The sequence below is a fragment of the Ochrobactrum sp. PL_is501 genome, assembly GCF_055816895.1.
Window position 1 is genome coordinate 1 of sequence record NZ_JBVPGR010000037.1, and the last position, 110,956, is coordinate 110,956.

The window sequence follows — 110,956 nt, forward strand, 5'->3', positions numbered from 1 at the left end:
TGGTCATGCCTGGCGATAACGTCGCCATGGACGTTACCCTGATCGTGCCGATCGCGATGGAAGAGAAGCTTCGCTTCGCTATCCGTGAAGGCGGCCGCACCGTCGGTGCAGGCATCGTCTCCTCGATCATCGAGTAATGAAGGTTTGTGCAGGAACGCTCGCTCCAGAGCGAGCGTTTCCGCGTAACAAGGAACAGATGAAATGAACGGTCAAAACATCCGCATTCGCCTGAAGGCGTTTGATCATCGGATCCTTGACGCTTCGACGCGGGAAATCGTGTCGACTGCCAAGCGTACCGGTGCAAATGTGCGCGGACCGATCCCGCTTCCAACGCGGATCGAGAAGTTCACGGTTAACCGGTCGCCGCACATCGACAAGAAGAGCCGCGAGCAGTTCGAGATGCGCACGCACAAGCGTCTTCTCGATATCGTTGACCCGACCCCGCAGACGGTGGACGCGCTGATGAAGCTCGATCTGTCCGCCGGTGTCGATGTCGAGATCAAGCTTTAATCGGCTTGAGGACGGAAGGAACGAACCCGATGCGTTCAGGTGTTATTGCACAGAAGCTGGGCATGACCCGCGTCTATAACGACGCTGGAGAGCATGTGCCGGTGACGGTTCTCCGCATGGAGAATTGCCACGTGGTAGCTCAGCGTACAGTTGAAAAGAACGGTTACACGGCTGTTCAGCTTGGCGTTGGTATCGCCAAGGTAAAGAACACGTCCAAGGCTATGCGCGGTCATTTCGCGAAGGCCGAGGTCGAGCCGAAGGCGAAGGTCGCGGAATTCCGCGTTTCGCCGGATAACCTCCTCGAAGTCGGCGCTGAAATCACCGCCGAACACTTCGTCGCCGGCCAGAAGGTCGACGTGACGGGTACTTCGATCGGTAAGGGCTTTGCCGGTGTTATGAAGCGTCATAACTTCGGTGGCCATCGTGCTTCGCACGGTAACTCCATTACCCACCGCGCTCACGGCTCGACCGGTCAGCGTCAGGACCCGGGTAAGGTGTTCAAGGGCAAGAAGATGGCTGGTCACATGGGCCAGACCCGCGTAACCACGCAGAATATTGAAGTTGTCTCGACGGACAGCGATCGCGGCCTGATCCTGGTTCGCGGTGCGGTTCCGGGCTCCAAGGGCGCCTGGATCCTCGTGCGCGACGCGGTAAAGGTTTCGCTGCCTGAGAACGCGCCGAAGCCGGCCGCTCTGCGTGCAGGTGCCGCGAAGGCTGAAGCTGCCGTGACTGAGGGAGCCGAATAATGGATCTCACGATTACCACTCTTGAAGGCAAGGATGCCGGCAAGGTCAAGCTGAACGAAGAAATCTTCGGTCTCGACCCGCGTGACGACATTCTCCAGCGCGTCGTGCGCTGGCAGCTGGCTCGCCGCCAGCAGGGCTCCCATAAGGCCCAGGGCCGTGGCGACGTAAGCCGCACCGGCGCCAAGATGTACAAGCAGAAGGGTACGGGCCGCGCTCGTCACCATTCGGCTCGCGCACCGCAGTTCCGCGGCGGTGGTCAGGCTCACGGACCAGTTGTCCGTTCGCACGATCACGATCTGCCGAAGAAGGTTCGCGCTCTTGGCCTGCGTCATGCCCTGTCTGCAAAGGCAAAGGCATCCGACCTGATCATCATCGATGATCTGGCTGCAACGGAAGCCAAGACGAAGCAGCTTGTTTCGCAGTTCGCCAAGCTCGGTCTCGAAAATGCACTCCTCATCGGCGGCGCAGAGATCGACGTGAACTTCCAGCGCGCGGCTTCGAACATCCCGAACATCGACGTTCTGCCAGTGCAGGGCATCAATGTTTACGACATCCTTCGCCGCGGCAAGCTCGTTCTTTCCAAGGCGGCTGTCGAAGCCCTTGAGGAGCGTTTCAAATGACTGATCTTCGCCATTACGACGTGATCGTCAGCCCGGTTATCACCGAGAAGTCCACCATGGTTTCCGAACACAACCAGGTCGTCTTCAACGTTGCCCGCAAGGCAACGAAGCCGGAAATCAAGGCTGCAGTCGAAGCGCTGTTCGGCGTCAAGGTTACGGCAGTCAACACTGCAGTGCGCAAGGGTAAGGTCAAGCGGTTCCGCGGCCTTATCGGGCGCCAGAGCGACGTCAAGAAAGCGATCGTTACTTTGGCCGAAGGCCAGAGCATCGACGTTTCGACCGGTCTCTGAGAGGCCATGGAGTAAGAGACAATGGCACTCAAGCATTTTAATCCGATCACGCCAGGCCAGCGTCAGCTGGTCATCGTGGACCGTTCGGAACTCTACAAGGGCAAGCCGGTCAAGTCCCTGACCGAAGGTCTGTCCAAGAAGGGTGGCCGTAACAACACCGGTCGTATCACCGTCCGTTATCAGGGCGGCGGTCACAAGCGTTCGTACCGTTTCGTAGATTTCAAGCGCCGCAAGCTTGACGTCGTCGGCACTGTCGAACGTCTGGAATACGATCCAAATCGTACTGCGTTCATCGCGCTGATCCGTTACGAAGACGGTGAACTGGCCTACATCCTGGCTCCGCAGCGTCTGGCTGTCGGCGACAAGGTTGTTGCAGGCAATTCCGTCGACGTGAAGCCGGGCAACGCAATGCCGCTCGCTTCCATGCCGGTTGGCACGATCATTCATAACGTCGAGCTGAAGCCGGGCAAGGGCGGTCAGATCGCACGTTCGGCTGGCACCTATGCCCAGCTCGTCGGCCGCGATCAGGGCATGGCCATTCTGCGCCTCAACTCCGGTGAACAGCGTCTGGTTCCAGGTGCCTGCTTCGCTTCGGTCGGTGCGGTGTCCAACCCGGACCATGGCAACATCAACGACGGTAAGGCCGGTCGTTCGGTATGGCGTGGCAAGCGTCCGCACGTTCGCGGCGTTGCAATGAACCCGGTCGATCACCCGCATGGTGGTGGTGAAGGTCGTACCTCGGGTGGTCGTCACCCTGTCACTCCGTGGGGCAAGCCTACGAAGGGCAAGAAGACGCGCTCGAACAAGTCGACCGACAAGTTCATCATGCGTTCGCGCCATCAGCGCAAAAAGTAAGAGAGGTAGTCTGAAGTGGCTCGTTCAGTTTGGAAAGGTCCGTTTGTCGACGGCTATCTTCTCAAGAAGGCTGAGAAGGTACGCGAAGGCGGTCGTAATGAAGTTATCAAGATGTGGAGCCGCCGCTCCACCATCCTGCCGCAGTTTGTCGGTCTGACTTTCGGCGTCTACAACGGCAACAAGCATGTGCCGGTGTCGGTTTCGGAAGAAATGGTCGGACACAAGTTCGGTGAATTCGCGCCTACGCGTACCTATTACGGTCACGGCGCGGACAAGAAGTCGAAGAGGAAGTAACGATGGGCAAGGCTAAAGCTCCCCGTCAGCTCAAGGACAACGAGGCTCAGGCCGTTGCCCGCACGCTGCGCGTCAGCCCGCAGAAGCTGAACCTTGTTGCGAGCATGATTCGCGGCAAGAAGGTGAATGCGGCACTTGCCGATCTGACGTTCTCGCGCAAGCGGATCGCCGATACGGTGAAGAAGACGCTTCAGTCCGCAATTGCGAACGCTGAAAACAACCATGATCTCGACGTCGATGCTCTGATCGTCGCCGAAGCTTATGTCGGCAAGTCGATCGTCATGAAGCGCTTCCACGTCCGCGGACGTGGCCGCGCCAGCCGTATCGAAAAGCCGTTTTCGCATCTCACCATTGTTGTCCGCGAAGTCGCGGAAAAAGGGGAGGCCGCATAATGGGTCAGAAGATTAATCCGATCGGTCTTCGTCTCGGCATCAACCGCACCTGGGATTCGCGTTGGTACGCGAATACCGGTGAGTACGGCAAGCTGCTGCATGAAGATGTCAAGATCCGCGAGTTCCTCTCCGAAGAACTCAAGCAGGCCGCGATCTCCAAGATCGTGATTGAGCGTCCGCACAAGAAGTGCCGCGTGACGATCCATTCGGCACGTCCCGGCATCATTATCGGCAAGAAGGGTGCAGACATCGAAAAGCTCCGCAAGAAGCTTTCCGAGATGACCAATGCCGATACGTCGCTCAACATCGTCGAAGTTCGCAAGCCGGAAATCGACGCTACGCTGATCGCCCAGTCGATCGCTCAGCAGCTCGAACGCCGTGTGGCATTCCGTCGCGCCATGAAGCGTGCCGTTCAGTCGGCAATGCGTCTTGGAGCCGAAGGCATCCGTATCAACTGCTCGGGTCGTCTGGGTGGCGCGGAAATCGCTCGCATGGAATGGTACCGTGAAGGTCGCGTTCCGCTTCACACGCTGCGCGCCGATATTGACTACGGCACGGCAGAAGCGAAGACCGCTTATGGTATCTGCGGCGTGAAGGTCTGGGTCTTCAAGGGCGAAATCCTTGAACACGATCCGATGGCTTCCGAGCGTCGTGCGGTCGAGGGTGACAATCAGGGTTCCTCGTCGAACCGCCGCCGCGAAAACGCTTAAAAGCGGGCCGCGGGCGAGAAATTTGGAGTAGAGAACAATGATGCAGCCTAAGCGCACCAAGTTCCGCAAGCAGTTCAAGGGCCGTATTCACGGCAACTCGAAAGGCGGCACGGATCTGAATTTCGGTGCATTCGGTTTGAAGGCCGTTGAGCCGGAACGCGTCACTGCACGTCAGATCGAAGCGGCTCGCCGCGCGATCACCCGTCACATGAAGCGTGCCGGTCGCGTGTGGATCCGCATCTTCCCTGACCTGCCGGTAACTTCGAAGCCTACCGAAGTCCGTATGGGTAAAGGTAAGGGTTCGGTTGACTACTGGGCGTGCCGTGTGGCACCAGGTCGCGTGATGTTTGAGCTTGACGGTGTCCCTGAAGATGTGGCACGGGAAGCCCTCCGACTCGGCGCAGCAAAGTTGCCGATCAAGACGCGCTTTATCCAGCGCATTGCTGAATAAGAGAGGCAACGATGAAAGCCGCAGACGTTCGGGCGAAGAGCCTCGATCAACTGAATGACGAGCTGGGCACCCTGAAGAAAGAGCAGTTCAACCTGCGCTTTCAGAAGGCCACCGGCCAGCTCGAAAAAACCGCGCGCGTGAAGCAGGTTCGCCGCGACATCGCGCGTATCAAGACTATTGCCCGCCAGAAGGCGGCCGCAAGCAAGGCATAAGGAAGAATATAATGCCTAAACGCGTTCTGCAGGGCGTTGTCGTCAGCGACAAGAATGACAAGACTGTTGTGGTCAAGGTTGAGCGGCGCTATTCGCATCCGCTTCTCCAGAAGACCGTGCGTCAGTCTAAGAAGTACAAGGCGCATGACGAAAACAACCAGTTCAAGGTTGGCGATCAGGTTTCCATCCAGGAATCGGCCCCAATCTCGAAGGACAAACGCTGGGTCGTTCTGACGAACGAAGCAGCAGGCTAAATTATAAACACGCAGCTTAGGTAGGGCAGGAGCCCTTAACCAGCTGAGAGGAAAGAAGGCGGCCAGTCATGATTCAGATGCAAACAAACCTCGACGTGGCGGATAATTCCGGCGCACGTCGTGTCATGTGCATCAAGGTGCTGGGCGGCTCGAAGCGGCGTTACGCTTCCGTTGGTGACATCATTGTGGTGTCGATCAAGGAAGCTATTCCGCGCGGCCGCGTCAAAAAGGGTGACGTGATGAAGGCGGTTGTTGTACGCACCGCCAAGGATATCCGTCGTCCGGACGGCAGCGTTATTCGTTTCGATAACAATGCAGCCGTTCTCATCGATAACAAGAAAGAGCCTATCGGCACGCGTATCTTCGGACCGGTTCCGCGCGAACTTCGCGCAAAGAACCACATGAAGATCATCTCGCTGGCTCCGGAAGTTCTGTAAGGAAGCAAGACGATGCAGAAGATTCGCAAAGGCGACAGCGTTGTCGTGCTGTCCGGTAAGGACAAGGGCCGTAAGGGCGAAGTTCTCAAGGTTATGCCGAAGGACGAGCAGGCGCTCGTTCGCGGTATCAACATTGTAAAGCGCCATCAGCGTCAGACCCAGACCCAGGAAGCCGGCATTATCTCCAAGGAAGCGCCGATCCACCTGTCCAACCTGGCAATTGCTGATCCCAAGGACGGCAAGCCGACTCGCGTCGGTTTCCGCGTCGAGGACGGCAAGAAGGTTCGTGTCGCAAAACGTTCTGGAGCGCTGATCGATGGCTGAAGCTAAGGCACTTCCCCGCTTCAAGAAGCTTTACAACGAAAATATTCGTAAGGCTCTGCTTGAAGAATTCAAATACGACAACGAGATGCAGATTCCGCGCATCACCAAGGTTGTCCTCAACATGGGCGTTGGCGAAGCCACTGGCGATTCCAAGAAGCCTGCGGTTGCTGCTGAAGACCTCAGCCAGATCGCTGGCCAGAAGGCTGTCATCACGCGCGCCCGTAACTCGATCGCAACGTTCAAGTTGCGTGAAGGCATGCCGATCGGCACGAAGGTTACCCTTCGCCAGGACCGCATGTACGAATTCCTTGATCGTCTTGTCACGATCGCTCTTCCTCGCGTCCGCGACTTCCGCGGCCTGAACCCGAAGAGCTTTGACGGCCGCGGCAACTATGCCATGGGCATCAAGGAGCACATCGTGTTTCCGGAAATCAACTACGATAAGGTTGATCAGATCTGGGGCATGGACATCATCGTTTGCACGACCGCCAAGACGGATGATGAAGCACGCGCTCTTCTGCGTGCATTCAACTTCCCCTTCCGGCAGTAACGGCAAGCGTAGCGAGGTATATTAATATGGCCAAGACTAGCGCAGTCGAAAAAAACAAGCGCCGCGAAAAGTTGGTTAAGCGTCACGCTGGCAAGCGTGCACGTCTGAAGGCGATCGTAATGGATCAGGGCCTTCCGCTGGAAGAGCGCTTCCGCGCCACCATCCGGCTTGCCGAACTGCCGCGCAATTCATCGAAGGTTCGTATTCGCAATCGTTGCGAAGTTTCGGGCCGTCCGCGTGGTTACTACCGTAAACTGAAGATGTCGCGTATTGCGCTCCGTCAGTTGGGTTCGCTCGGTCAGGTACCGGGCATCGTCAAGTCGAGCTGGTAAGGAGTAGCATATGTCTGTGTCAGATCCTATCGGCGATATGCTGACCCGTATCCGCAACGCAGTAGGCCGCAAGAAGACCAAGGTTACGACCCCGGCTTCGAAGCTGCGCGCCCGCGTTCTGGATGTCCTTCAGTCTGAAGGGTACATCCGCGGATACACGCAGAGTGAGTTCGTGAACGGCAAGGCCGAGATCGAAATCGAACTGAAGTACTACGAAGGTGTTCCGGTTATCCGTGAGATCAGCCGCGTATCGAAGCCTGGCCGTCGCGTTTACGTGTCGGTCAAGTCGATCCCGCAGGTCGCGAACGGCCTCGGCATCTCGATCCTCTCCACGCCGAAGGGCGTGATGGCGGATCATGAAGCCCGTGAACAAAACGTTGGTGGTGAGCTGCTCTGCCGCATCTTCTGATGCGGCTGACAGCGAACAGATAAAAGACAGGTATCAAAATGTCTCGTATCGGTAAAAAACCCGTGCCGGTCCCGGCAGGCGTGACCGCCAGTGTTGATGGGCAGATCGTCAAGGCAAAGGGCGCGAAGGGTGAACTCTCCTTCGTCGTGCACGATGAAGTTCTGGTCAAGATGGAAGACGGCGCTGTCAGCGTCGATCCGCGCGATCAGTCGAAGGAAGCTCGTTCGAAGTGGGGCATGTCCCGCACGATGATTTCCAACATTTTTGTTGGCGTGAAGGACGGCTTTGAAAAGAAGCTCGAAATCAGCGGCGTCGGTTACCGCGCTGCCATGCAGGGCAAGAACCTGCAGCTTTCGCTCGGCTTCAGCCACGAAGTGGTCTACGACGTGCCTGCTGGCATCACTGTTGCTGTTCCGAAGCCGACGGAAATCGTCGTTTCGGGTATCGACAAGCAGCAGGTCGGTCAGGTCGCGGCTGAGATCCGCGAATATCGCGGCCCCGAGCCTTACAAGGGCAAGGGCGTCAAGTATGCTGGCGAGAAGATCGTCCGCAAAGAAGGCAAGAAGAAGTAAGGGAAGCGCGTCATGGCATCGCCAAAAGAAACTTTGCAGCGTCGCGCTGCTCGTGTACGCCGCCAGGTCAAGGCTGTCGCCAATGGCCGTCCGCGTCTCAGCGTGCACCGTTCTTCCAAGAACATCTACGCCCAGATCATCGACGACGTCCGCGGCGTTACGCTTGCGGCCGCTTCGACCCTCGATGGCGACCTTAAGGGCAAGCTCAAGACCGGTGCCGACTCCGCAGCAGCCGCTGCTGTTGGCAAGCTGGTTGCTGAGCGCGCCGTCAAGGCTGGCGTCAAGGACGTAGTGTTCGACCGTGGTGCATTCATTTACCACGGCCGTGTGAAGGCTCTCGCCGAAGCTGCTCGCGAAAGCGGCCTCAGCTTCTAATTAGCATTTGTGCTTCCGGAAAAGAAAAAGGAAATCAGGATATGGCACAGAGAGAACGTAACCGCGAAGATCGCGGCCGTGAGGAGCGCGACAGCGAATTCGTCGATAAGCTCGTTCACATCAACCGTGTTGCCAAGGTCGTTAAAGGCGGCCGTCGCTTCGGTTTTGCTGCGCTCGTCGTTGTTGGCGACCAGAAGGGCCGCGTAGGCTTCGGTCATGGCAAGGCACGTGAAGTGCCGGAAGCTATCCGCAAGGCAACCGAAGCTGCCAAGCGCGACATGATCTTCGTACCGCTGCGTTCGGGCCGTACGCTGCATCACGATGTTGAAGGCCGTCACGGCGCCGGCAAGGTTCTGCTTCGCGCAGCTCCTGCTGGTAAGGGTATCATCGCCGGTGGCCCGATGCGTGCAGTGTTCGAAACGCTCGGCGTTCAGGACGTTGTTGCCAAGTCGCTCGGTTCGTCGAACCCTTACAACATGGTTCGTGCGACGTTCGATGCTCTGAAGCATCAGATGCATCCGAAGGACATCGCTGCACAGCGCGGCATCAAGTACTCGACCCTTCAGGCTCGCCGCCATGATGTGGTCGGTTCGGAAGAATAGCCGATAGTTTGTGTTCGTCCGGGGCCGCTCAGGCGACCGGATACGCCATAGACAAGGGATTTGAGTGATGGCTGAGAAGAAGGGCAAGACGGTTACGGTCGAGCAGATCGGAAGCCCAATCCGTCGTCCAGCCGAGCAGCGTGCAACGCTGATCGGTCTGGGTCTTAATAAAATGCACCGCCGCAGCACGCTGGAAGATACTCCGGCGGTCCGTGGCATGATCGCCAAGCTTCCACACCTCGTTCGCGTTGTGGACGAGGCGTGATAGCGCAGGGAGATAGAGATATGAAACTCAACGATCTGCGTGACAAGCCAGGTTCGGTCAAGGCGCGCAAGCGTGTTGGTCGCGGTATCGGTTCGGGCACCGGCAAGACCGGCGGTCGCGGCGTCAAGGGTCAGAAGTCCCGTTCGGGCGTTTCGATCAATGGCTTCGAAGGCGGCCAGATGCCAATCTACCGCCGTCTGCCGAAGCGCGGCTTCACCAACATCTTCGCAAAGAGCTTCAACGTTGTATCGCTCGGCCGTATTCAGGCTGCTATCGATGCAGGCAAGCTCGATGCCAAGGCTGTTGTGAACCTCGATTCGCTGAAGGCTGCTGGCGTGATTCGTCGCGCCAAGGACGGCGTTCGCATCCTTTCGGACGGCGAACTGAAGGCAAAGGTTGCCTTCGAGGTAGCCGGTGCTTCCAAGGCTGCGGTCGAAAAGATCGAAAAGGCTGGCGGTAGCATCAAGCTTCCAGAAGCCGCTGCCGAATAAGGCTTCGATACAAAAATAAAAAGCGGCGGCCTTAGTGCCGCCGCTTGCACATTTATGCCAATGCGCATATCTGGGTAGGGTCTTTTCAGTCTCGAGGCGCGACCGCTATAGATTGCGCTGACGGGGGCGGAGGACCGGAGACTTTTCACCGGAGAAATTTAATGGCATCGGCTGCTGAACAGCTAGTTTCCAATCTCAATTTTTCGGCTTTTTCGAAGGCAGAAGAACTCAAGAAGCGCATCTGGTTCACGCTGGGGGCTTTGCTCGTATACCGGTTCGGCACCTATATTCCGCTTCCCGGCATCAATCCTGACGCGCTTGCGCAGGCTTTCCAGCAGCATAGCCAGGGTGTGCTCGGGCTCTTCAACATGTTCGCCGGTGGCGCCGTCGGTCGTATGGCCATTTTCGCACTCGGCATCATGCCCTATATCTCAGCCTCCATTATCGTGCAGCTCATGACGTCGGTCGTCCCGTCGCTTGAAGCGCTGAAGAAGGAAGGCGAGGCGGGTCGCAAGATCATCAATCAGTACACGCGTTACGGCACGGTGCTTCTGGCGCTTGTTCAAGCCTACGCGATTTCAGTCGGTTTGCAGTCCGGTAACGGCATCGTCACCAGTCCAGGACCTTTCTTCATCGTTTCGTCGGTGATTACCCTTGTGGGTGGCACGATGTTCCTGATGTGGCTCGGCGAGCAGATCACGGCGCGCGGTATCGGTAACGGCATTTCGCTGATTATCTTCTCCGGCATTGTGGCCAACCTGCCGCATGCGATTTCCGGTACGCTGGAACTCGGTCGTACAGGTGCACTGTCTACGGGCCTTATTCTGGGTGTCATCATCCTTGCCGTTGTGCTGATCGCGGTCATCGTTTTTGTTGAACGCGCACAACGTCGCCTTCTGATCCAGTATCCGAAGCGTCAGGTCGGCAACCGTATGTTCCAAGGCGACACGTCGCATCTGCCTTTGAAGCTCAATACCGCAGGCGTTATTCCTCCGATTTTCGCCTCGTCGCTGCTGCTTTTGCCTGCGACGGTTGCAGGCTTTGCCAACACGACTGAAATGCCCGCCTGGGCGACGACCATTCTCAATGCGCTCGGTCACGGGCAGCCGCTTTACATGCTGTTCTATGCTGCATTGATGGCATTCTTCTGCTTCTTCTATACGGCCATTGTGTTCAATCCCAAGGACACCGCTGACCAGCTCAAGAAGCATTCCGGCTTTATTCCGGGCATCCGTCCGGGTGAGCGCACTGCCGAATACATAGACTATGTGCTGACACGCATCACTGTTGTCGGTGCCATCTATATCGTGCTTGTCTGTCTCCTGCCGGAATTCCTGATTTCCGCAACCGGTGTGCCGTTCTATCTCGGTGGCACCTCGCTGCTGATCGTTGTGAGCGTGACGCTCGATACGGTTGCGCAAATTCAGGGGCATCTGATCGCCCATCAGTATGAAGGGTTGATCAAGAAGTCCAAACTCAGAGGTGGGAAACGCAATAAATGAGACTGATACTTCTTGGGCCGCCCGGAGCAGGTAAGGGGACGCAGGCTGGACTTCTTACCAAGAAGCATGGAATTCCTCAGCTCTCGACCGGCGACATGCTGCGTGCGGCAGTCGCCCAGCAGAGTGAGATCGGGAAGCGCGCCAAGGCCGTGATGGATGCCGGGCAACTGGTTTCCGACGAGATCGTGAACCAGATCGTATCGGAGCGTATCGATGCTCCTGACTGCGCGAATGGTTTCATCCTCGACGGCTATCCGCGTACGGTTCCACAGGCTCAGGCTCTGGGAACGATGCTGGCGGGGAAGGGCTTGAAGCTCGACGCAGTTATCGAGCTGAAAGTCGATGAAAATGCTCTCGTCAAGCGGATGGAAAGCCGTGTGGCCGATACGATCGCCAAAGGCGGTCAGGTTCGTTCGGATGATAATCCGGAAGCTTTCCGCAAGCGTCTCGTGGAGTACCGCGAAAAGACTGCGCCGCTTTCCAGTTATTATGCAGGAACCGGTGAATTGCGCGTCATCAATGGCATGGCGCCCGTTGAAGAAGTTACTGCCGAAATCGAGAGAATTCTCGTTCCGGCGTGAAAATTGAAGAGGCTTGAAGAAGCCTTGTTCGAATACGGGCAGGGAAAGGGTGAAGCGTTTTCTGCCCGTTTATTGCTTACAGAAGTTGCTTGGGTTGCCTGTTAGGCCGGTTTGATGGCTTTACGGACAGTTAAGAGTTGACTTTTTCGGGCGATTCCGTCAAAGACTGCGCCACTTCAACTGGTTTTGAATGGCGGGTATCGGCGGAAATCGAAAGAGGCCGGTACCGGTCATTTAATGCTGTCTGGTTGATCGCATCTGCCAGACGGAAATTTTTATAACTCAAGGAGAACAGACGTGGCACGTATCGCTGGCGTCAACATCCCGACGAACAAGCGCGTTGTTATTGCGCTTCAGTACATTCACGGGATCGGACCGAAATTTGCTCGGGAAATCGTAACGAAGGTCGGCATTGCTGACGATCGTCGCGTTAACCAGCTGTCGGATGCTGAAGTCCTTCAGATCCGCGAAGCAATCGATGCTGACTACCAGGTCGAAGGTGACCTGCGTCGTGAAGTTTCGATGAACATCAAGCGCCTGATGGACCTGGGTTGCTACCGCGGCCTGCGCCATCGTCGTTCGCTGCCGGTCCGCGGCCAGCGCACGCACACCAACGCACGCACTCGAAAGGGTCCGGCGAAGGCAATCGCAGGCAAGAAGAAGTAATATCGACGGGACGCAAGTTCCGTCGAGCCTTTCCGGTGTGCCGGTTGGGTTTGATGCTGGTCCTTTCTTGAGGACCGGTGTAGCCGCTGGAATTACGGCGGTGTAGAGATCGATTGAAAGGACTATCATGGCCAAGGAAGCCACGCGCGTTCGCCGTCGCGAGCGTAAAAACATCTCGTCGGGCGTTGCCCACGTAAATTCGACGTTCAACAATACCATGATCACCATTACGGATGCTCAGGGCAATGCGATTGCCTGGTCGTCTGCCGGTGCTCAGGGTTTCAAGGGTTCGCGTAAGTCGACCCCGTTTGCCGCACAGATCGCTGCCGAAGACTGCGCCAAGAAGGCACAGGAACATGGCATGCGCTCCCTCGAAGTCGAGGTTTGCGGACCGGGCTCTGGCCGTGAATCCGCGCTGCGCGCCCTTCAGGCTGCCGGCTTTGTGATCACGTCGATCCGCGATGTTACGCCGATCCCGCACAACGGTTGCCGTCCGCGCAAGAAGCGCCGGGTCTAATCCTCGTTCACATGCCGTACGAGCCTCGGGCTTTTCAAGTTCGGGGCTCCTCTGCGGTTTCTTCACTTGATCGCTACGATAGGATGGTAGCGACGAATGATAGAGGGATATCTATATGATCCAGAAGAACTGGCAGGAACTCATCAAGCCGAACAAGGTGGATTTCATCACCAACGGCTCCCGCACGCATGCAACCGTCGTCGCCGAACCGCTGGAACGCGGCTTCGGTTTGACGCTCGGCAATGCCCTGCGTCGCGTGCTTCTGTCGTCGCTTCGCGGCGCTGCCGTGACCGCCATTCAGATCGATGGCGTTCTGCATGAATTCTCTTCGATCCCGGGCGTCCGCGAAGACGTTACGGATATCGTTCTGAACGTCAAGGAAATCGCTATCCGTATGGAAGGCGAGGGCCCGAAGCGCATGGTCGTCCGCAAGGAAGGCCCAGGCGTCGTTACGGCTGGCGACATTCAGACCGTCGGCGATGTCGAGATCCTCAATCCGGATCACGTCATCTGCACGCTGGACGAAGGCGCTGAAATCCGCATGGAATTCACCGTCAACACCGGCAAGGGCTACGTGCCTGCCGACCGCAACCGCGCAGAAGACGCTCCGATCGGGCTTATTCCGGTTGACAGCCTGTATTCGCCGGTTCGCAAGGTGTCGTACAAGATCGAGAACACCCGTGAAGGTCAGGTTCTTGACTATGACAAGCTGACGCTGAATATCGAGACAAACGGCTCGGTTACAGGCGAAGACGCGGTGGCATATGCCGCTCGTATTCTCCAGGACCAGCTGGCGATCTTCGTCAACTTCGAAGAACCGCAGAAGGAAGCTCCGCAGGAACAGGTTGCGGAACTGGCTTTCAATCCGGCTCTGCTCAAGAAGGTGGACGAACTCGAACTGTCTGTCCGTTCGGCAAACTGCCTGAAGAACGACAACATCGTCTATATCGGCGATCTGATCCAGAAGACGGAAGCCGAGATGCTGCGGACTCCGAATTTCGGCCGCAAGTCGCTCAACGAGATCAAGGAAGTTCTGGCATCGATGGGTCTCCATCTCGGTATGGAAATCCCGTCCTGGCCGCCGGAGAATATCGAAGACCTCGCCAAGCGCTACGAAGACCAATATTGAGCATTTCCAGCGAAAGTGCGCCGCGGTTTCGCGTCGGATAATGCGTAAAATGAAAATGAGACCGGAAATATCCCGGCTAGAACTAATTAAGGAGAAGGCTCATGCGTCACGGTAACGGATACCGTAAGCTGAACCGCACTGCCTCGCACCGCAAGGCGATGTTCGCCAACATGGCTGCTTCGCTTATCGAACACGAGCAGATTGTGACGACGCTTCCGAAAGCTAAGGAAATTCGCCCGATCGTTGAAAAGCTTGTCACGCTCGGCAAGCGCGGCGATCTGCATGCCCGCCGTCAGGCTATCTCGGCTATTCGCGACGTCAAGCTCGTCGCAAAGCTGTTCGATACGCTGGCTGCTCGCTATGCAACCCGCAACGGCGGCTACATCCGCATCATGAAGGCTGGCTTCCGCGCTGGCGACAACGCGCCGCTGGCAGTTGTCGAGTTCGTGGAACGCGACGTCGATGCAAAGGGCAAGGCTGACCGCGCCCGCGTCGAAGCCGAACAGGCCGCTGAAGCAGACGCAGCGTAATCTGCGCTGATTTCTGATCAATAAAAGGGCCGCCTCGTGCGGCCCTTTTTGTTTGCTCATTTGACGGAAAATTGCACGGCTTTTATCCAACGTCACAATGTAGCCCTTTATCCTTGTCCTCAGTTGACTACATTCAAGATTGATTCATGTCCGCTTTCACAGAAGCGGCAGTAAGCTTTACAGGCGCGGAGTATGTGCATGAATTGGCGACGTCTAGGTATATTGGGGCTTGTACTGACATCCATCGGATTGGCTGTGCCGCCAGCTCTGGCGCAGGACGCGCCTGCGACGCCTCAAAAACAGATACCGCTCAATCGTGCCGATATGCAGTTGTCTTTCGCTCCGCTTGTGAAGGAAACAACACCGGCTGTTGTGAATGTCTATGCGGCGCGTCAGGTGCAGGCACGTTCGCCGTTTGCCGGTGATCCATTCTTTGAGCAATTCTTCGGACGGCAGTTCGGAGAAAGCAAGCCGCGCATTCAGCAATCGCTCGGTTCCGGGGTTATCGTTGACAGTTCAGGCATCGTAGTGACGAACAATCATGTCATCAAGGATGCCGATGAAATCAAGGTCGCTCTGTCAGATGGTCGCGAGTTTGAAAGCAAACTGCTTTTGCGTGATGAAACCACAGACCTTGCCGTTCTCAAGATCGAATCCAAGGACAAGTTTCCGGTGCTTGGCCTTGGCAATTCCGATGACGTGGAAGTCGGCGATCTGGTGCTGGCCATCGGCAATCCATTCGGCGTTGGCCAGACGGTAACGAGCGGTATCGTTTCCGCGCAATCGCGCACCCAGGTTGGCATTTCCGATTTCGATTTCTTCATACAGACGGATGCGGCCATCAACCCCGGAAATTCGGGCGGTGCGCTGATCGACATGCGCGGACGCCTGATCGGCATCAACACCGCGATCTATTCGCGCTCCGGAGGCTCGGTGGGGATCGGGTTCGCGATTCCTTCGAACATGGTTCGCGCCGTTGTCGAGGCCGCTCAGAAGGGCAGCGCGAGTTTTGAGCGCCCTTATATCGGAGCTACTTTCCAGGGTGTGACCGCCGATTTGGCCGAAGGTCTCGGCATGGATAAGCCATACGGCGCCTTGATCACCGCGATCGCAAAGGGCGGTCCGGCTGAAGCTGCCGGGCTGAAAATTGGTGATGTGGTTTTGTCCGTTCAGGGCGTCCGCGTCGATAATCAGGACGTTCTTGGCTATCGTCTTTCGACTGCCGGCATTGGTAACACCGTGTCGATCGGAGTCATGAGGAACGGAAAGAACCAGACCATCCCGGTGAAGCTCTCTAAAGCGCCGGCTGTGAAGGAGACGGAACCGCAGGTTATCGATGGCGACAATCCCTTTGCAGGCGCATCAGTGCTTGAACTCACGCCTTCGACGGCTGCGAAATTGCGCCTCAAGCGCGATAGCCAAGGCGTGGCGGTCGTTGACGTCTATTCCGGTTCTCCGGCAGCACGTTTGGGCTTGCGCCCCGGCGATATCGTTCGCAGCATCAACGGAAACTCCATCCGCACCGTGGGCGACCTGACCGCGATTCTGGAAGCGGGGCGTGGCCTCGCGTGGCGGCTTGAAGTGGAACGCAACGGCATGCTGTTGCGCCAGTTTGTGCGTTAATCCGATACCTGCAGATCGCTAAACGTTGCATGCCGCTTCGGGCCGCATTATGCCTGAGGCGGTATAGTCTTTTGATAGAGCAATGGAATGAGCGACCTTTTCTCAGCAGCGGCAGACCCGAACGCAGATCGCAACCGGCCGCTTGCTGACCGCCTGCGACCGAGACACTTGTCGGAAGTGACCGGCCAGGAGCATTTGACCGGGCCTGAAGGTGTGCTGACACGCATGATCGCGTCCGGCTCGCTCGGTTCCATGATTTTCTGGGGGCCTCCGGGTACTGGCAAGACGACGGTCGCCCGCCTGCTTGCCGGAGAGACCGATCTGGCGTTCGAACAGATTTCGGCGATCTTCTCCGGCGTTGCCGATCTCAAGAAGGTATTTGAAGCCGCCCGCGCGCGCCGCATGTCCGGTCGACAGACGCTGCTTTTCGTGGACGAAATTCATCGGTTCAATCGCGCGCAGCAGGATAGTTTTCTGCCGGTCATGGAAGACGGTACCGTTATCCTGATCGGCGCCACGACGGAGAATCCATCGTTCGAACTCAATGCCGCTCTTTTGTCCCGGGCAAGGGTGCTGACCTTTCATCCTCATGATGGCGAAAGCATCGCAACCCTTCTGACCCGTGCCGAAGAGCAGGAGGAGCGTCCTTTGCTGCTCGACGAGGAGGCGCGTGCAAGCCTCATTCGCATGGCCGATGGAGACGGACGTGCTGCGCTGACGCTTGCCGAGGAAGTCTGGCGCGCTGCGCGCCCGGATGAGGTGTTCACGGCAGAAAAACTACAGGACGTGGTACAGCGCCGGGCTCCGGTCTATGACAAGGGGCAGGACGGGCACTACAATCTGATTTCCGCGTTGCATAAATCCGTTCGCGGATCGGACCCGGATGCGGCGCTCTATTATCTTTCGCGTATGTTCGATGCAGGCGAGGACCCCCTATACCTCGGTCGGCGGCTTGTCCGCATGGCGGTCGAAGACATAGGCCTTGCCGATCCACAGGCCCTTGTCATCTGCAATGCCGCCAAGGATGCCTACGACTATCTGGGATCTCCGGAAGGTGAACTGGCGCTGGCGCAGGCTTGTGTTTATCTGGCGACCGCGCCGAAATCGAACGCTGTGTATGTGGCCTATAAAGCATCGATGCGCGCTGCGAAGGAAAACGGTTCTCTGCTGCCGCCGAAGCATATCCTCAATGCGCCGACCAAGCTGATGAAGAACGAGGGTTATGGCGAGGGCTACGCTTATGACCATGATCAGCCGGATGCTTTTTCAGGGCAGGATTACTTTCCGGAAAGCATGGGAAGGCAGAAATTCTACGATCCACCGGAGCGGGGCTTCGAGCGGGATATTCGCAAGCGCCTGGAATATTGGGCTCGCTTGCGACAGGAGCGTTAGGGACGACGCTGACGTCTGGAGCGGGTTTTGCTTTTGATGGGAGCGCACAATCCCCATAGTTATCCACATTCGTCCACAATTTGAGCCGCGGCCGCGTTGACCGCGGCTTTTGTTTTGCTTCTTCACACGGTTTTGAAGGTGCCGGAAAGGGACGACCTGCCGTTAGAAAGGTCTTCTTAATCTTTACATTTTATCAATCTTTGCAAAGAGACGAGGTTTTCCATGATGCGCGTTTTGTTTCTCGTCGCGCTCGTGATCCTTGGAGGCTGCGCAACCGCCCCACGGCAGGTCAACAATGTGTGCGCGGTCTTCGATCAACGCGACGGTTGGTTCAATAATTGGCAGACGGCTGCCACGCGGGTTTCACGCGAGTTCGGCGTGCCGGTTCCGGTTCTGATGGCTACGATATATACCGAATCCGGCTTCCAGCCCTATGCTCGCCCGCCACGCACCAAGATTCTCTGGATCATTCCGTGGAAGCGGGCTTCGAGTGCCTATGGCTATTCGCAGGCGCTGAACGGCACCTGGGACCGTTACAAGCGGGAAACCGGTCGCTGGACCGCGTCGCGTACCAATTTTGCAGACGCTATCCATTTCATCGGCTGGTATCATTATCAAAGCTATCTAAAGAACGGCATCAACCGCTCTGATGCCTACAGCCTTTACCTCGCTTACTATTCGGGTCATGGCGGCTATGCGCGCGGTGCCTGGCGCGGAAATGCAACGGCGCTTAACGGGGCGAAACGCGCCCAGGCCATGGCTAATCGTTATGCTGTGCAATTGCGAAGCTGCGGACGATTCAGCTAAAAAGCGGGAAGGGCGGGCTTTTTGCCTGCAATCGGAACACCATCCGGCCTTATTCGCTATTATCATGCAAGCCGAATCGCTAATTGAGGATCACCATTTCATGCTGAAGAAGATCGGGATTGCCCTTTTCGCCGCCACTTTTCTTGCCGGTTGCACCACTGATCCCTATACCGGGGAACAGAAGATGTCGAACACCGCCGGTGGTGCCGCGATCGGCGCGGCTGTGGGCGCTCTGGGCGGCCTGATGGTCGGTGGGTCCAGCCGTGCGCAGCGTAATGCCGTGCTGATCGGTGCCGGTATCGGCGCACTCGGTGGCGGCGCCATCGGCAATTACATGGATCGTCAGGAGAACGAGCTTCGCGCACAGTTGCAGGGGACGGGCGTGTCCGTGACCCGCAATGGCGACCAGATCATCCTGAATATGCCCTCGAGCATTACTTTCGATACCGATCAGGATCAGGTGAAGAGCCAGTTCTATCCGACGCTTAATTCAGTCGCGATTGTGCTGCGCAAGTTCAACCAGACGCTTGTGGACGTTTACGGTCATACCGACTCGACGGGCAGCGCCAGCTACAATCAGGGCCTCTCGCAGCGTCGTGCCGCCTCGGTTGCAAGCTACCTCGGTTCGCAGGGAATCGATCCGCGCCGCTTTGCCGTTATCGGCTATGGTGCGAGCCAGCCGGTCGCGACCAACGCAACCCCGGAAGGACGCGCACAGAACCGTCGCGTGGAAATCCAGATTTCACCGCTTCGCGCTGCGAGCTGATTCCGTTTCGCAGAGTTAGATGCTGCAATGACGCAGTCCTTCGAAAGAAGGGCTGCGTTTTTGTTTGTCCTCGCGAATCGTCGGCCGTCATGATTTGGCTTGAACCAGGCTAATTGCTGGATGGTTCAATTATTTTCGCAATCTCTGATATTAGAGAACAATTATAGAACAAAAATACAGAGTCTTTTTTAATCAATGGTTTAGCCTCATTGCCAAATGAGAACAAAAGGGATACAAATAGATCGTGGCAACGAGCCTGCCGGGCTTCTAGCGAGACAAGAGGATGGTGTAAGATGTCTCAGAATTCATTGCGACTTGTTGAGGAAAATTCAGTGGACAAGACTAAGGCTCTCGATGCGGCGCTGTCGCAGATCGAAAGAGCGTTCGGCAAGGGCTCGATCATGCGCCTTGGCCAGAACGATCAGGTTGTCGAGATTGAAACGGTATCGACCGGATCGCTCTCGCTGGACATTGCGCTTGGCGTTGGTGGCTTGCCCAAAGGACGTATTGTCGAGATTTACGGCCCGGAAAGCTCCGGTAAGACGACATTGGCGCTGCACACGATCGCGGAAGCACAGAAAAAAGGCGGTATCTGTGCATTCGTCGATGCGGAGCATGCGCTTGATCCGGTCTATGCACGCAAGCTGGGTGTTGACCTTGAAAACCTGTTGATTTCGCAGCCGGATACGGGCGAGCAGGCGCTTGAAATCACCGATACGCTTGTGCGTTCGGGCGCTATCGACGTTCTCGTTGTCGACTCTGTCGCTGCCCTGACGCCGCGCGCCGAAATCGAAGGTGAGATGGGTGACTCCCTGCCTGGCCTCCAGGCGCGCCTCATGAGCCAGGCGCTGCGCAAACTTACTGCGTCGATCTCGCGTTCGAACTGCATGGTGATCTTCATCAACCAGATTCGCATGAAGATCGGTGTCATGTTCGGCTCGCCGGAAACGACGACTGGTGGTAACGCTCTCAAGTTCTATGCTTCGGTTCGGCTCGATATCCGCCGTATCGGCTCGATCAAGGAGCGCGACGAAGTTGTGGGCAACCAGACTCGCGTGAAGGTCGTCAAGAACAAGCTTGCGCCGCCCTTCAAGCAGGTCGAATTTGACATCATGTACGGAGCTGGCGTTTCCAAGACCGGCGAACTGGTCGATCTTGGGGTCAAGGCTGGCGTTGTCGAGAAGTCGGGTGCGTGGTTCTCGTATAATTCCCAGAGACTGGGACAGGGCCGTGAAAACGCCAAGCAGTATCTCAAGGACAACCCGGAAGTGGCCCGCGAGATTGAGACGACACTTCGTCAGAATGCCGGGCTGATTGCCGAGCAGTTCCTTGAGGACGGCGGACCGGAAGACGACGCAGGCGACGCTGCAGAAATGTAAGAAGCAGTATCGGTTGAATTTTCAAAGCCCCGTGCATTCGTGCGGGGCTTTGTTTTGGAAGGATGAATTCCTGCGGCGTGAAAAGTGCCTACCTGATCATCTTTCAGCAGAAATTGCTTTTATGGCGCAGCGTACTTATCTGGACAGAAAAGCAAGGCACCGTTAAAAGCGGTCAACCGAAAACTCCACTTCACGTCCTAGCAGTGCGGGAGAGCCTCGGGCCTTCAACGACCGTTGGCGGCTGTGGGAGTTTGAACAGGACAATTGATGTAGCTTTCTGCGAAGCTTCATCCGTGCAGGGCAAACAAGCCCAAAGGTGACTTATGGCTGGCGTCAACGAGATCAGGTCCACATTCCTCGATTATTTCCGCAAGAACGGGCATGAGGCCGTTCCATCGAGCCCACTCGTTCCGCGTAACGATCCGACGCTGATGTTCACCAATGCGGGCATGGTGCAGTTCAAGAACGTTTTTACGGGACTTGAGCATCGCTCCTATAATCGCGCCACGACCTCCCAGAAATGCGTTCGCGCTGGCGGCAAGCACAACGATCTGGACAATGTCGGTTATACCGCACGTCACCATACTTTCTTTGAAATGCTGGGTAATTTCTCGTTCGGCGACTATTTCAAGGAAGATGCCATCAGCTTCGCCTGGAACCTGATCACGAAGGAGTTCGGCCTTCCAAAGGACAAGCTGCTGGTCACCGTTTACCATACGGATGATGACGCTGCGAATTATTGGAAGAAGATTGCCGGTCTTTCCGACGACCGCATCATTCGCATTGCTACCAGCGATAATTTCTGGGCGATGGGCGATACCGGTCCTTGCGGTCCATGCTCGGAAATCTTCTTCGACCACGGCGATCGTATCTGGGGCGGCCCTCCCGGATCGGCTGACGAAGACGGGGACCGTTTCATCGAAATCTGGAACCTTGTTTTCATGCAGTTCGAGCAGATCACGCCCGAACAGCGTATTGACCTGCCGCGTCCGTCCATCGACACCGGCATGGGGCTGGAGCGCGTCGCAGCGGTCTTGCAGGGCGTGCATGACAATTACGATATAGATCTCTTCAAGGCCCTGATCCGCGCTTCCGAAGAAGCGACCGGCGTGAAGGCCGAAGGCGAATTTCGCGCCAGCCATCGCGTGATTGCCGATCATCTGCGCGCTTCGAGCTTCCTGATCGCTGATGGCGTGCTGCCGTCCAATGAAGGTCGCGGCTATGTGCTGCGCCGCATCATGCGCCGCGCAATGCGCCACGCACAGCTGTTGGGCGCGAAAGAGCCGCTGATGTGGCGTCTGCTGCCAGCCCTGATCCGCGAAATGGGACAGGCCTATCCGGAATTGATCCGTGCCGATGCGTTGATTTCGGAAACGCTCAAGCTGGAGGAAACCCGTTTCCGTAAGACGCTTGATCGTGGCCTTGGTCTTCTGTCGGATGCAACGGAAAACCTCGTTGAAGGTGATCGCCTCGACGGTGAAACTGCTTTCAAGCTGTACGATACTTATGGTTTCCCGCTCGATCTGACGCAGGACGCGCTGCGCCAGCGCGGCATTGCTGTCGATACGGAAGGTTTCAGTGCCGCCATGGAACGCCAAAAGGCCGAAGCGCGCGCCAACTGGGCCGGTTCTGGCGAGGCTGCAACGGAAACCATCTGGTTCGGCGTAAAGGACAAGGTCGGCGCGACTGAGTTCCTTGGTTATGAAACCGAAAGCGCGGAAGGTGTTATCACGGCGCTTGTTCGCGATGGCGCAGAAGTGCAGTCCGTTGCCGAGGGCGAAGCTGTTTCGGTCGTGGTCAACCAGACGCCGTTCTACGGAGAATCGGGTGGCCAGCAGGGCGATACGGGCACAATTTCCGGTGAAGGTTTTGTCATCACCGTTAAGGATACTCAGAAGAAGGGCGAGGGCGTCTTCGTTCACATCGGCGAAGTTACCAAGGGTACGGCCAAGACCGGCGATGCGGTTGAGTTGAAAGTGGATTCGGTGCGCCGCACGCGCATCCGCTCCAACCATTCGGCGACGCATCTTCTGCATGAGGCGCTGCGGGAAACGCTCGGCAGCCATGTTGCCCAGAAAGGCTCGCTCGTAGCACCTGACCGTTTGCGCTTCGACTTCTCACATCCGAAGCCGATTTCGGCAGAAGAGCTGGCACAGGTTGAAAACCTTGCCAATGAAATCATTTTGCAGAATGCGCCCGTCAGCACGCGCCTGATGGCCGTAGACGACGCCATTGCCGAAGGTGCCATGGCGTTGTTCGGCGAGAAATACGGCGATGAAGTTCGCGTTGTTTCCATGGGCACCGCCAAACATGGCCCGAAGGAAGGCAAGGCCTATTCTGTCGAGCTTTGCGGCGGCACGCATGTGCGCCAGACAGGCGATATCGGCCTTGTCCGCATCGTTTCGGAAGGTGCGGTTGCCGCCGGTGTTCGCCGTATGGAAGCACTGACCGGTGAGGCGGCACGTCTTTATCTCGAAGAGCAGGACGAGCGCGTAAAGGCCATTGCCGGCGCATTGAAGACGACGCCGTCGGAAGCGCTGGAGCGGGTCAATGCGCTGCTTGATGAACGCAAGAAGCTCGAACGCGAACTCGCCGATGCCCGCAAGAAGCTGGCGCTCGGCGGCGGTTCGGCAGATGGTGGCAGCGCCGTTGAAGCCGTGAATGGCGTCAATTTCCTCGGCAAGATCGTGACCGGCGTTTCCCCGCGCGACCTGAAGCCGCTTGCCGATGAAGGCAAGAAGCAGGTCGGCTCCGGCGTCGTGCTGTTCATCGGCGTTGGCGAAGATAACAAAGCCAGTGCTGTCGCTGCCGTGACGGAAGATCTGGTCGGCCGTTTCAGCGCGGTCGATCTGGTCCGCGCAGCTTCGGCCGCGCTTGGAGGCGCAGGTGGAGGCGGTCGCCCGGACATGGCACAGGCCGGTGGGCCCGATGGCGCGAAGGCACCAGATGCAATCGCCGCTGTTAAGGCTTTCATTGGTTAAGGCAGATATGGCAGTGGAAAAGCCGGGTTTTTGCCCGGCTTTTCTTATGCGGCATGGACAGCCCGGCTGTCTTCGGGTGCTTCAATACGCTCCTTCAGGCCATAATCACGCATGACGGCCGCTACGCGCAGACGGTAATTCTCAAAAACACCGTCGCGGCCCTGTCCCTGTGCCACCCGATGAGAGGGCAGATTGCGCCATTCGCGCACGGCTTCTTCGTCGCGCCAGAAAGAGAGCGAGAGCAGCTTATCGGGATCGGCCAGGCTCTGAAAACGTTCAATCGACAGAAAGCCGTCGATCTTTGCAAGGTCTTTTCGCAGGCTTGCGGCAATGTCGAGATATTGGCCGCGCCTGTCGTCATCGGCTGGCCAGACTTCAAATATGACGGCGATCATGGCTTGAGGAACTCCCCATGCGGTGCGGATTGGAGTTTGAGGAAGATGCGATCCTCGGATCGGATGAATTGCTCCCGGCGCGCGAATTCATAATTCTCCCGTCCCAGCGGATCGGCGGCGAGCCGGGCCCGGTATGCCTCGTAAGCAGCAAGGTTTTCGATAGAGTAGACGCCATAGGCCGTTGTCGACGAACCCTCATGCGGTCCGAAATAACCAATGAGATTGGCGCCGCATCGCGGAATGGCCTGTCCCCAATTGCGTGCATATTCGGCAAATGCATCCGCCTTGAACGGGTCGATCTGATAGCGGATGAAACAGGTAATCATGCATGTCTCCTTCAAATGCCTGTCTTCGATGGTGACAATGTAGCAATTGAAACATCTCTATAGTTCGGTTAGCATCGAAGTATGAAAGATGGCCCGATCATAGCTTCCGTTGCTGCACTCCTTGGCGATCCTGCGCGCGCAAACATGCTCACAGCGTTGATGGATGGCCGCGCGCTGACGGTCAGCGAACTTGCGTCGGCCGCAGGCGTGACGCTGCAAACGGCAAGCGGACATCTTGCAAAGCTCGATGCAGCCAATCTGCTGGTTGCGGAGAAGCAGGGGCGGCACCGCTATTTCCGTCTTTCAGGAACGGATGTTGCACAGGTTCTGGAAGGACTGATGGGGCTTGCGCAACGTACCGGCGCTGTGCGGGTGCGGACTGGTCCGAAAGATCAGGCGCTGCGCAAGGCGCGGATTTGCTATGATCATCTGGCTGGCGAACGCGGTGTCGAGATGCTTGATGCCTCGCATCGGCTGGGGTTGATCGCCGATGGCAACGAGCCGGTGCTGACAGAGAAGGGCAAATCGTTTTTCAGCTGTCTTGGCGTGGACGTGAGCCATCTGGAGCGGGGTAAGCGCCCGGTCTGCCGCCACTGTCTCGACTGGAGCGAACGCCGCAACCATTTGGGTGGTGCGCTTGGTGCCGCGCTGTTGAACCATTTCATTTCGCAAGGATGGGCACGTCGGGAAGAGGGGCGCGTCATCGCGTTTTCGCCCAAGGGAGCGCAGGCTTTCTCGCGGACGTTTGAACTGGCTGGCCAGATTACGTGATCTGAACAGCCAGTGAATTCAGTATCAGTGTTGTGTGGCGGCCGCGGCTGCGTCGTCCAACTCTGTGGCCCGTTTCATCGCGGGGCGATCCTTCAGGCGATCCCAATAGGCTACGAACGCGCCACGGGCAGGCAAAGTGCCAAAACGCAGACCCCAGCCAATGTGTGAACCGACATAAACGTCAGCCGCCGTGAAACGGTCGCCGGTGATGTAGGGATGCTGTGATACCGCTTTTTCCAAAGTGTTGACCACCATGTCGTAATTGCCGTAGCCGACCATCCCCTGCTTGTCTGCCGGGATCTCGAAGCCAAGCGCATGATTGGACAAGGCGGCTTCCACGGGGCCGGATGCGAAGAAAAGCCAGCGGAAGAAATCCGCGCGCTCATCGGGGTGCGGCGCCAGGCCGACCTCGGGAAATGTCGTTGCCAGATAGGCGCAGATCGCCGCCACTTCCGTCACCACGGCATCGCCGTGGCGGAGGGCTGGAACTTTTCCCATCGGGTTGATCGTGCAGTAGTCGGGCCCCTTCATTGGAGGTCCGAAATCCAGTATTTCCACGTCATAGGGTTTGCCGATCTCTTCCAGCATCCAGCGCGCGATACGTCCGCGCGACATCGGGTTGGTATAGAGCTTCAACTCAGCCATTTCATCCTCCTGTAAGAATGGGCAGGATGCGCTTTTTCCCTTGAAAAAGAAATAAAAAACCCGGCAGCGGCGCTGCCGGGTTTTCATTTCGACGATGGGGGTCGAATATTCTATCAGGCGGCCATAGCCTTTTTCAGGTTCTCATCGATCTTGTCGAGGAAGCCGGTGGTCGAAAGCCAAGGCTGATCCGGGCCGATGAGCAGCGCCAGATCCTTGGTCATGTAACCGCTTTCAACGGTGTCCACGCAGACCTTCTCCAGCGTGTCGGCAAAACGCTTCAGCTCGGCATTGTCGTCAAGCTTGGCGCGATGAGCGAGACCGCGGGTCCATGCGAAGATCGAAGCGATCGAGTTGGTCGAGGTTTCCTCGCCCTTCTGATGCTGGCGATAGTGACGGGTCACGGTGCCGTGGGCAGCTTCAGCTTCAACGGTCTTGCCATCCGGCGTCATCAGAACGGAGGTCATCAGGCCGAGCGAACCGAAGCCCTGTGCCACGATGTCCGACTGAACGTCGCCGTCATAGTTCTTACATGCCCAGACGTAGCCGCCCGACCACTTGAGCGCCGAAGCAACCATGTCGTCGATGAGGCGGTGTTCGTACCAGATTTTCTTTTCTTCGAACTTCGACTTGAATTCTGCGTCGAAGACTTCCTGGAAGATATCCTTGAAGCGGCCGTCATAGGCCTTCAGGATGGTGTTCTTCGTGGAGAGATAGACCGGATAGCCGCGCTGCAGGCCATAGTTGAACGAAGCGCGGGCGAATTCGCGGATCGATTCGTCAAGGTTGTACATGGCAAGAGCCACGCCAGCCGAAGGAGCCTGATAGACTTCGTGTTCGATGGTCTCGCCATCTTCACCGACGAATTTGATCGTCAGCGTGCCCTTGCCGGGGAACTTGAAATCCGTCGCGCGGTACTGGTCGCCGAATGCATGGCGGCCAACGATGATCGGCTGGGTCCAGCCCGGCACAAGGCGCGGAACGTTCTTGCAGATGATTGGCTCACGGAAGATCACGCCGCCCAGAATATTGCGGATGGTGCCGTTTGGCGACTTCCACATTTTCTTGAGCTTGAATTCTTCAACGCGCGCTTCGTCGGGCGTGATGGTTGCGCACTTCACGCCGACGCCATGTTCCTTGATGGCATTGGCTGCATCGATGGTGACCTGGTCGTTGGTCGCATCGCGGTTCTCAACCGACAGATCGTAATATTTCAGATCAATGTCGAGGTAAGGATGGATAAGCTTGTCCTTGATGAACTGCCAGATAATGCGGGTCATCTCGTCGCCGTCGAGTTCGACGACCGGGTTCGCAACCTTGATTTTTGCCATGGATGAAGCCTCTTTTTCAATGCGTCGCGCCCGTATAGCACTCGCGGCGAATAAGGCAAAGCGTAAGAGGCTCATTCTTTGGCCTATAAACCGTCTGAATGGTCAAAATTTCGGGAGAGAGCCGATCATGCCGCGCGATGTGCTGCATGATCGCTATCGCGCGATTTTTCCCATGAGGATTGCCGCCGACGATAGTTTTTCTCTTCGCTCGCCAGAATGTCGTCAGCATCCAGAGTGGAAATGGCAGCCGACTTGTCTGTGGGGACAAGACCATTCAGCTGCAGCGAAAGATAGCGTCCGCAGCAGACCCGCAGAAACGAGGCGAAATTGTCGAGGTCGTGCCCTTCATTCCGGGATTCATCGTAGAGCTTGCCGATAAGGCGACTGACGGTGAGATCATCGCGCGCCGCAATATCTTCCAGAGCCCACCAGAAAAAATTTTCAAGCCGCACGCTGGTTACAACGCCGTCTATGCGCAGTGATCGCGTCACGCTTAGCCAGAGTTCAGGATTGGCGCCGATGAACAGCCTGCACATGGTTTCCTCCGGATCGTTCTCCCGAACTTACTGTCGCGCAGTTTTGCCCCACCTGCAACCTTGATGGTCACAGGCGGGTGTTGCGATCAGCTGTGGGTGATCCTTGTGCCGAGGACTGCAAGAAACTGTGCCAGCCAAGCCGGATGGGCAGGCCATGCAGGCGAGGTGACGAGATTGCCATCCGTCACGGCCTGATCGACCGGAATATCGGCATAGGTGCCGCCAGCAAGTTCAACTTCAGGGCGACACGCCGGATAAGCCGAGCAGGTGCGGCCCTGCAGAACGCGCGCTGCGGCCAGCAATTGCGCGCCGTGGCAGACCGCGGCGACGGGCTTGTTCGCCTCGAAGAAGTGCTTCACCACGGCGATAACATTGTCGTCAAGACGCAGATATTCCGGCGCACGGCCACCGGGAATGACAAGTGCGTCATAGCTTTCCGGCTTCACGTCGGCGAATGTTGCATTGAGGGTGAAGTTATGCCCCGGCTTTTCCGTATAGGTCTGGTGGCCCTCGAAGTCGTGAATGGCTGTCGCGATATGATCGCCAGCTTTCTTGCCTGGGCAGACGGTGTGCACCGTATGACCAACAGTCAACAGTGTTTGGAACGGGACCATGGTTTCATAGTCCTCACCAAAGTCGCCGCAAAGCATCAGTATTTTCTTACCGGACATGGTTTCCTCCCTTGATCGTGCATCTGGTGGCGGCAGTCTGCCACGAAAGGGCGGTGAACAGGTGTTATCGGGCTACTACACGGGCTTTTCGTCCGAACACGTAAGGGGAATCTTTGCGATTCAGCGTCAATTATGTCAGGGAAGCGCCACGATTTTATAGCACAGCGGAAAACATCATGGCAGGAACAGATAAACAGCGCCCCATTCTCGCGGAAGGACCGGCAATCGTGCTGGTGGAGCCGCAATTGCCGGAGAACATCGGCATGGTGGCGCGCGCCATGGCGAATTTCGGACTGGCGGAACTGCGCCTCGTCAAACCGCGCGAGGAGTTTCCAAGCGAAAAGGCGAGGGCTGCGGCGAGCAAGGCTGATCATGTGATCGACAATGCGGTGGTCTATGACGATCTGCCTTCTGCCATTGCTGATCTCAATTTTGTTTATGCAACGACCGCACGCGAACGTGACGGTTTCAAGCAGGTTCGAAGTGCGGTGGAAGCCGGTGGCGAGTTGCGCCGTCGTTTCAGGAGTGGAGAGAAGACAGGTATCCTGTTCGGCCGCGAACGCTTTGGTCTCAGCAATGAAGAAGTGGGACTGGCGGACGAACTGGTGACATTCCCTGTCAATCCAGCCTTCGCATCGCTGAACATCGCGCAGGCTGTCCTGCTTATGTCCTATGAGTGGATGAAGTCGGGACTTGAGACGGAAACGGAGACGGTGTTTCGCGGGCCAGAGCTTGAGATGGCGCCGAAACAGGAATTGCAGGGACTTTTCAACCATCTTGAAGAAGCCCTTGATGTGCGTGGTTATTTCCGCCCCGAAGCGCGCAAGGAAATCATGGTCAATAATCTGCGTGCTGTGTTAACGCGCGCCGGGTTTGCATCGGCAGAGTTGAAACTGCTCCGCGGCGTCATCACGTCGCTCGATGTTTTCACGCCGAAGAAGCCGCGTGGCTCTGGCGCGCCGGAAGGACGTGCGCGAAAGCCTGCGACCGAGGCTCCAGCAACAAAGGACAAGGACGAATGAAAAACGCACCCGCTGTGAGCTTTTCCGCTATCCCTTCTGTCGACCTTGAGAAGCCCATTCTGGTTTTCGACAGCGGCATCGGGGGCTTGACGGTTTTGCGGGAAGCGCGGGTGCTGATGCCGGATCGCCGCTTCGTCTATGTCGCCGACGATGCCGGATTTCCCTATGGCGGATGGGAAGAAGACGCGTTGAGAGCGCGAATAGTAGAGCTGTTCGGCAGGCTTATTGCCGCCTATGATCCAGAAATCGCGGTCATTGCCTGCAATACAGCCTCCACGCTGGTGCTGGACGATTTGCGGCAAGCTTTTCCTTCGGTGCCATTTGTTGGGACCGTACCGGCGATCAAGCCGGCTGCCGAAAGAACTTCGTCAGGCCTCGTTTCCGTGCTGGCAACCCCCGGCACCGTCCGGCGCGCTTATACGCGCGATCTCATTCAATCTTTTGCTTCCCAGTGCCATGTTCGTCTTGTGGGTGCTGACCAACTTGCGGCAGTAGCGGAAGCACATATTCGTGGCGAGAAGATCAACGAGGCGCTGGTCGTGGAGCAGATTGCCCCCTGTTTCATCGAACAGGATGGCAATCGGACCGACATTGTCGTTCTGGCCTGCACACACTATCCGTTTCTGGCCAACGTGTTTCGCCGCTTGGCGCCATGGCCGGTCGACTGGCTTGATCCTGCGGAAGCGATTGCCCGGCGCACTGTGTCACTCCTGAAACCACGCCGCGCAGATGAAGAACTGCATCATCACGATGATCTGGCGGTCGTGACTTCCCAAAAGCCGGACTACGCCATCCGCAGGCTCATGCAGGGTTTCGGTCTGCATTTCGCTTGATCCCTTGCGCGTGGCCTTGAATTATGCGGCTAAGTGACAATCATGGCAGGGATCGTTTCACTGGGAAAATGCAATGACCGGAACCATCCCGCAGATTACCCTGCCTTCGGGCCAGACGGTGCCAGCGCTCGGACAGGGCACATGGTATATGGGCGAGGACAGCACACAACGCCGCTATGAAATCGAAGCGCTGAGAAGTGGCATCGATCTGGGGATGACGCTGATTGATACGGCTGAGATGTACGCCGATGGTGAGGCGGAAAATGTTGTGGGTGAGGCCATCACGGGCCGCCGCGACGACGTGTTTATCGTCAGCAAGGTGTTGCCGTTCAATGCATCACGGAAGGGAACAATCGAGGCTTGCGAAAGAAGTCTGCGGCGGCTTCGTACTGAGCGTATCGATCTCTATCTTCTGCACTGGCGCGGGCGATATCCATTTGAAGAGACTGTCGCGGCTTTTGAAGAGCTGAAGCATGCGGGCAAGATCGCGAGTTGGGGTGTCAGCAATTTCGACACGGACGACATGAAAGAGCTCGCTAGTGTAGCGAGCGGCATGGACGTCGCGACGAACCAGATACTCTATAATCTGACCCGACGCGGACCCGAATTCGACCTGATGCCTTGGTGTGATGAGCGCAAAATTCCCTTGATGGCTTATTCGCCAATTGAACAGGGACGGTTGCTGCATGATCCGGTATTGGCGGAAATTGCGGGTGAAACAGGCGGAACGCCAGCGTCGGTCGCGCTTGCCTGGACGATGCGCAGCGGCAATGTCATCGCAATTCCAAAGTCGTCCAACCTGCATCATGTGCGGGATAACAGAAAAGCCGCTGAGTTGCGGCTTTCCGACGATCAGTTGAAACGTCTGGATCAGGTTTTCACGCCGCCGTCCCGAAAGATGGCGCTGGAAATGTTGTAACGAGCGACGTGCCGGAGCATTTCCAGTTTAACTTGAGTCGTTGGAAATGCGCTATCTCTTTGTTTTTACGCATTATCCTGCGCAAAACCGCTTCGCACTTTTGCTGGAAATGCTCTAACCCGCTTCCTTCTGGCGGGCATCCTTCTTGGCCTGTGCGACACTCGCAGCCTTCCGCAACCGTCCGCGTTCTGCCGGGCGGATAAGGCTGTCGTATTTTTCATTCGGAATGTTGCGCATACCTTTGAGGGCGTGGCGCGTGTTGAAATCTTTGCCTTTCTTTTCCTTGGCTTCCTTGGTTGCCAACGCTTTTCGCGCATTGGCGATCAATTCAGCGCTGGCTGCCATGCGACGGCGGCGCTCAACTTCGGTGTTGATGCGACGCACTGCCATGGCCAGCACGGAAACTTTCAGATGAGAACCTTCGTCGGCCTTGGAGGGTGTGGCTCCGCGAGCTACTGCCTTTCCGCGCATTTCACGCCTGCGCTGATGGGCCTGATCTTGTGCCTTCTTGCGGCGTTCGCGGATCAATTTCGCCAGAGGGCCAAGCTCTTCATCTGGAATGTTTTGCAAAAAGGGATGATGTGATTTTTCGACCAGTTCTTTTTCGTCGGCATTGAGCGCGCGAGCTTCCTGCTTTCTGGTGACGGCCATAGGACATCCTTTCTGCTAGCGATGAGAACTTCCCGGTAGAATATAGGCGTGGCCGCCAGCATGGAAAGATAGGCTCCTCATTTCGGCTCTTCGGTCTGGATGACTTCGCTTTGCTCTTCAAACCGTTGTAAAAGCAGCTTCAATTCTTTGAGGGGCAGGTGCTCTGCACCAATGGTTTCGATCTTGGTCGTCGAGACGATGGTCAGGATTTCATCAAGTTTGGCCTGTGTCGCAGTTGCTTCGCGGTTCTGTGCATTCTGGATAAGGAAGACCATCAGAAATGTGATTATGGTAGTCGATGTGTTCACCACAAGTTGCCATGTGTCCGAGAAGCTAAACAAGGGCCCGGTGATGCCCCATATGATGATGAACAAACTCGCCAAGACAAATGCCAGGTAATGACCTGCAAGTTCGGCAGATTTCTCGCTGAGCTTTGTGAAGAATTGTGTCATCGCAACCTCCAAAATGGCTGACATGAAACGCTGGATGGAGGAGCGTGGTTCCGTACTCGCATGAAGCAGGGAACTTTCACGCGCTGGTCGACGTTTGTTCTGCATGGAAAACGCGGAGGTTGGTCGATGGACATTGTTGAAACCCGCATCAGCTCGGTGGGGGGCTTCAAGCTCTACATGGTGGAATTCGTCACCGAGGGCGAAGAGAAGATCACCGTAAAGGTGGAGAACGAGACAGAAGCAGAATTGGCGCGCGATGAAGTTCTGCGGCGCGCTGCTATGAAACTGGGTGAGGCTCTTGGGGTTGCATGTACGGAATGCGGTATTGAGCCGGGCAGTTTTGTGACGCGTCCAAGCGCACGCCGCTCCGGTGACCGGGCAGAGCTTGAGCGTCAGCTCGACGAAGGTTTGGAAGACACGTTTCCAGCCAGCGATCCCGTCTCTGTTACGGGTTCGACGATTGCCGGCTTTACCGGGCCGAAAGATTGAACGACTGCTACAAACAGGAAGCCGGACTGTTCGCCCGGCTTCTGAAGTCGTTCAGAAAATGAGTCCTGTAATGAACATATCTAACTGATAATATTCAAAGATTGCGGCGTTTGCCTTCCATCAGGTCGAGTACGGCGCGGGCACAGTCGAGCACATTCGAACCTGGTCCGAATACCGCCGCCACCCCATGATCGAACAGGTACTGATAATCCTGACGTGGAACGACACCACCGCAGACCACGATGATGTTTTCAGCGCCTTTCCTGCGCAATGTGTCCACAAGCTGAGGCAGGAGTGTCTTGTGACCGGCTGCGAGTGATGAAACTCCTAAAACGTGCACCTTCGCCTTGATAGCCATGTCGGCGGCTTCATCCGGCGTCTGAAATAGTGGTCCAGCCAGCACCTCAAAGCCAATGTCACCAAACGCGGAAGCAATGATTTTAGCGCCACGATCATGCCCGTCCTGACCGAGCTTTGCGACCATCACCTTTGGCGTTTCGCCGGTCTGTTTCGAGAAATCCCCGAGCCGGTCCATCAGCGTCTGGTATTCCGGCTCGTCCTTATAGGCCGCGCCGTAGACCTTTTTTACGACCTTCGGAACCGCTGCATGGTCGCCGAATGCGCGGCGCATGGCATCGGAAATTTCACCGACGCTGGCGCGGGCACGCGATGCTTCAACCGCGGCGGCCAGAAGGTTGCCTTCGCCCGTCCTCGCGACCTTTTCCAACTCCGCAAGCGCGGCTTCGACCTTTGCCTTGTTGCGCGTTTCCTTGATGCGGTTGAGACGCGTAATCTGCGATTGGCGCACGGCCGAATTGTCGATCTCCAGAATATCGAGTTCGTCTTCCTGTTCCAGCCGGAACTTGTTGACGCCGACGATGACTTCCTCGCCTTTATCGACTGCCGCCTGCCGCTTGGTGGCAGCTTCTTCGATGAGGCGTTTCGGAAGGCCGCTTTCGACGGCCTTTGTCATGCCGCCGAGCTTTTCGACTTCCTCGATCAGCGCCCACGCCTTTTCGGCCAATTCGTTGGTCAGGCTTTCTATGTAATAGGAACCCGCCAGCGGATCGACCACTTTGGTCACGCCGGTTTCATTTTGCAGGATAAGTTGCGTGTTGCGGGCAATGCGGGCGGAGAATTCTGTTGGTAAAGCAATGGCTTCGTCGAAAGAATTGGTGTGCAGCGACTGGGTGCCGCCGAGTGCCGCCGACATGGCCTCAAAAGCCGTGCGGACGATGTTGTTGTAGGGATCCTGTTCCTGCAAGGAGACGCCGGAAGTCTGGCAATGCGTGCGCAGCATCAGCGAGCCGGGCTTCTTCGGATTGAATTCCTTCATGATGCGCGACCAGAGCAGGCGTGCAGCGCGTAGCTTGGCGATCTCCATGAAGAAATTCATGCCGATTGCGAAGAAGAAGGACAGGCGTCCCGCAAATTCATCGACATTCAGCCCCTTGTTGAGCGCGGCGCGTACATATTCGCGCCCGTCGGCAAGCGTGAAGGCCAGTTCCTGAACCAGCGTCGCGCCTGCCTCCTGCATGTGATAGCCGGAGATAGAAATGGAGTTGAATTTCGGCATTTCGGTTGCCGTATAGGCGATAATGTCCGCAATAATCCGCATGGATGGTTCCGGCGGATAGATATAAGTATTGCGAACCATGAACTCCTTGAGGATGTCGTTCTGGATCGTGCCGGAAAGCTGGGCGCGGGGCACGCCCTGTTCTTCGCCCGCAACAATGAAATTGGCGAGGATCGGGATAACCGCGCCATTCATCGTCATGGATACGGAAATTTTTTCCAGCGGGATGCCGTCGAAAAGGATCTTCATATCCTCGACGGAATCGATCGCCACGCCAGCCTTGCCCACATCGCCTTCCACGCGCGGGTGATCGCTGTCATAGCCGCGGTGGGTGGCAAGGTCGAAAGCAACCGATACGCCTTGCTGACCGGCAGCGAGAGCCTTGCGATAAAAAGCGTTCGATTCTTCCGCCGTCGAGAACCCGGCATATTGCCGGATTGTCCATGGACGACCCGCATACATGGTAGCACGCGGACCGCGAACGAAAGGCTCGAAACCGGGCAGGGTGCCCAGGTGATCGATCCCTTTCAGGTCGTCTTCCGTGTAAAGCGGTTTTACGTCAATGCCTTCCGGCGTGTGCCAGATCAGGCTGTCTGCTGGCCGCTTCAATTCCTTTTCGGCCAACGTTTCCCAGTCTGCGCGGGTGGTGGGGCGCTCGCTCATATCGAACCTCACTCGAATTCCATTATCAGCTCATCGACAGCGAGGCTTGCGCCCGCTTCCGCTGTAATTCGCTTTACGGTAGCACGGCGTTCGGCACGGAGCACGTTTTCCATCTTCATGGCTTCCACGGTGGCAAGCGGCTGGCCTGCTTCAACCGTCTCGCCATCCTTCACGAGAATGGAGGTGATGACGCCGGGCATCGGGCAGAGCAGCATTTTCGACGTGTCCGGCGGCAGCTTCACCGGCATGAGCTTCGCAAGTTCTGCGATGCGCGGCTTGCGAATGTGGGCCACCACGTCCATGCCGCGCCAGCGCAGACGCCAGCCGGTGCCGGAGCGGGAAACCTTCACCGCAATAGGCTTGCCTGCGACGGTAAACGAACCAAGCTGGCTGCCTGGATGCCAGTCGCTGGCGATGGGCAAGCTGCCGCCATCCACGAAATTGATCGTGGTACCGCCTTCGCCTTCAGCAATTCGAACCGGCAAGGTGAAGCCGCCGAGCGTCGCCACCCAATCAGTCGCAACCGCTTGCTGTTCGCTGGAAATCCGTCCGGAAATCTGCGCGTTGCGCCGCTCAATCGCCAGATTGATCTGTGCGGCTACTGCGGCAAGCGCACGCGCATCGTCTTCCGAAACGGGAACTCCGGTAAAGCCGTCCGGATATTCCTCGGCAATGAATGCGGTGGTGAGCGCGCCCTCACGGAAGCGCGGATGATCCATCACAGCCGACAGGAAGGGCAGGTTGTGGCCGATGCCTTCCACTTCGAAAGCATCCAGAGCATCGCCCATTGCGTTGACGGCGCTGGCGCGATCCGGACCCCAGGTGCAAAGCTTGGCGATCATCGGATCATAATACATTGAAATCTCGCCGCCCTCGAACACGCCAGTGTCGTTGCGTACGATTGTGCCATCCGGGTTACGGCCCTCGACCGGCGGACGGTAGCGGGTCAGCCTGCCGATAGACGGCAGGAAGTTGCGATAGGGGTCTTCCGCATAAAGACGGCTTTCAATCGCCCAGCCGTTCAACTTGACGTCGCTCTGGCCGAAGCGGAGCTTTTCACCGGATGCCACACGGATCATTTCTTCTACAAGATCGATGCCGGTGATGAGTTCCGTCACCGGATGCTCGACCTGCAATCTCGTATTCATTTCAAGGAAATAGAAGTTGCGACTGCCATCGACGATGAATTCGACCGTGCCTGCGGAAAAATAGCCAACGGCCTTTGCGAGAGCTACGGCCTGTTCGCCCATTGCTTTGCGGGTGGCTTCATCAAGGAATGGCGAAGGCGCTTCTTCGATGACCTTTTGATTACGGCGCTGGATGGAGCACTCACGTTCGCCCAGGTAGACGACGTTCCCATGCTGGTCCCCCAGAACCTGGATTTCGATGTGGCGCGGCTGGGTGACGAATTTTTCGATAAATATGCGGTCGTCGCCGAAGGAGGATTTGGCCTCATTGCGCGAGAGCTGAAAGCCTTCGCGGGCCTCTTCGTCATTCCATGCGATGCGCATGCCTTTGCCGCCGCCGCCAGCGGACGCCTTGATCATCACCGGATAGCCGATGCTGCCCGCGATCTTGACCGCCTCGTCGGCATCCTCGATCAAGCCCATATGGCCGGGCACGGTGGAAACACCGGCTTCGGCTGCGAGCTTCTTCGAGGTGATCTTGTCGCCCATGGCGTCAATTGCGTTCACCGGGGGTCCGATGAAGGTGACGTTGGCTGCTTTCAGCGCTTCGGCAAAACGCGGGTTTTCCGACAGGAAGCCATAGCCGGGATGCACGGCATCCGCGCCGGTTTCCTTAATCGCCGCGAGGATTTTGTCGATGACGATATAGGATTGATTGGATGGCGCTGGTCCGATGTGGATCGCTTCATCGGCCATTTTGACATGGAGCGCATTACGGTCCGCGTCAGAATAAACGGCAACCGTCGCGATACCCATTTTCTTCGCCGTCTTGATGACCCGGCACGCGATTTCGCCGCGATTGGCAATGAGAATTTTCTTGATCATCTTATTTGTACCTGGGGCCATCTACTCAAAGAGGAATAGTATCGTGCTTCTTCCACGGCGTGCTTTGGCTCTTGTTGCGCAGGCTGGCAAAAGCGCGGGCAATGCGGCGGCGTGAGGAATGCGGCATGATGACTTCGTCGACGAAGCCGCGTTCAGCAGCGACAAACGGATTGGCAAAGCGCTCTTCATATTCCTTCGTGCGCGCGGCGATTTTTTCAACGTCGCCCAGTTCGGAACGATAGAGGATTTCCGTTGCGCCTTTGGCGCCCATAACCGCGATTTCCGCCGTCGGCCATGCGTAGTTGATGTCGGCGCCGATATGCTTCGAAGCCATCACGTCATAGGCGCCGCCATAGGCCTTGCGGGTGATGAGCGTAACCATGGGAACTGTAGCCTGGGCGTAAGCAAAGAGCAGTTTTGCGCCGTGCTTGATGACCCCGCCATATTCCTGCGCTGTTCCTGGCAGGAAGCCCGGAACATCCACAAGCGTCAGGATCGGGATGTTGAAGGCATCGCAAAAGCGAACGAAGCGAGCAGCCTTGCGCGATGAATCGATGTCGAGGCAGCCGGCGAGTACCATAGGCTGGTTTGCAACGACACCGATGGTCTGACCGTCCATGCGGATGAAGCCGGTGATGATGTTCTTGGCAAAAGCTTCCTGAATTTCAAAGAAGTCATTTTCGTCGGCCAGCGCGTGGATAAGCTCTTTCATGTCGTAAGGCTTGGTGGCGCTATCCGGGATCAGCGTGTCCAGCCGCATTTCAAGCCGCGCAGGATCATCGAATACCGGGCGCACAGGAGGCTTCTCGCGATTGTTGAGCGGCAGGAAGTCGAACAGAATGCGGACCTGTTCCAGCGCTTCAATATCGTTCTCGTAAGCTCCGTCTGCCACCGACGATTTTCTGGTGTGAGTCGAGGCGCCGCCCAATTCCTCAGCGGTGACAATTTCATTTGTGACGGTTTTCACCACGTCAGGCCCAGTCACGAACATATAGGAGCTATCCCGCACCATGAAGATAAAGTCGGTCATGGCGGGCGAATAGACAGCGCCGCCAGCACAGGGGCCCATGATGACGGAAATCTGCGGCACGACGCCGGAAGCGTCCACGTTGCGCTTGAACACGTCGGCGTAGCCCGCGAGCGACGCGACGCCTTCCTGAATGCGCGCGCCACCGGAATCGTTGAGGCCGATGACCGGCGCGCCGTTCTTCACCGCCATGTCCATGATCTTGCAGATTTTTTGCGCGTGCGTTTCAGACAGAGAGCCGCCCAGAACAGTAAAGTCCTGGCTGAACACATAGACCTGACGGCCATTGATTGTGCCCCAGCCCGTCACCACGCCGTCGCCCGCAACTTTCTGCTGCGCCATGCCGAAATCGGTGCAGCGATGCGTGACATACATATCAAACTCCTCGAACGAGCCTTCGTCGAGGAGCACTTCAATCCGTTCGCGGGCGGTAAGCTTGCCTTTGGCATGCTGGGCATCAATACGGCGTTGGCCGCCACCAAGTCTGGCTTCCATGCGGCGGGCTTCGAGCTGTTCAAGGAGTTCCTGCATAAATCCCCACTTTTGGGCGGCCTTTGAAAGGCGAGTTATGAAGCTGAAAAGATAGTCTTTTTCTCCCTTCTGCTTAAAATCCGAAGGGGGCCGGGAAAAGCTTGAAAAGGTGTGATTGTGTAAGCTATAAATTTGCAAATAGCGAAATGCGAATTTGCAAAATGGCACCGAGAAAACTTTATATCGGAAGAAAGATACGGGAAATACGCGAGCAACATAAGGCAACCCAGTCGGGTTTTGCCGAACGGCTCGGTATTTCAACGAGTTATCTTAACCAGATCGAGAACAATCAGCGACCTGTCTCCGCAGCTGTGTTGCTGGCGCTGGCTGAAAACTATCAGATCGATATAGGTGCCATTTCGCTGGGAGATGATGACCGTTTGCTATCTGCGGTTTCCGAAGCTCTGGCCGATCCGGTCTTCGACAATTACAAGCCGAATTTGCAAGAGCTGAAACTGATTACGCAAAATGCGCCGGGGCTTGCCCACGCGCTGATCGCCTGCCATCAGGCCTACCGCCGCAACAGTGAACAGCTAGCCAGCCTGGATAATCAGCTTGGTCGCGCTCCCTCTGCTGCCGAACCAGCTCCTTACGAGGAAGTTCGCGACTTTTTCCATTTCATCGATAATTACGTACATGAAATTGATATTGCGGCAGAAAAACTTGCTGCGGAACTGAATATTCCCGGGCGAGACATTGGTGTGGCCCTGCCTCAATATATGGAGGAGCATCACCGAGTGCGCATTGCGCGAGCGGGGCCGCAGGAGGCGGTTTTGCGTCGGTTCGATCCTATGGCGCGGGTCCTTTATCTCAATCCTTATTCTCCTGCTTCAACCCGCAATTTCCAGATAGCTTTTCAGATCGCCGAACTGGAGATGGAAGAGCTTGTGAGCGCTATTGCAAGGCGGGCGGATTTCCGTTCCGCCGAGGCAATCGAAATTTGCAAGATTGGCTTGCGTAACTATTTTGCCGGGGCGCTTATGCTGCCCTATCAAACATTCCTTTCGGCAGCGAAAGAACTGCGTCACGATCTTGAATTGTTGGCATCACGTTTCGGCGCCAGTCTGGAACAGGTCGCCCATCGCCTTAGCACCTTGCAGCGTTCCGGCCAGCGCGGTGTTCCGGTGTTTTTCGCCCGCATAGACAGGGCCGGAAACATCACAAAACGGCACAGTGCCGCCAAGTTGCAATTTGCCCGCTTCGGGGCCGCATGCCCGCTGTGGAATGTGCATCAGGCCTTCGAGACGCCGGGGCGGATCATTCGACAGCTCGCCGAAACACCGGATGGCGCGCGCTATCTTTGCATTGCGACGGAACTGACCAAGAGTGAGGGGGGCTTCAATGCACCCCAGCGGCGCTACGCAATCGCCCTTGGCTGCGAGGTGGCTTATGCGCAGGATTTTGTCTATGCGGATGGTCTAGACATCGCGGTGCGTTCTGCCTTCGATCCGATCGGTGTTTCCTGCCGTATTTGCGAGCGCGCGGAATGTGTGCAGCGTGCGGTTCCGCCGCTTAAAAGCAGATTGGCGGTCGATCACGACCGCCGCGGAATTCTGCCATATCGTTTGTTATAAATCAGAAGCCAGCATGTTCCTTGAGGAATTCGGCTTCCTCATGGGTAGTGTCGCGTCCGAGCACCGTGTTCCGATGTGGGAAGCGCCCAAAGCGCTCAATGATATCGTGATGCTGGCGGGCAAAGCCGAGCGAAAACTCGTCGCCGAGCTTTTCATAAAGGTCGACACAGCGCTTCTGGTCGCTCAGATGTTCGCTATGCATGAACGGAAGATAGAAGAACTGGCGTTGTTCAGGTGACAGCTTCCGGTCGAAATCATGATCGAGTGCCTGTGCCGCTACGTCTCTAGCCAGCCCGTCGCTTTCGAAAGAGCGAGGTGAGCCGCGGAACATATTGCGTGGAAACTGGTCGAACAGAATCGTGAGCGCCAGGGCGCTTTCCGGCTGCTGTTTCCACTGTTCCAGCTTGTCGGCGCGGGCATCCTCATAGACGGTCAGAAACTTCTCACGAATTTCGGCGTCTATCTCGTCACTTTTGCTGAACCAGTTTTCCTGCATTTTGGGCGAAAACCAGAAATTGAGGACGTCCTTCGGTTCAATAGCCATGGTTGGCCTCCTTTCTGACTTTACTGTGCCTTCTGGCTTGCAGCTTCCGGCTGCGGGCAAGGCGGCTCGCCCTTGAAATTGCGCGACATGCAGGCGAATCGATCAAAGCTCTTACCTGTGTCCATGGCTGCCTTTCCAGCTCCCCCGCATCCGGTAAGAACGGCAAGCGAAATCAGAATAGCAAAGTTCTTCATGGGGGTCCTTTCAGGCGCCATGGTGTCTGCATGGATAATAGAGATCGCGATCTTCAGTCGCAACACTGGCGCCGATCAACTAGAGCGGTTCCGCTTAACACAGAATCGCAGAACCGCTCTATCTCTTTGTTTTTACGCATTATCCGACACAAAACGCTTCGCACTTTTGCTGGAAATGCTCTAGCCGCGTCCACGATAGTTAGGCACGCCCTGTTCCGGTATCCAGACGTTCTGCGGTGCCGGTCCGGTCTGGTAGAAAACATCGATCGGAATGCCGCCGCGCGGATACCAGTAGCCGCCGATCCGGAGCCATTCCGGCTGTAGCAGTTCTACAAGACGCTTGCCGATGGTTACCGTGCAATCTTCATGGAATGCGCCGTGATTGCGGAAGGAAAACAGGAACAGTTTCAGAGATTTGCTTTCTACGAGCCACTGTCCGGGCACGTAGTCTATCACCAGATGCGCGAAATCAGGTTGCCCTGTCATCGGGCAAAGCGAGGTGAATTCGGGTGCAGTGAAGCGAACACAATAGGGTGTTTCGGCTTGCGGATTTGCAACCCGTTCCAGGACGGCCTCTTCCGGAGTTTGCGGTATCGAGGTGTTGGAGCCGAGTTGCTTCAAGTCGGAATATATTGTCTTATCAGACATTTACGCGCCTTTGTTTCAAGCCACGGCGCAGTCTTTCAGCGCATGATTGCGCTTGTCCTTGTTTTGACCGGGTAGGCTGCGACCGGTGGCAAATTGCCAATGCCAGAGAACTGGCAGATCATGAGGTAGCAGACCACGGCTTTTTGGTAAAGGATACAAACATAGCCCGCGCATCGGGCGCGGGCCTCAATGTCAGGGGTTGATCGCTGGTTCAGCGTCGATCGGAAATGGCGCATCCAATGGCTACGCCAATAAGAATGCCGATAATCCCGGCTGTTCCGAAAAGTGTGGTGGCCGTGCCTGGATTTTCGCGCACCGTTTCAGCAACCACCTGGCCGCGTTCACGCACGGTTTGAGCGGCTTGACGGAAACGACCGGACGCATCATCCATGGCATCCTCTGCACGTTCCCTCAATTCGCTGGAATGCGACGACAGCGATTTTGAAAGACGTTTCAATTCGGTGCGCATATCGGCAATCTGCTTTTCAAGTGCCTGCTGGATGTCATTCGTGATCTTTTCGTCGGCCATTAGAATTCTCCGTTGAATTGATGACGGTTAAACGAGTGAAAACTCGTTCGGTTCCATGCTGCGCAACGCGGTTACTGAATATGGTAAACCGGTCGTAAACCATTTTAATTTAACTTTTTCGAATACAACAAGATGATCTGGAGCGGGGCCAGAATGTATATCGAAAAAGACGCGTTGATCGGCGGCTGCGAGCCGGTAGCTGCACGTGTTGTCCGTGCGGCCCATCTTGCCCGGCAATGTGTGGATCAGTTGCAGCCGCAAAATGTCCGCGCGCAGGCAGAAGCTGCTTTGACGCTTTTGCTTGATGATCCTTCCCCGAAAGTCCGCATGGCAATGGCTGATGTTCTCTCAACAAGTGCGCATTCGCCTCTGCATATTGTAACGGCGCTTGCCGCTGACCAGCCGGAGGTCGCGGGGTACATCCTTGCACGCTCAACGCTTCTCAGTGATGCCGATCTGGTCGATTGTGTTGCCTATAGCGCATCGTCGATGCAGGTTTTAATCGCGGCCCGCCCGCATGTTTCATTCGCAGTCGCTGCTGCAATCGCAGAAATCGGCAACCACGAAGCGGTTGCCGAAATGCTGTTTAACAGTTGCGCTCGGATTGCTCCTGTTTCATTCCGGCGAATAAGCGAGCGCTGTGGTCATGATGCTCTTGTGCGTGAGGCTTTGCTGGCCCATCCGCATCTTCCAACAGAATGCCGCCATCTTCTGGCTGTGAAAGTAGGGGAGGTTCTGCAATCTCACCCGTTGGTGAAGTTACTTCTGGGCGATCGCCGCGCTGATAAGGTCGTCGGAGATGCAACCGCCCGCGCATCCATGCATCTGGCCGAAAACTGTTCGCCGGAAGAACTGCCGGCGCTGGTAGAGCATCTGCGCCTGCGCGGTGAAATTACGACAAGTTTCGTTATCCGTGCCGTTGCAGGGGGGCGCATAGATTTTTTTGCGAGCCTGCTCGCAGCGCTGTCCGATCTTGATGACGCCCGCATTTGCGCGATTATTTCCGGCGGTCGGCCTGCGGCCCTTGCTGCGCTGCTGCGCTCCGCCGGATTGAGCGACGCCACGCATGCACCCTTGATAGTGGCAATTGAAGCTTGGCGGGCCGTTGCTGCCGGGCGGAAGCGGATGGGTGCCGCGGAAATATCAGCCCTTATGTGCGAAGCCACACGTGCCAGCCGATACGCTGCCGCCAATGACGATCTGGCCGCGCTTCTGCGTTCTATCCATCTGGAATTTATGCGTGAAACAGCGCGGGACAGGCTGCAGGCTATTCCCGCCTGATCAGGCTTTTTGCCGAAACGGGCCGACGAGGCTGAGGCCATAGCCGACAGCGATGCCGAAGACGGCTCCGGCGGCCTTGAAAACGAAGTCGATAAACTCGCCATGCCGTCCCGGAGCAAAACGTTGCATCAGCTCGAAAAGCGCAGCGCAGCCGACTGTCAGGAGAAGAACGCGCATCCAGTGGCGTGGGTAGGCGAGCGCAAACAAAGCGCCTACGAGAAAGAAAGCTCCAAACCGTTCGAGATCTACAGGTTCACCGGTGACAGGGCGGAATTTTATCGGGCTGATTGTGACCATCAGGATGGTCAGGAGTATGATCCAGGCGCTTATGCGCAAAAATCGCTTCATGAAGAGCGCCTTTATTCGTCTGTATAATCGCCAGGTGGCTCGTCCTGCTTTGGGTCGCCACAACGTTTGTACATCCGGTCGGTTATTGAGGTTTTCAATCCGTTGCCGAATGGCAAGTCATAATGGGAGATGACATCGACGCCCATACACCATTTAACGTCGTGAGGCGACAGGCCATAATTGGTTTCGAGAAAGCCCAATGCGTAATTCATGCCCTCATCGCATTGGTCTGTTTTGCAGAAATTTCCGTCCCGGGCGAGCTGGCGAATCGAACCTTCGCCTATCTTCACTACGATCGGCTCGACGGCAAAAGGAGCTGTGCCTACAACGGCGATGATGACAAGTCCGAGTAAAGTAAATTTTGTAGAGCGCCGCATGAATCGCCGTTTTTAGCTGGTTTCCGCAAGTTCATAACGCATGAGCGGCAACAGAATGGCAAGTCGCAATCGATGGAAAACTGACGCAATTAGGGGTTTTCCGGACAATGCTGCCTCTAAATCGCATTCGTCCGTTGCTATGACATATTGAGGTGATGGCTTCGTTCTCCAGCCAAATTATTGCTAGTCGTATTTTAGTCTATGTCGGTTTCGTATTGACTTTTACGTAAATGCGGGAGCAAAACTTAAGCTCCGATCCGGTTGGGGTCTGGAGCCTGGTTGGTAAAGGCAGGAATGTTGTGGTGCGCGAGTATTATACGATCACGGAGCTGACACGCGAGTTCGGGATTTCAACCCGTACTTTGCGCTTCTATGAGGACGAAGGCCTGATTGCTCCAGTGAGACGCGGCCGTACGCGATTGTTTCGTCCTGCTGATCGCCATCTCGTGAAGCAGATTCTACGAGGCAAGAGGTTAGGGTTCTCGATAGCCGAAATTCACGAGATTATTCAGATGTACCGCGAGCCGCCTGGCGAGACGGGACAGCTGAAGCTGCTTATGAAGCGTGTCGAGGAAAAACGCGCCGATCTTCGCCAGAAACGACGCGACATTGAGGAGACGCTGGGCGAACTCGACCAGATCGAGGAATCCTGCATTGAGCGTCTAGCCGAGCTTGGCGTTAACACCTGAATCTATTGAACATCGGGCACAGGGGAGCACATTTGTGCAATATCCCGGACCGTGCTGTTGTTCTCCTGATCGATCTTGCCGCTGAAGACATCATCGAACAGCGTTGCCTTGTCCAGTTCGCTCACAACGCAGCCGCAAAACTGTCGACATAGCTGTTCGCTACCGTTTTGCAGGCATGCAGCCACGCAGGATTGCGTGAAGGCTTCTCGCGGCGACGGTTGCGCAGGCGGTATGAGTTGGGAAAACATGTAAACCAACGCGATCAAAACCGGTTGATGAATGAGGTAGAAGGCGAGGCTGTGCCTGCCGATGAATGTCAGCGGCCTTTCAAGAAATTTTGGCTTTATCCCGCCAGCCAATAGCTGAAGCCAACCAAAATGCTGAAAAATGCGCGCAGCCGCGATACCTGCAAGAACCGCCCCGAACCACGGAAACAGCGGTACATAATCATTGGAGCGCAGTGTTACTGTCGAAAGCCCCACCCAACTCAATGCGGGATGATTGAAAATATCGGCTCGCGCAAATAGTGGAGCGGTTATGACGAATACCGCGACGATCAAGGTTGCGAAGGCGGGTAGGCGCAGAAACAGAAGACCTAGCACGCTTGCCAGAGCGATCTGGTGCAGAATGCCAAAGAAAATGAAGCTGTCCGGGGACATATACCACGTGACGGCTGAAATAGCTGCCGCCGCCGCAATGATCTGAGCCAACCGTTTCGCCATCGGGTTCCAGCGTATCCCATTGCCATGCGCCAGAACGAGGCTGAAACCGACCAGAAACAGGAAGCTTGACGCGATACAGCGCGCGAAAAGTTTCCATCCTCCGTGCGCGGTCGTGGCGGGCGCCATATAGCCGAAAAACTCGAGGTCCCATCCGAAATGGTAGATCGCCATAGCGATCAACGCGATCCCACGCGCAATATCAATGCGCTCGAGGCGAAGGCGAGAAGAAGGTGCAGTATCCTCAGTCTTGATGTCAGACATGGTTCCTTCCGGCGAGATCATGATGCCCGGCTTTTTCGATTCCCGGCAAATCTCTAACACAGGCTTTGGCAACACTATAGTATGCGGTCATGCACGGATTCGTGCAGGCAGAGATACGGGCAGGCAGAGATACAGGCAGGCACAGATCCGGGCAGGGTGCCTCATGTTGGGAGAGTGTGGTTGTTCTATAGCTTATCGAAGATTTTCTGGCTGTTTTTTCAACCCATCACAATCATCTTCGTCCTCATCGTCATTGCCTCTCTGGCGATATGGCGCGGCTTTCGTCGATTTAGTCTGGGTGTCCTTGGCCTGTCGATAGCCATTCTATTCTTTGCGGCTTTTACGACGCTGGGCGCCGTCCTGCTCGCCCCATTGGAAGATCGCTTTGCAAAGCCGGATGAACTGCCGCAGCATGTGGAGGGTATCGTCGTTCTCGGCGGCTATATGAACGGTGAGATCAATGCGGGACGCAAAGGTTTTGAGTTGAATAGTGCGGCTGACCGAATTTTCGAAACCATGCGGCTTGCAAGGCTCTATCCGAATGCCAAGGTCATCGTTTCAGGAGGCGAGGGAGCCTTTTTCGAAGAATCCGCCAAAGAGGCGGATAGCACCCGGCAGATGTTGGCAGATCTCGGTTTTTCCGGCGAGCGCTACATATTTGAGAACAAATCTCGCAATACGGTTGAGAATGCTGTTTTTTCAAGGGAGCTGGCTCAGCCCATGCCGGGCGAAACATGGCTTCTTGTCACTTCCGCATACCATATGCCGCGTTCTATTGGCTGTTTTCGCAAGGCGGATTTCGAGGTTGTCGCCTGGCCGGTAGATTACAAAACGCGCGCCAGCGAGCGCTTTGCCCTGTATCTCGAATCTCCGAATGAAGCGCTATCGCGGTTCAGCGTGGCCGTTCGTGAATGGGTAGGACTGGCCGCCTACTGGCTGGCGGGGAAGACTGATATGTTGTTGCCGCAACCCTGATGCCGCATTTTCGCCGTCACTTTAAAGCTTTTGTTAAGGCTGTTTATTGATAACTGACTGATTATAAAGCCGTTTTAATATTGGGTGTGCGGTGGCGGAGGTCCGCTGCCGTAATTCAGCCGTTTTTCGTCGTTGCGTTCCGGTGATCACGAAGCTATATAATTAGTAACAGCGTTGTGAAGGATGCTGTGTAAAAAGAGTTGTACAACAAGGTTGCCATAATCTCCATGGACGAAACCGTTCAAAAATCCTGCTGGGGCGTTACGCTCTGGGCAGTCGTTGGTCTTGCTGCCGTCATCCTCATGGCTTATCTGTTCTCCGTCTAGGCGTTAGACGGTGTTACGTATTTCGGAAATTTGATGCCGCATTTCGGCATTCCGTTGGCGTTGAACCTTTCCTACACTATCTGATAGAGATACGCGGTTTTCGTGTGTTAGCGACTTCTTGCCGATTTTTGTCTAGAATGGACGATCAGGCAAATCGCGGGCGATGCCGCGATCAGGATCAATCAGTCCTATAACGGGCTGTAGAAGGTGTGGCATGTTTCTGTCGGTTTTCGATCTTTACAAGATTGGCATTGGGCCTTCCAGTTCGCATACGATGGGGCCAATGACGGCTGCGCGCATGTTTCTTAACGAGATAATCGGCGGAAACTGGCCAAGGCCGGCGCATTCGAAAATCCATCGTCTGAAAGCGACCCTGCATGGTTCGCTGGCTTATACCGGCGTCGGGCATGCAACGGATCGCGCCGTTATTCTGGGGCTCTGCGGCCATCTACCCGATACGATTGATCCTGACATTATGGATGTCGAAGTCGAAAAGGTGTTCGCCGAAAAAAAGGTGAGACCGGAGGGTCATCCAGCCTATCACTTCGACCCTAAGGTCGATCTGGTGCTTGATCGCAAGACGCCGTTGCCAGGCCATGCCAATGGCATGGCTTTCTCCGCATTTGATGCCGATGACAATCTCCTGCTGCGCCGCGCATATTTTTCTATCGGGGGCGGCTTCGTCGTAACGGAAGAAGAGCTTAGCCGTGTTCAGCGCAGCGGTGCGAAGCAGGACGACAAGGCCGACGTGCCGTTTCCGTTCCGCAGTGCCGCCGAAATGCTTGAGATGGCCCATGACAGCGGCTTGTCGATTGCCGAAATGAAGCGTGCCAATGAAGAAAAACATATGGCTCGCGATGATCTCGACAGCGGACTTGATCGAATTTGGGGCGCCATGCGCGGCTGTATCGAGCGCGGACTGAGCCGTGACGGCGTCATGCCGGGCGGTCTGAATGTGCGCCGTCGTGCGCGGCAACTCCACGATAAATTGCAGGACGATTGGCGTAATAATCGCAGCAATCCGCTTCTCGCGAATGATTGGTTGTCTGTCTATGCCATGGCCGTCAATGAGGAAAATGCCTCCGGTGGCCGGGTGGTGACGGCGCCGACAAACGGTGCTGCAGGCGTCGTACCGGCGGTGCTTCGCTATTATCTGCATTTTCATGATGACGCCGACCAGAAAGGCATCCGGGATTTCCTCCTGACATCTGCAGCGATCGGTGGGGTCATTAAGCACAACGCATCGATTTCCGGTGCTGAAGTCGGCTGTCAGGGCGAGGTAGGTTCCGCGTCGGCAATGGCTGCGGCGGGTCTCGCAGCCGTGCTTGGCGGGTCGCCGGAGCAGATTGAAAATGCCGCTGAAATTGCGCTTGAACACCATCTGGGCATGACCTGCGATCCGGTTGCCGGGCTTGTTCAGGTACCGTGTATCGAGCGTAATGCGCTTGGCGCTGTAAAGGCTGTGACTGCGGCCTCGCTCGCCGTAAAGGGTGACGGCAAGCATTTTGTCCCGCTCGATGCCTGTATCGAGACGATGCGCCAGACCGGCCACGATATGAGCGAGCGTTACAAGGAAACCAGCCAGGGCGGTCTTGCCGTGAATGTGGTTGCCTGTTGATTCGCAACCTGGGGAATGCGACGCTTGAGGCTTGAAGCGCGCATTCGTCTTGGCTAAATCAACGGCATGGCTCTCAATCTCGTCAAACTTTGTGTCGGCTGCGATAGTATCGAAGATCTCGCGGCCTGGATCGATTTCCGTCTGGCAGAGCAACGCGCTGCCGGTCTGGTGCCGGAACAGTTTCATACAACGAGAATGGTGCCAAAGCGGATTGACGAACTGCTGGAAGGCGGTTCGCTCTACTGGGTTATCAAGGGCAATGTGCAATGCCGCCAACGCTTGCTCGACGTGCGGCCATTTACAGACAACGACGGCATAAACCGCTGCCATCTTGTTCTTGAACCCAAGGTCATTCCTACCGAGTGGCAGCCGCGCCGCGCCTTTCAGGGCTGGCGTTATTTGAGCGAGAATGAGGTTCCGCGCGACGAGGCGGCTGGTAAGACGGGCAGGGCTGCTTTGCCTGCGGAATTGCGTCAGGAACTGGCCGCGCTGGGCTTGCTTTGAAGAGAATATATCCACGAAAAAGGCCTGCCGATCATCGGCAGGCCTTTTCATTTCATCCATCGGTTGATCAGTTTTCTATCGTCAGACGTACCGAAATCCGGTCAAAATTTACAGGAAGAGTCATGCGCATGGAAGCGCGTGGCTGGACCAGTCGCTTGTTGCGCGCCGCGTGGCAGACGAGCAGCCCGACCAGATCGCGGGTCTGGAAGCCGGTTCCGCGCCGCACATCTGCAATTCGCAGCGCGGCCTGCTTGAGCCCTTGAACGGAGAACAGCGCCCCGACGGCTGAGGTCCTGCCTTCATCCTGTGTCCAATTGGCAGTCTTGAACGGCGGCAGGCCGAAAGTTTCTCTCATATTTGACATCTCGAAACCCTCTACGCACTACAAATTCGGGTTTGAAGCTGGCAGCGATGGGGCAGAGCCCCTCGCAATCGATTAGTTCGCGACCGCATAGCAGCCGAAATTTTTCTTCTTCAACGATGCGCATGCATCCCAGGCGGCTTGCTTTGAGGAGAAGCCGACAAAGCGAGCGCGGTAGAAAGTTGCACTGCCCTTGTTGAATGTCTCGGTATAGGGCGATGCGGCGCGTAGCGTTCCGCCTGCTGTGGCGGAAGCCTTGGCCAGCATGTCACGCGCCTGGCCTTCGCTCGGCAGAGAACCAATCTGGATTGCCCAGCCACCGGCAGCAGGTGCGGAAGCGGTCGTGACCGGATCTACGTCCTGGGTCGGCGCAGATGGAAGGGCGGCCTTCGGCGTTGGGCGAACCGCAGCCTGTGCCGCGAGTGCTGCCGGGCGTGCAGTCGGAGCTGCAAGCGCCAGAACCTGCGGCTGGTCGCTGTCACCTTCGCCGCTTTCATTGTTGATGACATCTTCCACGGCGGCGGCCTGACGTGTTACCGGAACCGGGGCGTTCCGGGCCTTCGGAAGATCAATCGAGGCAACAACCTGCGGTGCATCGTTGCGCATTGCGACGAGCGGTGCGGCATTACGGCTGCGCGTTGCCATTGGGAGATATTTGCGAATGAGCTGAGCCATATGGGCGTCGCGGCTTGCACCGGTGTTACCGCCCATTACGACGGCCACGAGTCTGCGTCCGTCGAGGCTTACCGAAGAAGCCAGATTGTAGCCGGATGCGTTGGTGTAGCCGGTCTTGATGCCATCGACGCCTTCGACGCGACCGAGCAGACGGTTGTGGCCATTGATGGTCTGGCCGCGGAAAACGAAGCTGCGACGCGAGAAATAGGAGAACTCATTCGGGAAGTGCTGCCGAAGTGCAATGCTGAGGATCGCCATGTCGCGCGCGGTCGTGTGCTGCGCCATGTTGGGCAGGCCTGAAGCATTCCGGAACGTGGTGTTTCGCATGCCAAGACGGCGCGCTTTCGCCGTCATCATCTGGGCAAAGCGCTCTTCAGAGCCGCCGATATATTCGCCGACGGCAGTTGCGACGTCGTTGGCCGATTTCGTAATCATGGCAAGGGCTGCATCTTCAGCACGAATGCTCTGGCCGGGACGAAAGCCGATCTTCGTAGGAGGACGGGCAGCAGCATAAGCGGACACCGGGATACGGGTGTCCTTGTCCATGCGACCGGCCTGCATTGCCTCAAACAACATGTACAGGGTCATCATTTTCGTGAGAGACGCGGGATAGCGCTGCGCATCGGCATTTGAAGCGAACAGCGTCTTGCCGGTGTTCGCATCAATTACGATAGCTGCGTATCGGTCGCCTGCGGCTATCGCCGGTATCGTTGTGGAAGCTGTTGAACATCCTGTTACAACTGCAAGAAGAAGCGTGGCTTGTGCCGCTCTTTTCAAGGCATATGCGACTTTACTAAACGCGGTACGCACGATGATGACCTACCTGTATCCCTGATTTTTTAAACTGCGGCACAAAAGGCACACAGCGTCTAATTCAGTGATCCTACTGCCATCAGCGTTACCAATCCGTTTATGGTAACCGAGTTATTCATAAATTTCGGAAAATTTTGGGGTAGGGTTGCAATGCCTGCGATGGGTTTCAAGAGCAGCGGTTTCAGCCGATCACGCAGATGTGTCGTTGAATTATAGTTCGCGTCTTATCCGATCGAAGCCGGATCAAAAAAACAGTCCGGTGGGATGATTTTGAAAATGGAAATTTGTTCTCTGATTTCTCCGGGCCGGATTTTCTGCCCCGATTATCAACGTATTTGTTTATGAGACCTGCATTTTATCAGCTGTTTTATGCAGGTCGTTTAGCCGGGGCTTATTGTTCGCCCGATATCATATAACTGTGTCAAGCCTCGTTATTGCAATAAGTCCCGGTTGCAAGTGCCAATGAAGGGCTTAAAATCACCACATGACGACCTACATAATAGGGCAAGTTGGGTCAGACAGATGGGCATCCGGGTAATAGGTTTCATGAGGCAACTTGATACAGTTATGCAAAGCAAGACCGACGGCGGAAATGGCCCGGAAAACGGCACCGTTGTGGTTACGCGTACGCAGCCGAAAACCAAAAAGCCCAGCCTCTATCGTGTCCTGCTCCTCAACGACGACTACACCCCCATGGAGTTCGTCGTTCATGTCCTGCAGCGGTTTTTCCAGAAGAACCGGGATGATGCCACGCGCATCATGCTGCATGTTCACAATCACGGGGTCGGCGAGTGCGGCGTATTTACATACGAAGTCGCCGAAACCAAAGTCAGCCAGGTCATGGATTTCGCCCGCCAAAACCAGCATCCGCTGCAATGCGTGATGGAGAAAAAGTGAGGTCATATGCCATCGTTCTCCCCAAGCCTTGAAAGGGCCCTGCATCAAGCCCTTACAATAGCAAACGAGCGGCATCACGAATATGCGACGCTCGAACATCTTTTGCTTGCCTTGATCGACGATCAGGACGCGGGCGCAGTGATGCGTGCCTGCAGCGTCGACCTTGAGCATCTCAAGCGTATCGTCACCGATTATATTGATCGCGAACTGGATAATCTCGTCACGGGCTATGATGAAGATTCCAAGCCAACCGCCGCTTTCCAGCGCGTCATTCAGCGCGCAGTCATCCATGTGCAATCCTCGAACCGTGAGGAAGTGACCGGCGCCAATGTGCTGGTCGCCATCTTTGCGGAACGGGAAAGCCATGCTGCCTATTTCCTCCAGGAGCAGCAGATGACCCGTTATGACGCGGTGAATTATATTTCGCACGGCATTTCCAAGCGTCCGCAGAGCAGCGAAACCCGCCCGCCGCGCGGCGCAGAGAGCGCAAGCGAAGAACGGACAAATACCGAACAGGAAGAAAGCGCGAAGAAGAAGCAGGACGCGCTGTCCGCCTATTGCGTCAATCTCAATGAGAAGGCCAAGGCTGGGCGCATTGATCCGCTGATCGGACGTGACAGCGAAATCAGCCGCACCATTCAGGTGCTTTGCCGCCGTTCGAAGAACAACCCGCTTTATGTGGGCGATCCGGGTGTCGGCAAGACCGCAATCGCTGAAGGTCTTGCCAAGCGGATCGTTGAGGGACAGGTTCCGGAAGCACTTGCCGATGCGACGATCTTTTCGCTCGACATGGGCACGCTTCTGGCTGGCACCCGTTATCGCGGTGACTTCGAGGAGCGTCTGAAGCAGGTCGTCAAGGAACTCGAAGAGTATCCGGGTGCGGTCCTGTTCATCGACGAAATTCACACTGTCATCGGCGCAGGCGCTACTTCGGGCGGGGCAATGGACGCGTCGAACCTGTTGAAGCCTGCCCTTTCATCGGGTGCCATCCGCTGCATCGGGTCGACGACCTATAAGGAATATCGTCAGTTCTTCGAGAAAGACCGGGCCTTGGTGCGTCGTTTCCAGAAGATCGATGTGAATGAGCCGTCGATCCCGGATGCGATTGAAATCATGAAAGGGCTGAAGCCCTACTTCGAGGATTTCCACAAGGTCAAGTACACGGTTGATGCCATCAAGACGGCGGTGGAATTGTCTGCGCGTTATATTTCGGATCGCAAATTGCCCGATAAGGCAATTGATGTGATTGACGAAACAGGCGCGAGCCAGATGCTGTTGCCTGAGAACAAGCGCAAGAAGACCATTGGCGTGAAGGAAATCGAAGCGACAATCGCGACGATGGCCCGCATCCCGCCGAAGTCTGTATCGAAGGATGACGAACAGGTGCTGTCGCATCTGGATGCCGAGCTGAAGCGGGTCGTCTATGGCCAGGATCTGGCAATCGAAGCCCTGTCAGCCTCGATCAAGCTTGCGCGTGCAGGACTGCGTGAACCGGACAAGCCAATCGGCTCTTATCTGTTCTCGGGCCCGACCGGCGTCGGCAAGACGGAAGTTGCCAAACAGTTGGCAAGTTCGCTTGGCGTGGAACTCCTGCGTTTCGACATGTCGGAATATATGGAGCGTCACACCGTATCGCGGCTTATCGGTGCACCTCCCGGTTATGTCGGCTTCGACCAGGGCGGCCTCCTGACCGATGGCGTCGATCAGCATCCGCATTGCGTGCTGCTGCTCGACGAAATCGAGAAGGCGCATCCGGATTTGTTCAATATCCTGTTGCAGGTCATGGATCACGGTTCACTAACCGATCACAACGGCAAGAAGATCGACTTCCGCAATGTGATCCTGATCATGACCACCAATGCCGGTGCGTCGGATATGGCCAAAGCGGCAATCGGCTTCGGTTCCACGCGTCGCGAAGGCGACGACATGGAAGCGATCAACCGCCTGTTCACGCCCGAGTTCCGCAACCGTCTGGATGCGATCATTCCGTTCGGTCCGCTGCCGGTCCCGGTCATTCATCAGGTTGTGCAGAAGTTCGTGCTTCAGCTTGAGGCACAGCTTGCTGAACGCGGGGTGACATTTGAGTTGACGGAGGGTGCAATCGCCTGGCTGGCTGACAAGGGATACGACGAGCGCATGGGTGCACGTCCGCTTGGCCGGGTTATCCAGGAACACATCAAGAAGCCATTGGCTGATGAAGTGCTGTTTGGAAAACTCAAGCATGGCGGCACGGTTCGTGTGGATGTCGTGACCAAGCCGGATGGGAAAACCGATCTGGCGCTGGAGAGTGTGGCCGACAAGCCGGTAAGTCCGAAGAAGGACATTCCGGCGGAAAAGAAGCTGCCGCCGCGCAAGAAGGCTGCTCCGAAGAAGGCAGAGAAGGAAAAGGTATTGGCTGGCAAGGCTGAGCCTGCGCCAAAATCCTCATCGAAGACTTCGGCGACCAAATCTTCGGTGCCCAAGGTGCCGCGCAAGAAATAATCGGAACAGATACGGCCCCTCCGGGGGCCGTTTTTCTTGGATATGTGACGAGCATGGACGAAAACTGAGGTTTTCCCATTCAGGCGGAAGAAACTGGGTGCAACTTGCTTGGACCTTGCTCTAACGTGGCTCCATGCCTCTGATTCATTCCTGTGCTCCTCAGCAGACCGTGGAAGATCGTCGTCAAATGCGATGGTTTTTGCGTGGTTGTATGCGCATTTGCAGCATTCCAGCCCTATTATTGATGAGTTCCTTTATCGGTTTCGCGGGACTGGCCATCGAAAGTGGCATCACCGTTGTTCAGGCCGTTTTCATGACCCTGACCATCTGGGCTCTTCCGGCGAAGGTTGTTCTGATCGGTGCGATCAGCGCAGGTGTGGCTCTGCCTGCTGCGGCGCTCGCCGTTGGTTTGTCTTCTGTGCGTCTGATGCCGATGGTGGTTGCGCTGCTGCCTGAGTTACAGGGGCCGAAAACGCGGAAGCTGACACTGTTGGCTCTTTGCCATTTCGTTGCGGTTACCGCCTGGGTCATGGCTATGGAAGAACTGCGCAAGATCCCGCGTGATATGCGAACCAGTTATTTCGCGGGAATAGGGATGGTTCTGGTGGGAACCAATGCGGTTATCGTCGCTATCGTCTATTCGCTATCGACGTCTTTTCCGCCAATCGTTTTTGCTGCACTTTTCATGCTGACGCCAATGTACTTTCTGACCTCGCTTTGGCGCTCTGCCAGGGAGCGAGCGGGGCAGGTTGCGATGATCTCCGGGATCGTTCTGTTTCCCATATTCCATCATCTGGCCCCCGGCTACGACCTGCTGATCACTGGTGTTTTCGGCGGATTGATTGCGTTCGGTTTTCACCGTATGCGTCGTCGGCCGACAGGAGCAGATGAATGAACTGGGATAGTTTTTCGACCTGGTGGTGGCCGTTTCTGTTTATTTTGCTGGCGGGAGCACTTCCAACCTATCTGTTCCGCATGATGGGAGTGCTGGTTGGTGGGCGCGTACGGGAGGATTCGGAGGCTCTTGTTTTCGTGCGCTGCGTTGCAACGGCGCTGGTTGCAGGTGTTATTGCGCAGCTTATTCTCTATCCCAATGGAGAACTGGCCAATTCACCTCTCTGGCTCCGCGCTGGTTCCGCCGTTGCAGGATTTGCCGCCTTTCTCCTCACAGGCAAGCGATTGCTCGTCGGCGTGCTGGTTGCGGAAATCCTGCTGGTCATCGGCCTGCTTACTCTTTGAAAGTGTGAGTCATATCAGAGTGCTGTACGAATTTTTTCAGCATTTGCTGAAAGAACCGCGGCGTCTTCCATCTGTCCGGTATGCGGCTTGAGCGCCACGCCTTCAAAGCGCGGGATTACATGGAAGTGCAGGTGGTAAACGGTCTGTCCCGAGGCCGGTTCGTTGAACTGCATGACGGTTACGCCGTCGGCATTGAATGCTTTTTTTACGCCTTGCGCGATTTTCTGCACGACCTGAATGACGTTTGCGAGCGTTTCCGGCTTGGCATCGAGCAAATTGCGGGAAGGCGCCTTTGGCACAACCAACGTATGGCCCGTGCCTTGCGGCATCACATCCATGAAAGCAACGACATCGTCCGTTTCATAAACACGGGTGGATGGGATTTCGCCGCGCAGGATTTTGGCGAAGATATTGTTGTCGTCATAGGTGGCGGACATGCGATTCTCCAATGCGAAATGTTTGGCAGGATCAGACCGTATCAAGTCGCCTTAGGCAAGGTGGATAGGCTTATGCATCCCTGAACGGCGAATGTTCTTCCAGGGCGCTTCGAATTTGTTCGACTTCACGGCGTTCATGATCGAGATAGTCGCGCACTGCATTCCGAAAACCTTCATGGACAATATAATGCGCCGAATGGGTTGTGACCGGAACGTAGCCGCGTGCAATCTTATGCTCGCCCTGTGCGCCAGCTTCGACGACGCTGAGCTTGCGCTCAATGGCAAAATCGATTGCCTGATGGTAGCAAACCTCGAAATGCAGGTAGGGATGATCTTCGATGCAGCCCCAATGACGACCGAAAAGTGTATCGCCACCGATGAAGTTGATCGCACCAGCAATATAATGCCCGTTGCGTTTGGCCATCACGAGCAGGATGTCGTCGGCCATACTTTCACCGATCAGCGAATAGAACTGCCTGTTCAGATAGGGGCGCCCCCATTTGCGGCTGCCCGTATCCATATAAAATGCAAAGAAATCGTCCCACACAGATTCCGTAAGGTCACTGCCGGTCAGCCATTCGATTTGGATGCCATCTGACAAAGCCTCGCGCCGTTCTTTTTTTAATGCCTTGCGTTTCCGGGATACAAGTTCGCTCAAAAAGTCATCATAGCTTTTAAAGTTCTTGTTTTTAAAGTGAAACTGCTGATCCGTGCGATGAAGAAAGGCGGCGCGCTTTAACGCGGCGATCTCATCCGGCAGCGCAAATGTAACATGCGCTGATGAAACACCGGTCTGATCTGCCAGCTCCCGCAGTCCGCCAGCCAGCGCCAGTCGAACCGCTTCGCTTTCATAGGCGATGTGATTGAGCAGGCGTGGGCCGGCGACCGGGGTGAAAGGCACCGCAGCCTGAAATTTCGGGTAATATTGTCCTCCAGCGCGCTCGAAAGCGTCGGCCCATCCATGGTCGAAGACATATTCACCTTGGCTGTGCCCCTTGAGATAGTTCGGAACGGCCCCGATGAGGCGTCCTTGGTTATCCTCAAGGCGTAAGTGACGAGGAAGCCAACCCGCTTTTGGTGAAACCGAGCCTGATTCTTCCAGAGCCAGCAGGAAATTGCGGGTAATGAAGGGATTATAATGTGCGTCCTGCCGGGATGCCCCGACAAGACTGTTCCATTCGTCTGCCGTGAATTCGCTGATATTTTCAACGACACGAAGAACGAAGCTCTGTTCATTCTGCGGATCTTCGTCGTTCACCGCTATTCCTTTGCCGTTATCGCGCATATTCTGCTGCGCTCGGCGTGTTGCCGTCAAGCCACGAGGGCGCGCGGATCAAAGCCTTCGAAGGTGATCTGGTCGACATTGAGATCGCTATGCTTCTGCATTTCCCGATCCCGCACGGTCCAGCTGATCACCGGCATCTGCAACTTTTCCCGAACGAAGGTGACGAACGGATTAGGCAGATGATGCACATTATAGGATACGAAGGAGATACCACGCGCCAGCATGGAGAAATGACGCTCAAAGTCTTCCATGCGAGTACCTTCGGCGGTAAGTCCTCCCGGGATTCCCGGTGCATCTGCTGCAAAGCGGCGAATGAGGTGGTGATCGAAAGACATGATCGCGGCTTCGCCCTTGTAGGACGACAGTTCTCCGGCAACAGCGGCAACCAGGCCGTCATCCTTGCCCTCTATGCCCTTCAGCTCGATAACGAGGGGGACGCGGCCATCGACCAGTTCCAGCATCTGGCGAAGCGTCGGCACATGATCGGCGGTGCCGCCGACCTTGAGCGCTGTCGCTTCGGCAAGCGTCAAATCGCTGATAGAGCCTTCGCGACCGGCAAGCCGCTTCAGATCATCGTCGTGAAAAACGACCACGCCACCGTCACGGGTGAGATGAACGTCGCATTCAATGGCGAACCCCGCTCTTGCTGCTGCCTCAAACGCTGAGAGGGTGTTTTCCCAGCGTTCCTTATTAAGGTCGTGCAATCCACGATGCGCGATGGGGCGCGTCTTGATCCAGTCGATGGAGGTCATGTCAGGCAACCTCAATGATCGCTTCTATTTCGACAGGTGCATTGAGCGGCAAACTCGCAACGCCAACAGCCGAGCGGGCATGTTTGCCTGCGTCGCCAAGAACAGCCACGAGGAGATCCGATGCGCCGTTGGCAACCAGATGCTGTTCCACAAAGTCGGGAGTGGAGGCTACAAATACGGTAATTTTTACAATCCGCTTGATGCGGCCTAGATCACCGAGAGCAGCCTTCGCCTGAGCAAGGATGTTGACAGCGCAGGCACGCGCAGCGGCTTGTCCGTGCGCTACCGTCAGCTCATCGCCGATCTGACCCGTATGCACCAGCTTGCCACCTTCCAGCGGAAGCTGGCCAGATGTGAGAAGCAATGAACCGCTTTGTGCAAAAGGAACGTAGTTGGCGGCAGGTGCCGCAGCTTCCGGAATGGATATACCCAGATTTTTAAGGCGGCTGTCGATCGTGTCGGTCATTGTATTAATCCTTGCTTGCAAAGGTACTTCTCGATCTTGCTACAGGCAGAATCGGTGAAGCTTATGGGAAGGGTGCTTTTTTTGCCTCGCTTCCGCCACGAGTTTTTTTATCATGCTCGTCAACTCATCGGGAGATTCATGTATGCGTTTTTTCAAGAGTGCGGTTGTGGCGGGCGGAACGGTCGCTTGTGTATGGGCCGGATTTGCTGGCGTTGCCTATGCGGCCTCAACGGTAACGTTGGTTCCACATCGCGCGGTCTACGATCTGACACTGGATCGAGCCGATGAAAAATCAGGGATCAGCGGTTTGACTGGTCGCATGGTCTATGAGTTTAACGGATCGGCGTGCGAAGGTTACACCACCAATTTCCGCTTTGTGACGCGAATTGACATGGAAGAGCAGCCGCAGCGCGTGACCGACCAGCAGACGACCACATTCGAAGGCGCGGACGGAAAGAACTTCCGCTTCGTCAACAAGACCTTTGTGGACAAGGAGCTGGTCAAGGAAGTGCGCGGCGACGCGAAGCTCGAGGGTGGCAAGACAGTTGTTGAGCTGAGCAAGCCAAAGGAAAACAAGCTTGACCTCAAGGGAACGCAATTTCCCACCGGTCATATGGAAGAACTTATAGGCAAGGCGGAAGCGGGGCAGAAATTCTACCAGACATCGCTTTTCGATGCTTCCGAAGATGCTGATCGCGTAGTCGCTACCACCGTCGTTGTCGGCAAGCAGCAAGCTTTGCCGGACGATGAGACCAAGATCATGGGCAAGTTTTCCAAGGATCAGGTCTGGCCGGTAACGATTGCCTATTTCGACGATAAGGAAAAGCAGGACGGACTGCCGATCTATCGCATCAATTTCAAGCTCTATCGCAATGGCATTACCCGCGACCTCACAATGGATTATGGAGATTTCTCCATGCGCGGAAAACTTGTGAAGCTTGATGTCTATGATGCGGCAAAACAGCCAGCGACCTGTAAATAAGCGTGCTGGGCGGCGTGGTTTTTCGCCTGTTCGATGCTATATTGTGCGGGCGACTTGCAATTTGCGGCGCGATCAGTTAACAGCGCGCCTATTCCACACACGGGATTGGGCTTTTGTCGGGAGAAATCCGGCAAAAACCTCCGGTGGCGAGAAATCGCCTCAGCCCGTGGAGGTTAAACCGGAAAAGGAAAATAAAGATGGCATTGCCTGATTTCAGCATGCGCCAGCTTCTGGAAGCTGGTGTTCACTTCGGCCACCAGACTCATCGCTGGAACCCGAAAATGGCGCCATACATCTATGGTGACCGCAACAACATCCACATTCTCGATCTGTCCCAGACCGTTCCTCTGCTGCACAATGCGCTGAAGATCGTTTCGGACACGGTTGCTCGCGGCGGTCGCGTGCTGTTCGTCGGCACGAAGCGTCAGGCTTCGGACATCATTGCCGATGCTGCCAACCGTTCGGCACAGTACTACGTCAATGCACGCTGGCTCGGCGGCATGATGACCAACTGGAAGACGATCTCCAATTCGATCCAGCGTCTGCGCAAGCTCGACGAACTTCTGGCCGGCGAAGCTCAGGGCTTCACCAAGAAGGAACGCCTCAACCTCGAGCGTGAGCGTGAAAAGCTTGACCGCGCCCTCGGCGGTATCAAGGACATGGGCTCGGTTCCGGACCTGATGTTCATCATCGACACCAACAAGGAAGCGATTGCTATTCAGGAAGCCAAGCGTCTTGGTATTCCGGTTGTCGCAGTGATCGACTCGAATTGCGATCCGGACCAGATCGACTATCCGATCCCGGGCAACGACGACGCCGCGCGCGCTATCGCTCTTTATTGCGATCTGATTGCTCGCGCCGCTCTCGACGGTATCGCTCGCCAGCAGGGTGCAATGGGCATCGACGTCGGTGCGCAGGTTGAAGCTCCGGTTGAGCCAGCCCTCGAAGCTCCGGCTGAAGGCGCTTAATCAGCGTATGATTTCATCCATCCGTCATATCTGTGATAGGGCGGGTGGATAATCTCGTTTCATCCCGGTGCGAGATTGTGATTCCTGCAGTGCAATGCTCAGGTCAGGTCGCGATCCAGAAAACAAGCGCCGGTTAAATGTTGGCACACCCATCCGGTGTGCCTTCGCTTTCATGAAAGGCGACATCATGAGCATTTCCGCATCTCTCGTCAAAGAACTCCGCGACCTCACCGGCGCCGGCATGATGGACTGCAAGGCCGCACTTGCTGAAACCAATGGCGACATCGAAGCTGCCGTCGACTGGCTGCGCGCCAAGGGTATTGCAAAGGCCGACAAGAAGGCTGGCCGTACGGCTGCCGAAGGTCTGGTTGGTGTTGCAGCTTCCGGCAACAAGGCTGTTGTCGTAGAAGTCAATTCCGAAACCGACTTCGTTGCCCGCAACGAGGCTTTCCAGGATCTCGTCCGCAAGATCGCTCAGGCCGCTCTGTCGACCGATGGTTCGACGGAAGCCGTGGCTGGCGCCAACATTGACGGCAAGACCGTTACTGAAACGGCAAAGGACGCTGTTGCCACCATTGGTGAGAACATTGGCTTCCGCCGTTCGGCTGCGCTGACCGTCCCGCAGGGCGTTGTTGCGACCTACATTCACAACGGTGTTGCTGATGGCCTCGGCAAGCTCGGCGTTCTCGTTGCAATCGAAACCGCTGGCGATGCAGAAGCTGCAAGCGCATTCGGTCGCCAGGTTGCCATGCACGTCGCTGCGATCAACCCGCTGGCGCTAACCGCCGAAGACGTTGATCCGGCTGCAGCCGAGCGCGAAAAGGCAATCTTCATCGAGCAGGCCCGTGAATCCGGCAAGCCGGACAACATCATCGAAAAGATGATCGAAGGCCGTATGCGCAAGTTCTACGAAGAAGTTGTTCTTCTTTCGCAGGCTTTCGTCATCAATCCGGACTTGACGGTCGCGGCTGCCCTCAAGGAAGCTGAAAAGACCATCGGTGCTCCTGCCAAGATCACGGGCTTTGTCCGTATCGCTCTCGGTGAAGGCATCGAGAAGGAAGAAACCGATTTCGCTGCTGAAGTGGCTGCTGCTGCCAAGGGCTAATCGATCGGTTTTTCAGCGCATCTTGTTCCGAAAACCGGTTTCCGCTTTTCGGAATGCGCCGAATGCCTGAAAAGGCTTTTGAATATGAAGGGCATCGCGTGACAACGCGGTGCCCTTCGTGTATCGGAACCCGAACACATCCACTTGATCACAATCTGCGGAGAGCATCCAATGCCAGGTCAACCCGCCTACAAACGCGTCCTTTTGAAAGCCTCGGGTGAGGCATTGATGGGCAGTCAAGGCTTTGGCATCGATGTTTCCGTTGCAGACCGTATTGCAAGCGATATCAAGCAGGCACGGTCGCTCGGAGTCGAAGTTGGCGTCGTCATTGGTGGCGGCAACATTTTCCGTGGCGTCGCTGTGGCTTCCAAAGGTGGCGACCGCGTGACCGGCGATCATATGGGGATGCTGGCTACTGTCATCAATTCGTTGGCGCTGCGTACCTCTCTGCACAAGATCGGTGTCGATTCTGTCGTGCTCTCCGCCATTGCTATGCCAGAAATCTGCGAGAGCTTCTCGCAGAGACAGGCTACGGCCTATATGGACGAGGGCAAGGTCGTGATCTTTGCTGGCGGCACGGGGAATCCTTTCTTCACGACGGATTCGGCAGCGGCTCTTCGTGCTGCGGAAATCGAGGCGGATGCTCTGTTGAAGGGCACGCAGGTCGACGGAATCTATTCCGCCGACCCCAAAAAAGATCCGAACGCCACACGTTTCGACCGTCTGACCCACAAAGAAGTTCTCGATCGCGGGCTTGCGGTCATGGATACAGCCGCTGTTGCCCTTGCGCGTGAGAACAACATTCCGATAATAGTCTATTCCATCCATGAAAACGGCGGCTTGGCCGAAATTCTGCAAGGCAAGGGGCGCTGCACGATCGTTTCCGATAATTGATCGACCCTTGCTGCGTATCGAAGGAGAAAATGCATGAGTGATGCTTTTGACATCAACGACCTGAAACGCCGCATGGAAGGCGCTATCAATTCTTTGAAGCACGATCTTGGTGGCCTGCGTACGGGCCGTGCTTCCGCAAGCTTGCTGGAGCCGATTGTCATTGAAGCCTATGGCTCGACAATGCCGATCAACCAGGTTGCCAATATTACCGTTCCCGAATCGCGCATGCTGTCGGTTTCCGTGTGGGACAAGAGCATGGTGGGTGCCGTGGAACGCGCAATTCGCGATTCAGGTCTCGGGCTCAATCCTATCACTGACGGTACGACCCTGCGCATTCCGCTTCCGGAGCTGAACGAACAGCGCCGCAAGGAACTGGTCAAGATTGCACACCAATATGCCGAGCAGGGTCGCATCGCTGCCCGCCATGTGCGTCGCGACGGTATGGACACGCTGAAAAAGCTGGAGAAAGACAGCCTCATCAGTCAGGATGATAGCCGTGTTCTGTCGGAAAAAGTACAGAAGCTTACCGACGAAACCATTGCAGAGATGGACAAGATCGTTGCAGTGAAAGAAGGGGAGATCATGCAGGTCTAGGACTTGCATGGTTTTCATTGAAGGAGAGCTTCGCCATGTCCGAACCGCGCCACATCGCCATTATTATGGATGGCAATGGCCGTTGGGCGAAGGCACGCAACTTGCCCCGCAGCGCTGGACACCGGGCAGGGGTCGAAGCTCTTCGCGAGACTGTACGGGCAGCCGGGGATCGTGGCCTTGGCTACCTTACCTTGTTTGCATTCTCTTCGGAGAACTGGTCGCGCCCGAGCGGAGAGGTGAACGACCTCCTTGGTTTGCTGAAGATTTTTATCCGTCGCGATCTCGCAGAGTTGCACCGTAATAATGTGCGCGTCAGCATCATCGGCGAACGCGAGGAGCTTGCCGCCGATATCCGGACGTTATTAGTTGAAGCGGAAACGCTTACCCATCGCAATACCGGCCTCAACCTGATCATTGCTTTCAATTACGGTTCCCGTGACGAGATCGTTCGTGCCGTGCGAAGCCTGGCGCGCGACGTCGCAGCCGGCCTGCTTGATCCGGCATCTATTTCCGCTGAACTGATCTCGGCTAACCTTGATACGGCAGGCATACCCGATCCGGATCTTATCATCCGCACGAGCGGGGAAATGCGGTTGTCGAATTTTCTGCTCTGGCAAGCGGCATATTCGGAGTTTCTGTTTCTGCCCATTCATTGGCCAGATTTCCGCTCATCGGACCTCGATGCAGCCTATGAGGCTTTCCGCCAGCGTGAGCGGCGATTTGGCGGTGTTGAAGTGCGCGCGGGAATCGAAGAACTCGAAGAAGAAATCGCATGCCCTTCGACCAAGGGGGCGGCAGTCTAAAGTGGTTGCGGAGAATCGGAACCACTGAAAATGCTCTAATGAGGCGCAAGCCGGTCCGTCGAAAGGTCTCAATGTCCAATCTTCAAACCCGCATCATTACTGCTATTGTTCTCGGTGCAGCTGCCTTGTGGCTGACCTGGATAGGCGGTTTGGGTTTCACGCTGTTTTCGATCGCGATCGGATTGGCCATGTTCCACGAGTGGACCAGCTTGACTGCACCCAAGCAGACGTTGTTTTCGCGGGTGTTCGGTTGGGGATGGCTGGTGCTTACCAGTATTCTGCTCCTTATGGACCGAAGCGCATTGTTGACGATTGGCGCTCTAATAGTGGGCACTCTCATACTTTTGCTCACCCAATGGCGGACAGGGCGCGGCTGGCCAGCGGCAGGGCTATTCTATGCGGGTTTCTCCGCCGTTTCGCTTTCGCTCCTGCGTGGTGACGAACCCTTCGGCTTTACGGCAATTGTTTTTCTATTCGCAGTTGTTTGGTCTACTGATATCGCTGCCTACTTCAATGGCCGGGCATTGGGCGGGCCGAAACTCGCACCGCGCTTTTCGCCGAACAAAACATGGTCCGGCGCTGTAGGTGGTGCCGCTGCCGCGGTGGCGGGTGGCATTCTGGTTGCTTCTCTGGTGGCGGCTCCAGGCAGTTGGCTGGTCCCGTTGCTCGCATTGCTACTGTCTATCGTTTCACAAATCGGCGACCTTGCAGAATCGTGGGTGAAGCGTCAGTTCGGCGCAAAGGATTCGGGGCGTCTGCTACCAGGACATGGCGGTGTTCTGGATCGTGTGGACGGACTTGTAGCGGCCGCCGCACTTTTGTACCTGTTTGGTGCAATTTTCGCCGAGCCAGACGTGCCGTCTGCGGTTTTCTTCAGTTTCTAAGGGCCCAAGAGAATTGTTTGATCCATATGGTTTTGGCAGCCCGCTAGTGTTTTGTAAGGAGCAGTGATTTGCAGGAGGCGTTGGCCTTTTTTCTCGGTGGCGAAAGCCTGCTTGTCGGGACCATCATTCCATTTCTCTTTGTTTTAACCGTTGTGGTCTTTGTTCACGAGATGGGCCACTATCTCGTTGCGCGTTGGTGTGGCATCGGTTCGCAGGCTTTTTCCATTGGCTTTGGGCCGGAGTTGATCGGATTCACGGATAAGCATGGAACGCGATGGAAGATTTCGGCCATTCCGCTTGGCGGCTATGTCAAATTCATCGGTGACGAGAGTGCCACAAGTTCTCCTGTGGACGTCAATAATGCACACCTGAGCGCGGATGAGCAGCGAAGGGCGTTTCACACCCAACCTGTGTGGAAGCGTGCGGCAACGGTTTTTGCCGGGCCTGCTTTCAATATCATCCTGACTATCGTGATCTTCAGCGTTTTCTTCGCGCTTTATGGACGCCAGATTTCCGATCCGCTTATCGCAGGTGTTCAGCCGGGCAGCCCGGCCGCTGAGGCTGGATTCGAAGCCGGAGATCGCTTTGTCAGTGTTGACGGCGAAAAGATCGCTACTTTTTCCGATGTACAGCGCATCGTATCCGGGCGGGCCGGGGATAAGCTGAATTTCACTGTCGAACGTGATGGCAAGATGGTCGACCTTCAGGCCGTTCCGGCAATAGTCGAGCGTACAGACCCGCTTGGAAACAAGATCAAGCTTGGCGCTATTGGCGTAGAAACTACTGAAGCTGTAGGCAATTTCCGCCGGATTGAATATGGCCCGCTCGAATCAGTGGCACAAGCTGTCATGGAAACGGGTTATATTATCGGTCGCACGGGAGAGTTTTTTCAACGCTTTGCGGTGGGGCGTGAGGATAAATGCCAGCTTGGTGGTCCGGTCAAGATTGCCAATATGGCTGGCAAGGCAGCAAGCCAGGGATTTGATTGGCTTATCCAGCTGATGGCGATGTTGTCCGTCGGCATCGGGCTTTTGAACCTGTTTCCGCTGCCTCCGCTGGATGGCGGTCATCTGGTTTTTTATGCGGTGGAGGCCATAAAGGGTAGTCCGGTGTCTGCCGCAGCGCAGGAAATTTTTTACCGTGCAGGATTCCTTCTTGTTATGGGATTCATGGGGTTCGTACTTTTCAACGACCTGTTTGCCTGCTAGATGACTCTCCGGCTGGCTCAGGTGGTGATCTTGGGGATCGGTGCAGGCTGGAGAGTTCCAGTCGGCTTACTGCTATGATGCGCATCTTTTCCGGTGAGGACTGGGCAAGATGTTAAACAGAAGTGAAAATTGGGAGTGACTGCTGGAAAAGCTAAGCGATTTGTTTACCATAACGCTTAAATCGCGTGGCGCGGATGCCACGCTGGTTGCTTAAGTAAACAGAATTTAACCGTGACGCTTGCTTGTATGGAAAAACCGGGTATGACGGTTGTATCTGTACGTGCTTTTCTGGGTTAATCGCCCCGGGGACAGAAAGAAACGAAGGTTCGGAAAGCCTATGACGGCAAGTTCTAAATTCTTTGGCGCCGCTTCTGCGCTCGCCATGTCAGTGGCTCTTGTGGCTTCGGGTACTGCTGCACTCTCACTGGCTTCGGTCAATGTTGCCGAGGCTGCTGTCGTTAGCCGTATCGAGGTGCGCGGTAACACACGCGTCGACGCGCAGTCCATCCGTGACAACATCGAGATTCGCCCGGGCAAGGCCTTCACCAGCGCCGATATTGATGCTGCGGTGAAGCGTCTGTTCGCGATGGGGCTGTTCTCGGACGTTCGCATCAACCAGTCCGGTAGCACGCTCGTCGTCAATGTTAGCGAGCGTTCGGTTGTCAATAACGTCCTTTTCCAGGGCAACAAGAAGATCAAGGATCCTGATCTGGCCCGCGCGGTTCAGCTCAAGGCCCGTTCGCCTTATGATGCTGCGACGATGGAAGCTGACGTCGAGGCTATCAAGGGAGCTTACGCGCATATCGGGCGCAGCGATGCGACTGTGAATGCGCGTACCGTTGATCTCGGTCAGGGTCGTGTAAACGTTGTTTATGAAATCAACGAAGGTTCACGTACGAAGATCGCGAACGTTGATTTTGTTGGCAATCAGGCATTTAGCGCTCGTCGCCTGCGTGATGTGATCTCGACCAAGCGTTCGAATCCGCTTTCCTGGCTGACGCGTAATGACGTGTATGATGAGGGTCGTCTTCAGGCTGACGAGGAAACGCTCCGCCGTTTCTATTACAATCGCGGCTATGCGGATTTCCGTGTCATTTCGTCCAATGCCGTTCTCGATCCGTCGACAAACGAATACACGATCACCATCACGGTTGATGAAGGTCAACGCTATACGTTTGGCAATGTGAGCGTCGAAAGCAATGTTGACGGTGTAGACGGGCAGGCTCTGGATCATCTGGTCAAGACGCGTTCGGGCAAGCCTTACAGCGCCAAGGAAATCGAGGATTCTGTTCTCGCGGTTACCGAAAATGTCGCTGGAAGCGGTTACGCTTTTGCAAAGGTCGAGCCGCGTGGTGATCGTGATTTTGAAAATCACACGATCTCGGTGGTTTATAGCGTCGATGAAGGTCCGCGCGCTTACATTCAGCGCATTGAAATTCGCGGCAATGACAAGACCCGCGATTTCGTGATTCGCCGCGAATTCGACGTGAATGAAGGTGATGCCTTCAATCAGGTCATGGTGCAGCGTGCGAAGCGTCGTCTTGAGGCACTTGACTTCTTCCAGACCGTCAACATTTCGACCGCACCTGGCTCCGAGCCAGATCAGGTTATCCTGGTCGTTGACGTTGTTGAAAAGTCGACTGGTGAATTTTCGATTGGCGGCGGTTATACGACCGGTGGGGAATCGCCGGGTGCCCAGGTTGAAGCCGCTATCACCGAGCGTAACTTCCTCGGACGTGGCCAGTATATCCGTATCAGCGCGGGTGCCGGTCAGGACGATATGCGCAATTACGGCCTGTCGTTCACTGAGCCCTATTTCCTCGGTTACCGTTTGTCGGCTGGCTTTGATGTCTTCCGTCGCACGTACCGCGTAAACGACGACTACGACGTCGAGCAGACCGGTGGTACGATCCGTTTTGGTCTTCCAATTACGGACAATTTCTCGGCAGGTATCGCGTACAACCTGGTTCAGGAAAAGTATGACCTGTTCCGTTCTGATGCCGATAATTACTATGCTCCTGCCTTGCTTGAAGCGGCTGAACATAGCCCATGGCTACGTTCGTCCATTAGCTATTCGCTGACCTATAACTCCATTGATGACATGAAGAATCCGCATGACGGTATTCATGCCAAGTTCACGCAGGAGTTTGCCGGTCTCGGTGGCGACGCGAAGTATATCAAGACGACAGCCAAGGCTAACTACTACAAGACGCTTTCTCAGGAAGCCGACATCGTCGGTATGCTGGGCATCGGTGGTGGTTATATCCATGAATTTGGCGACGATGGCGTCCGTATCTTCGACTTGTTCAAGAACAATTCGGACATCATTCGCGGCTTCAAGTTCAACGGTATCGGTCCATATCAGGATGCGGCGAACGGCAAGCGCTACTGGATGGGCGGTACGACCTACATCAACGGTACGGCTGAAGTTCAGTTCCCGATGCCGCTCGTTCCGGAAAGCCTCGGTATCCGTGGTGCTTTGTTCGCGGATGCAGCAACGCTTTATGGCAACGACTCCTCGCAAGGCGGTTCGCCAATTTATGGCGACGACAAGAAGCTTCGCGCTTCGGCAGGTGTAAGCTTGATGTGGGCTTCTCCGTTCGGTCCGCTGCGCTTTGACTATGCGTTCCCGATCGCGAAGGCTGACACCGACAAGGTTCAGAACTTCAACTTCGGTGTTTCGACCAAGTTCTAGTAGATTTGCCTTTTCCCGGGGTGTAATAGCCCCGGGGAAGAAAGTGTTTTGATGGCAGATCCTGTTTTTTTCACGCCCTCGCGTGAGCTCACGATTGGCGATATAGCAGATTTTACCGGTGCAAGACTTCGTGACCCGAAGCTTGCGCCGCGTTCTGTTGCGCGTCTCTCTTCTCTTAAAGATGCTGTGGAAGGCTCTCTTGTCTTCGTCGAAGGCAAAAAGAACGCTGATGGACTCTCTTCGATCAATGCTGCTGCCGTTCTGTGCACGGAAGCGGTGGTGGATAGTGTGCCATCGCACATAGCTGCGCTCATTACCCGCAATCCACAACGAGATTTCGCATCCGTTGGGCGGATGCTGTTTCCTTCGTCCGTCAAGCCGCTCAGTTGGTTTGGAGAGAGCGGGATTTCGTCAGCGGCTATCATTCATCCGACAGCGCATATCGAGGATGGTGCGACCATCGAAGCCGGAGCCGTGATCGGTAAGGGCGTTAGCGTGGGTAGCGGTACTCTGATCGCTTCGACTGCTGTCATTGGAGAGGGAAGCCAGATCGGCCGCAACAGTTATATTGCGCCGGGCGTAACCATCCAGTGTGCTTTCATCGGCAATCAGGTTTCGCTTCACCCGGGAGTTCGTATCGGACAAGACGGGTTCGGCTATGTTCCGGGTCCTGCTGGTTTGGAAAAAGTGCCTCAGCTCGGCCGGGTTATCATTCAAGATAATGTTGAGATTGGCGCTAATACCACGGTGGATCGCGGGTCCTTGAACGATACCATTATCGGTGAAGGTACCAAGGTCGATAACCTTGTCCAGATCGCGCACAATGTGCGGATAGGCCGATTTTGTATCATTGCCGCGCATTGCGGCATCTCCGGCAGTTGCGTTATTGGTGACCAGACAATGCTGGGCGGGCGTGTTGGACTTGCCGACCATTTGATCATCGGCTCACGCGTGCAGGTTGCCGCGGCAAGCGGCGTTATGAATGACATACCCGATGGTGAGCGCTGGGGTGGTATTCCCGCGCGGCCTATCAAGCAGTGGTTCCGCGATATTGCGAACATCCGCAGCATCGGGCAATCGAGAAAGGAGCAATCCTCTGATGAGTGATGCAAATCAGACCAAGCTGGAAGCAGCAGATATCCAGGACCTTCTGGCCGTGCTGCCGCATCGCTATCCGTTTTTGCTGATTGACCGGATCGTCGATATTGACGGTGACGTCTCAGCGACCGGCATCAAGAATGTGACGATCAACGAGCCGCATTTCACCGGCCATTTTCCTGAAAAGCCGATCATGCCGGGCGTATTGATTGTCGAAGCCATGGCGCAAACGGCGGGCGCTATTTCTCTGCTTCAGCGCAAGACTGGACGACCGGGTGTGGTCTATTTCATGACCATCGACAATGCGAAGTTCCGTCGTCCCGTCATACCGGGAGACAGGCTTTTGCTTCATGTCAAGAAAATCAAGCAACGTGCAAATATCTCTAAATATGAATGCGTTGCGGAAGTTGATGGTGTGAAGGTTGCGGAAGCTGAAGTCGCTGCCATGATCAGCACAGCTGAAGAAAACCAGTGAGCATATCAATGAAAGAAACAATTATTCACCCCACCGCTTTTGTAGAGCAGGGCGTGGAACTGGGGCAGGGTGTGTCTGTCGGCCCCTTCTGTCACATTCAGTCTGGCGCGGTCATCGGCGACAATTCGAAATTGATGAGCCACGTAGTCGTCACCGGAGCTACGACACTTGGTGCGGGTGGCAAGGTCTATCCACACGCTGTTCTGGGGTGTGATCCGCAGAACAATAAGCATAAGGGCGGTCCTACCAGGCTTAATATTGGTGTAAACTGCCTTATCCGCGAAGGCGTGACCATGCACAAAGGGTCAGACAACGCGCGCGGTTACACTTCGATCGGCGACAATTGTTCGTTTCTAGCTTACGCTCACGTGGCGCATGATTGCGATATTGGCGATTATGTTACCTTCTCCAATAATGTGATGATTGGCGGTCATACGACCATTGGCCATCACGCCATTCTTGGCGGTGGCGCTGCGATACATCAGTTTGTGCGCATCGGCCATCATGCCTTCGTCGGCGGTATGGCTGCGGTCGTGAGCGATCTCATTCCATATGGCATGGCAATCGGTGTGCATGCGCATCTCGGTGGCTTGAATATCATCGGTATGAAGCGTTCCGGTATGGAACGTAAAGAGATCCATAATCTTCGTCATGCCGTTCGGATGTTGTTCGACCGCACAAAACCAATCCGGGACCGCGCAAAGGACGTTCTGGTTGCGATTCCAGACTCTCCGGCTGTTATTGATATGATTGATTTCATCAATGTCGATACCAAGCGTGCCTATTGCACGCCTCCGCTCGACGCGGTCCATGGTGTGGCCGGGCATGACAGCGGCGAAGATTGAGAAAATAGCGCGTCCCGCAGATGATGCTGGGCGCGTTGCGATCATCGCTGGTAATGGGCTATTGCCGATAAATGTGGCAGAAGCTCTTGAAACTGCGGGAAATGCGCCTTTCCTTGTACCACTGCGAGGGGAGGCCGACCCGGTACTTTACAAGTATGAGCATCAGGAAATCTCGATTGTAGAGTTTGCAAAGCTCGTACGGTCGATGAAGGCTGCCGGTGTGGAGCGGGTTGTTCTCGCTGGCGGAGTGACAAGCAGACCCCATGTCAGCGACTTGAAGTTTGACTGGCCGACCCTGCGCGCGGTGCCATACGTTTTGCGCGCATTGGGACAGGGCGACGATGCGCTTCTGCGCGCGTTCATAGGCTTGTTGGAATCCTTCGGTTTCAAAGTCGTCGGCGCTCATGAAGTCGTCCCGAATTTACTTTCCCCGTTTCCGCCCCAAATCCTGACCTCGAAAGCACCGGACGCACGAGAACGCCAGAACCTTGAACTTGCGATGGAGGCCGCACTTCGTTTGGGCGATCTTGATGTCGGGCAAGGCGCTGTTGCTGTTGGCGGTCGTGTGGTGGCGCTTGAAGGAGCTGAAGGCACAGACCAGATGATTGAGCGCGTGCGCGATTTGCGTGCGGCTGGCCGCATACCTCGACGCGGCGGTGTTCTCGTCAAGATGGCGAAGCCGAGGCAGGAGGAAAGAGCTGATCTTCCAACCATAGGGATTTCGACAGTAAATAATGCCGCGCAAGCGGGTTTGTCAGGAATTGCGGTTGAGGCAGGCAGAACATTCATTCTAGGCTTCGGCGAAACCATCGCTGCGGCAAACGACAAAGGCCTCTTCGTCGAGACGGTCAGTCGCGAGACAAAGGACATCAAGAAGTGAGCACCACCAGCCGGCCATTGAAAATAGCAATCGTGGCCGGTGAAGAATCCGGTGATCTTCTCGGTGCCGATCTGATCGATGCGCTGCGGACGCAGACAGACCGATTGGTCGACATCGTGGGGGTCGGTGGCGATCACCTCGCGGCTCGGGGAATGAAGTCTTTTTTTGATCCGCACGAGATCGCGCTAATGGGACTGGGTGCAATTCTCAAGAATTTACCGGGTCTGATGCTGCGTATCAGGCAAACGGCACAACGCATTGTTGCGGAGAATCCCGATTGTGTCGTGCTGATCGACAGCCCTGAATTTACACATCGTGTCGCCAAAAAGATCAGGGCGGCAAAGCCGTCGATTCCGATCGTGAAATATATTGCGCCGAGCGTGTGGGCATGGCGACCGCAACGCGCCCGCGCGATGAAAGCATATTTCGACCATGTGCTGACTATTCTTCCCTTTGAAGTCGATGTCATGCAGCGGTTAAGCGGGCCTAACGCCACTTATGTGGGGCATCGTCTTTCCAGTTATGACCCGATATTGCGCGCGCGCGCCGGGCAAATGGTTCTTGAGACCCAGCGAGCGGACGAAGCAAGGAAAACGTTGCTTGTTTTGCCGGGGTCTCGCCGTACCGAAATCCAGATGCTCATGGAACCATTTGGTCAGGCTATTGGCGAACTCGCTACTCGGGTTGAAAAGCTCGACGTTATTCTGCCGACCTTGCCCCGCATCGAGGAAATGGTACGGGCTCTCTCCACGAACTGGGCAGTCAAGCCGCTTATAGTCGTGGGAGATGAGGAGAAGTGGAAAGCATTTTCGAAAGCAGATGCAGCGCTCGCAGCTTCTGGAACGGTCTCGCTGGAGCTCGCCCTGTCGCGCATTCCAAGCGTGCTTTCCTATAAGGCGGACTGGTTTGCGCGCAAATTTCTGATGCCGAAGATTACCATCTGGAGTGCGGCGCTGCCCAATATTATCGCCGATGAGCCTGTTGTTCCTGAATATTTTAACGAGTTCGTTCGTCCGGGAATGCTCGCCCGCAACCTAGAACGGCTTATGCGATCCGGATCCGCGCGGCAGGCTCAACTGGATGGGTTCGATAAGGTGGCTTCAATCATGTCGACCGAAAAGCCGTCCGGCGATATTGGAGCGCAGGTTATTCTGGAGCTGGCTGGCGTTTCCAAGAACTGATTTGTTAATGCGAGGAAAAAACGAAAACCCCGGTCGCTTTTGGCGGCCGGGGTTTTTCTTTTAGCTTTGGTGCTTATTTACGCTTTGCGAGCGGCACGTAATCACGCTCGGCAGCACCGGTATAAAGCTGGCGCGGGCGACCGATCTTCTGCTGCGGATCTTCGATCATTTCCTTCCACTGTGCGACCCAGCCGACGGTGCGGGCGAGAGCAAAGAGAACCGTGAACATTTCGGTCGGGAAGCCGAGAGCCTTCAGCGTGATGCCGGAATAGAAGTCGATGTTCGGGTAAAGCTTCTTCTCAATAAAGTACTCGTCGGTCAGAGCGATCTTTTCGAGCTCCATTGCGACGTCGAGCAGCGGATCATCCTTGATGCCGAGTTCGCCCAGAACCTCATGGCAGGTCTTCTGCATGATCTTGGCGCGCGGGTCGTAGTTTTTGTAAACGCGGTGGCCGAAGCCCATCAGGCGGAACGGATCGTTCTTGTCCTTTGCACGCGCGATGAATTCAGGAATACGGTCGACAGAACCGATTTCAGCCAGCATGTTAAGCGCAGCTTCATTTGCGCCGCCATGGGCAGGTCCCCAGAGGCAGGCAACGCCAGCAGCAATACATGCAAAAGGATTGGCACCCGACGAACCAGCAAGACGCACCGTCGAGGTCGAGGCGTTCTGTTCGTGATCTGCATGGAGGATGAAGATGCGGTCCATAGCGCGCGCCAGAACCGGGTTGACCTTGTAATCCTCGCATGGGACGCCAAAGCACATGTGCAGGAAGTTCGATGCGAAATCGAGGTCGTTCTTCGGATACATGAACGGCTGGCCGATATGGTACTTGTAGGCCATGGCGGCTAGCGTCGGAACCTTGGCGATCAGGCGAATGGAAGCAACCATACGCTGATGCGGGTCAGTGATATCGGTAGAGTCATGATAGAATGCCGACATTGCGCCGACGCAGCCAACCATCACTGCCATAGGGTGGGCGTCGCGGCGGAAGCCGGAGAAGAACTTCGTCATCTGTTCATGAATCATCGTGTGGCGCGTCACACGATAATCGAAGTCAGCCTTCTGGGTTGCGGTCGGCAGTTCACCGTAGAGAAGCAGATAGCAGGTTTCCAGAAAGTCACCGTGTTCGGCGAGCTGATCGATCGGGTAACCGCGATAGAGCAGGGTGCCTTCATCGCCATCGATGTAGGTGATCTTGGATTCGCACGATGCCGTGGACGTGAAGCCTGGATCGTAGGTGAACATCTGCGAGTTCTTGTAGAGTGGACCGATATCAACGACGTCTGGTCCGACAGTGCCTTGTCGCACAGGCAGGTCGAATGTTTTGCCTTCTAGTGTAAAGCTGGCTGTCCTATCTGACATCGTGTTTCCTTTCATGTCCACTTTGCCGCCCGCACGACGGCAGAATTGTAATCGCCGTTATAATTTGTCTTTTATCTCTTGGTGTGATCCCCGAGCCGCGGGGACCATCAGCGTTTCAACGCATTATCCTAACGATTTTGCACGTCAAACTATCCCAAACGGTTCGCGATGCAATGCGTAATTTGAACTATTTACGCCGGTTTTGTCACGTCAGCGTGAATGTTCCCACCTTAACCGATTTGATCGTGGATACGTCCAAGCGACTCTTCACGGCCAAGGACAAAAAGCACGTCGAACACGCCCGGAGAGGTGGCGCGACCGGTCAATGCTGCACGGAGCGGCTGTGCAATCTTGCCCAGCTTCAGGCCGGTTTTCTCTGCGTGAGTCCGTACGACGGCATCAAGTGATTCAGCGGTCCACTCGCCTGCTGCTTCCAAATCCGGCAGCACGGACTTGAGGACGGCTCGGCCTTCCTCATTCAAGAGTGACGCCGCCTTTTCATCCAGATCAAGCGGGCGAGCAGCGAAGATGAACTTCGATCCGTCGGCCAGCTCCACCAGAGTTTTGGCGCGATCCTTCAGGCCCGGCATGGCGGCGAGCAGTTGTGCGCTTCGCTTCTCGTCCAGCACGTCCGCAATTTCCTTGCCGCCTTCGATTTCCGGCAGAACAGCGATAAGCGCATCATAAAGCGCCTTGTCATCGCTGGCGCGCATATAGACGCCATTGATCGCCTCAAGCTTCTGAAAATCGAAGCGAGCGGCACCCTTATTGATATCCTTCACGTCGAACCATTCGATCATCTGTTCGGTCGACATGATTTCGTCGTCGCCGTGGCTCCAGCCGAGGCGTACCAGATAGTTGCGGAGTGCGGCAGGCAAATACCCCATCGCGCGATAGGCGTCGACGCCCAAAGCGCCGTGGCGCTTGGAGAGCTTTGCGCCATCTGCACCATGGATGAGCGGGATATGCGACATTTGCGGCACATCCCAATCCATGGCGTTATAGATAACGGTCTGCCGGGCGGCATTGGTCAAATGATCGTCACCGCGAATGATGTGCGTCACGCCCATATCGTGATCATCGACAACGACCGCATGCATATAAGTTGGCGTGCCATCAGAGCGCAGGATGATGAAATCGTCGAGGTCCTTGTTCGGGAAACGTACGTCGCCCTGCACGGCATCCTGTACCAGCGTTTCGCCTTCCTGCGGAGCCTTGATCCGGATGACCGGCTTTACGCCAGCAGGCGCTTCCGACGGATCGCGATCACGCCAGCGGCCATCATAGCGCGGTGGGCGGCCTTCGGCGCGTGCTTTCTCGCGCATTTCTTCGAGTTCTGCAGGCGTGGCATAACAATAATATGCCTTGCCAAGAGCCACGAGTTCTTCCGCAACTTCGCGATGGCGAGGTGCGCGCTCGAACTGCGAGATGGCATCGCCGTCCCAATCCAATCCCAGCCAGGTCAGACCATCAAGAATTGCAGCCGTTGCTGCGTCTGTGGACCTTTCCCGGTCGGTGTCTTCAATGCGCAGCAGCATCTTGCCGCCATTGTGCTTGGCAAAAAGCCAGTTGAACAAGGCAGTACGCGCGCCGCCAATGTGCAGATACCCCGTGGGCGAGGGGGCAAAACGGGTTACAACCGGTTTCGGCATGATAGCTCCACTATGTCATGCGCCTTTTGAGAACAGCGGCGAATGCCGAGACATTGGCGCAAACTTGAATTCTGAAGCCTGCGGGAGATACCCGGCAGGGTAATCGAGGCTCTTGATGTGAACCCACTCGATTTCGGCTGCGGTTCATGTAGCATAGGCAGCAATGTGCGCAAGGGTTTCGCATCCCTTTCGTGCTGATGTGCCGTCGTTCTTTTGGGGTATCAAGGCGGTTTGGGCTAACTTTTGCGGTCAGGCGGGGGCATGACGGGCATCAGGGAGGCGAGCGATGCAAACGAACGGGCGCTTGTCAGAAGCATGCCCGATGGTTTTGTGCGCACACTATTGCCAGAGGCCTGGCCAGAGAATGAAAAGGAATTTCCGGCAAATCCGAAACTGGTCAAGCCATCTGCATCCCTCCTGCGTGAACGTCTTCTATCTATTCCTTCCATTGCGAAAAATCTGATCAGGGCCGCGATCGAAACTGAAGTCGGGCGTGGCCTGTTTTTTCTTTTGCTGCCAGTTTTCGCCGGTGTTGGCGCGATCATTTATTTCACGCTCTCATTCGAACCTGAATGGACACCACTTTTGTCCATGCTTGCAATTGCCGTCATCTTTAGGAGTGCAGCGCGCCGGTATTATGTTGCAGCTCAAGGCATAACATTGAGCATCGCTTTGGTGGCGGGGCTTGTAGTCGCCAAATGGGAGACGGAACGCCGTGCAACGCCGATGTTGGGTTCAGATGTCGCAACACGCGTAACAGGCCGGGTTGTTGCTCTGGAATATCAGGATAATGGCAGTTGGCGAGTAACACTGGATGTGCTCCAGACCGAACGCCCAGAGCTTCGTTTTCCACCAAAACGCATTCGCATCAATGCAAGGGATATTCCGGCCTCTACGACGATTGGCAGTGGGCTGACGGGTTTCGCGCGATTGCGCACACCGTCAGGTCCGGTTCGTCCCGGCAATTATGATTTCTCATTTCATGCTTATTTCAATGGGATTGGCGCCAATGGTTTCTTTCTCGGAACGCCTAAAGTTGCGACGGTTCCTCCGCCAGATGAACTGACCGCCGAAATTTCCCAGTGGATTGCGATGCTGCGTGTTCAGGTGTCTGAACGCATTGAGGAAGTGATAGGCGGTGAGGACGGTAGTGTCGCTGCGGCACTCGTAGCAGGCACGCGCGCGGGGATCAGCGAGCAGACGAATGAAGATCTGCGTAAAGCGGGGCTTGCGCATATTCTGTCGATCTCAGGCTTGCACATGGCGCTTGCCGCAGGGGTCGTCATGCTGACGTTGCGGTCTCTCTTCGCACTATTTCCGGCTTTCAGCGTAAGGCATCCGGTGAAGAAGTATGCGGCATTTCTCTCCTTGCTAAGCTGCACCTTCTATCTTGCCATGTCGGGTGCTGATGTCGCTGCACAACGAAGCTACGTGATGATCGCAGTCATGCTTGGCGCATTGCTGGTGGACCGTGCTGCCATCAGTATGCGTAACCTGGCGATTGCAGCGGTCGCTATGATTGCAATTTCGCCGCATGAAATATTGGGGCCGAGTTTTCAAATGTCTTTCTCGGCTACGGCTGCGTTGATTGCCGGCTATGCTTGGTGGAGCGAACGCAATGCGAGCAAGCGTTTTGGCGCGGAAGAACGCGGGAAGGCAGTTCCTGGTTTTGCCGGAAAAATCTTGAAGCTGCTCACAGCGGCGGCGGGCACGTCCCTCATTGCCGGGCTGGCGAGCGGGATTTTTGCAGCTTATCACTTCAACAACACAGCGCCGTTTGGTTTGGTAGGAAATGTCCTCGCCGAACCCGTAATAGCTCTTCTCGTAATGCCGTTTGCCGTCTTCGGTCTTGTGCTAATGCCATTGCGACTGGACTGGGTGCCTTTACAGATAATGGGCTGGGGTATTTTTGCTGTCCGTCATATAGCTGCTTTCGTGGCGACATGGTCACCCGACGGCAATCCGGGAGCCATGCCTTCTCTCACGCTTGTTGTTTGGACCATCGCGCTCGTTCTGGGTGTCGTTTTGTCGACGCGACTGAAGGCGCTGGCGCTCCCTTTCATTGTTCTTGGGTTCGTGGCTTTCGTCAGTGAGCCTTTTCCCGACATCGTGGTATCGGAAGATGCCAAACTGGTGGGGGTCCGACTGGCTGATGGGAGGCTGGCAATCAATCGAAGTCGCCCCTCGCAATTTACAGCCGACAATTGGAAAACTGCCTATCTGGTCGATGAGTTTATCGCGCCGGCGACAGGCAAGAATAACGAAGGAACCGATGGAAATCGGTTCGAGTGCGAAGATGGTTTATGCACGATCAGCTTGCGCGATGGACGCATACTTGCCTATACGGCAGACACTGCAATGCGAGAGATAGCCTGCAATATTGGCGATGTGGTTATTCTCGCTATTCCCGGTAAAGAAGCTTCGTGCCGTCGTTCAACTATCCTGATTATCAGTAAACGTGATTTGGCGTTAAAGGGAGCTGTGGAGATAAGACTCGGAAAAGCATCAGAACAAAACGGAGTTTCCCAGGCTTTACTCGTAGTTTCTCCCGAAACAACAAGAGCCGAGGTGGGGCAACCGATATCTACTCTGCAACAGGACAACCGGATAAGGTTTGCAGTCGACACGCCGAGCCGTCCTTGGCATCTACATCGCATCCATTCACGCCCGGCTCGCGGTTTGGCTGAACGCGAATACAAACCAAAATCCCAGCCTGCCAGAAATTCAAGGAGCTGTTCAGCAGACGTCGACGATGACGAAAATCGCTGCGAATGACCCTTAAGCGCTGTCAGCTAAAAACGACCGATCAATCTGCTCGAACTTTTTGCTTTATGCATTTTGCGCCAACACTTTAATAGCGGCGGATCAAGCCAACGAGCTTGCCTTGAACCCTTACACGGTCGGGGCCGAAGATTCGGGTCTCATAGGCGGGATTGGCTGCTTCCAGCGCGATGGATGCTCCTTTGCGACGAAAGCGTTTCAAAGTCGCTTCTTCGTCATCGACAAGCGCTACAACGATTTCACCGGGATTTGCGGAATCGCCACGTTTGATAATGACTGTATCTCCGTCAAAAATTCCAGCATCGATCATTGAATCCCCTTTGACCTCGAGAGCGTAATGCTCGCCTGCACCAATCATTTCCGGCGGAAGGCTGAGGGAATGGGTTTGATTCTGGATCGCGGAAATCGGTACACCGGCAGCAATTCGTCCCATGACCGGCACGGAAACTGGTGCAGATGTATCGTCATTGGTAGCCGCAGGGGCGGGGCGCGATGATGGAGGGGCTGGTGGTGCTTTGCCCAGGCTACCTTCGATAACGCTGGGAGCAAACTTCCTTTGCGCATTGAGCCCCGGAGCGATGGAATCTGGCAGACGCAAGACCTCGAGCGCACGTGCCCGGTTCGGCAGGCGGCGGATAAAACCACGCTCCTCCAAAGCGGTAATCAGACGATGGATACCCGATTTCGATGCCAGATCGAGCGCTTCCTTCATTTCATCGAAAGATGGGGGAATCCCCGTCTCTTTCAGACGTTCGTGAATGAACAGCAGAAGCTCGTGCTGTTTGCGGGTTAACATGCGCGATACCCTCCCGGCCAAGAATCGAGAAAAACAAAACCAGAACGAACACTATATGTTCCAGTCTTGTTCTGCAATGGTTTTAAAATCCTTAACATTTGCGTCGAGAATGGATGGAAGGCCGGTATCCGATCCGGTCGCGGCGTTCCTTAAGTGGCGTCCAAAAAATAATGTATATTTTATAATTAGTTATATGTTTTTTCTCGTGTAATTTGAAAATGGGAGCGCACGACCGCTCTATAACATAAGAACACGACAATCATCACCGATCGCGGCGGTAGGTGCGTTCTCGTCCCTGATGATTAGGGCATCCGAGCCGACGAGGGCCGAAAGCATGGACGAATCCTGAACTGGAAACGGCTTTGCGATCAGCGTTCCATTCGGAGATGATTCGATTATTGCCCGAATATAATCGCGGCGATGATCGTTAGCGGGCAGGGTAACGCCCAGCTTGGCCGGACGGATGTCGGCGTCAAGACTGGTTCCAGCGAGTTTGGCAACAAGGGGACGAAGAAATACGAGGCCACAGACCAGGCTTGAGACGGGATTACCCGGCAACCCTATGACGTGCACAATTTTATCTTTCACACTGATGCGGCCATACATCAGGGGTTTGCCCGGCCTCATGGCTATTTTCCAGAAGTCGAGACCGACTCCCAGTTTTTGAAGCGCGCCGTGCACAAAATCCCGGTCACCGACGGACGCACCGCCAATCGTAACCAGAACGTCGATGCCACTTTGCAGGCTGTCTGCTATCGCCTGTTCAATCTTGGCTGGATCGTCTGGAATAATCCCCTTATCCTCAGGGCTGCCGCCCGCCCGCCTTATGATTTCGGCGATTCCAATGCTGTTCGATGCAACAATTTGATCCTTCCCGGGAATATCACCGGGAGGCACGAGTTCATCACCAGTCGCAACGATCGCCACCTTGGGTTTCTTGAATACGTCAACCTTTGCATTGCCGCTTGCGGCTGCCAGCGATAGTGCCGCGGCGTCCAGCTCGCGTCCTGTTGAAATGACGATGTTGACGGGCGAAAAATCGAGGCCCGCACGGCGGATATGCCGTCCTGACTCTATGCCTTCATGGACGATCAGCTGGTTGCCTGAACGCTCGGTGTGTTCTTGAATGACAATGGTATCAGCTCCTTTGGGGATTGGCGCGCCGGTGAAAATGCGAACCGCCTGTCCGATTCCCAATTCGCCCTCGAAGCGATTGCCGGCCGCCGATTCGCCGATGATGTCGAACTTTACAGGATAAGAGATGTTGTCGGGCGCAATCAGGGCATAACCGTCCATTGCCGACCCGTCGAAAGGCGGTTGGAGAAAATGTGCCAGCACAGGTGTTGCAACCACGCGCCCTCCCGCGTCGGACAAAGCGACTTGCTCCTTGCCGTGTGGTTCTGCGGATTTCAGAATGCGGGCCAGTGCTTCATCGACCGGGAGAAGGGACATTGCGTTTCCTCTCGAACTGAATTGTTGACCCTTTAGAACAGAAAGCCTGTCTGGATGAATTGATCCAGAGCAAAGTTCAGCGCTTTATGCTTTCCAGTCACCGGATTTGCCGCCGCTTTTTTCTGTCACGCGGATACCGCCGATCTCCATATGTTTGTCGACGGCTTTGGCCATGTCGTAGATGGTAAGGCACGTGACGGAAACGGCGGTGAGGGCCTCCATTTCCACGCCGGTGCGTCCTTTGAGCTTGGCGAGAGCACGAACGCGTAAACCAGGCAACGCCTGATCCGGCTCGATCTCGACAGCAACTTTGGTCAGCATCAACGGATGGCAGAGAGGAATCAGATCGGCGGTCTTTTTTGCCGCCATAATACCCGCCAGACGCGCTGCGCCTATAACGTCACCTTTCGCGGCATTCCCTTCAAGAATGAGCGACAGCGTTTCCGGCTTCATTCTGACCGATCCTTCGGCCGTGGCTTGACGTTCGGTTTCATCCTTTGCCCCAACATCCACCATATTGGCAGCACCGCTCTGGTCGATATGCGTGAGCTTGGACATCATTGGTCAAGCCTTGCCGGTCAGGAGTTCGCGGGTAGCTGCCGCCACATCTGCCTGGCGCATCAGGCTCTCCCCGATGAGGAAGGTCCCAATCCCAGATTCTTCCAGACGCAGGCAATCGTCGTGTGTGAATATGCCGCTTTCACCCACCAGAACGCGATCAGAGGGCGACATTTTCGACAGGCGTTCCGACACAGCGAGATCGACCTCGAATGTACGTAGGTTGCGATTGTTGACGCCGAGAAGACGTGATGAAAGCTTCAATGCGCGTTCCATCTCGGTTTCGTCATGTACTTCGATGAGCGCATCCATGCCTAGCTCGAACGCAGTTTCTTCCAGCGCCTTCGCCAGATCGTCATCGACGCTTGCGAGAATGATCAGGATGCAGTCTGCGCCCCAGCTACGAGCTTCATGCACCTGATAGGTATCGAACAAAAAGTCTTTGCGGAGCGCCGGAAGGCCGCATGCGTTGCGGGCTGCTGTCAGGAACTCTGGCGCGCCCTGAAAGGAAGGGGTGTCGGTCAGCACGGATAGACATGTCGCGCCGCCAGATTCATAGGCTTTGGCAAGTGCGGGCGGGTCGAAATCAGGACGGATAAGGCCTTTCGACGGGCTTGCCTTCTTGATTTCAGCGATCAACGCGAATTCACCGGCAGCGCGTTTTGCCTCCAGTGCCTTCAGAAAGCCGCGCGGGGCTTCCTGATCCTGTGCGCGTGCCTTGAGATCAGCGACGGTGCGCTTTGCCTTGGCTGCGGCGATTTCTTCGCGCTTGTAAGCCTCGATCTTGCGCAAAATGTCGGTGGACATAGTGATTCCTTTCGGTCAGGCCGCTCTATCGTTCGAAACAGCAATCACCTTTTGCAAGACGGCAAGCGCTGCACCGCTATCTATGGATTGCGCCGCTAGCGTGATGCCTTCCTTCAGATCCTTCACTTTGCCGGCAATGACGAGGGCAGCGCCCGAATTGAGCAGCACGATGTCTCTATAAGCATTTTTATCGCCTTCAAGTACGCCCAGCAAAGCCTTGGCGTTGGCTGAAGCTTCGCCGCCTTTCAGTTCTGCCGGATCGCAACGACGGAGGCCAACCTCTTCCGGCGTGATCTCAAAAGTACGGATTTGGCCGTTTTCGAGGGCCGCAACTTGCGTTGTGCCTGCGGTGGTCATTTCATCAAGACCATCGCCATAGACCACCCACGCCGCTTCGGAACCCAGCTCTTTGAGCACTTCGGCCAATGGTACTAACCATTGGGGCGCAAATACCCCAACGAGTTGACGCTTGACGCTGGCTGGATTGGAAAGGGGGCCAAGCAGATTGAAGATGGTCCGCGTTCCAAGTTCGACACGGGAGGGGCCGACATGGCGCATGGCGGAATGGTGCATTGGTGCAAACATGAAACCAAGACCAGCTTCGGTGATGCTGCGGCCTATCGTGTTTGCATCAGCTTCGATATTGATGCCAAGCGCGGCTAGCGCATCAGCCGCGCCCGAACGTGAGGAAAGGGCGCGGTTGCCATGCTTGGCGACGGGGACTCCGGCACCAGCCACAACAAACGCCGAGCAGCTTGAAACATTGTAGGAGCCGGATTGGTCACCGCCGGTACCAACTATATCGATTGCATTGTCGGGAGCGGAAACTTCCAGCATGCGCGAGCGCATGGAGGCAACGGCACCGGCGATTTCCGGTACTGTTTCACCACGTACACGCAACGCCATCAACAGTCCGCCGATCTGCGACGGCGTCGCCTGGCCAGACATCATAATGTCGAAAGCGGCTCTGGAATCTTCCAGCGAAAGCGGCTCTCCAGCAGCTGCTTTCGCAATATAGGGTTTTAGATCAGCCATTTTGGATGCTCACCGTCCTTAAAACGCCAGAGCGTTGTTGATGACGGTCTGGTTTATCTTAACAGGGTATTGCTTCTGCAATTCACCGACGAGCTGTTCAAGGACGTCGTCCGACAGAGAAGTTGCCAGATATTTCTGCTGCTGTTCCGGAATAGCTTCGGGGCCCGCTGCGGCAGGTTCTGTTACTTCCACAACTTTGAACAGAATCTGGGCATTGTCAGAAGGTGCGACAGCGCTGCCGGTAAAACCATTTGTTCCGCGGAAAATCTGCGCGGCGGCAGCCGTTCCGATATCGGCATCGTTGGTCGTGCGGATAATACCGCGCTTGGTCTGCTTCTCAACGCCCAGTTCGGCAGCGATCGTGTCGAGCGTCGCACCGCCGTCCAGGCGCTTCTTGAGCTCGTCCACACGCTGATTGAGGCGCTTGACGGCTTCTTCACCCTTCCAAGCGGCGACAACCTTGTCTTTGACTTCGTCCAGTGTGCGTTCACGTGCTGGCGTTACGCCATCGACTTGATACCAGAGATAGCCGACATTGCCCATGGTAAGTGCGTCGTTGTCAAAACCCTGGTCGGCCTGGAAGGCAGCGGAAAGCAGTGCTTCGGAATTTGGCAGCTGCACCGGATTGCCGGAAGGATCGTTACCCTCTGCATCAACGGCTTCCACTGTGACCGATTTGAGGCTCAGCTTCTTTGCCACGTCGGCCATGGAAGCGCCGTCGGAGCGCTCCTGTTCATAGGAGTCGTGAATCCCGCTGATGCTGCTTGCCGCAATGTTGTTTGCAAGCGTGGTGCGAATTTCGCCTTCAACTTCTGCCAGCGGCTTCACATGAGCCGGTTCGATTTGTGTCACACGCAGGATAACGGGACCAAAACTACCCTTGACGATTTGGCTCACGCCATTTTCCGAAAGGGCAAAAGCTGCATCGGCAACAGCCTGATCAGGAATAGCGGATTTTTCAAACGAACCGAGTTTCAGGTCGTCTTCCGTTTTGCCTTGTTCCTTGCCGATATCAACAAAGCTGGTTCCTGCGGCGATTTTTTGCTGGGCGGCTTCTGCGGCGGCATCGTCGGCAAAGCTAAGCTGCTCGATGGTGCGTTTTTCTATCGAGCCGAAGCGGTCCTTGTTTTTTTCGTAATATTCGTTGACTTCATCCTGCGTGACGGCAGACGGATCTGCAATATCAGCCGGTTCCAGCTTCACGTAGGTTATCTTCCGGTATTCCGGTGCCTTGTACTCGTCTTTCTGCGTCTCAAAATAGGTCTTGAGCGCATCATCGGAAGGAGCCGGAACAGCATCGGCCTTTTCAGCCTGAATAGTCACGTAATCAACGCTGCGGGTTTCCCCCTGATAAAGGGCGAGCGCCTTCAAGGCCGCATTCGGGAGCTTGATTCCGTCGGTCGCGGCTTCCACAATCTGCTGGCGGCGAGCGACTTTCGCGCGATTGTCGAGGTAATCCTGTGCGCGAATGCCGGATTGACGAAGCACCGCATCAAACTGCGCACGATTGAAGTTGCCGCTTGCGTCATGGAAAGCCGGGTCTTCGCCGGTCAACCGCGCAATCCCATCCTTGGAGAGGCCGAGCTGCATGTTTCGTGCGCCTTCATCAAGGACTACTCCGGCTGCAAGCTGTGCGAGTACCTGATTTTCGACGCCGAGCGCCTGTGCCTGTTCACGCGTCAGGCGCTGGCGAAACTGTTGCGACAGGCGCATCATCTGCTGCTCATAAGCGAAACGATAATCGGTGGCGCTTACTTCGGAACCACCAGCCGTCAAAGCGGCATTGCCTGACAGGCCACCGCGAAAGACATCGGAGATGCCCCAGATCGCAAAGCTCAGCACAAGCAGGCCAAGCAGAAGTTTGGCGACCCAGGATTGAGCGGCGGAACGCAGGCTGTCGAGCATTGGAAACCCTTCAAGAATAAATCGAAGCTCGGCTTTTATAGATAGAGCCAGTCAGGGGATAACCTTAAGCCAGCCCCATATGCAAGGTCTCATTGCAACTAGGAACCTAAGAACATTTGCATTGCGGCACGAATACGCTTAGTCAGTGGCAAATTTTGGCGCCGATCCGCTTTCGCGAGGCGGTAGCGCCTGCTGTTTTGAACAGGCGAGGAGAATAGCATGACTCCGGGAATCCGTCCGCTGGTTGCTGGCAACTGGAAGATGAATGGTACGGGAGAATCCCTGACCGAATTGCGCGCGATTGCTGCGGGTCTGAGCTCCGATCTCGGCCGCAAGCTCGATGCCGTAATCTGTGTGCCGGCGACGCTTCTTTCTCGCGCAGCAGAAACGCTCGAAGGCGAAACGGTTGGTCTCGGCGGACAGGACTCACATCATAAAGTATCTGGTGCGCATACTGGCGATGTCTCTGCCGAGATGCTCAAGGAAGCAGGCGCGACGCATGTCATTATCGGTCATTCTGAGCGCCGGACCGATCATCACGAAAGCAATGAGATTGTTCGCGCCAAAACTGAAGCCGCATGGGCCGCCGGTTTGGTCGCAATCGTGTGCGTCGGCGAGACGGCCGATGAGCGCAAGGCGGAACGCACGCTGGACGTTATAGGCTCGCAGCTGGCGGGTTCCTTGCCGGATGGCGTGAATGCGGAGAATACAATCATCGCTTATGAGCCGGTCTGGGCAATCGGTACAGGTTTGACGCCAACGGTGCAGGACGTGCGTGCCGCTCATGCTTTCATGCGTGAGCAGCTGATTGAACGGTTCGGCACGAAGGGTGCGCATCTTCGGCTGCTCTACGGCGGTTCGGTCAAGCCTTCCAACGCATTGGAATTGCTCGGCGTCGCGGATGTGGACGGCGCGCTTGTCGGCGGTGCGAGCTTGAAGGCGAATGATTTTCTCGCCATATGCGAAACCTATCGTAATTTGTAACTGGCGTTTCACGTCTGTCTATCTTGGCCTCGGGGCTTGGATTATCGGACAATAGCGTGTAAAGAGCCGCTCTAGTTTTAGGGATATAAAGACCGTAACCCATGCAGACCGTACTCATTGTCATTCACTTGTTGATCGTGCTGGCGCTTGTCGGCGTTGTGCTTATCCAGCGTTCGGAAGGCGGCGGCCTTGGCATTGGCGGTGGTTCGGGGTTCATGACGGCTCGCGGTGCTGCGAACGCGCTGACCCGCACGACGGCCATTCTTGCGATCGGCTTTTTCGCGACCTCGCTTATTCTCGGCATCATGGCGCGCTACGGCGAAAAGCCGACCGACATTCTCAATCGTATCCCGGCGGCAACCGGCAGCCAGACTGCTCCGGCGGGCGGCAATGGCGGCGGTATTCTGGACCAGTTGGGCGGCGGTTCTTCACGTCCTGACTCAAATCAGACGGCACCTGCTGCTCCAGGTGCAACTGCGCCAGCAACGCAGCCACAGGCTCCGGCTGTGCCGCAAACCCCGGCCAATCCGGTTCCAAGCTCGCAGTGAAAAAACGCGTAGTGTGAATCCAATGTGGAAACCGGTCCTTGTGGCCGGTTTTCTTTTTGTTAACTATCGGGCTGCAAAGTGTTGCAGGTAGGCAATAGGCGCCGCCGAATCGCATTGCAGAACAGCGGCGCTGAATTGAGAACCGGATCGCTTTGCAGTAAGCAGAGCGAAAGTCTGGTCGCAATTAATGCGGCAGGCGTTTCTCCCTTGTGCTTGATTTTTCGGGAACCGAACATGTTTTCACGCCGTATTCTGATGGCAGGTATTGCAAGTCTCTGTATTGGGGCGACCGCTCCGGCATTTGCAGCTTCGCCGGTAAGCGCTGAAGCGCAGCTCAACGAAGCTGCCACATCCGTTCAGCAGGTAGCTCTTTCAAGCGACACCAAGGCCAATCCCGAAAAGCCGAAGAAGAAAAAGGCTTCCAAGGGCGGCAATGCGGTAAAAGCCAGCAAGTACAATATTGATCCGAAGTTCCGGGCACAGGAAGTAGCTTTTACCGGCTATAAGCCTGGCACGATCGTGATCGACCCGAAACAGCGTTTCCTCTACCTCGTTGAAACATCGTCGACGGCTCGCCGCTACGGCATTGCTGTCGGTAAGCAAGGGTTGGAATTCAAGGGCACCGGAACAATCAACGCAAAGCGTGAGTGGCCGCGCTGGATTCCGACCAAGGAAATGATCGAGCGTGATCCCGCTCATTACGGACGTTTCAAGAATGGTATGGATGGCGGTCCGGGCAATCCGCTCGGTTCTCGCGCCCTCTACCTGTTCCAGGGCAACAAGGATACCTACATCCGCATTCACGGCACCGTTCAGCCCTGGACCATCGGCAGCTCCGCTTCCAATGGCTGTTTCCGCATGATCAATGAAGATGTGATGGATCTTTACGAGCGCGTCGGTCTTGGAACCGAAGTGGTTGTACTCTGATCTGCAAATGACTATGTGAACGTGGCCGGACCTACGGGTCCGGCCTTTTTCTTTTGCCTTACTCGCTGTTCCTGCCGGTGGAAGCTGTGGATTTCGAGCTTCGACATGGCTTTATGCGGACAGGGGCGCTAGAGAGAACAGACGTATTCGCTCCGGGGTTTTGGCTCCGGTTTTTCTATGTCCAACGAGGATTGCCGCCTGACTTCGGTGAAAAAACGTGACCGAAGTGCATTTTCTTGTGGCGGAATCGATCAAGAAAGTCTAACGAGATAAGCCCATGGCGCGATATGTATTCATCACTGGCGGCGTGGTTTCTTCCCTTGGAAAAGGCATAGCTGCCGCAGCACTGGCTGCACTCCTTCAGGCACGCGGTTACCGCGTGCGTATCCGTAAACTCGACCCTTATCTGAATGTCGATCCCGGCACGATGTCGCCTTACCAGCACGGTGAGGTGTTCGTCACTGACGATGGTGCTGAAACCGACCTTGATCTGGGTCATTACGAGCGGTTCACCGGTCGTCCAGCCAACCAGCAGGACAATATTACTACCGGTCGCATCTACCGCAACATCATCGAAAAGGAACGCCGCGGCGATTATCTCGGTGCGACGGTTCAGGTCATTCCGCATGTGACCGATGAGATCAAGAACTTCGTTCTTGAAGGCAATGAAGACTATGATTTCGTTCTCTGCGAAATCGGCGGCACGGTTGGCGACATCGAAGCCATGCCGTTCCTCGAAGCCATTCGCCAGCTTGGCAATGAATTGCCGCGCGGTACGGCAGTTTACATCCATCTGACCTTGATGCCTTATATTCCGGCTGCGGGCGAATTGAAGACCAAGCCGACCCAGCATTCGGTGAAGGAGCTGCGCTCTATCGGCATTGCCCCAGATATCCTTCTCGTTCGCGCTGATCGCGAGATTCCGGAATCGGAACGGCGCAAGCTTTCATTGTTCTGTAATGTCCGCGAAAGCGCAGTCATTCAAGCGCTCGACGTGGCAACGATCTATGACGTTCCGATTGCCTACCACAAGGAAGGCCTTGATTCGGAGGTTCTGTCGGCATTCGGCATCGATCCGGCGCCAAAACCGCGCATGGATCGCTGGGCGGAGGTTTCCGACCGTCTCCATAATCCGGAAGGTGAAGTTACCATTGCCATCGTCGGCAAATATACCGGTCTCAAGGACGCCTATAAGTCACTGATCGAAGCGCTTTATCACGGTGGTCTCGCCAACAAGGTGAAGGTCAATCTCGACTGGATTGAAGCGGAGGTCTTCGAAAGCGAAGATCCGGCTCCATATCTGGAAAAGGTACACGGCATTCTGGTGCCGGGCGGCTTCGGTGAGCGTGGTGCGGAAGGCAAGATTCTTGCCGCGAAATTTGCCCGTGAACGCAAGGTTCCGTATTTCGGTATCTGCTTCGGCATGCAGATGGCCTGCATCGAGGCAGCGCGTAATCTGGTTGGCATTGAGAATGCGTCTTCGACCGAGTTCGGTCCGACCAAGGAGCCGGTTGTCGGCCTGATGACCGAGTGGCTGAAGGGCAATATGCTCGAAAAGCGTGCAGCGGCAGGCGACCTTGGCGGCACTATGCGTCTTGGTGCATACGAAGCAGCATTGAAGCCGGGGTCTAAGATCGCGGAAATCTATGGGGGGACGGATATTTCAGAACGTCATCGTCATCGCTACGAAGTCAATGTCGACTACAAGGAACGTCTGGAAACTGCTGGACTAAATTTCGCAGGCATGTCGCCGGATGGTGTTCTGCCAGAAACAGTCGAATATCCCGATCATCCGTGGTTTATCGGCGTTCAGTACCACCCGGAACTGAAATCCCGACCGTTCGAACCACATCCGCTCTTCGCTTCCTTCATTGAAGCGGCGATTGAGCAGAGCCGTCTGGTCTAAAATTCTAACGCGCCTTTCGGGGCGCGTTTTCGTTTGGCATTCAGGTTGCGGTCTTGTTTTCGACCCAGCTTTACGCCAGATAAGGTGCCTGCAAGGCACTCAGTATCGAGGTTCACGTTATGGCGACTGCCAATTCATCTGTAAAAATCGGAAATGTTACTTTTTCAAACAGTGTGCCATTGGCTCTGATTGCGGGTCCATGCCAGATGGAAACGCGTGAACACGCTTTCGATATGGCAGGTCGCCTCAAGGAAATGACCGATAAACTCGGCATCGGTCTGGTCTACAAGTCCAGCTTTGATAAGGCCAATCGCACTTCACTGAAAGCTCAGCGCGGTATTGGCCTCGAAAAGGCCATGGAAGTTTTTGCCGACCTCAAGAAGGAATTCGGCTTTCCGGTTTTAACGGATGTTCATGCCGAAGAGCAGTGTGCTGCAGTTGCTCCTGTGGTTGATGTCCTGCAAATTCCGGCATTCCTCTGCCGCCAGACTGATCTGCTGATTGCTGCGGCAAAGACCGGACGTGTCGTGAACGTCAAGAAGGGGCAGTTTCTGGCGCCATGGGACATGAAGAATGTCCTTTCCAAAATCACGGAAAGCGGCAATCCGAATGTGCTTGCGACAGAGCGCGGTGTTTCTTTCGGCTATAATACACTTGTTTCAGATATGCGTTCTCTGCCGATCATGGCCGGTCTTGGTTCGCCGGTTGTGTTCGATGCGACTCACTCCGTACAACAGCCGGGCGGGCAGGGCGGTTCGACAGGTGGACAGCGCGAGTTTGTAGAAACGCTGGCTCGGGCAGCTGTGGCTGTCGGTGTTGCGGGGCTCTTCATCGAAACGCATCAGGACCCGGATAACGCACCATCCGATGGCCCAAACATGGTGCCGGTGGATAAGATGCCTGCACTTCTTGAAAAGCTCATGGCTTTCGATCGTATCGCCAAGGGGCTTTAAACAGTTCTCGGAGAATTTAAAAAGGCGGGGGATTTTCCTCCGCCTTTTGTTTCGCTAAGGCTTAAAAACTGGCCCGGTGCATAATCTTTTCTGCAAAATTTCAGGATTATGCGCTAAGAAATGGCCGCATCGGATTTGTTAAGCGCCTCGCGGATGTGGCGGGGCAATCTATAGGGAAGGACTGGTTCCTATGACTGCAATCATCGACATCGTCGGCCGCGAAATTCTCGACAGCCGCGGCAACCCGACCGTCGAAGTGGACGTTGTGCTTGAAGATGGCTCTTTCGGACGCGCTGCCGTTCCGTCCGGCGCATCGACTGGTGCGCATGAAGCCGTAGAGTTGCGCGACGGTGGCAGCCGCTATCTTGGCAAGGGTGTGGAAAAGGCTGTTGAATCGGTCAATGGCAAAATTTTCGACGCTATTGCCGGCATGGACGCAGAAAGCCAGTTGCTCATCGACCAGACGATGATTGAGCTCGATGGCTCGGCCAACAAGGGTAATCTCGGCGCCAATGCAATTCTGGGCGTTTCGCTTGCGGTTGCCAAGGCTGCGGCCCAGGCGACCGGTCTCCCGCTCTACCGCTACGTTGGTGGCGCAAACGCCTATGTTCTGCCGGTCCCCATGATGAATATCATCAATGGCGGCGCACATGCCGACAATCCGATCGATTTCCAGGAGTTCATGATTCTTCCGGTCGGCGCTTCGTCCGTTCGTGAAGCTGTCCGTTACGGTTCGGAAGTTTTCCACACGCTCAAAAAGCGCCTCAAGGATGCCGGTCACAACACCAATGTGGGTGACGAAGGTGGTTTTGCCCCGAATCTGAAGAATGCCCAGGCTGCCCTCGATTTCATCATGGAATCGATTGAGAAGGCTGGCTTCAAGCCGGGTGAAGATATCGCTCTAGGCCTCGACTGCGCTGCGACCGAGTTCTTCAAGGACGGAAACTACGTTTATGAAGGTGAACGCAAGACGCGCGATCCAAAGGCGCAGGCTAAGTATCTTGCCAAGCTCGCCAGCGATTATCCTATCGTCACCATCGAAGACGGTATGGCCGAAGACGACTGGGAAGGCTGGAAATATCTGACCGATCTTATCGGCAACAAGTGCCAGCTTGTGGGCGACGATCTGTTCGTCACCAACTCGGCCCGCTTGCGCGACGGTATCCGCATGGGCGTTGCCAATTCGATTCTCGTCAAGGTCAACCAGATCGGATCGCTGTCGGAAACGCTCCATGCTGTCGAAACCGCGCACAAGGCCGGTTACACCGCAGTCATGTCGCACCGTTCGGGTGAAACCGAGGATTCGACGATTGCCGACCTCGCCGTTGCCACCAACTGCGGCCAGATCAAGACTGGCTCGCTGGCCCGTTCGGACCGTACGGCCAAGTATAATCAGCTTATCCGTATTGAAGAAGAACTCGGCAAACAGGCTCGCTATGCAGGCCGTAATGCACTGAAATTTCTTTAATTCTATCGCGAATGGATAGGAGAACGGCAGCCTCATGGCTGCCGTTTTTAATTGTGGAGTGCGTCACTCCATCTATATCAGGCCTCGGTTTCCTTGTGCGAGAGCATGATAACAATGCACATCATCGATGGAAGCGCATAAAGCAGGGCACCCAACTGTGTGTTGAGGGAGTTTTCTTTCGCTTCCCATGCCATGAACCAATCGCCGGCGACGACCATAAAGCCAATGCCCCATACGGCGACAGCGCAGCAAGCGCCCAGAATTGTCAAGTTTTTGCCAACCGAGAATTTTGTGTAGCTGCCGCGAAGATTAACCAGCATTTTTACACAACCGATTGCGGCGAGTACGCCCGCGAACGTTTCCATGGCTGTGATTACAGCGAGGCCGACATAAGGCACCCAACTCGCGGTGACTGCCCGCCATGTCTGACCGGGTATCCCATAAGTATCGGTCATAGCCAAAAGTGGCTTGATTGCATTCTCGGCTGTTTCTGAAAAACTAGCAGTATTATTAAGTAAACTAAATATACCCCATAGGGCGGGAAATAACGCCATGATGATGCATGGAATGCGCTTTACAGTCGCTTCATTCATAATATTATCCTCTAATATGTTCAGTATTTTAATAGATTAAATAATTTCGCCGCTGCAATACAAGATATAATGCAATTTTGTAAGGTTAAAATTCTACATTAAGTTTCAGTAATTTTATAATTTACTTATATAATTGAATTCAATTTGCTGTTCGTTATTGTTTGGATGTTGGCTTAGTCTGGCGTCATGCTCAAGACGTGTTTGCTCTGGTTTGGTCGTGATCAGACGGTTGATTGCGCCCTCTGATGCGCAACGTTTCGGCGGGGGTATGTAAAGCGATAAATTTGACCAACTCCATTTATCTTGATATCAATATAAATCTGTCGCATTCGGACAAGCTATCCGAACCGGGAGAAGGGGCTTGGGCGGGCTATCAATGGGAGAGAGTAAATGGCTTATATTGAAGGATTTGTTGTCGCCGTCCCTAAGGCGAACAAGGAACTCTATCGCCAGCACGCCGCCAAGGCAGCCGTATTGTTCAAAGAGTTTGGCGTTACGCGCATGGTCGAAGCATGGGGAGATGATGTGCCAGACGGCAAGATCACTGATTTTCGCCGCGCGGTTAAGGCGGAGGCGGACGAGGAGGTTGTGTTCTCCTGGTTCGAATATCCTGACAAGGCAACGCGTGACGCTGCAAATAGCAAGATGATGAGCGATCCACGTATGAAGGAAATGGGTGATCAAATGCCGTTTGATGGTAAGCGCATGATCTTTGGCGGTTTCTCCACCATTGTAGATGCTTGATCTGGTCCAGCCATTTTTTATGTCATGAATAAACGGCTTGTCCTCGCGGCGAGCCGTTTTCGATTCTAGCCTGGGTTTCAACCGTTCACGTCCGGACCTGATCCTTTCAGCATTCAACAAAAATGCGGCCGACGTCTTTCGACACGGGATCTTGGTAAATCTCTGTTAAGCAAAATAATGCTTGATGGTGGAATTCGGAACGATGCCGCTCGCAGGATTCGACGTGGCTCCGAATCTCCGGGAAGGAAGCTGAAATGTGGACCAAACAGAAGCGTAAATCGATCCGTGGGCGGTTTGTATTGCCTATTCTGACGGCTGCGTTTCTGAGCTATTTCGGTTTCCATGCCTATCATGGCGAATTTGGTCTTTATTCCCGCATCCAGCTGGAAGAGCAAAAAAGCCTTCTGGCCAAGCAACTGGCGCAGGTGACCGCCGATCGTACGGCACTCGAAAAGCGCGTCATGCTTTTGCGTGACGGTTCCATCGAAAAGGATATGCTTGACGAGCAGGCTCGCAGGGCGCTTAATCTCTCCCATCCCGATGAAGTGACAATTATTACCTCTCGGGAAGATCGATCGAATTAACTGAAATCCGGTTAATTGTCTTTTTGTGATATGTTTTTAAGGGCTTGGCGACATAGCAGCTATGCTCTGGGCGCATATTGTATCTTGTGGTGCGCCCGTATAACGTCACAATAGAACGACAATTTAGGGAGCGAGAAATGGCACCGAGGGCTAAAAAGGCGCCCGCTAACAAAGCGCAGGCGTCTTCTGTAACTGCACCCAAGGCACCTGCAGCTGCAAACTTCGACAAGAAGCAGGAGCTGGACGCTTATCGCGAAATGCTGTTGATCCGGCGTTTCGAGGAAAAGGCGGGTCAGCTTTACGGTATGGGCTTCATTGGCGGTTTCTGCCACCTCTACATCGGCCAGGAGGCCGTGGTGGTTGGTATGCAGATGGCGCTGAAGGAAGGCGATCAGGTTATCACCGCCTATCGCGATCATGGTCATATGCTTGCAGCCGGCATGAGCGCACGTGGCGTCATGGCCGAACTGACCGGGCGCCGCAGCGGCCTTTCCAAGGGCAAGGGCGGCTCCATGCACATGTTCTCCAAAGAGAAGCATTTTTACGGCGGTCACGGCATCGTTGGTGCACAGGTTTCGCTCGGCACCGGTCTGGCGTTTGCGAATCGCTACCGCGACAACGACAATGTAACGCTGACCTATTTCGGCGACGGGGCTTCCAATCAGGGGCAGGTCTACGAAAGCTTCAACATGGCATCGCTGTGGAAGCTGCCGGTAGTCTACATCATCGAGAACAACCGCTATGCCATGGGCACATCGGTTTCGCGCTCGTCCGCAGAAACCGATTTCTCGAAGCGCGGTCTTTCGTTCAATATTCCGGGCATCCAGGTAGACGGCATGGACGTCCGTGCGGTGAAGGCTGCTGCCGATCTGGCTGTTGAGTGGACGCGTTCCGGCAAGGGACCGATCATTCTCGACATGCAGACCTATCGTTATCGCGGTCACTCCATGTCGGATCCGGCAAAGTATCGGTCGAAGGAAGAAGTGCAGAAGATGCGCTCCGAACACGATCCGATCGAGCAGGTCAAGCAGCGTCTGATCGAGAAGGGTTGGGCAACCGAGGAAGAGCTGAAGGAAATCGACAAGGAAGTCCGTGACATTGTCGCCGATTCTGCCGATTTCGCTCAAAACGATCCGGAGCCGGATGCATCCGAGCTCTACACGGATATTCTGCTCTAATTCCAGGAAGGTGTTGTCATGCCCGTAGAAATTCTCATGCCCGCACTTTCCCCAACCATGGAAGAGGGCAAGCTCTCCAAGTGGCTGAAGAAAGAAGGCGACAAGGTTACGTCCGGCGATGTGATCGCTGAAATTGAAACCGACAAGGCGACGATGGAAGTCGAAGCCGTCGATGAAGGCACAATCGGCAAGATCCTTGTCGAAGAAGGCACCGAAGGCGTTAAGGTCAATACGCCGATTGCCGTGCTCCTTGGTGACGGCGAAAGCGCTGCTGATGTCGGTTCTGCTCCGGCTGCCAAAGCTGAAGCACCGAAGGAAGAGCCAAAAGCCGAAGAAAAGAAGACGGACACCGTTCCCGCTGCTCCCAAGGCTCCGGCACTTGAAGTTGCATCCGATCCGGACATTCCGGCTGGCACAGAAATGGTCTCCACGACCGTTCGTGAAGCGCTTCGTGACGCTATGGCGGAAGAAATGCGCCGGGATCCGAGCGTTTTCGTGATGGGCGAGGAAGTTGCCGAATATCAGGGCGCTTACAAGGTAACGCAGGGCCTTCTCGACGAGTTCGGTTCCAAGCGCGTTGTCGATACCCCGATTACCGAACATGGTTTTGCCGGTGTTGGCGTCGGTGCTGCGTTCGCCGGTCTGCGCCCGATCGTTGAATTCATGACTTTCAACTTCGCCATGCAGGCAATCGACCAGATTGTGAACTCTGCCGCCAAGACGCTCTATATGTCCGGCGGACAGATGGGCGCTCCGATGGTCTTCCGCGGTCCGTCCGGTGCGGCTGCGCGCGTTGCTGCCCAGCATTCGCAGTGCTACGCAGCCTGGTACAGCCACATTCCAGGTCTCAAGGTCGTGATGCCGTATACGGCAGCCGACGCCAAGGGCCTGCTGAAGGCTGCAATTCGCGATCCGAATCCGGTCATCTTCCTCGAAAACGAAATTCTCTATGGTCATCATTTCGATGTGCCAAAGCTTGACGATTTCGTTCTGCCGATCGGCAAGGCCCGTATTCACAAGCAGGGCAAGGACGCCACCATCGTTTCGTTCGGTATCGGCATGACCTACGCCGTCAAGGCGGCGGAAGAACTGGCCCAGCAGGGTATCGATGTTGAAATCATCGATCTGCGTACGATCCGCCCGATGGATCTTCCAACAGTCATTGAATCGGTCAAGAAGACCGGTCGTCTGGTGACGGTGGAGGAAGGTTTCCCGCAGTCGTCCGTTGGTACGGAAATCGCCACCCGCGTCATGCAGCAGGCTTTCGATTATCTCGATGCGCCGATCCTCACCATTGCCGGTAAGGATGTTCCGATGCCTTATGCGGCAAATCTGGAAAAACTGGCGCTGCCGACGGTTGCCGAAGTGGTCGAAGCGGTGAAAGCCGTTACCTATACCGCTTAAACAGAAAGGGTCTGGACATGCCGATCAATATCACCATGCCAGCGCTTTCTCCGACGATGGAAGAAGGCAACCTGTCGAAATGGCTGGTCAAGGAAGGCGACAAGATCGCTCCTGGCGACGTCATTGCTGAAATCGAGACCGATAAGGCGACGATGGAAGTGGAAGCCGTGGACGAAGGCACGATTGCCAAGATCGTGGTCCCCGCAGGCTCCGAAGGCGTCAAGGTCAATGCGCTGATCGCTATCCTCGCTGAAGAAGGCGAGGACGTGGCGGCTGCGGCCAAGGGTGGAGCTTCTGCGCCGAAGGCAGAAGCAAAGGCCGAGGCTCCGAAAGAGGAACCGAAGCCAGTGGCAGCTCCGGCAGCGACGCCCGCACCCGCCAAGGCAGAGCAACCTGCTGTTGCTTCGAATAAGGGCGACCGCGTGTTTGCGTCGCCGCTTGCGCGTCGCATCGCCAAGGACTCTGGTGTCGATATTGCTGCTGTGAAGGGCTCTGGCCCGCATGGCCGTGTCGTTCAGCGCGATGTGGAGGCCGCTTTGGCTTCCGGTGGTGCCAAGGCTGCTGCGCCGAAAGCAGAAGCTGCTGCCGCTCCGAAGCCGATGTCGGATGATGCCGTTCTCAAGCTGTTTGAAGAAGGCACCTACGAGATCGTTCCGCACGATGGCATGCGCAAGACGATTGCCCGCCGTCTGGTGGAATCGAAGCAGACTGTTCCGCATTTCTATCTGACGATCGATTGCGAACTTGATGCGCTTCTGGCTCTGCGTTCGCAGATCAATGCCGCGGCACCGATGATCAAGACCGAGAAGGGCGAGGTTCCGGCTTACAAGCTTTCGGTCAACGATATGGTCATCAAGGCAACGGCTCTGGCGCTTCGCGATGTTCCGGACGCCAATGTGTCGTGGACCGAAGGCGGCATGGTCAAGCACAAGCGCGCCGATGTGGGTGTTGCCGTCTCCATTCCGGGCGGACTGATTACGCCTATCGTTCGTCAGTCGGACTCGAAGACATTGTCGGCGATTTCGAACGAGATGAAGGACCTTGCCAAGCGTGCGCGTGATCGCAAGCTGAAGCCTGAAGAGTATCAGGGCGGTTCGACCTCCGTGTCCAACCTCGGCATGTTCGGCGTAAAGGACTTTGCTGCGATCATCAATCCACCGCATGCGACCATTTTCGCAATCGGTGCAGGTGAACAGCGTGCAGTTGTCAAGAACGGTGAAATCAAGGTTGCGACGGTTATGTCCGTGACCCTTTCAACCGATCACCGTGCCGTTGATGGCGCGTTGGCTGCCGAACTTGCACAGGCCTTCAAGCGCCACATCGAAAACCCGATGGGTATGCTGGTCTGATTGATCAACTTCAAGGGCGTCGTGTTCTGCTGAACTCGACGCCTGAGGTTTTTTTGAATGGCTGGACAACTGAACCTACGCCGGGCTGAACGCCATGAAGCCGCTGAGATCGCCATTCTTGTCGATATCTCTTCGCACGGTTTTGCGTCATGGCTCTGGTACGGTGCTGTTCTTGACGGACGAACTGAAACGGCCATGGAACGCGGTCGGCAATATATGCGTGCTGACGGAACCGAAGGCTGGCAGAGCACGACAATTGCCGAGTGGGCTGGCGACATTGCCGGACTTTCGATCGGTTTCACACTCGATGACAGTTTGAACGGTACACCACCGCAGCATCCGGTTCTCGATCAGCTCATCGACTTGCAGCGCAAAGTGATAGGCAATCGTTTCATAGACAGCGTTGGCGTTTATAGAGAGTTTCGCGGCAAAGGTATTGGCCGCGCACTTGTCGCCAACGAAATCGATCTGGCACGCCGGAACGGTAACCCAGGAATTAGCCTGATAACCGAAAGCCACAACGATGTGGCGCTCTCCCTTTACGGCGCCCATGGTTTCAAGGAAATTGAGCGGCTCGAAGCGATAGAACGCATTGGGCAGGACAAAAGACACGACTGGGTGCTGCTCACCCGAGAAGTGAACTGAGCAAAGGCAGGACAATATGGCCGACATTTACGACGTTATTGTTATCGGCTCGGGCCCGGGTGGGTATGTAACCGCAATCCGCGCTGCGCAGCTTGGCCTCAAGACGGCTATCGTCGAGCGCGAACATCTGGGCGGCATTTGCCTTAACTGGGGCTGTATCCCGACCAAGGCGCTTCTGCGCTCTGCTGAAATCCTGCATTTCGGCGAACACGCCAAGGATTACGGCTTGAAGCTGGAAGGCAAGATCACGCCTGATGTTAAGGCTGTGGTGCAGCGCTCGCGCGGTGTTTCGGCTCGCCTTAACGGCGGCGTCGGCTTCCTGATGAAGAAGAACAAGATCGACGTGATCTGGGGCGAGGCGAAGCTCGTAAAGGCCGCTTCAGGCAGCAATCCGGTTGAGATTTCGGTCGGCAAGTCCTCCAAGCAGCCGATGCAGCCGCAGAACCCTGTCCCGAAGGGCGTTCTGGGTGAGGGCGCCTACAAGGCGAAGCACGTCATTGTCGCCACCGGTGCGCGTCCGCGCGCTTTGCCGGGCATTGAGCCGGATGGCAAGTTGATCTGGACTTATTTCGAAGCAATGGTTCCGCCGGAATTGCCGAAGTCCATGCTTGTAATGGGATCAGGCGCAATCGGTATCGAGTTCGCTTCCTTCTACAAAGACATGGGCGTTGATGTGACGGTCGTGGAACTCATGCCGCAGATCATGCCGGTTGAAGACGCGGAGATTTCTGCATTCGCTCGCAAGCAGCTGGAAAAGCGCGGACTGAAGATCATCACCGATGCCAAAGTTACCAAGGTCGAGAAGGGCGCAAACAATGTGACCGCTCATATCGAGACCAAGGACGGCAAGACGCAGTCGTTGACCGTGGATCGCATGATCTCTGCGGTTGGTGTGCAGGGCAATATCGAAAATCTCGGCCTGGAAGCGCTTGGTGTGAAAACCGACCGCGGATGCATCGTTATCGACGGCTACGGCAAGACCAATGTTGCAGGCATCTATGCTATCGGTGACGTTGCAGGTCCGCCGATGCTGGCGCACAAGGCCGAGCATGAAGGCGTTATCTGCATTGAGAAAATCGCCGGTCTTCCAAACGTTCATCCGCTCGAAAAGAACATGATTCCGGGCTGCACCTATTGCAATCCGCAGGTCGCTTCCGTTGGCCTGACTGAAGCGAAGGCTAAGGAAAAAGGTTACGACATCCGGGTCGGTCGCTATTCGTTTGCCGCAAACGGCAAGGCGATTGCGCTCGGTGAAGATCAGGGACTGGTCAAGACCATCTTCGACAAGAAAACGGGACAACTGCTTGGCGCCCATATGGTCGGTGCAGAAGTGACCGAACTCATCCAGGGGTTCGTGGTTGCCATGAACCTCGAAACGACCGAGGAAGAACTGATGCATTCGGTCTTCCCGCATCCAACCCTTTCGGAAATGATGAAGGAAAGCGTTCTGGATGCGTATGGTCGCGCACTAAACGCATAAGACGGAGAGACGCTCATTCCGCTGATCGAGAACGGAGGGCCTTGGCGGCGTGCCGCCTGGCCCATCATCAAATGGTGTACCGCGGGAGGTCTGGTGCTGGGGTTTGCAGCCGGCACCTTGAGTGTTCTTGGCGGCAACACCATATCGGTCAACGGAATAGTTCTAACCGGCTGGTACGGCGTCTGGGCGCTCACATTGGCGCTTGGCACCGCTGGATTGGTATTTGGCCTGATATGGGCATTGGTTTTCCGGGCTCTTGGACTGGCAGCGCGGCGATGAGTAGCAAATCGCTCAAGTTGACAGGGTAGGGAGCAGGGATTAGGACCGAACCGAATTTGGAAGCATTTCCTGAAAATGCTTCGGATAGGCAGGGAAAAGCATGGTTACAGTTCTCGATCTGGTGAACCAAGGCAAGCGTGAACGGCATCCCGAGAAGGCGCATCGTCCGGACAATGTTGTCCTGAAGAAGCCCGACTGGATTCGCGTCAAGGCTCCTGTCTCGCGCGGCTATAGTGAAACGCGTGATATCGTTCGTTCAAACAAGCTGGTTACGGTTTGCGAAGAAGCGGGCTGCCCGAACATTGGCGAGTGCTGGGAAAAGAAGCACGCGACCTTCATGATCATGGGCGAGATATGCACGCGCGCCTGCGCGTTCTGCAATGTCTCGACCGGTATTCCGACCGCGCTTGATCCAAATGAACCCGAGAATGTCGCAAAGGCCGTCAAGCAAATGGGCCTGACGCATGTGGTCATTACTTCGGTTGATCGCGATGATCTGGGCGATGGTGGTGCGCAGCATTTTGCCGAGGTCATTCAGGCCATTCGTGAAGCCACCCCCGCGACCACGATTGAAATCCTGACACCGGATTTCCTGCGCAAGGAAGGCGCTCTTGAAGTTGTGGTCAAGGCTCGCCCGGATGTGTTCAACCACAATCTGGAAACCGTACCTTCGAAGTATCTCAAGGTTCGTCCCGGCGCCCGTTATTTCCATTCGATCCGCTTGTTGCAGCGCGTCAAGGAACTGGACCCGACCATTTTCACGAAGTCGGGCATCATGGTTGGTCTCGGCGAAGAGCGGAATGAAATCCTTCAGCTGATGGACGATCTGCGTTCGGCAGATGTGGATTTCATGACCATCGGCCAGTATCTCCAGCCGACGCGCAAGCACCATCCTGTCATTCGCTTCGTGACGCCGGACGAGTTCAAGTCGTTCGAAACGATCGGCCGGACGAAGGGCTTCCTTCTGGTCGCATCCAGCCCGCTGACGCGTTCATCGCATCATGCTGGCGATGATTTCGCCAAGCTGAGGGCAGCGCGCGAGGCGCAGATCACGGCAAAGGCCTGAGATCAGTCATGCCGCAGTTTACCACCGTCAGGCGGGTACATCACCGGGCAGAGCAAATGTTCGGCCTCGTAGCGGATGTTGAGAAATACCCTGAATTTCTGCCGATGTGTGAGGCCTTATCCGTTCGCTCCCGCAAGGAGCGTGACGGCAAGGCTCTTCTCATTGCTGACATGACGGTTGGTTACAAGCTCATACGCGAGACATTCACCAGTCAGGTACTGCTGAAACCCGCAGACAATGTCATCGATGTGAAATATCTTGACGGGCCGTTTCGCTATCTCGACAACCGCTGGACCTTTAAGCCGGTTGGCGACGGAGGCGAGTGTGATGTCGAGTTTTATATCGATTATGAGTTCAAGAGCCGTACCCTTGGCCTTCTGATGGGAACGATGTTCGATCTCGCTTTCAAGAAGTTTTCCGAAGCTTTCGAGAAACGGGCCGATCAGATTTACGGTCTGGCCTGAACGACGGGCCGGTTCTCGGGCTCTCTTTTTCATTGCGCCGTATAGCCGCCATCAACCAGTATGGATGCTCCGGTGACGAAGGAGGCTTCGTCACTCGCCAGGAAAAGCACGACGCTGGCTACTTCTTCGGCGCGACCGAGACGACCTATCGGATGCAAGGCTACCAGAGCCTCTTTCTTGTCTTCGGGTATATTCTTGAGCAGGGGCGTATCGATATAGCCCGGGCAGACAGCATTCACCCGAATGTTCTGCGCACCATAGTCAATAGCAAGCGTCTGCGTCAGGAGTTTTACACCTCCCTTTGCTGCCGCATAAGCAGTGACACCTGATTTTCCGACTTGACTATGGATGGAACCGCAATTCACGATCACGCCGCCGCCTTGCGAGCGCATCTGATCAATCGCGTACTTATCGCAGAGATAGACGCCGGTAAGGTTGATATCGATGGTTTTCTGCCAAGCAGCCTCGTCCAGCTCGTCTATCGGGCCATCCGCGGCGATGCCTGCATTGGCGAACATGATGTCGAGGCGGCCATAGGTTTCAACGGTTTTGGTAATCAGCGCCTGCACGGCTTTCGTGTCGGCCACATCGGTCTTGACGAACAATGCCCGCTCGCTGCCGCCCGCAAGCTCATTGGCCAGTTGCTGGCCGTGCTCGGAATAGTCGGCAATGACAACATTCGCTCCTTCACGAATGAAGGCCCTAGCGGTTGCTTCACCAATGCCGCTTGCCCCACCTGTAACGATTGCCACCTTGCCATCGAAACGCATCGCCATGTTCTCCCTGTCTTGATCAAAGACAAAGGTAGGGCACCGTAGATAAAAGTATACGCTCTAAGTTTATCGAAGGTTTTCCAGAACGAGGTCCAGCGCGGCGATAACAGTAGCGTGACGAATTTCGGCTCTGGTTTTTGGACCGAAATGGCATTCGCGATGGAGGGGCGGGTGGCCTTTTCGCGCTGAGGCGATGTGAACGAGGCCGACAGGTTTTTCATCGGAGCCGCCACCTGGCCCGGCAATTCCCGTAACTGCCACAGTTACACTGGCGCGCGAGTGAGAAAGTGCCCCTTCAGCCATGTAAAGCGCAACTTCTTTCGAGACAGCGCCGAAGCGATTGATCAGTTCCATCGGAACGCCGATCATTTCGGCTTTTGCTTCATTGGAATAGGTGACAAAGCCGCGATCCACGACATCAGATGATCCGGCAATGTCGGTCAGTGCTTCGGATATCAGCCCACCCGTGCAGGATTCTGCCGTCGCGATCATTATGCCAGCCTTGCGGCAGGCTTCCAGCACGGCAACAGCTTTTTCTTCTGCAATCAACGCACTCATTCGGGTACCTCACCCGGATAGATGACGGTTGCGGTTGCGATGGCTGCAATGCCCTCACGGCGCCCAACGAAGCCAAGCTTTTCATTGGTCGTCGCTTTGATGGAAACCCGGTCTGCGGCAATTCCCAGCATGTCGCAAAGCGCTTCTGTCATTGCTGCGCGGTGTGGGCCGATTTTCGGTGCTTCGCTGATAAAGGTCACGTCGACGTTGGCAATGCGGCCACCTGCTTCACGCACGATATTGGCGGCGTGTTCGACAAATATGCGGGAAGCGGCACCCTTCCACTGCGGGTCGGAAGGAGGGAAATGCGTGCCAATATCACCCGCTCCTCGGGTCGCAAGGAGAGCGTCGGTCAGCGCGTGAAGCCCGACATCGGCGTCTGAATGACCATTGAGCTTTGCTTCATGGGGGATTTTCACGCCGCACAGCGTCACATGGTCGCCGGGTTCAAAGGAATGGACGTCATAACCATTGCCGGTTCGAATGTCGGGAAACGAGGCGTGGTCTTGCCGCAGGCGCTTGTCAGCCATCTCAATATCCTTTGCCCAGGTAAGCTTTGTATTGTCCGCTGATCCTTCGATGATGCGGACAGCGATATTTTGCCATTCGGCAATGGCGGCGTCGTCAGTGAAGTCGGAGCGATTGATCGCGAAGGCCTTTTCATGCGCATTGAGGATAGGCGCGTAGGGAAATGCCTGCGGCGTCTGTGCCGCGAAAAGGCCCGCGCGTGGCACCGTCGTTTTAACCGTTCCGTTCGTAGCTGATTGCTTGAGCGTATCCGAAACTGCCAGAGCAGGAAGAACGCCTTCATCAGGTGCAAGGTTTTCGACGATACGATTCAGCAAATCCTGACTGATGAACGGTCTCACACCGTCATGGATCATGACATATTGCGGCGCGTCGTTTCTCAGCGCAAGAAGGCCAAGACGCGTTGATGCCTGCCGGGTAGCGCCGCCATTCACAACGTGAATGTTGTCTCGGCTCTCCGGAAGGGCGCGTTCGTAAAGCGCATGGTCATCGGGGTGGATGACGACAACGATGCTATCAACCAGCGGGCAGTCGATGAAAGCGCGTAAAGTGCGGGCAAGCACGGCTTCGCCACCGATGCGCCGGTATTGTTTCGGCCCTTCGACGCTCTGTCCGGCTCGCTCCCCGCGGCCAGCCGCCACAATGACTGCTGCTATCCTTGAAATAGTTGTCGCCTCTGCCAAAGGTTGCATCTGTTCAAATTTGTGCTTGCATGCCGAATAATGCCTTGCGCGGATAAATGCCAGTCGACAATTGATTTATCGTAGTTTTGCGTGCGCTTTTCCTTGCGTTGAAAAGTGAGGCTGATTAATGTATGTGCTAATTGCGCTATGCACATCAAATAGGCATTTGTCGGTGAGTTTTCTCGATCAACCTTTGAACATAAGCGGTGTGGTACTTGCCAACCGCGTCTTTCTTGCGCCGATGTCGGGCGTTTCCGACCTTCCTTTTCGCAGGCGGGCAGCAGAAGCTGGTGCGGGCATGGTCGTGTCTGAAATGGTAGCCAGTGCCGAACTCTGCAATCGTCACAAAGAGAGCCTTTTGCGCCTTTCGGGGGAAGGGCTTGGAACGCATGTTGTGCAACTTGCGGGACGCGAAGCGCATTGGATGGGTGAGGCGGCAAGGATCGCCGAAGGCGAAGGCGCCGACATCATCGATATCAACATGGGCTGCCCCGCCAAGAAAGTGACCGGTGGTTATTCCGGGTCCGCGCTGATGCGCGATCTCGATCACGCAATGACCCTCGTTGAGGCTACCGTCAATGCGGTCAGCGTTCCGGTTACGCTGAAGATGCGGCTGGGATGGGATGAGAAAAGCATCAACGCGCCCGAGCTGGCAAGGCGCGCCGAAGGCGCCGGTGTTGCCATGGTGACTGTCCATGGACGTACGCGTTGCCAGTTTTATGAAGGCAAGGCGGACTGGGATGCAATTCGCGCGGTTCGTGACGCGATCCGTGTTCCTCTGGTCGCCAACGGCGATGTGGCGTGTCGTGGCGATGCCGAGGAAATTCTGCGCCGTTCCGGAGCGGATGCGGTGATGGTCGGACGTGCTTCTTATGGGCAACCGTGGTTGGCCGGCGCAATCGCAGGAAGCGACTTTGCTCCGAAATCGCGAAGCGAAGTTCTTGATTATATTATAAAGCATTACGCAGATATGCTCGAGCATTACGGAAGCATAACGGGCATCCGTCATTCCCGCAAACATCTGGGCTGGTATCTTGATCGTCATGCTGGCGCCGCATGTGCGCCTTCCGAGAAAGCGGACGTGATGACTCTGACTGACCGGCAAGCCGTCATCGACGCCTTGCGTCGTATATTCATGCGCGAAGTTCCCGAAGCCGCGCTCAAAGAGGTTGCCTGATGCGCGAGAGAACCGAAATGAACGGCATTCCATCGGTTGTGCTCGATGCAATCAGCCAGCCGGTTATCATGGTCAGCGCCGAAAACTATATCGCCTACGCCAATCTGGATGCGGAACAGTTCTTTCGTTCCGGCTCGTCTATTCTGGCGCGCAACCGGCTAGAGTCTTTTCTACCCTTTGGCAGCCCGCTGTTAGCGCTGGTCGATCAGGTTCGCACCAGCCAGATGCCGGTCAACGAGTATCGCGTCGATGTCTCGTCGCCACGCCTCGGCACGGAACGTATTGTTGATATTTACGTAGCGCCTGTCGCAGAGTTGCCGGGAGCTGTGGTCATCCTCTTCAAGGAAAAGACGATGGCCGAGAAGATTGACCGCCAGATGACGCATCGCGGCGCAGCGCGGTCCGTCACAGGGCTTGCATCAATGCTGGCCCATGAAATCAAGAACCCGCTTTCGGGTATCCGCGGTGCTGCGCAATTGCTGGAACAGGTTGTCGGCGATGAAGATCGTGCGCTGGCACGGCTTATTACCGATGAAACAGATCGGATCGTTTCACTGGTGGACCGCATGGAGGTCTTCTCGGATGAGCGTCCTATCGAGCGCGCTGCGGTCAATATTCATGCGGTTCTGGATCATGTGAAGGCGATTGCGAAGAACGGGTTCGCGCGGAAGATTCGCTTCGTTGAAGATTATGACCCTTCTCTCCCGCCAGTCTTCGCTAATCGTGATCAGCTTGTGCAGGTTTTCCTCAATCTGCTGAAGAATGCCTCGGAAGCTATCGGTGATCACGAAGGTGGCGAGATTGTTCTGTCCACGGCTTACCGACCGGGCATCCGCCTGCAGGTACCGGGCGCACGGGACAGGGTGGCGCTACCTCTCGAATTCTGCGTGCATGACAATGGGCCGGGTGTGCCGCAGGATATGCTGCCGCATCTGTTCGACCCTTTCGTGACGACGAAGACCAACGGTTCTGGACTTGGTTTGGCATTGGTTGCGAAGATCATTGGTGATCATGGCGGCATCATCGAATGCGACAGCCATCCTTCGCGAACGACTTTCCGCGTTTTGATGCCGGCGTGGAAAAATACGGCTGGAAATACTGGAGATAACGCATGATCGCAGGACGTCCGACGGGAACCATATTGGTGGCGGATGACGATGCAGCCATTCGGACCGTGCTGAACCAGGCATTGTCGCGGGCAGGCTACGATGTGCGTGTGACCTCCAATGCCGCTTCGCTCTGGCGCTGGGTGGCGGCAGGCGATGGTGATCTGGTCATTACCGACGTCAATATGCCGGACGAGAATGCCTTCGACCTTCTGCCGCGCATCAAGAAGATGCGTTCAGATCTTCCAGTTGTGGTCATGAGTGCGCAGAACACGTTCATGACGGCTATCCGGGCATCAGAGGCAGGAGCTTACGAATATCTGCCGAAGCCATTCGATTTGACGGAACTCATCAATATCGTCGGCCGCGCCCTGTCTGAACCAAAACGCAAGCCCATCGCGGCATTGTCGGATGAGCAGACAGATAACATGCCGCTGGTCGGTCGTTCGCCTGCGATGCAGGAAATCTACCGTTTGCTGGCGCGCATGATGCAGACGGATTTGACCGTCATGGTTACCGGTGAATCCGGCACAGGCAAGGAACTGGTTGCGCGCGCCCTGCATGAATACGGGCGTCGTCGAAAAGGGCCGTTTGTTGCGATCAACATGGCGGCAATCCCGCGCGACCTGATCGAGTCTGAATTGTTCGGACATGAGAAGGGCGCTTTCACCGGCGCGCAAAACCGCTCAAGCGGTCGTTTCGAGCAGGCAAATGGCGGAACGCTGTTTCTCGACGAGATCGGCGATATGCCAATGGAAGCGCAAACCCGTCTTTTGCGTGTGTTGCAACAGGGCGAATATATGACAGTCGGCGGGCGCACGCCGATCAAGACAGATGTGCGTATCGTTGCGGCGACCAATAAGGATTTGCGGCAGCTGATAGCACAGGGGCTTTTCCGCGAGGATCTTTATTACCGGCTGAATGTTGTGCCTTTGCGCTTGCCGCCGCTTCGCGAGCGCAGCGAGGATGTTGGCGATCTTGTGCGCCATTTTTTCAAGCGCGCTGCCGAAGAGGGACTGCCGGAGAAACGCATCAGCACCGCTGGCCTGGAAATGATGCGCCGGTATCCGTGGCCGGGCAATGTCCGCGAGCTTGAAAATCTCGTGCGAAGGCTTGCGGCGCTTTACCCGCAAGAAGAAATTTCGCCCGAAATTATCGAAACGGAGTTGCGAGCCGAGCTCACCAAGCCGGATATTGTTCCCGCTGGCGGTGGCGATATGGAAAACATCTCCATTTCGCAAGCGGTTGAGCAGAACATGCAGCGTTATTTTGCGTCTTTCGGTTCCGACTTGCCGCCGCCGGGACTTTACCATCGGGTTCTGGCTGAACTGGAATATCCCCTCATCCTCGCATGTCTTACGGCAACACGTGGAAATCAGATCAAGGCAGCCGATCTTTTGGGGCTAAATCGCAATACGCTGCGGAAGAAAATTCGTGAACTTGGCGTCAATATATATCGCGGAAACAAGGGAAATTAGCGACAATCACACGCCGATAACGCGTTAACCACGATATTTAACAGGTGATTAAGTCTGTTCGGCTACTATTGGTTGTATGAGAAATCAGCAATCAACACGAAGCAACAAAACCCGGCGCATTCTCGAGCCGGCAGTAAGGAGCGGAATTCTTGCCGCGCCTTTGATATTGATGCTTGCAATAGTCGTTATCTTGTCAGGTGCGGAGCCGAGGCTCTCCGCGATGATCGATCAAACCTTCACCGGTTCGATAAGCCCGATCATAAAGTAATGGCTGTTGGACTTGAATAAGACGCCTGCATTCCTACTCTTTTAGCATAGCTAAAGGAGATAATCATGCGTCTTGTTGCTACGACTTTGTTTCTTGGTTTGTCTGTTGCTGCGGCCTATGCTGCTCCGCCCCCGGAAGGCGCAAAACTCTCGGAAATAATTGCCAAAATCGAACAGAACGCGGATACGGCTTTCATTGATGAAGTCGACTGGAATGATCGTGGCTATTACGAGATCGAATATGTCACCAAGGCTGGCGCCAAAGTTGAGGTGAAGGTCGATCCGAAAACCGGAGAAAATGTTCGCTAGTCTCTGATGCTTGCGTGAGCAATTATGCTGGAGCGGGTAGCGGGAATCGAACCCGCGCGTTCAGCTTGGGAAGCTGACAGGCTACCATTACATCATACCCGCAAACTGTAATGTATTTCAGGCAATTAGCGACATGTGTGATGAGGCACATTCAAAAGTTTTACAGTTGGTGCAGTCAACCTATGTTCTCTTTTGAATATCGTCAAACTGTTTTGTCGACAGGTTGGCGTTGCCACCACATTTGGTCTCCTCACTTCACAAAACATTCAGAGCCGTGACAAATTTTTCATGAACCCTTCCATTGATATCCAGGATTGAGAGGCCATCTGCAGATGACGCTTCCAACCATGCGGCCGATTGGCAGGCTGTTGCAGATGACAGGATATCCATGGACCAGACCACAAAGCGCCGGGCACTGCTTATCGTAAATCCACATGCCCGGAATGGCAGCGGATACGGTGCAGATATTCGCTCGGCGTTGGAGCGCGGTGGCATTCAGCTCATCGAGCGAAATCCGCAGGACGACGAGACGATTTCAGATGTTATCCTTCGTGAAAGAGATTGTGATCTCGTTATTGTCGGCGGCGGCGATGGTTCGCTGAACGCCGCGGCCCAAGGGTTGATGGAAACGGGATTGCCGCTTGCAATCCTTCCGCTTGGAACTGCAAATGATTTCGCGCGAACTGTCGGCATTCCTGCCGATCCGGTTGAGGCGGCGCGTCGACTTATCTCCTACAAGGCGCGCGCCATCGATCTGGGTGAGGTAAACGGCCATCTTTACTTCAACGTCGCGAGCATTGGTTTCAGCGCAGAACTGGCGCAGCAACTAAGTTCTGCCGCGAAGAAGAAGTGGGGTAAGCTCGGTTATGCGATTGTCGCGGCGCGCATTCTCATGCGTTCTGAGCTCTTCACAGCTTATCTGGAACACGACGGCATGACGGAGAAAATTCGTACATTGCAGGTCTCTGTCGGGAATGGAAAGTTTTACGGCGGTGGTATGGCCGTTGAGAAGGATGCGACAGTGGACGACGGCAGGCTGGATTTCTATAGTCTGGAAGTCGATCACTGGTGGAAACTATTGCGTCTTCTGCCAAGTCTACGCCGTGGCACCCATTCCAAATGGGATGATGTGCGGGCTTTTCCGACGACCGAAGTGATTGTACGCACCAAGAAGCCGCGTGCCGTAAACACAGATGGCGAGCTGTCGACCTGGACGCCTGCTCATTTCCGCCTGTTGCCCAAGGCGATCAATGTTTACATGCCTGATCCGGATTGAGGCCGTAATGGGCAAGACAAAAAAGACCCGCCTTGTTGCGGCGGGCCTAGTTCATGACGTTAGGTGACTGGCTCGGAGGTCATTAGAGCCATATAAATAACGATTGAAGGCCTTGAACGTTCCAAATTTAAAAGAAAAAATACCAGATAAGCAGCACGACAACGAGTGGAACGCCCATCAGCCAAAGGATCATTGCTCTCAACATTCGTTTTCTCCTTCCTGTTGAAAATTCAACGCGTTGAATGAACGATTGTTCCACAAGACCGAGAGGATACGGCCCGTCGAAGTTGAGCGGATGTCCTGCTGCGCGACTCAAAAAATGCGGATTTCCAAAAGCTTTAATGATCCGTCAATCAATCGGTGACATCACTAAAATCTAAAAAGGTGCAACCAGCGTTTTCGGTTGTGCTGTTGAGTAGCGGGCGTGTGGCGTATGGATTCGAAACGAGGGCTGAAACATTCGGTCAACGGCAAGGCTTTGAAGCTGCGCGACAAGCGCGGTTCGGTCGCGATGTTGTCGTTCATGGCTATCGCTGTCGCCTTGGCGGGTTGTGCATCGGCGCCGCAGCCAAAATCGAAGACAAAACGTTCGAAAGAATATTTTGCTGAATCCAAATATGGCGTGAAAGCCAGCCCACGCGTGTCTTATTCGAAGGGAAAGCCGCTGCCGCGTGGCGGAGGGCGCGATCAGACCGGTCAGCCCTACAAGGTCAAAGGACGCTGGTATTATCCCAAGGAAGACAAGAATTATGTCAAGGTTGGTCACGCCTCCTGGTATGGTGAAGCTTTCCACGGTCGCCTGACGGCCAATGGTGAAGTTTATGACATGGCGCATCTGACGGCTGCGCATCCGACCAT

At 55.6% G+C, this 110,956-nt stretch carries 122 protein-coding genes and 1 tRNA gene (1 of these 123 cut by a window edge); 86 read left to right on the forward strand and 37 right to left on the reverse strand.

Features of this window, described 5'->3' with window-relative positions:
* The 34 genes from AC0TOF_RS15870 to alaS form a co-directional block, all read left to right on the forward strand.
* The coding region (locus AC0TOF_RS15870) for an EF-Tu C-terminal domain-related protein (RefSeq protein WP_314309432.1) at positions 1-137 on the forward strand (137 nt) is incomplete at its 5' end.
* 64 nt (positions 138-201) lie between these two features.
* A complete protein-coding gene (gene rpsJ, locus AC0TOF_RS15875; RefSeq protein ID WP_002964363.1) occupies positions 202-510 on the forward strand; it encodes a 30S ribosomal protein S10 in 309 nt (102 codons plus the stop codon).
* A 29-nt stretch (positions 511-539) separates the two neighbouring features.
* Positions 540-1,256, forward strand: a complete 717-nt coding sequence (gene rplC / locus AC0TOF_RS15880; RefSeq protein ID WP_122001588.1) for a 50S ribosomal protein L3 — start codon at positions 540-542, stop codon at positions 1,254-1,256.
* Positions 1,256-1,876, forward strand: coding sequence for a 50S ribosomal protein L4 (rplD, locus tag AC0TOF_RS15885; RefSeq protein ID WP_109987721.1), 621 nt, complete (start codon positions 1,256-1,258; stop codon positions 1,874-1,876). Before rplC ends, rplD begins: the two co-directional genes overlap by 1 nt.
* Positions 1,873-2,166 carry a 50S ribosomal protein L23 gene (locus tag AC0TOF_RS15890; protein ID WP_006467028.1) on the forward strand — a complete coding sequence of 98 codons (294 nt, stop codon included), beginning with the start codon at positions 1,873-1,875 and terminating at the stop codon, positions 2,164-2,166. The genes rplD and AC0TOF_RS15890 overlap by 4 nt, the downstream gene beginning before the upstream one ends.
* 21 nt (positions 2,167-2,187) lie before the next feature.
* On the forward strand, positions 2,188-3,021 hold the full coding sequence (gene rplB / locus AC0TOF_RS15895) for a 50S ribosomal protein L2 (RefSeq protein WP_122001589.1): 834 nt from the start codon (positions 2,188-2,190) through the stop codon (positions 3,019-3,021).
* A 15-nt stretch (positions 3,022-3,036) separates the two neighbouring features.
* On the forward strand, positions 3,037-3,315 hold the full coding sequence (gene rpsS, locus AC0TOF_RS15900) for a 30S ribosomal protein S19 (RefSeq protein WP_006467026.1): 279 nt from the start codon (positions 3,037-3,039) through the stop codon (positions 3,313-3,315).
* Between the two features lie 2 nt (positions 3,316-3,317).
* Positions 3,318-3,707 carry a 50S ribosomal protein L22 gene (gene rplV, locus AC0TOF_RS15905; protein WP_006467025.1) on the forward strand — a complete coding sequence of 130 codons (390 nt, stop codon included), beginning with the start codon at positions 3,318-3,320 and terminating at the stop codon, positions 3,705-3,707.
* The gene (gene rpsC, locus AC0TOF_RS15910; RefSeq protein WP_122001590.1) at positions 3,707-4,417 is read left to right on the forward strand and encodes a 30S ribosomal protein S3; all 711 of its coding nucleotides are present in this window, start codon (positions 3,707-3,709) and stop codon (positions 4,415-4,417) included. The genes rplV and rpsC overlap by 1 nt, the downstream gene beginning before the upstream one ends.
* A 37-nt stretch (positions 4,418-4,454) precedes the next feature.
* Positions 4,455-4,868, forward strand: a complete 414-nt coding sequence (rplP, locus tag AC0TOF_RS15915) for a 50S ribosomal protein L16 (RefSeq protein WP_006467023.1) — start codon at positions 4,455-4,457, stop codon at positions 4,866-4,868.
* Positions 4,869-4,879: 11 nt separating this feature from the next.
* Positions 4,880-5,080, forward strand: a complete 201-nt coding sequence (gene rpmC, locus AC0TOF_RS15920; RefSeq protein WP_006467022.1) for a 50S ribosomal protein L29 — start codon at positions 4,880-4,882, stop codon at positions 5,078-5,080.
* 11 nt (positions 5,081-5,091) lie between these two features.
* Complete coding sequence (gene rpsQ / locus AC0TOF_RS15925) at positions 5,092-5,334, forward strand: 30S ribosomal protein S17 (RefSeq protein WP_104756409.1); 243 nt, start codon at positions 5,092-5,094, stop codon at positions 5,332-5,334.
* Positions 5,335-5,402: 68 nt separating this feature from the next.
* Complete coding sequence (gene rplN / locus AC0TOF_RS15930; protein ID WP_004683923.1) at positions 5,403-5,771, forward strand: 50S ribosomal protein L14; 369 nt, start codon at positions 5,403-5,405, stop codon at positions 5,769-5,771.
* A 12-nt stretch (positions 5,772-5,783) separates the two neighbouring features.
* Positions 5,784-6,095, forward strand: coding sequence for a 50S ribosomal protein L24 (gene rplX / locus AC0TOF_RS15935; RefSeq protein ID WP_006467020.1), 312 nt, complete (start codon positions 5,784-5,786; stop codon positions 6,093-6,095).
* Entirely contained in the window at positions 6,088-6,645 is a 558-nt protein-coding gene (gene rplE, locus AC0TOF_RS15940; protein WP_122001591.1) for a 50S ribosomal protein L5, read from the forward strand. The genes rplX and rplE overlap by 8 nt, the downstream gene beginning before the upstream one ends.
* Before the next feature lie 26 nt (positions 6,646-6,671).
* The gene (gene rpsN, locus AC0TOF_RS15945; RefSeq protein ID WP_006467018.1) at positions 6,672-6,977 is read left to right on the forward strand and encodes a 30S ribosomal protein S14; all 306 of its coding nucleotides are present in this window, start codon (positions 6,672-6,674) and stop codon (positions 6,975-6,977) included.
* A 10-nt stretch (positions 6,978-6,987) separates the two neighbouring features.
* The gene (gene rpsH, locus AC0TOF_RS15950; RefSeq protein ID WP_006467014.1) at positions 6,988-7,386 is read left to right on the forward strand and encodes a 30S ribosomal protein S8; all 399 of its coding nucleotides are present in this window, start codon (positions 6,988-6,990) and stop codon (positions 7,384-7,386) included.
* A gap of 38 nt (positions 7,387-7,424) precedes the next feature.
* The gene (gene rplF / locus AC0TOF_RS15955) at positions 7,425-7,958 is read left to right on the forward strand and encodes a 50S ribosomal protein L6 (RefSeq protein ID WP_006467012.1); all 534 of its coding nucleotides are present in this window, start codon (positions 7,425-7,427) and stop codon (positions 7,956-7,958) included.
* 12 nt (positions 7,959-7,970) lie between these two features.
* Entirely contained in the window at positions 7,971-8,333 is a 363-nt protein-coding gene (gene rplR / locus AC0TOF_RS15960; protein WP_006467011.1) for a 50S ribosomal protein L18, read from the forward strand.
* Positions 8,334-8,374: 41 nt separating this feature from the next.
* Entirely contained in the window at positions 8,375-8,935 is a 561-nt protein-coding gene (gene rpsE, locus AC0TOF_RS15965) for a 30S ribosomal protein S5 (protein ID WP_006467009.1), read from the forward strand.
* Between the two features lie 67 nt (positions 8,936-9,002).
* On the forward strand, positions 9,003-9,200 hold the full coding sequence (gene rpmD / locus AC0TOF_RS15970; protein ID WP_002967737.1) for a 50S ribosomal protein L30: 198 nt from the start codon (positions 9,003-9,005) through the stop codon (positions 9,198-9,200).
* Between the two features lie 20 nt (positions 9,201-9,220).
* The gene (rplO, locus tag AC0TOF_RS15975) at positions 9,221-9,691 is read left to right on the forward strand and encodes a 50S ribosomal protein L15 (RefSeq protein WP_002964343.1); all 471 of its coding nucleotides are present in this window, start codon (positions 9,221-9,223) and stop codon (positions 9,689-9,691) included.
* Between the two features lie 161 nt (positions 9,692-9,852).
* Entirely contained in the window at positions 9,853-11,193 is a 1,341-nt protein-coding gene (secY, locus tag AC0TOF_RS15980; protein WP_122001592.1) for a preprotein translocase subunit SecY, read from the forward strand.
* Complete coding sequence (locus tag AC0TOF_RS15985) at positions 11,190-11,774, forward strand: adenylate kinase (RefSeq protein WP_121983769.1); 585 nt, start codon at positions 11,190-11,192, stop codon at positions 11,772-11,774. The genes secY and AC0TOF_RS15985 overlap by 4 nt, the downstream gene beginning before the upstream one ends.
* Positions 11,775-12,071: 297 nt before the next feature.
* Positions 12,072-12,440, forward strand: a complete 369-nt coding sequence (gene rpsM, locus AC0TOF_RS15990) for a 30S ribosomal protein S13 (protein WP_006467002.1) — start codon at positions 12,072-12,074, stop codon at positions 12,438-12,440.
* Positions 12,441-12,567: 127 nt separating this feature from the next.
* Positions 12,568-12,957, forward strand: coding sequence for a 30S ribosomal protein S11 (rpsK, locus tag AC0TOF_RS15995; protein WP_002964339.1), 390 nt, complete (start codon positions 12,568-12,570; stop codon positions 12,955-12,957).
* Positions 12,958-13,072: 115 nt separating this feature from the next.
* Positions 13,073-14,086, forward strand: a complete 1,014-nt coding sequence (locus AC0TOF_RS16000; RefSeq protein WP_122001593.1) for a DNA-directed RNA polymerase subunit alpha — start codon at positions 13,073-13,075, stop codon at positions 14,084-14,086.
* A 101-nt stretch (positions 14,087-14,187) separates the two neighbouring features.
* Entirely contained in the window at positions 14,188-14,616 is a 429-nt protein-coding gene (gene rplQ / locus AC0TOF_RS16005) for a 50S ribosomal protein L17 (RefSeq protein WP_006467000.1), read from the forward strand.
* 198 nt (positions 14,617-14,814) lie between these two features.
* The gene (locus AC0TOF_RS16010) at positions 14,815-16,239 is read left to right on the forward strand and encodes a DegQ family serine endoprotease (RefSeq protein ID WP_473768971.1); all 1,425 of its coding nucleotides are present in this window, start codon (positions 14,815-14,817) and stop codon (positions 16,237-16,239) included.
* Between the two features lie 87 nt (positions 16,240-16,326).
* Entirely contained in the window at positions 16,327-17,631 is a 1,305-nt protein-coding gene (locus tag AC0TOF_RS16015) for a replication-associated recombination protein A (RefSeq protein ID WP_473768972.1), read from the forward strand.
* Positions 17,632-17,853: 222 nt separating this feature from the next.
* On the forward strand, positions 17,854-18,438 hold the full coding sequence (locus tag AC0TOF_RS16020) for a transglycosylase SLT domain-containing protein (protein WP_122001596.1): 585 nt from the start codon (positions 17,854-17,856) through the stop codon (positions 18,436-18,438).
* A gap of 100 nt (positions 18,439-18,538) precedes the next feature.
* Positions 18,539-19,204: a YiaD family glycine zipper/OmpA-like lipoprotein gene (locus tag AC0TOF_RS16025; protein ID WP_122001727.1), complete on the forward strand. Its 666-nt coding sequence runs from the start codon at positions 18,539-18,541 to the stop codon at positions 19,202-19,204.
* A gap of 293 nt (positions 19,205-19,497) precedes the next feature.
* Positions 19,498-20,583, forward strand: a complete 1,086-nt coding sequence (gene recA / locus AC0TOF_RS16030; protein ID WP_112591587.1) for a recombinase RecA — start codon at positions 19,498-19,500, stop codon at positions 20,581-20,583.
* Positions 20,584-20,906: 323 nt separating this feature from the next.
* Positions 20,907-23,564 (forward strand): alanine--tRNA ligase, encoded by a 2,658-nt coding sequence (gene alaS, locus AC0TOF_RS16035; protein WP_473768973.1) that lies wholly within the window; start codon positions 20,907-20,909, stop codon positions 23,562-23,564.
* Between the two features lie 44 nt (positions 23,565-23,608).
* Here the strand turns inward: alaS and AC0TOF_RS16040 are convergent, their stop codons facing one another.
* Together AC0TOF_RS16040 and AC0TOF_RS16045 are read right to left on the reverse strand one after the other, a co-directional pair.
* A complete protein-coding gene (locus AC0TOF_RS16040; RefSeq protein ID WP_473768974.1) occupies positions 23,609-23,959 on the reverse strand; it encodes an antibiotic biosynthesis monooxygenase family protein in 351 nt (116 codons plus the stop codon).
* On the reverse strand, positions 23,956-24,285 hold the full coding sequence (locus tag AC0TOF_RS16045; RefSeq protein ID WP_473768975.1) for an NIPSNAP family protein: 330 nt from the start codon (positions 24,283-24,285) through the stop codon (positions 23,956-23,958). The genes AC0TOF_RS16040 and AC0TOF_RS16045 overlap by 4 nt, the downstream gene beginning before the upstream one ends.
* Positions 24,286-24,366: 81 nt before the next feature.
* On the opposite strand from AC0TOF_RS16045, the gene AC0TOF_RS16050 reads away from it, so the two are divergent.
* Complete coding sequence (locus tag AC0TOF_RS16050; RefSeq protein WP_473768976.1) at positions 24,367-25,056, forward strand: ArsR/SmtB family transcription factor; 690 nt, start codon at positions 24,367-24,369, stop codon at positions 25,054-25,056.
* A 24-nt stretch (positions 25,057-25,080) separates the two neighbouring features.
* Here AC0TOF_RS16050 and AC0TOF_RS16055 read toward each other — a convergent pair whose 3' ends face one another.
* From AC0TOF_RS16055 to AC0TOF_RS16070, 4 genes are all read right to left on the reverse strand, one after another.
* A complete protein-coding gene (locus tag AC0TOF_RS16055) occupies positions 25,081-25,701 on the reverse strand; it encodes a glutathione S-transferase family protein (RefSeq protein WP_473768977.1) in 621 nt (206 codons plus the stop codon).
* A gap of 113 nt (positions 25,702-25,814) precedes the next feature.
* Positions 25,815-27,029, reverse strand: coding sequence for an NADP-dependent isocitrate dehydrogenase (locus AC0TOF_RS16060; protein ID WP_122001602.1), 1,215 nt, complete (start codon positions 27,027-27,029; stop codon positions 25,815-25,817).
* 125 nt (positions 27,030-27,154) lie between these two features.
* Positions 27,155-27,565, reverse strand: coding sequence for a ribbon-helix-helix domain-containing protein (locus AC0TOF_RS16065; RefSeq protein ID WP_473768978.1), 411 nt, complete (start codon positions 27,563-27,565; stop codon positions 27,155-27,157).
* An 86-nt stretch (positions 27,566-27,651) separates the two neighbouring features.
* Positions 27,652-28,236, reverse strand: a complete 585-nt coding sequence (locus AC0TOF_RS16070; protein WP_473768979.1) for a DJ-1/PfpI family protein — start codon at positions 28,234-28,236, stop codon at positions 27,652-27,654.
* A 176-nt stretch (positions 28,237-28,412) separates the two neighbouring features.
* On the opposite strand from AC0TOF_RS16070, the gene AC0TOF_RS16075 reads away from it, so the two are divergent.
* From AC0TOF_RS16075 to AC0TOF_RS16085, 3 genes are all read left to right on the forward strand, one after another.
* Entirely contained in the window at positions 28,413-29,258 is an 846-nt protein-coding gene (locus AC0TOF_RS16075) for an RNA methyltransferase (protein WP_473768980.1), read from the forward strand.
* Positions 29,255-30,091, forward strand: a complete 837-nt coding sequence (murI, locus tag AC0TOF_RS16080) for a glutamate racemase (RefSeq protein WP_122001606.1) — start codon at positions 29,255-29,257, stop codon at positions 30,089-30,091. Before AC0TOF_RS16075 ends, murI begins: the two co-directional genes overlap by 4 nt.
* Before the next feature lie 73 nt (positions 30,092-30,164).
* Complete coding sequence (locus tag AC0TOF_RS16085) at positions 30,165-31,010, forward strand: aldo/keto reductase (protein ID WP_473768981.1); 846 nt, start codon at positions 30,165-30,167, stop codon at positions 31,008-31,010.
* Positions 31,011-31,124: 114 nt separating this feature from the next.
* On the opposite strand, the gene AC0TOF_RS16090 is transcribed toward AC0TOF_RS16085, so the two are convergent.
* Together AC0TOF_RS16090 and AC0TOF_RS16095 are read right to left on the reverse strand one after the other, a co-directional pair.
* Positions 31,125-31,661, reverse strand: a complete 537-nt coding sequence (locus AC0TOF_RS16090; RefSeq protein WP_473768982.1) for a hypothetical protein — start codon at positions 31,659-31,661, stop codon at positions 31,125-31,127.
* Positions 31,662-31,738: 77 nt separating this feature from the next.
* Positions 31,739-32,218: a low affinity iron permease family protein gene (locus tag AC0TOF_RS16095; protein WP_473768983.1), complete on the reverse strand. Its 480-nt coding sequence runs from the start codon at positions 32,216-32,218 to the stop codon at positions 31,739-31,741.
* Positions 32,219-32,239: 21 nt separating this feature from the next.
* Between AC0TOF_RS16095 and AC0TOF_RS16100 the strand changes: the two genes are divergently transcribed.
* Complete coding sequence (locus AC0TOF_RS16100; RefSeq protein ID WP_122001729.1) at positions 32,240-32,602, forward strand: hypothetical protein; 363 nt, start codon at positions 32,240-32,242, stop codon at positions 32,600-32,602.
* Between the two features lie 94 nt (positions 32,603-32,696).
* Here AC0TOF_RS16100 and scpA read toward each other — a convergent pair whose 3' ends face one another.
* From scpA to AC0TOF_RS16115, 3 genes are read right to left on the reverse strand one after another with little or no spacing between them, the layout of a single operon-like run.
* The gene (gene scpA / locus AC0TOF_RS16105; protein WP_473768984.1) at positions 32,697-34,841 is read right to left on the reverse strand and encodes a methylmalonyl-CoA mutase; all 2,145 of its coding nucleotides are present in this window, start codon (positions 34,839-34,841) and stop codon (positions 32,697-32,699) included.
* Positions 34,842-34,849: 8 nt separating this feature from the next.
* The gene (locus tag AC0TOF_RS16110; RefSeq protein WP_473768985.1) at positions 34,850-36,853 is read right to left on the reverse strand and encodes an acetyl-CoA carboxylase biotin carboxylase subunit; all 2,004 of its coding nucleotides are present in this window, start codon (positions 36,851-36,853) and stop codon (positions 34,850-34,852) included.
* A gap of 25 nt (positions 36,854-36,878) precedes the next feature.
* A complete protein-coding gene (locus AC0TOF_RS16115) occupies positions 36,879-38,411 on the reverse strand; it encodes an acyl-CoA carboxylase subunit beta (RefSeq protein ID WP_122001611.1) in 1,533 nt (510 codons plus the stop codon).
* A gap of 161 nt (positions 38,412-38,572) precedes the next feature.
* Between AC0TOF_RS16115 and AC0TOF_RS16120 the strand changes: the two genes are divergently transcribed.
* Positions 38,573-39,985: a helix-turn-helix domain-containing protein gene (locus AC0TOF_RS16120; RefSeq protein WP_473768986.1), complete on the forward strand. Its 1,413-nt coding sequence runs from the start codon at positions 38,573-38,575 to the stop codon at positions 39,983-39,985.
* Between the two features lies 1 nt (position 39,986).
* Here the strand turns inward: AC0TOF_RS16120 and AC0TOF_RS16125 are convergent, their stop codons facing one another.
* From AC0TOF_RS16125 to AC0TOF_RS16140, 4 genes are all read right to left on the reverse strand, one after another.
* Positions 39,987-40,529, reverse strand: a complete 543-nt coding sequence (locus tag AC0TOF_RS16125; RefSeq protein ID WP_473768987.1) for a DUF924 family protein — start codon at positions 40,527-40,529, stop codon at positions 39,987-39,989.
* 20 nt (positions 40,530-40,549) lie between these two features.
* Entirely contained in the window at positions 40,550-40,723 is a 174-nt protein-coding gene (locus tag AC0TOF_RS16130; RefSeq protein WP_473768988.1) for a hypothetical protein, read from the reverse strand.
* Between the two features lie 180 nt (positions 40,724-40,903).
* Entirely contained in the window at positions 40,904-41,371 is a 468-nt protein-coding gene (queF, locus tag AC0TOF_RS16135) for a preQ(1) synthase (protein ID WP_473768989.1), read from the reverse strand.
* 211 nt (positions 41,372-41,582) lie between these two features.
* Positions 41,583-41,900 (reverse strand): hypothetical protein, encoded by a 318-nt coding sequence (locus AC0TOF_RS16140; RefSeq protein WP_122001615.1) that lies wholly within the window; start codon positions 41,898-41,900, stop codon positions 41,583-41,585.
* 153 nt (positions 41,901-42,053) lie between these two features.
* Between AC0TOF_RS16140 and AC0TOF_RS16145 the strand changes: the two genes are divergently transcribed.
* Positions 42,054-43,181, forward strand: a complete 1,128-nt coding sequence (locus AC0TOF_RS16145; RefSeq protein WP_473768990.1) for a DUF2336 domain-containing protein — start codon at positions 42,054-42,056, stop codon at positions 43,179-43,181.
* Here AC0TOF_RS16145 and AC0TOF_RS16150 read toward each other — a convergent pair whose 3' ends face one another.
* The gene (locus AC0TOF_RS16150) at positions 43,182-43,529 is read right to left on the reverse strand and encodes a VanZ family protein (protein ID WP_122001617.1); all 348 of its coding nucleotides are present in this window, start codon (positions 43,527-43,529) and stop codon (positions 43,182-43,184) included.
* Between the two features lie 11 nt (positions 43,530-43,540).
* Entirely contained in the window at positions 43,541-43,906 is a 366-nt protein-coding gene (locus tag AC0TOF_RS16155) for a hypothetical protein (protein WP_473768991.1), read from the reverse strand.
* A gap of 302 nt (positions 43,907-44,208) precedes the next feature.
* Here AC0TOF_RS16155 and AC0TOF_RS16160 point away from each other — a divergent pair, with 302 nt between their 5' ends.
* Positions 44,209-44,595 (forward strand): MerR family transcriptional regulator, encoded by a 387-nt coding sequence (locus AC0TOF_RS16160; protein WP_006471625.1) that lies wholly within the window; start codon positions 44,209-44,211, stop codon positions 44,593-44,595.
* Positions 44,596-44,597: 2 nt separating this feature from the next.
* Here AC0TOF_RS16160 and AC0TOF_RS16165 read toward each other — a convergent pair whose 3' ends face one another.
* The gene (locus AC0TOF_RS16165) at positions 44,598-45,578 is read right to left on the reverse strand and encodes a heparan-alpha-glucosaminide N-acetyltransferase (RefSeq protein ID WP_473768992.1); all 981 of its coding nucleotides are present in this window, start codon (positions 45,576-45,578) and stop codon (positions 44,598-44,600) included.
* A gap of 180 nt (positions 45,579-45,758) precedes the next feature.
* On the opposite strand from AC0TOF_RS16165, the gene AC0TOF_RS16170 reads away from it, so the two are divergent.
* From AC0TOF_RS16170 to AC0TOF_RS16180, 3 genes are all read left to right on the forward strand, one after another.
* Positions 45,759-46,553, forward strand: a complete 795-nt coding sequence (locus AC0TOF_RS16170; protein ID WP_473769133.1) for a YdcF family protein — start codon at positions 45,759-45,761, stop codon at positions 46,551-46,553.
* A 540-nt stretch (positions 46,554-47,093) separates the two neighbouring features.
* A complete protein-coding gene (locus AC0TOF_RS16175) occupies positions 47,094-48,497 on the forward strand; it encodes an L-serine ammonia-lyase (protein ID WP_473768993.1) in 1,404 nt (467 codons plus the stop codon).
* 66 nt (positions 48,498-48,563) lie between these two features.
* Complete coding sequence (locus tag AC0TOF_RS16180) at positions 48,564-49,001, forward strand: DUF1489 family protein (RefSeq protein WP_473768994.1); 438 nt, start codon at positions 48,564-48,566, stop codon at positions 48,999-49,001.
* Between the two features lie 67 nt (positions 49,002-49,068).
* Here the strand turns inward: AC0TOF_RS16180 and AC0TOF_RS16185 are convergent, their stop codons facing one another.
* Complete coding sequence (locus AC0TOF_RS16185) at positions 49,069-49,365, reverse strand: hypothetical protein (protein WP_122001622.1); 297 nt, start codon at positions 49,363-49,365, stop codon at positions 49,069-49,071.
* 72 nt (positions 49,366-49,437) lie between these two features.
* Entirely contained in the window at positions 49,438-50,847 is a 1,410-nt protein-coding gene (locus AC0TOF_RS16190) for a D-alanyl-D-alanine carboxypeptidase family protein (protein ID WP_122001623.1), read from the reverse strand.
* A gap of 549 nt (positions 50,848-51,396) precedes the next feature.
* Here AC0TOF_RS16190 and clpS point away from each other — a divergent pair.
* The 4 genes from clpS (at position 51,397) to AC0TOF_RS16210 (ending at position 55,467) form a co-directional block, all read left to right on the forward strand.
* Complete coding sequence (clpS, locus tag AC0TOF_RS16195; protein WP_473768995.1) at positions 51,397-51,747, forward strand: ATP-dependent Clp protease adapter ClpS; 351 nt, start codon at positions 51,397-51,399, stop codon at positions 51,745-51,747.
* Between the two features lie 6 nt (positions 51,748-51,753).
* The gene (gene clpA / locus AC0TOF_RS16200; protein WP_122001624.1) at positions 51,754-54,228 is read left to right on the forward strand and encodes an ATP-dependent Clp protease ATP-binding subunit ClpA; all 2,475 of its coding nucleotides are present in this window, start codon (positions 51,754-51,756) and stop codon (positions 54,226-54,228) included.
* 244 nt (positions 54,229-54,472) lie between these two features.
* The gene (locus tag AC0TOF_RS16205) at positions 54,473-55,123 is read left to right on the forward strand and encodes an AzlC family ABC transporter permease (RefSeq protein ID WP_473768996.1); all 651 of its coding nucleotides are present in this window, start codon (positions 54,473-54,475) and stop codon (positions 55,121-55,123) included.
* Positions 55,120-55,467, forward strand: a complete 348-nt coding sequence (locus AC0TOF_RS16210) for an AzlD domain-containing protein (protein ID WP_473768997.1) — start codon at positions 55,120-55,122, stop codon at positions 55,465-55,467. Before AC0TOF_RS16205 ends, AC0TOF_RS16210 begins: the two co-directional genes overlap by 4 nt.
* Before the next feature lie 14 nt (positions 55,468-55,481).
* On the opposite strand, the gene AC0TOF_RS16215 is transcribed toward AC0TOF_RS16210, so the two are convergent.
* From AC0TOF_RS16215 to AC0TOF_RS16230, 4 genes are all read right to left on the reverse strand, one after another.
* Positions 55,482-55,904, reverse strand: a complete 423-nt coding sequence (locus AC0TOF_RS16215) for an HIT family protein (protein ID WP_473768998.1) — start codon at positions 55,902-55,904, stop codon at positions 55,482-55,484.
* Positions 55,905-55,974: 70 nt separating this feature from the next.
* Positions 55,975-57,162: a GNAT family N-acetyltransferase gene (locus AC0TOF_RS16220; protein WP_473768999.1), complete on the reverse strand. Its 1,188-nt coding sequence runs from the start codon at positions 57,160-57,162 to the stop codon at positions 55,975-55,977.
* Positions 57,163-57,215: 53 nt separating this feature from the next.
* The gene (locus tag AC0TOF_RS16225; protein ID WP_473769000.1) at positions 57,216-57,941 is read right to left on the reverse strand and encodes a glycerophosphodiester phosphodiesterase; all 726 of its coding nucleotides are present in this window, start codon (positions 57,939-57,941) and stop codon (positions 57,216-57,218) included.
* 1 nt (position 57,942) lies between these two features.
* Positions 57,943-58,407, reverse strand: coding sequence for a RidA family protein (locus tag AC0TOF_RS16230; RefSeq protein WP_122001629.1), 465 nt, complete (start codon positions 58,405-58,407; stop codon positions 57,943-57,945).
* Between the two features lie 142 nt (positions 58,408-58,549).
* On the opposite strand from AC0TOF_RS16230, the gene eipB reads away from it, so the two are divergent.
* The 14 genes from eipB (at position 58,550) to lpxB (ending at position 73,019) form a co-directional block, all read left to right on the forward strand.
* Entirely contained in the window at positions 58,550-59,389 is an 840-nt protein-coding gene (gene eipB / locus AC0TOF_RS16235) for a cell envelope integrity protein EipB (protein WP_473769001.1), read from the forward strand.
* 197 nt (positions 59,390-59,586) lie between these two features.
* Positions 59,587-60,357: a 30S ribosomal protein S2 gene (gene rpsB, locus AC0TOF_RS16240; protein WP_122001631.1), complete on the forward strand. Its 771-nt coding sequence runs from the start codon at positions 59,587-59,589 to the stop codon at positions 60,355-60,357.
* A gap of 187 nt (positions 60,358-60,544) precedes the next feature.
* Entirely contained in the window at positions 60,545-61,462 is a 918-nt protein-coding gene (gene tsf, locus AC0TOF_RS16245; RefSeq protein WP_122001732.1) for a translation elongation factor Ts, read from the forward strand.
* 171 nt (positions 61,463-61,633) lie between these two features.
* A complete protein-coding gene (gene pyrH, locus AC0TOF_RS16250) occupies positions 61,634-62,356 on the forward strand; it encodes a UMP kinase (protein ID WP_006471613.1) in 723 nt (240 codons plus the stop codon).
* 33 nt (positions 62,357-62,389) lie between these two features.
* A complete protein-coding gene (gene frr, locus AC0TOF_RS16255; RefSeq protein ID WP_006466949.1) occupies positions 62,390-62,950 on the forward strand; it encodes a ribosome recycling factor in 561 nt (186 codons plus the stop codon).
* A 35-nt stretch (positions 62,951-62,985) separates the two neighbouring features.
* Positions 62,986-63,753 carry an isoprenyl transferase gene (locus tag AC0TOF_RS16260; RefSeq protein WP_122001632.1) on the forward strand — a complete coding sequence of 256 codons (768 nt, stop codon included), beginning with the start codon at positions 62,986-62,988 and terminating at the stop codon, positions 63,751-63,753.
* A gap of 71 nt (positions 63,754-63,824) precedes the next feature.
* Entirely contained in the window at positions 63,825-64,637 is an 813-nt protein-coding gene (locus AC0TOF_RS16265) for a phosphatidate cytidylyltransferase (protein ID WP_473769002.1), read from the forward strand.
* A 68-nt stretch (positions 64,638-64,705) separates the two neighbouring features.
* Entirely contained in the window at positions 64,706-65,845 is a 1,140-nt protein-coding gene (rseP, locus tag AC0TOF_RS16270; RefSeq protein WP_473769003.1) for an RIP metalloprotease RseP, read from the forward strand.
* 337 nt (positions 65,846-66,182) lie between these two features.
* The gene (bamA, locus tag AC0TOF_RS16275) at positions 66,183-68,540 is read left to right on the forward strand and encodes an outer membrane protein assembly factor BamA (RefSeq protein ID WP_122001634.1); all 2,358 of its coding nucleotides are present in this window, start codon (positions 66,183-66,185) and stop codon (positions 68,538-68,540) included.
* A 51-nt stretch (positions 68,541-68,591) separates the two neighbouring features.
* Entirely contained in the window at positions 68,592-69,647 is a 1,056-nt protein-coding gene (gene lpxD, locus AC0TOF_RS16280) for a UDP-3-O-(3-hydroxymyristoyl)glucosamine N-acyltransferase (protein ID WP_473769004.1), read from the forward strand.
* Positions 69,640-70,113, forward strand: coding sequence for a 3-hydroxyacyl-ACP dehydratase FabZ (fabZ, locus tag AC0TOF_RS16285; RefSeq protein ID WP_112700536.1), 474 nt, complete (start codon positions 69,640-69,642; stop codon positions 70,111-70,113). Before lpxD ends, fabZ begins: the two co-directional genes overlap by 8 nt.
* 8 nt (positions 70,114-70,121) lie before the next feature.
* Positions 70,122-70,958 (forward strand): acyl-ACP--UDP-N-acetylglucosamine O-acyltransferase, encoded by an 837-nt coding sequence (lpxA, locus tag AC0TOF_RS16290; protein WP_473769005.1) that lies wholly within the window; start codon positions 70,122-70,124, stop codon positions 70,956-70,958.
* Positions 70,939-71,838, forward strand: a complete 900-nt coding sequence (locus tag AC0TOF_RS16295; protein ID WP_473769006.1) for an LpxI family protein — start codon at positions 70,939-70,941, stop codon at positions 71,836-71,838. Before lpxA ends, AC0TOF_RS16295 begins: the two co-directional genes overlap by 20 nt.
* The gene (gene lpxB / locus AC0TOF_RS16300) at positions 71,835-73,019 is read left to right on the forward strand and encodes a lipid-A-disaccharide synthase (RefSeq protein WP_473769007.1); all 1,185 of its coding nucleotides are present in this window, start codon (positions 71,835-71,837) and stop codon (positions 73,017-73,019) included. Before AC0TOF_RS16295 ends, lpxB begins: the two co-directional genes overlap by 4 nt.
* A 73-nt stretch (positions 73,020-73,092) precedes the next feature.
* Here lpxB and gltA read toward each other — a convergent pair whose 3' ends face one another.
* Together gltA and gltX are read right to left on the reverse strand one after the other, a co-directional pair.
* A complete protein-coding gene (gene gltA, locus AC0TOF_RS16305) occupies positions 73,093-74,385 on the reverse strand; it encodes a citrate synthase (RefSeq protein WP_122001735.1) in 1,293 nt (430 codons plus the stop codon).
* 230 nt (positions 74,386-74,615) lie between these two features.
* Entirely contained in the window at positions 74,616-76,037 is a 1,422-nt protein-coding gene (gene gltX, locus AC0TOF_RS16310; RefSeq protein WP_473769008.1) for a glutamate--tRNA ligase, read from the reverse strand.
* Positions 76,038-76,298: 261 nt separating this feature from the next.
* Between gltX and AC0TOF_RS16315 the strand changes: the two genes are divergently transcribed.
* The gene (locus AC0TOF_RS16315) at positions 76,299-78,812 is read left to right on the forward strand and encodes a ComEC/Rec2 family competence protein (protein ID WP_473769009.1); all 2,514 of its coding nucleotides are present in this window, start codon (positions 76,299-76,301) and stop codon (positions 78,810-78,812) included.
* A 76-nt stretch (positions 78,813-78,888) separates the two neighbouring features.
* Here the strand turns inward: AC0TOF_RS16315 and lexA are convergent, their stop codons facing one another.
* The 6 genes from lexA to AC0TOF_RS16345 form a co-directional block, all read right to left on the reverse strand.
* On the reverse strand, positions 78,889-79,614 hold the full coding sequence (gene lexA / locus AC0TOF_RS16320; RefSeq protein WP_473769010.1) for a transcriptional repressor LexA: 726 nt from the start codon (positions 79,612-79,614) through the stop codon (positions 78,889-78,891).
* A 237-nt stretch (positions 79,615-79,851) separates the two neighbouring features.
* Entirely contained in the window at positions 79,852-81,066 is a 1,215-nt protein-coding gene (locus AC0TOF_RS16325) for a molybdopterin molybdotransferase MoeA (protein WP_473769011.1), read from the reverse strand.
* 84 nt (positions 81,067-81,150) lie between these two features.
* On the reverse strand, positions 81,151-81,627 hold the full coding sequence (moaC, locus tag AC0TOF_RS16330; protein WP_473769012.1) for a cyclic pyranopterin monophosphate synthase MoaC: 477 nt from the start codon (positions 81,625-81,627) through the stop codon (positions 81,151-81,153).
* Between the two features lie 3 nt (positions 81,628-81,630).
* Positions 81,631-82,431, reverse strand: coding sequence for an indole-3-glycerol phosphate synthase TrpC (gene trpC / locus AC0TOF_RS16335; RefSeq protein ID WP_473769013.1), 801 nt, complete (start codon positions 82,429-82,431; stop codon positions 81,631-81,633).
* Positions 82,432-82,446: 15 nt separating this feature from the next.
* The gene (trpD, locus tag AC0TOF_RS16340) at positions 82,447-83,466 is read right to left on the reverse strand and encodes an anthranilate phosphoribosyltransferase (RefSeq protein WP_122001643.1); all 1,020 of its coding nucleotides are present in this window, start codon (positions 83,464-83,466) and stop codon (positions 82,447-82,449) included.
* An 18-nt stretch (positions 83,467-83,484) separates the two neighbouring features.
* A complete protein-coding gene (locus AC0TOF_RS16345; protein WP_473769014.1) occupies positions 83,485-85,371 on the reverse strand; it encodes a peptidyl-prolyl cis-trans isomerase in 1,887 nt (628 codons plus the stop codon).
* 219 nt (positions 85,372-85,590) lie between these two features.
* Here AC0TOF_RS16345 and tpiA point away from each other — a divergent pair, with 219 nt between their 5' ends.
* The 6 genes from tpiA (at position 85,591) to eno (ending at position 92,157) form a co-directional block, all read left to right on the forward strand.
* Entirely contained in the window at positions 85,591-86,355 is a 765-nt protein-coding gene (gene tpiA / locus AC0TOF_RS16350) for a triose-phosphate isomerase (protein WP_122001645.1), read from the forward strand.
* A 101-nt stretch (positions 86,356-86,456) separates the two neighbouring features.
* Positions 86,457-86,903, forward strand: coding sequence for a preprotein translocase subunit SecG (gene secG, locus AC0TOF_RS16355; protein WP_473769015.1), 447 nt, complete (start codon positions 86,457-86,459; stop codon positions 86,901-86,903).
* Between the two features lie 234 nt (positions 86,904-87,137).
* Entirely contained in the window at positions 87,138-87,830 is a 693-nt protein-coding gene (locus AC0TOF_RS16360; protein WP_473769016.1) for a L,D-transpeptidase, read from the forward strand.
* Positions 87,831-88,107: 277 nt separating this feature from the next.
* Positions 88,108-89,736: a CTP synthase gene (locus tag AC0TOF_RS16365; RefSeq protein WP_473769017.1), complete on the forward strand. Its 1,629-nt coding sequence runs from the start codon at positions 88,108-88,110 to the stop codon at positions 89,734-89,736.
* A 119-nt stretch (positions 89,737-89,855) separates the two neighbouring features.
* On the forward strand, positions 89,856-90,689 hold the full coding sequence (kdsA, locus tag AC0TOF_RS16370; RefSeq protein WP_473769018.1) for a 3-deoxy-8-phosphooctulonate synthase: 834 nt from the start codon (positions 89,856-89,858) through the stop codon (positions 90,687-90,689).
* A gap of 190 nt (positions 90,690-90,879) precedes the next feature.
* On the forward strand, positions 90,880-92,157 hold the full coding sequence (gene eno, locus AC0TOF_RS16375) for a phosphopyruvate hydratase (protein ID WP_473769019.1): 1,278 nt from the start codon (positions 90,880-90,882) through the stop codon (positions 92,155-92,157).
* Between the two features lie 77 nt (positions 92,158-92,234).
* Here eno and AC0TOF_RS16380 read toward each other — a convergent pair whose 3' ends face one another.
* Complete coding sequence (locus tag AC0TOF_RS16380) at positions 92,235-92,750, reverse strand: DUF2165 family protein (protein WP_473769020.1); 516 nt, start codon at positions 92,748-92,750, stop codon at positions 92,235-92,237.
* A gap of 390 nt (positions 92,751-93,140) precedes the next feature.
* Here AC0TOF_RS16380 and AC0TOF_RS16385 point away from each other — a divergent pair, with 390 nt between their 5' ends.
* The 10 genes from AC0TOF_RS16385 to AC0TOF_RS16430 all read left to right on the forward strand — a co-directional run bounded on the left by AC0TOF_RS16385 (position 93,141) and on the right by AC0TOF_RS16430 (position 101,943).
* Positions 93,141-93,494: a DUF1428 domain-containing protein gene (locus AC0TOF_RS16385; RefSeq protein WP_473769021.1), complete on the forward strand. Its 354-nt coding sequence runs from the start codon at positions 93,141-93,143 to the stop codon at positions 93,492-93,494.
* 254 nt (positions 93,495-93,748) lie between these two features.
* Positions 93,749-94,078 (forward strand): FtsB family cell division protein, encoded by a 330-nt coding sequence (locus tag AC0TOF_RS16390; protein WP_122001737.1) that lies wholly within the window; start codon positions 93,749-93,751, stop codon positions 94,076-94,078.
* Between the two features lie 137 nt (positions 94,079-94,215).
* Positions 94,216-95,256: a pyruvate dehydrogenase (acetyl-transferring) E1 component subunit alpha gene (gene pdhA, locus AC0TOF_RS16395; RefSeq protein ID WP_122001653.1), complete on the forward strand. Its 1,041-nt coding sequence runs from the start codon at positions 94,216-94,218 to the stop codon at positions 95,254-95,256.
* 18 nt (positions 95,257-95,274) lie between these two features.
* Entirely contained in the window at positions 95,275-96,660 is a 1,386-nt protein-coding gene (locus AC0TOF_RS16400; protein ID WP_122001654.1) for a pyruvate dehydrogenase complex E1 component subunit beta, read from the forward strand.
* Positions 96,661-96,677: 17 nt separating this feature from the next.
* Complete coding sequence (locus tag AC0TOF_RS16405) at positions 96,678-98,009, forward strand: pyruvate dehydrogenase complex dihydrolipoamide acetyltransferase (protein ID WP_473769022.1); 1,332 nt, start codon at positions 96,678-96,680, stop codon at positions 98,007-98,009.
* 57 nt (positions 98,010-98,066) lie between these two features.
* Positions 98,067-98,654 (forward strand): GNAT family N-acetyltransferase, encoded by a 588-nt coding sequence (locus tag AC0TOF_RS16410; RefSeq protein WP_473769023.1) that lies wholly within the window; start codon positions 98,067-98,069, stop codon positions 98,652-98,654.
* A 16-nt stretch (positions 98,655-98,670) separates the two neighbouring features.
* Positions 98,671-100,134 carry a dihydrolipoyl dehydrogenase gene (gene lpdA / locus AC0TOF_RS16415; protein ID WP_122001657.1) on the forward strand — a complete coding sequence of 488 codons (1,464 nt, stop codon included), beginning with the start codon at positions 98,671-98,673 and terminating at the stop codon, positions 100,132-100,134.
* Positions 100,135-100,227: 93 nt separating this feature from the next.
* Complete coding sequence (locus AC0TOF_RS16420) at positions 100,228-100,413, forward strand: hypothetical protein (RefSeq protein WP_473769145.1); 186 nt, start codon at positions 100,228-100,230, stop codon at positions 100,411-100,413.
* A 100-nt stretch (positions 100,414-100,513) separates the two neighbouring features.
* A complete protein-coding gene (lipA, locus tag AC0TOF_RS16425; RefSeq protein ID WP_473769024.1) occupies positions 100,514-101,479 on the forward strand; it encodes a lipoyl synthase in 966 nt (321 codons plus the stop codon).
* Positions 101,480-101,487: 8 nt separating this feature from the next.
* A complete protein-coding gene (locus tag AC0TOF_RS16430; RefSeq protein WP_473769025.1) occupies positions 101,488-101,943 on the forward strand; it encodes a type II toxin-antitoxin system RatA family toxin in 456 nt (151 codons plus the stop codon).
* Between the two features lie 29 nt (positions 101,944-101,972).
* On the opposite strand, the gene AC0TOF_RS16435 is transcribed toward AC0TOF_RS16430, so the two are convergent.
* From AC0TOF_RS16435 to AC0TOF_RS16445, 3 genes are all read right to left on the reverse strand, one after another.
* Positions 101,973-102,713, reverse strand: a complete 741-nt coding sequence (locus AC0TOF_RS16435) for an SDR family NAD(P)-dependent oxidoreductase (protein WP_473769134.1) — start codon at positions 102,711-102,713, stop codon at positions 101,973-101,975.
* Between the two features lie 69 nt (positions 102,714-102,782).
* Positions 102,783-103,274, reverse strand: coding sequence for a CinA family protein (locus tag AC0TOF_RS16440; RefSeq protein ID WP_473769026.1), 492 nt, complete (start codon positions 103,272-103,274; stop codon positions 102,783-102,785).
* Positions 103,271-104,494 (reverse strand): bifunctional 2-C-methyl-D-erythritol 4-phosphate cytidylyltransferase/2-C-methyl-D-erythritol 2,4-cyclodiphosphate synthase, encoded by a 1,224-nt coding sequence (locus AC0TOF_RS16445; protein ID WP_473769027.1) that lies wholly within the window; start codon positions 104,492-104,494, stop codon positions 103,271-103,273. Before AC0TOF_RS16445 ends, AC0TOF_RS16440 begins: the two co-directional genes overlap by 4 nt.
* A gap of 163 nt (positions 104,495-104,657) precedes the next feature.
* Here AC0TOF_RS16445 and dusB point away from each other — a divergent pair, with 163 nt between their 5' ends.
* The 4 genes from dusB to AC0TOF_RS16465 all read left to right on the forward strand — a co-directional run bounded on the left by dusB (position 104,658) and on the right by AC0TOF_RS16465 (position 108,822).
* Positions 104,658-105,662: a tRNA dihydrouridine synthase DusB gene (gene dusB, locus AC0TOF_RS16450; RefSeq protein WP_473769028.1), complete on the forward strand. Its 1,005-nt coding sequence runs from the start codon at positions 104,658-104,660 to the stop codon at positions 105,660-105,662.
* Complete coding sequence (locus AC0TOF_RS16455) at positions 105,662-106,777, forward strand: two-component system sensor histidine kinase NtrB (protein ID WP_473769029.1); 1,116 nt, start codon at positions 105,662-105,664, stop codon at positions 106,775-106,777. Before dusB ends, AC0TOF_RS16455 begins: the two co-directional genes overlap by 1 nt.
* Positions 106,774-108,246: a nitrogen regulation protein NR(I) gene (gene ntrC / locus AC0TOF_RS16460; RefSeq protein ID WP_122001665.1), complete on the forward strand. Its 1,473-nt coding sequence runs from the start codon at positions 106,774-106,776 to the stop codon at positions 108,244-108,246. The genes AC0TOF_RS16455 and ntrC overlap by 4 nt, the downstream gene beginning before the upstream one ends.
* A gap of 333 nt (positions 108,247-108,579) precedes the next feature.
* A complete protein-coding gene (locus AC0TOF_RS16465; RefSeq protein WP_122001667.1) occupies positions 108,580-108,822 on the forward strand; it encodes a PepSY domain-containing protein in 243 nt (80 codons plus the stop codon).
* Positions 108,823-108,850: 28 nt separating this feature from the next.
* On the opposite strand, the gene AC0TOF_RS16470 is transcribed toward AC0TOF_RS16465, so the two are convergent.
* A tRNA-Gly gene (locus AC0TOF_RS16470) sits at positions 108,851-108,924 on the reverse strand.
* 286 nt (positions 108,925-109,210) lie between these two features.
* On the opposite strand from AC0TOF_RS16470, the gene AC0TOF_RS16475 reads away from it, so the two are divergent.
* Together AC0TOF_RS16475 and AC0TOF_RS16480 are read left to right on the forward strand one after the other, a co-directional pair.
* Entirely contained in the window at positions 109,211-110,098 is an 888-nt protein-coding gene (locus AC0TOF_RS16475) for a lipid kinase (protein ID WP_473769030.1), read from the forward strand.
* Between the two features lie 433 nt (positions 110,099-110,531).
* Positions 110,532-110,956, forward strand: partial view of a septal ring lytic transglycosylase RlpA family protein gene (locus tag AC0TOF_RS16480; protein WP_473769031.1) — the start only. 850 nt of this gene lie beyond the right edge of the window; only the first 425 of its 1,275 coding nucleotides appear in the window; the start codon lies at positions 110,532-110,534; the stop codon falls past the right edge of the window.

Coding starts and splice junctions, on each gene's coding strand:
- rplV (WP_006467025.1), top strand. CDS start 3,318: ATGGGCAAGGCTAAAGCTCCCCGTCAGCTCAAGGACAACGAGGCTCAG.
- AC0TOF_RS16120 (WP_473768986.1), top strand. CDS start 38,573: ATGGCACCGAGAAAACTTTATATCGGAAGAAAGATACGGGAAATACGC.
- rplR (WP_006467011.1), top strand. CDS start 7,971: ATGGCATCGCCAAAAGAAACTTTGCAGCGTCGCGCTGCTCGTGTACGC.
- AC0TOF_RS16090 (WP_473768982.1), bottom strand. CDS start 31,661: ATGGCCGTCACCAGAAAGCAGGAAGCTCGCGCGCTCAATGCCGACGAA.
- bamA (WP_122001634.1), top strand. CDS start 66,183: ATGACGGCAAGTTCTAAATTCTTTGGCGCCGCTTCTGCGCTCGCCATG.
- murI (WP_122001606.1), top strand. CDS start 29,255: ATGAAAAACGCACCCGCTGTGAGCTTTTCCGCTATCCCTTCTGTCGAC.
- gltA (WP_122001735.1), bottom strand. CDS start 74,385: ATGTCAGATAGGACAGCCAGCTTTACACTAGAAGGCAAAACATTCGAC.
- rpsK (WP_002964339.1), top strand. CDS start 12,568: ATGGCCAAGGAAGCCACGCGCGTTCGCCGTCGCGAGCGTAAAAACATC.
- secG (WP_473769015.1), top strand. CDS start 86,457: ATGCAGACCGTACTCATTGTCATTCACTTGTTGATCGTGCTGGCGCTT.
- kdsA (WP_473769018.1), top strand. CDS start 89,856: ATGGCGACTGCCAATTCATCTGTAAAAATCGGAAATGTTACTTTTTCA.
- AC0TOF_RS16145 (WP_473768990.1), top strand. CDS start 42,054: ATGTATATCGAAAAAGACGCGTTGATCGGCGGCTGCGAGCCGGTAGCT.
- rplB (WP_122001589.1), top strand. CDS start 2,188: ATGGCACTCAAGCATTTTAATCCGATCACGCCAGGCCAGCGTCAGCTG.
- AC0TOF_RS16065 (WP_473768978.1), bottom strand. CDS start 27,565: ATGTGCAGGCTGTTCATCGGCGCCAATCCTGAACTCTGGCTAAGCGTG.
- AC0TOF_RS16040 (WP_473768974.1), bottom strand. CDS start 23,959: ATGATCGCCGTCATATTTGAAGTCTGGCCAGCCGATGACGACAGGCGC.
- rplO (WP_002964343.1), top strand. CDS start 9,221: ATGAAACTCAACGATCTGCGTGACAAGCCAGGTTCGGTCAAGGCGCGC.
- AC0TOF_RS16010 (WP_473768971.1), top strand. CDS start 14,815: ATGAATTGGCGACGTCTAGGTATATTGGGGCTTGTACTGACATCCATC.
- AC0TOF_RS16175 (WP_473768993.1), top strand. CDS start 47,094: ATGTTTCTGTCGGTTTTCGATCTTTACAAGATTGGCATTGGGCCTTCC.
- AC0TOF_RS16115 (WP_122001611.1), bottom strand. CDS start 38,411: ATGCAGGAACTCCTTGAACAGCTCGAAGCCCGCCGCATGGAAGCCAGA.
- rplE (WP_122001591.1), top strand. CDS start 6,088: ATGGCTGAAGCTAAGGCACTTCCCCGCTTCAAGAAGCTTTACAACGAA.
- queF (WP_473768989.1), bottom strand. CDS start 41,371: ATGTCTGATAAGACAATATATTCCGACTTGAAGCAACTCGGCTCCAAC.
- AC0TOF_RS16165 (WP_473768992.1), bottom strand. CDS start 45,578: ATGTCTGACATCAAGACTGAGGATACTGCACCTTCTTCTCGCCTTCGC.
- AC0TOF_RS16365 (WP_473769017.1), top strand. CDS start 88,108: ATGGCGCGATATGTATTCATCACTGGCGGCGTGGTTTCTTCCCTTGGA.
- AC0TOF_RS16380 (WP_473769020.1), bottom strand. CDS start 92,750: ATGAATGAAGCGACTGTAAAGCGCATTCCATGCATCATCATGGCGTTA.
- AC0TOF_RS16295 (WP_473769006.1), top strand. CDS start 70,939: ATGACAGCGGCGAAGATTGAGAAAATAGCGCGTCCCGCAGATGATGCT.
- AC0TOF_RS16155 (WP_473768991.1), bottom strand. CDS start 43,906: ATGCGGCGCTCTACAAAATTTACTTTACTCGGACTTGTCATCATCGCC.
- rpsC (WP_122001590.1), top strand. CDS start 3,707: ATGGGTCAGAAGATTAATCCGATCGGTCTTCGTCTCGGCATCAACCGC.
- AC0TOF_RS16185 (WP_122001622.1), bottom strand. CDS start 49,365: ATGTCAAATATGAGAGAAACTTTCGGCCTGCCGCCGTTCAAGACTGCC.
- rplD (WP_109987721.1), top strand. CDS start 1,256: ATGGATCTCACGATTACCACTCTTGAAGGCAAGGATGCCGGCAAGGTC.
- AC0TOF_RS16125 (WP_473768987.1), bottom strand. CDS start 40,529: ATGGCTATTGAACCGAAGGACGTCCTCAATTTCTGGTTTTCGCCCAAA.
- recA (WP_112591587.1), top strand. CDS start 19,498: ATGTCTCAGAATTCATTGCGACTTGTTGAGGAAAATTCAGTGGACAAG.
- AC0TOF_RS16455 (WP_473769029.1), top strand. CDS start 105,662: ATGCGCGAGAGAACCGAAATGAACGGCATTCCATCGGTTGTGCTCGAT.
- rpsE (WP_006467009.1), top strand. CDS start 8,375: ATGGCACAGAGAGAACGTAACCGCGAAGATCGCGGCCGTGAGGAGCGC.
- AC0TOF_RS16435 (WP_473769134.1), bottom strand. CDS start 102,713: ATGCGTTTCGATGGCAAGGTGGCAATCGTTACAGGTGGGGCAAGCGGC.
- rplP (WP_006467023.1), top strand. CDS start 4,455: ATGATGCAGCCTAAGCGCACCAAGTTCCGCAAGCAGTTCAAGGGCCGT.
- AC0TOF_RS16110 (WP_473768985.1), bottom strand. CDS start 36,853: ATGATCAAGAAAATTCTCATTGCCAATCGCGGCGAAATCGCGTGCCGG.
- lexA (WP_473769010.1), bottom strand. CDS start 79,614: ATGTTAACCCGCAAACAGCACGAGCTTCTGCTGTTCATTCACGAACGT.
- AC0TOF_RS16015 (WP_473768972.1), top strand. CDS start 16,327: ATGAGCGACCTTTTCTCAGCAGCGGCAGACCCGAACGCAGATCGCAAC.
- AC0TOF_RS16225 (WP_473769000.1), bottom strand. CDS start 57,941: ATGACCTCCATCGACTGGATCAAGACGCGCCCCATCGCGCATCGTGGA.
- AC0TOF_RS16150 (WP_122001617.1), bottom strand. CDS start 43,529: ATGAAGCGATTTTTGCGCATAAGCGCCTGGATCATACTCCTGACCATC.
- AC0TOF_RS16025 (WP_122001727.1), top strand. CDS start 18,539: ATGCTGAAGAAGATCGGGATTGCCCTTTTCGCCGCCACTTTTCTTGCC.
- AC0TOF_RS16410 (WP_473769023.1), top strand. CDS start 98,067: ATGGCTGGACAACTGAACCTACGCCGGGCTGAACGCCATGAAGCCGCT.
- rpsH (WP_006467014.1), top strand. CDS start 6,988: ATGTCTGTGTCAGATCCTATCGGCGATATGCTGACCCGTATCCGCAAC.
- AC0TOF_RS15890 (WP_006467028.1), top strand. CDS start 1,873: ATGACTGATCTTCGCCATTACGACGTGATCGTCAGCCCGGTTATCACC.
- lpxA (WP_473769005.1), top strand. CDS start 70,122: ATGAAAGAAACAATTATTCACCCCACCGCTTTTGTAGAGCAGGGCGTG.
- AC0TOF_RS16230 (WP_122001629.1), bottom strand. CDS start 58,407: ATGACCGACACGATCGACAGCCGCCTTAAAAATCTGGGTATATCCATT.
- gltX (WP_473769008.1), bottom strand. CDS start 76,037: ATGCCGAAACCGGTTGTAACCCGTTTTGCCCCCTCGCCCACGGGGTAT.
- AC0TOF_RS16020 (WP_122001596.1), top strand. CDS start 17,854: ATGATGCGCGTTTTGTTTCTCGTCGCGCTCGTGATCCTTGGAGGCTGC.
- frr (WP_006466949.1), top strand. CDS start 62,390: ATGAGTGATGCTTTTGACATCAACGACCTGAAACGCCGCATGGAAGGC.
- tsf (WP_122001732.1), top strand. CDS start 60,545: ATGAGCATTTCCGCATCTCTCGTCAAAGAACTCCGCGACCTCACCGGC.
- AC0TOF_RS16045 (WP_473768975.1), bottom strand. CDS start 24,285: ATGATTACCTGTTTCATCCGCTATCAGATCGACCCGTTCAAGGCGGAT.
- alaS (WP_473768973.1), top strand. CDS start 20,907: ATGGCTGGCGTCAACGAGATCAGGTCCACATTCCTCGATTATTTCCGC.
- moaC (WP_473769012.1), bottom strand. CDS start 81,627: ATGATGTCCAAGCTCACGCATATCGACCAGAGCGGTGCTGCCAATATG.
- AC0TOF_RS16205 (WP_473768996.1), top strand. CDS start 54,473: ATGAGTTCCTTTATCGGTTTCGCGGGACTGGCCATCGAAAGTGGCATC.
- ntrC (WP_122001665.1), top strand. CDS start 106,774: ATGATCGCAGGACGTCCGACGGGAACCATATTGGTGGCGGATGACGAT.
- rplQ (WP_006467000.1), top strand. CDS start 14,188: ATGCGTCACGGTAACGGATACCGTAAGCTGAACCGCACTGCCTCGCAC.
- AC0TOF_RS16130 (WP_473768988.1), bottom strand. CDS start 40,723: ATGAAGAACTTTGCTATTCTGATTTCGCTTGCCGTTCTTACCGGATGC.
- AC0TOF_RS16465 (WP_122001667.1), top strand. CDS start 108,580: ATGCGTCTTGTTGCTACGACTTTGTTTCTTGGTTTGTCTGTTGCTGCG.
- AC0TOF_RS16445 (WP_473769027.1), bottom strand. CDS start 104,494: ATGCAACCTTTGGCAGAGGCGACAACTATTTCAAGGATAGCAGCAGTC.
- AC0TOF_RS16360 (WP_473769016.1), top strand. CDS start 87,138: ATGTTTTCACGCCGTATTCTGATGGCAGGTATTGCAAGTCTCTGTATT.
- rplN (WP_004683923.1), top strand. CDS start 5,403: ATGATTCAGATGCAAACAAACCTCGACGTGGCGGATAATTCCGGCGCA.
- AC0TOF_RS15985 (WP_121983769.1), top strand. CDS start 11,190: ATGAGACTGATACTTCTTGGGCCGCCCGGAGCAGGTAAGGGGACGCAG.
- AC0TOF_RS16140 (WP_122001615.1), bottom strand. CDS start 41,900: ATGGCCGACGAAAAGATCACGAATGACATCCAGCAGGCACTTGAAAAG.
- eipB (WP_473769001.1), top strand. CDS start 58,550: ATGCGTTTTTTCAAGAGTGCGGTTGTGGCGGGCGGAACGGTCGCTTGT.
- lpxD (WP_473769004.1), top strand. CDS start 68,592: ATGGCAGATCCTGTTTTTTTCACGCCCTCGCGTGAGCTCACGATTGGC.
- AC0TOF_RS16440 (WP_473769026.1), bottom strand. CDS start 103,274: ATGAGTGCGTTGATTGCAGAAGAAAAAGCTGTTGCCGTGCTGGAAGCC.
- AC0TOF_RS16070 (WP_473768979.1), bottom strand. CDS start 28,236: ATGTCCGGTAAGAAAATACTGATGCTTTGCGGCGACTTTGGTGAGGAC.
- clpS (WP_473768995.1), top strand. CDS start 51,397: ATGAGGCAACTTGATACAGTTATGCAAAGCAAGACCGACGGCGGAAAT.
- rpsJ (WP_002964363.1), top strand. CDS start 202: ATGAACGGTCAAAACATCCGCATTCGCCTGAAGGCGTTTGATCATCGG.
- secY (WP_122001592.1), top strand. CDS start 9,853: ATGGCATCGGCTGCTGAACAGCTAGTTTCCAATCTCAATTTTTCGGCT.
- rpmC (WP_006467022.1), top strand. CDS start 4,880: ATGAAAGCCGCAGACGTTCGGGCGAAGAGCCTCGATCAACTGAATGAC.
- AC0TOF_RS16405 (WP_473769022.1), top strand. CDS start 96,678: ATGCCGATCAATATCACCATGCCAGCGCTTTCTCCGACGATGGAAGAA.
- AC0TOF_RS16430 (WP_473769025.1), top strand. CDS start 101,488: ATGCCGCAGTTTACCACCGTCAGGCGGGTACATCACCGGGCAGAGCAA.
- rpmD (WP_002967737.1), top strand. CDS start 9,003: ATGGCTGAGAAGAAGGGCAAGACGGTTACGGTCGAGCAGATCGGAAGC.
- rpsQ (WP_104756409.1), top strand. CDS start 5,092: ATGCCTAAACGCGTTCTGCAGGGCGTTGTCGTCAGCGACAAGAATGAC.
- rpsB (WP_122001631.1), top strand. CDS start 59,587: ATGGCATTGCCTGATTTCAGCATGCGCCAGCTTCTGGAAGCTGGTGTT.
- clpA (WP_122001624.1), top strand. CDS start 51,754: ATGCCATCGTTCTCCCCAAGCCTTGAAAGGGCCCTGCATCAAGCCCTT.
- AC0TOF_RS16095 (WP_473768983.1), bottom strand. CDS start 32,218: ATGCAGAACAAACGTCGACCAGCGCGTGAAAGTTCCCTGCTTCATGCG.
- tpiA (WP_122001645.1), top strand. CDS start 85,591: ATGACTCCGGGAATCCGTCCGCTGGTTGCTGGCAACTGGAAGATGAAT.
- AC0TOF_RS16400 (WP_122001654.1), top strand. CDS start 95,275: ATGCCCGTAGAAATTCTCATGCCCGCACTTTCCCCAACCATGGAAGAG.
- AC0TOF_RS16315 (WP_473769009.1), top strand. CDS start 76,299: ATGACGGGCATCAGGGAGGCGAGCGATGCAAACGAACGGGCGCTTGTC.
- AC0TOF_RS16215 (WP_473768998.1), bottom strand. CDS start 55,904: ATGTCCGCCACCTATGACGACAACAATATCTTCGCCAAAATCCTGCGC.
- AC0TOF_RS16210 (WP_473768997.1), top strand. CDS start 55,120: ATGAACTGGGATAGTTTTTCGACCTGGTGGTGGCCGTTTCTGTTTATT.
- AC0TOF_RS16060 (WP_122001602.1), bottom strand. CDS start 27,029: ATGGCAAAAATCAAGGTTGCGAACCCGGTCGTCGAACTCGACGGCGAC.
- AC0TOF_RS16085 (WP_473768981.1), top strand. CDS start 30,165: ATGACCGGAACCATCCCGCAGATTACCCTGCCTTCGGGCCAGACGGTG.
- AC0TOF_RS16265 (WP_473769002.1), top strand. CDS start 63,825: ATGTCCAATCTTCAAACCCGCATCATTACTGCTATTGTTCTCGGTGCA.
- rplX (WP_006467020.1), top strand. CDS start 5,784: ATGCAGAAGATTCGCAAAGGCGACAGCGTTGTCGTGCTGTCCGGTAAG.
- AC0TOF_RS16325 (WP_473769011.1), bottom strand. CDS start 81,066: ATGTCCCTTCTCCCGGTCGATGAAGCACTGGCCCGCATTCTGAAATCC.
- AC0TOF_RS16390 (WP_122001737.1), top strand. CDS start 93,749: ATGTGGACCAAACAGAAGCGTAAATCGATCCGTGGGCGGTTTGTATTG.
- AC0TOF_RS16180 (WP_473768994.1), top strand. CDS start 48,564: ATGGCTCTCAATCTCGTCAAACTTTGTGTCGGCTGCGATAGTATCGAA.
- scpA (WP_473768984.1), bottom strand. CDS start 34,841: ATGAGCGAGCGCCCCACCACCCGCGCAGACTGGGAAACGTTGGCCGAA.
- rplC (WP_122001588.1), top strand. CDS start 540: ATGCGTTCAGGTGTTATTGCACAGAAGCTGGGCATGACCCGCGTCTAT.
- lipA (WP_473769024.1), top strand. CDS start 100,514: ATGGTTACAGTTCTCGATCTGGTGAACCAAGGCAAGCGTGAACGGCAT.
- eno (WP_473769019.1), top strand. CDS start 90,880: ATGACTGCAATCATCGACATCGTCGGCCGCGAAATTCTCGACAGCCGC.
- AC0TOF_RS16100 (WP_122001729.1), top strand. CDS start 32,240: ATGGACATTGTTGAAACCCGCATCAGCTCGGTGGGGGGCTTCAAGCTC.
- AC0TOF_RS16075 (WP_473768980.1), top strand. CDS start 28,413: ATGGCAGGAACAGATAAACAGCGCCCCATTCTCGCGGAAGGACCGGCA.
- AC0TOF_RS16000 (WP_122001593.1), top strand. CDS start 13,073: ATGATCCAGAAGAACTGGCAGGAACTCATCAAGCCGAACAAGGTGGAT.
- pdhA (WP_122001653.1), top strand. CDS start 94,216: ATGGCACCGAGGGCTAAAAAGGCGCCCGCTAACAAAGCGCAGGCGTCT.
- fabZ (WP_112700536.1), top strand. CDS start 69,640: ATGAGTGATGCAAATCAGACCAAGCTGGAAGCAGCAGATATCCAGGAC.
- rplF (WP_006467012.1), top strand. CDS start 7,425: ATGTCTCGTATCGGTAAAAAACCCGTGCCGGTCCCGGCAGGCGTGACC.
- pyrH (WP_006471613.1), top strand. CDS start 61,634: ATGCCAGGTCAACCCGCCTACAAACGCGTCCTTTTGAAAGCCTCGGGT.
- AC0TOF_RS16260 (WP_122001632.1), top strand. CDS start 62,986: ATGTCCGAACCGCGCCACATCGCCATTATTATGGATGGCAATGGCCGT.
- rpsN (WP_006467018.1), top strand. CDS start 6,672: ATGGCCAAGACTAGCGCAGTCGAAAAAAACAAGCGCCGCGAAAAGTTG.
- AC0TOF_RS16345 (WP_473769014.1), bottom strand. CDS start 85,371: ATGCTCGACAGCCTGCGTTCCGCCGCTCAATCCTGGGTCGCCAAACTT.
- trpD (WP_122001643.1), bottom strand. CDS start 83,466: ATGGCTGATCTAAAACCCTATATTGCGAAAGCAGCTGCTGGAGAGCCG.
- AC0TOF_RS16055 (WP_473768977.1), bottom strand. CDS start 25,701: ATGGCTGAGTTGAAGCTCTATACCAACCCGATGTCGCGCGGACGTATC.
- AC0TOF_RS16385 (WP_473769021.1), top strand. CDS start 93,141: ATGGCTTATATTGAAGGATTTGTTGTCGCCGTCCCTAAGGCGAACAAG.
- trpC (WP_473769013.1), bottom strand. CDS start 82,431: ATGTCCACCGACATTTTGCGCAAGATCGAGGCTTACAAGCGCGAAGAA.
- AC0TOF_RS16475 (WP_473769030.1), top strand. CDS start 109,211: ATGGACCAGACCACAAAGCGCCGGGCACTGCTTATCGTAAATCCACAT.
- AC0TOF_RS16050 (WP_473768976.1), top strand. CDS start 24,367: ATGAAAGATGGCCCGATCATAGCTTCCGTTGCTGCACTCCTTGGCGAT.
- lpdA (WP_122001657.1), top strand. CDS start 98,671: ATGGCCGACATTTACGACGTTATTGTTATCGGCTCGGGCCCGGGTGGG.